Annotated in this window: 105 protein-coding genes, 1 pseudogene and 1 riboswitch; of the genes and pseudogenes, 87 read left to right on the top strand and 19 right to left on the bottom strand. The window is 27.2% G+C overall.

The window, feature by feature from the left end:
• The first annotated feature begins 107 nt into the window (after positions 1 to 107).
• The 3 genes from BUB01_RS14315 (at position 108) to licT (ending at position 4361) form a co-directional block, all read left to right on the top strand.
• The gene (locus tag BUB01_RS14315) at positions 108 to 1982 is read left to right on the top strand and encodes a beta-glucoside-specific PTS transporter subunit IIABC (protein WP_072989229.1); all 1875 of its coding nucleotides are present in this window, start codon (positions 108 to 110) and stop codon (positions 1980 to 1982) included.
• A gap of 91 nt (positions 1983 to 2073) precedes the next feature.
• Positions 2074 to 3486, top strand: coding sequence for a glycoside hydrolase family 1 protein (locus BUB01_RS14310; RefSeq protein WP_072989225.1), 1413 nt, complete (start codon positions 2074 to 2076; stop codon positions 3484 to 3486).
• Between the two features lie 41 nt (positions 3487 to 3527).
• On the top strand, positions 3528 to 4361 hold the full coding sequence (licT, locus tag BUB01_RS14305) for a BglG family transcription antiterminator LicT (protein ID WP_072989222.1): 834 nt from the start codon (positions 3528 to 3530) through the stop codon (positions 4359 to 4361).
• 82 nt (positions 4362 to 4443) lie between these two features.
• Here the strand turns inward: licT and BUB01_RS14300 are convergent, their stop codons facing one another.
• Positions 4444 to 5622, bottom strand: a complete 1179-nt coding sequence (locus BUB01_RS14300) for a DUF5667 domain-containing protein (RefSeq protein ID WP_072989218.1) — start codon at positions 5620 to 5622, stop codon at positions 4444 to 4446.
• Between the two features lie 285 nt (positions 5623 to 5907).
• Between BUB01_RS14300 and BUB01_RS14295 the strand changes: the two genes are divergently transcribed.
• Together BUB01_RS14295 and BUB01_RS14290 are read left to right on the top strand one after the other, a co-directional pair.
• Positions 5908 to 7005, top strand: a complete 1098-nt coding sequence (locus BUB01_RS14295) for a serpin family protein (RefSeq protein WP_072989215.1) — start codon at positions 5908 to 5910, stop codon at positions 7003 to 7005.
• A gap of 174 nt (positions 7006 to 7179) precedes the next feature.
• A complete protein-coding gene (locus BUB01_RS14290; protein WP_072989212.1) occupies positions 7180 to 7479 on the top strand; it encodes a YciI family protein in 300 nt (99 codons plus the stop codon).
• A gap of 178 nt (positions 7480 to 7657) precedes the next feature.
• Here the strand turns inward: BUB01_RS14290 and BUB01_RS14285 are convergent, their stop codons facing one another.
• Positions 7658 to 8314: an HAD family hydrolase gene (locus tag BUB01_RS14285; protein ID WP_072989208.1), complete on the bottom strand. Its 657-nt coding sequence runs from the start codon at positions 8312 to 8314 to the stop codon at positions 7658 to 7660.
• A gap of 229 nt (positions 8315 to 8543) precedes the next feature.
• Between BUB01_RS14285 and BUB01_RS14280 the strand changes: the two genes are divergently transcribed.
• A complete protein-coding gene (locus tag BUB01_RS14280) occupies positions 8544 to 10613 on the top strand; it encodes a S8 family peptidase (RefSeq protein ID WP_207649996.1) in 2070 nt (689 codons plus the stop codon).
• Positions 10614 to 10722: 109 nt separating this feature from the next.
• Here BUB01_RS14280 and BUB01_RS14275 read toward each other — a convergent pair whose 3' ends face one another.
• Positions 10723 to 11748 (bottom strand): threonine aldolase family protein, encoded by a 1026-nt coding sequence (locus BUB01_RS14275; protein WP_072989201.1) that lies wholly within the window; start codon positions 11746 to 11748, stop codon positions 10723 to 10725.
• A gap of 468 nt (positions 11749 to 12216) precedes the next feature.
• On the opposite strand from BUB01_RS14275, the gene BUB01_RS14270 reads away from it, so the two are divergent.
• The 3 genes from BUB01_RS14270 (at position 12217) to BUB01_RS14260 (ending at position 14384) form a co-directional block, all read left to right on the top strand.
• Positions 12217 to 12834 (top strand): DUF1062 domain-containing protein, encoded by a 618-nt coding sequence (locus tag BUB01_RS14270; protein ID WP_072989198.1) that lies wholly within the window; start codon positions 12217 to 12219, stop codon positions 12832 to 12834.
• Between the two features lie 190 nt (positions 12835 to 13024).
• Positions 13025 to 13297: a CD3324 family protein gene (locus BUB01_RS14265; RefSeq protein ID WP_072989195.1), complete on the top strand. Its 273-nt coding sequence runs from the start codon at positions 13025 to 13027 to the stop codon at positions 13295 to 13297.
• A 217-nt stretch (positions 13298 to 13514) separates the two neighbouring features.
• Positions 13515 to 14384: an NAD-dependent epimerase/dehydratase family protein gene (locus BUB01_RS14260; protein ID WP_072989191.1), complete on the top strand. Its 870-nt coding sequence runs from the start codon at positions 13515 to 13517 to the stop codon at positions 14382 to 14384.
• 99 nt (positions 14385 to 14483) lie between these two features.
• Here the strand turns inward: BUB01_RS14260 and BUB01_RS14255 are convergent, their stop codons facing one another.
• Positions 14484 to 15044: a DUF6143 family protein gene (locus BUB01_RS14255; protein WP_072989188.1), complete on the bottom strand. Its 561-nt coding sequence runs from the start codon at positions 15042 to 15044 to the stop codon at positions 14484 to 14486.
• Between the two features lie 238 nt (positions 15045 to 15282).
• On the opposite strand from BUB01_RS14255, the gene BUB01_RS14250 reads away from it, so the two are divergent.
• The 3 genes from BUB01_RS14250 to BUB01_RS14240 all read left to right on the top strand — a co-directional run bounded on the left by BUB01_RS14250 (position 15283) and on the right by BUB01_RS14240 (position 18844).
• The gene (locus tag BUB01_RS14250; protein ID WP_072989185.1) at positions 15283 to 15915 is read left to right on the top strand and encodes a tRNA-uridine aminocarboxypropyltransferase; all 633 of its coding nucleotides are present in this window, start codon (positions 15283 to 15285) and stop codon (positions 15913 to 15915) included.
• Between the two features lie 111 nt (positions 15916 to 16026).
• On the top strand, positions 16027 to 17502 hold the full coding sequence (locus tag BUB01_RS14245) for a protein adenylyltransferase SelO (protein WP_072989182.1): 1476 nt from the start codon (positions 16027 to 16029) through the stop codon (positions 17500 to 17502).
• A gap of 325 nt (positions 17503 to 17827) precedes the next feature.
• Positions 17828 to 18844 (top strand): Gfo/Idh/MocA family oxidoreductase, encoded by a 1017-nt coding sequence (locus BUB01_RS14240; protein ID WP_072989179.1) that lies wholly within the window; start codon positions 17828 to 17830, stop codon positions 18842 to 18844.
• Positions 18845 to 18961: 117 nt separating this feature from the next.
• Here the strand turns inward: BUB01_RS14240 and BUB01_RS14235 are convergent, their stop codons facing one another.
• Positions 18962 to 19441 (bottom strand): DUF2628 domain-containing protein, encoded by a 480-nt coding sequence (locus BUB01_RS14235; protein ID WP_072989175.1) that lies wholly within the window; start codon positions 19439 to 19441, stop codon positions 18962 to 18964.
• A 326-nt stretch (positions 19442 to 19767) separates the two neighbouring features.
• Here BUB01_RS14235 and BUB01_RS14230 point away from each other — a divergent pair, with 326 nt between their 5' ends.
• The 16 genes from BUB01_RS14230 to BUB01_RS14155 all read left to right on the top strand — a co-directional run bounded on the left by BUB01_RS14230 (position 19768) and on the right by BUB01_RS14155 (position 37711).
• The gene (locus tag BUB01_RS14230) at positions 19768 to 20631 is read left to right on the top strand and encodes a pentapeptide repeat-containing protein (RefSeq protein WP_072989172.1); all 864 of its coding nucleotides are present in this window, start codon (positions 19768 to 19770) and stop codon (positions 20629 to 20631) included.
• 176 nt (positions 20632 to 20807) lie between these two features.
• Positions 20808 to 21278, top strand: a complete 471-nt coding sequence (locus BUB01_RS14225; RefSeq protein ID WP_072989169.1) for a DUF6323 family protein — start codon at positions 20808 to 20810, stop codon at positions 21276 to 21278.
• A 9-nt stretch (positions 21279 to 21287) separates the two neighbouring features.
• Complete coding sequence (locus BUB01_RS14220; protein ID WP_072989167.1) at positions 21288 to 22628, top strand: DUF6179 domain-containing protein; 1341 nt, start codon at positions 21288 to 21290, stop codon at positions 22626 to 22628.
• 117 nt (positions 22629 to 22745) lie between these two features.
• Positions 22746 to 23504, top strand: a complete 759-nt coding sequence (locus tag BUB01_RS14215) for an N-acetyltransferase (RefSeq protein WP_072989163.1) — start codon at positions 22746 to 22748, stop codon at positions 23502 to 23504.
• Positions 23505 to 23639: 135 nt separating this feature from the next.
• Positions 23640 to 23735, top strand: a riboswitch (purine riboswitch).
• Positions 23736 to 23822: 87 nt separating this feature from the next.
• The gene (locus BUB01_RS14210) at positions 23823 to 25118 is read left to right on the top strand and encodes an amidohydrolase (RefSeq protein ID WP_072989160.1); all 1296 of its coding nucleotides are present in this window, start codon (positions 23823 to 23825) and stop codon (positions 25116 to 25118) included.
• Between the two features lie 152 nt (positions 25119 to 25270).
• A complete protein-coding gene (locus tag BUB01_RS14205) occupies positions 25271 to 26293 on the top strand; it encodes a PLP-dependent cysteine synthase family protein (protein WP_072989157.1) in 1023 nt (340 codons plus the stop codon).
• Between the two features lie 209 nt (positions 26294 to 26502).
• On the top strand, positions 26503 to 27426 hold the full coding sequence (locus BUB01_RS14200; protein ID WP_072989144.1) for a DUF2268 domain-containing putative Zn-dependent protease: 924 nt from the start codon (positions 26503 to 26505) through the stop codon (positions 27424 to 27426).
• Between the two features lie 72 nt (positions 27427 to 27498).
• Positions 27499 to 27960, top strand: a complete 462-nt coding sequence (locus tag BUB01_RS14195; RefSeq protein WP_072989140.1) for a hypothetical protein — start codon at positions 27499 to 27501, stop codon at positions 27958 to 27960.
• A gap of 460 nt (positions 27961 to 28420) precedes the next feature.
• Positions 28421 to 29368 carry a VgrG-related protein gene (locus BUB01_RS14190; RefSeq protein ID WP_072989137.1) on the top strand — a complete coding sequence of 316 codons (948 nt, stop codon included), beginning with the start codon at positions 28421 to 28423 and terminating at the stop codon, positions 29366 to 29368.
• Between the two features lie 377 nt (positions 29369 to 29745).
• On the top strand, positions 29746 to 30225 hold the full coding sequence (locus BUB01_RS14185) for a hypothetical protein (protein ID WP_072989134.1): 480 nt from the start codon (positions 29746 to 29748) through the stop codon (positions 30223 to 30225).
• Between the two features lie 231 nt (positions 30226 to 30456).
• Complete coding sequence (locus BUB01_RS14180) at positions 30457 to 32394, top strand: sigma-54-dependent Fis family transcriptional regulator (RefSeq protein WP_072989131.1); 1938 nt, start codon at positions 30457 to 30459, stop codon at positions 32392 to 32394.
• A 185-nt stretch (positions 32395 to 32579) separates the two neighbouring features.
• Positions 32580 to 33653: a 2,3-butanediol dehydrogenase gene (locus BUB01_RS14175; protein ID WP_072989129.1), complete on the top strand. Its 1074-nt coding sequence runs from the start codon at positions 32580 to 32582 to the stop codon at positions 33651 to 33653.
• A gap of 19 nt (positions 33654 to 33672) precedes the next feature.
• Positions 33673 to 34563 (top strand): sulfide/dihydroorotate dehydrogenase-like FAD/NAD-binding protein, encoded by an 891-nt coding sequence (locus tag BUB01_RS14170; protein ID WP_072989126.1) that lies wholly within the window; start codon positions 33673 to 33675, stop codon positions 34561 to 34563.
• Entirely contained in the window at positions 34563 to 35945 is a 1383-nt protein-coding gene (gene gltA / locus BUB01_RS14165) for an NADPH-dependent glutamate synthase (RefSeq protein WP_072989122.1), read from the top strand. Before BUB01_RS14170 ends, gltA begins: the two co-directional genes overlap by 1 nt.
• Positions 35946 to 36373: 428 nt before the next feature.
• On the top strand, positions 36374 to 37000 hold the full coding sequence (locus tag BUB01_RS14160) for a DsbA family protein (RefSeq protein ID WP_072989119.1): 627 nt from the start codon (positions 36374 to 36376) through the stop codon (positions 36998 to 37000).
• A 111-nt stretch (positions 37001 to 37111) separates the two neighbouring features.
• Positions 37112 to 37711, top strand: coding sequence for a nitroreductase family protein (locus BUB01_RS14155; protein ID WP_072989116.1), 600 nt, complete (start codon positions 37112 to 37114; stop codon positions 37709 to 37711).
• A 415-nt stretch (positions 37712 to 38126) separates the two neighbouring features.
• Here BUB01_RS14155 and BUB01_RS14150 read toward each other — a convergent pair whose 3' ends face one another.
• The gene (locus BUB01_RS14150; RefSeq protein ID WP_072989114.1) at positions 38127 to 39749 is read right to left on the bottom strand and encodes a recombinase family protein; all 1623 of its coding nucleotides are present in this window, start codon (positions 39747 to 39749) and stop codon (positions 38127 to 38129) included.
• 251 nt (positions 39750 to 40000) lie between these two features.
• On the opposite strand from BUB01_RS14150, the gene BUB01_RS23250 reads away from it, so the two are divergent.
• The 4 genes from BUB01_RS23250 to BUB01_RS14135 all read left to right on the top strand — a co-directional run bounded on the left by BUB01_RS23250 (position 40001) and on the right by BUB01_RS14135 (position 45796).
• Positions 40001 to 40162 carry a hypothetical protein gene (locus BUB01_RS23250; RefSeq protein WP_159433254.1) on the top strand — a complete coding sequence of 54 codons (162 nt, stop codon included), beginning with the start codon at positions 40001 to 40003 and terminating at the stop codon, positions 40160 to 40162.
• Between the two features lie 411 nt (positions 40163 to 40573).
• Positions 40574 to 41194 carry a helix-turn-helix transcriptional regulator gene (locus BUB01_RS14145; RefSeq protein ID WP_072989111.1) on the top strand — a complete coding sequence of 207 codons (621 nt, stop codon included), beginning with the start codon at positions 40574 to 40576 and terminating at the stop codon, positions 41192 to 41194.
• Positions 41195 to 41617: 423 nt separating this feature from the next.
• Positions 41618 to 42643 carry a C40 family peptidase gene (locus BUB01_RS14140; protein WP_072989108.1) on the top strand — a complete coding sequence of 342 codons (1026 nt, stop codon included), beginning with the start codon at positions 41618 to 41620 and terminating at the stop codon, positions 42641 to 42643.
• A gap of 549 nt (positions 42644 to 43192) precedes the next feature.
• Entirely contained in the window at positions 43193 to 45796 is a 2604-nt protein-coding gene (locus BUB01_RS14135; protein ID WP_072989104.1) for a glycosyltransferase, read from the top strand.
• A 331-nt stretch (positions 45797 to 46127) separates the two neighbouring features.
• On the opposite strand, the gene BUB01_RS14130 is transcribed toward BUB01_RS14135, so the two are convergent.
• Both BUB01_RS14130 and BUB01_RS23245 read right to left on the bottom strand, forming a co-directional pair.
• Complete coding sequence (locus tag BUB01_RS14130) at positions 46128 to 46352, bottom strand: hypothetical protein (RefSeq protein ID WP_072989102.1); 225 nt, start codon at positions 46350 to 46352, stop codon at positions 46128 to 46130.
• Between the two features lie 6 nt (positions 46353 to 46358).
• A complete protein-coding gene (locus BUB01_RS23245) occupies positions 46359 to 46511 on the bottom strand; it encodes a hypothetical protein (protein ID WP_159433253.1) in 153 nt (50 codons plus the stop codon).
• Between BUB01_RS23245 and BUB01_RS14125 the strand changes: the two genes are divergently transcribed.
• From BUB01_RS14125 to BUB01_RS14115, 3 genes are all read left to right on the top strand, one after another.
• On the top strand, positions 46467 to 47447 hold the full coding sequence (locus tag BUB01_RS14125; RefSeq protein ID WP_072989099.1) for a sulfide/dihydroorotate dehydrogenase-like FAD/NAD-binding protein: 981 nt from the start codon (positions 46467 to 46469) through the stop codon (positions 47445 to 47447). The two genes, BUB01_RS23245 and BUB01_RS14125, sit on opposite strands and share 45 nt — an antisense overlap.
• On the top strand, positions 47444 to 48721 hold the full coding sequence (locus BUB01_RS14120) for an FAD-dependent oxidoreductase (RefSeq protein WP_072989096.1): 1278 nt from the start codon (positions 47444 to 47446) through the stop codon (positions 48719 to 48721). Before BUB01_RS14125 ends, BUB01_RS14120 begins: the two co-directional genes overlap by 4 nt.
• Before the next feature lie 769 nt (positions 48722 to 49490).
• Positions 49491 to 50498, top strand: a complete 1008-nt coding sequence (locus tag BUB01_RS14115; protein ID WP_072989094.1) for a C40 family peptidase — start codon at positions 49491 to 49493, stop codon at positions 50496 to 50498.
• A 238-nt stretch (positions 50499 to 50736) separates the two neighbouring features.
• On the opposite strand, the gene BUB01_RS14110 is transcribed toward BUB01_RS14115, so the two are convergent.
• Positions 50737 to 51177 carry a helix-turn-helix domain-containing protein gene (locus BUB01_RS14110; RefSeq protein ID WP_207649995.1) on the bottom strand — a complete coding sequence of 147 codons (441 nt, stop codon included), beginning with the start codon at positions 51175 to 51177 and terminating at the stop codon, positions 50737 to 50739.
• On the opposite strand from BUB01_RS14110, the gene BUB01_RS22945 reads away from it, so the two are divergent.
• From BUB01_RS22945 to BUB01_RS14060, 10 genes are all read left to right on the top strand, one after another.
• The gene (locus tag BUB01_RS22945) at positions 51169 to 51411 is read left to right on the top strand and encodes an FAD-dependent oxidoreductase (RefSeq protein ID WP_143152507.1); all 243 of its coding nucleotides are present in this window, start codon (positions 51169 to 51171) and stop codon (positions 51409 to 51411) included. The two genes, BUB01_RS14110 and BUB01_RS22945, sit on opposite strands and share 9 nt — an antisense overlap.
• Entirely contained in the window at positions 51377 to 51817 is a 441-nt protein-coding gene (locus tag BUB01_RS14100; protein WP_084108818.1) for a DUF6678 family protein, read from the top strand. Before BUB01_RS22945 ends, BUB01_RS14100 begins: the two co-directional genes overlap by 35 nt.
• Positions 51818 to 51993: 176 nt before the next feature.
• Positions 51994 to 52509 (top strand): GNAT family N-acetyltransferase, encoded by a 516-nt coding sequence (locus tag BUB01_RS14095; protein ID WP_072989087.1) that lies wholly within the window; start codon positions 51994 to 51996, stop codon positions 52507 to 52509.
• A gap of 71 nt (positions 52510 to 52580) precedes the next feature.
• Entirely contained in the window at positions 52581 to 53168 is a 588-nt protein-coding gene (locus tag BUB01_RS14090; protein WP_072989084.1) for a DUF2625 family protein, read from the top strand.
• A 65-nt stretch (positions 53169 to 53233) separates the two neighbouring features.
• A complete protein-coding gene (locus BUB01_RS14085) occupies positions 53234 to 53734 on the top strand; it encodes a hypothetical protein (RefSeq protein WP_072989081.1) in 501 nt (166 codons plus the stop codon).
• 101 nt (positions 53735 to 53835) lie between these two features.
• Positions 53836 to 54282 (top strand): hypothetical protein, encoded by a 447-nt coding sequence (locus BUB01_RS14080; protein ID WP_207649994.1) that lies wholly within the window; start codon positions 53836 to 53838, stop codon positions 54280 to 54282.
• Between the two features lie 345 nt (positions 54283 to 54627).
• Complete coding sequence (locus BUB01_RS14075; protein ID WP_072989076.1) at positions 54628 to 54957, top strand: hypothetical protein; 330 nt, start codon at positions 54628 to 54630, stop codon at positions 54955 to 54957.
• Entirely contained in the window at positions 54938 to 55237 is a 300-nt protein-coding gene (locus BUB01_RS14070; protein WP_072989073.1) for a hypothetical protein, read from the top strand. Before BUB01_RS14075 ends, BUB01_RS14070 begins: the two co-directional genes overlap by 20 nt.
• A gap of 110 nt (positions 55238 to 55347) precedes the next feature.
• Entirely contained in the window at positions 55348 to 55758 is a 411-nt protein-coding gene (locus tag BUB01_RS14065) for a DMP19 family protein (protein WP_072989070.1), read from the top strand.
• A gap of 79 nt (positions 55759 to 55837) precedes the next feature.
• The gene (locus tag BUB01_RS14060; protein WP_072989068.1) at positions 55838 to 56341 is read left to right on the top strand and encodes a hypothetical protein; all 504 of its coding nucleotides are present in this window, start codon (positions 55838 to 55840) and stop codon (positions 56339 to 56341) included.
• A gap of 165 nt (positions 56342 to 56506) precedes the next feature.
• On the opposite strand, the gene BUB01_RS14055 is transcribed toward BUB01_RS14060, so the two are convergent.
• Positions 56507 to 58102: a recombinase family protein gene (locus BUB01_RS14055; protein WP_072989065.1), complete on the bottom strand. Its 1596-nt coding sequence runs from the start codon at positions 58100 to 58102 to the stop codon at positions 56507 to 56509.
• Positions 58103 to 58356: 254 nt separating this feature from the next.
• Between BUB01_RS14055 and BUB01_RS23240 the strand changes: the two genes are divergently transcribed.
• The 7 genes and pseudogenes from BUB01_RS23240 (at position 58357) to BUB01_RS14025 (ending at position 62662) form a co-directional block, all read left to right on the top strand.
• Complete coding sequence (locus tag BUB01_RS23240) at positions 58357 to 58524, top strand: hypothetical protein (RefSeq protein ID WP_159433252.1); 168 nt, start codon at positions 58357 to 58359, stop codon at positions 58522 to 58524.
• A gap of 349 nt (positions 58525 to 58873) precedes the next feature.
• Positions 58874 to 59209: a hypothetical protein gene (locus BUB01_RS14050; protein WP_072989060.1), complete on the top strand. Its 336-nt coding sequence runs from the start codon at positions 58874 to 58876 to the stop codon at positions 59207 to 59209.
• Between the two features lie 245 nt (positions 59210 to 59454).
• Positions 59455 to 59703, top strand: coding sequence for a hypothetical protein (locus tag BUB01_RS14045; RefSeq protein ID WP_072989056.1), 249 nt, complete (start codon positions 59455 to 59457; stop codon positions 59701 to 59703).
• 30 nt (positions 59704 to 59733) lie between these two features.
• Positions 59734 to 60216 carry an Imm63 family immunity protein gene (locus BUB01_RS14040; protein WP_072989053.1) on the top strand — a complete coding sequence of 161 codons (483 nt, stop codon included), beginning with the start codon at positions 59734 to 59736 and terminating at the stop codon, positions 60214 to 60216.
• A 91-nt stretch (positions 60217 to 60307) separates the two neighbouring features.
• Positions 60308 to 60592 (top strand): annotated as a pseudogene (locus BUB01_RS14035) (FAD-dependent oxidoreductase); the annotation flags it as partial.
• A 374-nt stretch (positions 60593 to 60966) separates the two neighbouring features.
• Positions 60967 to 61218 (top strand): TIGR04076 family protein, encoded by a 252-nt coding sequence (locus BUB01_RS14030; protein ID WP_072989050.1) that lies wholly within the window; start codon positions 60967 to 60969, stop codon positions 61216 to 61218.
• Between the two features lie 907 nt (positions 61219 to 62125).
• On the top strand, positions 62126 to 62662 hold the full coding sequence (locus tag BUB01_RS14025; protein WP_072989048.1) for an RNA polymerase sigma factor: 537 nt from the start codon (positions 62126 to 62128) through the stop codon (positions 62660 to 62662).
• Between the two features lie 224 nt (positions 62663 to 62886).
• On the opposite strand, the gene BUB01_RS14020 is transcribed toward BUB01_RS14025, so the two are convergent.
• Entirely contained in the window at positions 62887 to 63555 is a 669-nt protein-coding gene (locus tag BUB01_RS14020) for a YopT-type cysteine protease domain-containing protein (protein WP_072989045.1), read from the bottom strand.
• Positions 63556 to 63591: 36 nt separating this feature from the next.
• Positions 63592 to 64419, bottom strand: coding sequence for a hypothetical protein (locus BUB01_RS14015; RefSeq protein ID WP_072989041.1), 828 nt, complete (start codon positions 64417 to 64419; stop codon positions 63592 to 63594).
• A gap of 249 nt (positions 64420 to 64668) precedes the next feature.
• Here BUB01_RS14015 and BUB01_RS14010 point away from each other — a divergent pair, with 249 nt between their 5' ends.
• From BUB01_RS14010 to BUB01_RS13945, 14 genes are all read left to right on the top strand, one after another.
• Complete coding sequence (locus BUB01_RS14010) at positions 64669 to 64866, top strand: MBL fold metallo-hydrolase (RefSeq protein ID WP_072989038.1); 198 nt, start codon at positions 64669 to 64671, stop codon at positions 64864 to 64866.
• A gap of 321 nt (positions 64867 to 65187) precedes the next feature.
• Positions 65188 to 65946: a PHP domain-containing protein gene (locus BUB01_RS14005; protein WP_143152501.1), complete on the top strand. Its 759-nt coding sequence runs from the start codon at positions 65188 to 65190 to the stop codon at positions 65944 to 65946.
• An 80-nt stretch (positions 65947 to 66026) separates the two neighbouring features.
• A complete protein-coding gene (locus BUB01_RS14000; RefSeq protein ID WP_072989034.1) occupies positions 66027 to 66749 on the top strand; it encodes a zinc dependent phospholipase C family protein in 723 nt (240 codons plus the stop codon).
• A 200-nt stretch (positions 66750 to 66949) separates the two neighbouring features.
• Positions 66950 to 67657 carry a hypothetical protein gene (locus BUB01_RS13995; RefSeq protein WP_072989031.1) on the top strand — a complete coding sequence of 236 codons (708 nt, stop codon included), beginning with the start codon at positions 66950 to 66952 and terminating at the stop codon, positions 67655 to 67657.
• Positions 67658 to 67924: 267 nt separating this feature from the next.
• Positions 67925 to 68263 (top strand): hypothetical protein, encoded by a 339-nt coding sequence (locus BUB01_RS13990; protein WP_072989028.1) that lies wholly within the window; start codon positions 67925 to 67927, stop codon positions 68261 to 68263.
• Between the two features lie 366 nt (positions 68264 to 68629).
• Positions 68630 to 69364, top strand: coding sequence for a DUF1361 domain-containing protein (locus tag BUB01_RS13985; RefSeq protein ID WP_159433251.1), 735 nt, complete (start codon positions 68630 to 68632; stop codon positions 69362 to 69364).
• 204 nt (positions 69365 to 69568) lie between these two features.
• Complete coding sequence (locus BUB01_RS13980) at positions 69569 to 69823, top strand: hypothetical protein (RefSeq protein WP_072989023.1); 255 nt, start codon at positions 69569 to 69571, stop codon at positions 69821 to 69823.
• A 264-nt stretch (positions 69824 to 70087) separates the two neighbouring features.
• Positions 70088 to 70774 carry a response regulator transcription factor gene (locus BUB01_RS13975; RefSeq protein WP_072989019.1) on the top strand — a complete coding sequence of 229 codons (687 nt, stop codon included), beginning with the start codon at positions 70088 to 70090 and terminating at the stop codon, positions 70772 to 70774.
• On the top strand, positions 70775 to 72142 hold the full coding sequence (locus tag BUB01_RS13970) for a sensor histidine kinase (protein ID WP_072989016.1): 1368 nt from the start codon (positions 70775 to 70777) through the stop codon (positions 72140 to 72142).
• Between the two features lie 17 nt (positions 72143 to 72159).
• Positions 72160 to 72990, top strand: a complete 831-nt coding sequence (gene lgt, locus BUB01_RS13965; protein ID WP_072989011.1) for a prolipoprotein diacylglyceryl transferase — start codon at positions 72160 to 72162, stop codon at positions 72988 to 72990.
• 188 nt (positions 72991 to 73178) lie between these two features.
• Positions 73179 to 73673, top strand: a complete 495-nt coding sequence (locus BUB01_RS13960) for a DsrE/DsrF/DrsH-like family protein (RefSeq protein WP_072989008.1) — start codon at positions 73179 to 73181, stop codon at positions 73671 to 73673.
• 265 nt (positions 73674 to 73938) lie between these two features.
• Positions 73939 to 74205, top strand: coding sequence for a metal-sensing transcriptional repressor (locus BUB01_RS13955; RefSeq protein WP_072989005.1), 267 nt, complete (start codon positions 73939 to 73941; stop codon positions 74203 to 74205).
• A gap of 54 nt (positions 74206 to 74259) precedes the next feature.
• Complete coding sequence (locus BUB01_RS13950) at positions 74260 to 76719, top strand: heavy metal translocating P-type ATPase (RefSeq protein ID WP_072989002.1); 2460 nt, start codon at positions 74260 to 74262, stop codon at positions 76717 to 76719.
• A gap of 25 nt (positions 76720 to 76744) precedes the next feature.
• Entirely contained in the window at positions 76745 to 76960 is a 216-nt protein-coding gene (locus tag BUB01_RS13945; protein ID WP_072988999.1) for a heavy-metal-associated domain-containing protein, read from the top strand.
• Positions 76961 to 77043: 83 nt separating this feature from the next.
• Here the strand turns inward: BUB01_RS13945 and BUB01_RS13940 are convergent, their stop codons facing one another.
• From BUB01_RS13940 to BUB01_RS13930, 3 genes are all read right to left on the bottom strand, one after another.
• The gene (locus tag BUB01_RS13940) at positions 77044 to 78117 is read right to left on the bottom strand and encodes a cell wall-binding repeat-containing protein (protein WP_072988997.1); all 1074 of its coding nucleotides are present in this window, start codon (positions 78115 to 78117) and stop codon (positions 77044 to 77046) included.
• A 175-nt stretch (positions 78118 to 78292) separates the two neighbouring features.
• On the bottom strand, positions 78293 to 78721 hold the full coding sequence (locus BUB01_RS13935) for a hypothetical protein (RefSeq protein WP_072988994.1): 429 nt from the start codon (positions 78719 to 78721) through the stop codon (positions 78293 to 78295).
• A 241-nt stretch (positions 78722 to 78962) separates the two neighbouring features.
• Complete coding sequence (locus BUB01_RS13930) at positions 78963 to 80801, bottom strand: urease accessory protein UreH domain-containing protein (RefSeq protein ID WP_072988991.1); 1839 nt, start codon at positions 80799 to 80801, stop codon at positions 78963 to 78965.
• Between the two features lie 468 nt (positions 80802 to 81269).
• Here BUB01_RS13930 and BUB01_RS13925 point away from each other — a divergent pair, with 468 nt between their 5' ends.
• From BUB01_RS13925 to BUB01_RS13885, 10 genes are all read left to right on the top strand, one after another.
• Positions 81270 to 81641: a four-helix bundle copper-binding protein gene (locus BUB01_RS13925; RefSeq protein WP_072988988.1), complete on the top strand. Its 372-nt coding sequence runs from the start codon at positions 81270 to 81272 to the stop codon at positions 81639 to 81641.
• 359 nt (positions 81642 to 82000) lie between these two features.
• On the top strand, positions 82001 to 82672 hold the full coding sequence (locus BUB01_RS13920) for a manganese catalase family protein (RefSeq protein ID WP_072988985.1): 672 nt from the start codon (positions 82001 to 82003) through the stop codon (positions 82670 to 82672).
• A gap of 201 nt (positions 82673 to 82873) precedes the next feature.
• The gene (locus BUB01_RS23495) at positions 82874 to 83020 is read left to right on the top strand and encodes a hypothetical protein (RefSeq protein ID WP_200802870.1); all 147 of its coding nucleotides are present in this window, start codon (positions 82874 to 82876) and stop codon (positions 83018 to 83020) included.
• Positions 83021 to 83237: 217 nt separating this feature from the next.
• The gene (locus BUB01_RS13915) at positions 83238 to 83474 is read left to right on the top strand and encodes a spore coat associated protein CotJA (protein WP_072989562.1); all 237 of its coding nucleotides are present in this window, start codon (positions 83238 to 83240) and stop codon (positions 83472 to 83474) included.
• Positions 83464 to 83760: a spore coat protein CotJB gene (locus BUB01_RS13910; protein ID WP_072988981.1), complete on the top strand. Its 297-nt coding sequence runs from the start codon at positions 83464 to 83466 to the stop codon at positions 83758 to 83760. The genes BUB01_RS13915 and BUB01_RS13910 overlap by 11 nt, the downstream gene beginning before the upstream one ends.
• Positions 83761 to 83763: 3 nt before the next feature.
• On the top strand, positions 83764 to 84363 hold the full coding sequence (locus BUB01_RS13905) for a manganese catalase family protein (protein WP_072988978.1): 600 nt from the start codon (positions 83764 to 83766) through the stop codon (positions 84361 to 84363).
• A gap of 277 nt (positions 84364 to 84640) precedes the next feature.
• The gene (locus BUB01_RS13900; protein WP_072988975.1) at positions 84641 to 84847 is read left to right on the top strand and encodes an alpha/beta-type small acid-soluble spore protein; all 207 of its coding nucleotides are present in this window, start codon (positions 84641 to 84643) and stop codon (positions 84845 to 84847) included.
• A gap of 350 nt (positions 84848 to 85197) precedes the next feature.
• Positions 85198 to 85392 (top strand): alpha/beta-type small acid-soluble spore protein, encoded by a 195-nt coding sequence (locus BUB01_RS13895; RefSeq protein WP_072988972.1) that lies wholly within the window; start codon positions 85198 to 85200, stop codon positions 85390 to 85392.
• 321 nt (positions 85393 to 85713) lie between these two features.
• A complete protein-coding gene (locus BUB01_RS13890; RefSeq protein WP_072988968.1) occupies positions 85714 to 85920 on the top strand; it encodes an alpha/beta-type small acid-soluble spore protein in 207 nt (68 codons plus the stop codon).
• Between the two features lie 382 nt (positions 85921 to 86302).
• Positions 86303 to 86440 (top strand): CDIF630_02480 family spore surface protein, encoded by a 138-nt coding sequence (locus tag BUB01_RS13885; protein WP_242958413.1) that lies wholly within the window; start codon positions 86303 to 86305, stop codon positions 86438 to 86440.
• A gap of 66 nt (positions 86441 to 86506) precedes the next feature.
• Here the strand turns inward: BUB01_RS13885 and nifJ are convergent, their stop codons facing one another.
• Positions 86507 to 90034 carry a pyruvate:ferredoxin (flavodoxin) oxidoreductase gene (nifJ, locus tag BUB01_RS13880; RefSeq protein ID WP_072988963.1) on the bottom strand — a complete coding sequence of 1176 codons (3528 nt, stop codon included), beginning with the start codon at positions 90032 to 90034 and terminating at the stop codon, positions 86507 to 86509.
• Positions 90035 to 90286: 252 nt separating this feature from the next.
• Here nifJ and BUB01_RS13875 point away from each other — a divergent pair, with 252 nt between their 5' ends.
• Both BUB01_RS13875 and BUB01_RS13870 read left to right on the top strand, forming a co-directional pair.
• Positions 90287 to 90826 (top strand): hypothetical protein, encoded by a 540-nt coding sequence (locus tag BUB01_RS13875; RefSeq protein WP_072988953.1) that lies wholly within the window; start codon positions 90287 to 90289, stop codon positions 90824 to 90826.
• Between the two features lie 14 nt (positions 90827 to 90840).
• Positions 90841 to 91272, top strand: coding sequence for a GerW family sporulation protein (locus tag BUB01_RS13870; RefSeq protein ID WP_242958407.1), 432 nt, complete (start codon positions 90841 to 90843; stop codon positions 91270 to 91272).
• 39 nt (positions 91273 to 91311) lie between these two features.
• On the opposite strand, the gene BUB01_RS13865 is transcribed toward BUB01_RS13870, so the two are convergent.
• Positions 91312 to 92118, bottom strand: coding sequence for a DUF2935 domain-containing protein (locus BUB01_RS13865; RefSeq protein WP_072988946.1), 807 nt, complete (start codon positions 92116 to 92118; stop codon positions 91312 to 91314).
• Between the two features lie 137 nt (positions 92119 to 92255).
• On the opposite strand from BUB01_RS13865, the gene BUB01_RS13860 reads away from it, so the two are divergent.
• Both BUB01_RS13860 and BUB01_RS13855 read left to right on the top strand, forming a co-directional pair.
• Positions 92256 to 92723, top strand: a complete 468-nt coding sequence (locus BUB01_RS13860; RefSeq protein WP_072988942.1) for a DUF1259 domain-containing protein — start codon at positions 92256 to 92258, stop codon at positions 92721 to 92723.
• Between the two features lie 89 nt (positions 92724 to 92812).
• Positions 92813 to 93649 (top strand): hypothetical protein, encoded by an 837-nt coding sequence (locus BUB01_RS13855; RefSeq protein WP_072988939.1) that lies wholly within the window; start codon positions 92813 to 92815, stop codon positions 93647 to 93649.
• 65 nt (positions 93650 to 93714) lie between these two features.
• On the opposite strand, the gene BUB01_RS13850 is transcribed toward BUB01_RS13855, so the two are convergent.
• Positions 93715 to 94755 (bottom strand): alpha/beta hydrolase, encoded by a 1041-nt coding sequence (locus BUB01_RS13850; protein WP_072988936.1) that lies wholly within the window; start codon positions 94753 to 94755, stop codon positions 93715 to 93717.
• 185 nt (positions 94756 to 94940) lie between these two features.
• On the opposite strand from BUB01_RS13850, the gene BUB01_RS13845 reads away from it, so the two are divergent.
• Positions 94941 to 96497 (top strand): FAD-dependent oxidoreductase, encoded by a 1557-nt coding sequence (locus BUB01_RS13845; RefSeq protein WP_072988934.1) that lies wholly within the window; start codon positions 94941 to 94943, stop codon positions 96495 to 96497.
• Between the two features lie 79 nt (positions 96498 to 96576).
• On the opposite strand, the gene BUB01_RS13840 is transcribed toward BUB01_RS13845, so the two are convergent.
• Positions 96577 to 96948 carry a phage holin family protein gene (locus tag BUB01_RS13840; protein WP_072988931.1) on the bottom strand — a complete coding sequence of 124 codons (372 nt, stop codon included), beginning with the start codon at positions 96946 to 96948 and terminating at the stop codon, positions 96577 to 96579.
• A 245-nt stretch (positions 96949 to 97193) separates the two neighbouring features.
• Here BUB01_RS13840 and BUB01_RS13835 point away from each other — a divergent pair, with 245 nt between their 5' ends.
• From BUB01_RS13835 to BUB01_RS13810, 6 genes are all read left to right on the top strand, one after another.
• Positions 97194 to 97835, top strand: a complete 642-nt coding sequence (locus BUB01_RS13835) for a DUF2284 domain-containing protein (RefSeq protein ID WP_072988926.1) — start codon at positions 97194 to 97196, stop codon at positions 97833 to 97835.
• A 354-nt stretch (positions 97836 to 98189) separates the two neighbouring features.
• Positions 98190 to 99266 (top strand): adenine nucleotide alpha hydrolase family protein, encoded by a 1077-nt coding sequence (locus BUB01_RS13830; protein ID WP_072988923.1) that lies wholly within the window; start codon positions 98190 to 98192, stop codon positions 99264 to 99266.
• A gap of 344 nt (positions 99267 to 99610) precedes the next feature.
• The gene (locus BUB01_RS13825) at positions 99611 to 100957 is read left to right on the top strand and encodes a glycosyltransferase (RefSeq protein WP_072988920.1); all 1347 of its coding nucleotides are present in this window, start codon (positions 99611 to 99613) and stop codon (positions 100955 to 100957) included.
• Positions 100958 to 100977: 20 nt separating this feature from the next.
• Positions 100978 to 102321: a glycosyltransferase gene (locus tag BUB01_RS13820; protein WP_072988917.1), complete on the top strand. Its 1344-nt coding sequence runs from the start codon at positions 100978 to 100980 to the stop codon at positions 102319 to 102321.
• Positions 102322 to 102341: 20 nt separating this feature from the next.
• A complete protein-coding gene (locus BUB01_RS13815) occupies positions 102342 to 104273 on the top strand; it encodes a non-ribosomal peptide synthetase (RefSeq protein ID WP_084108814.1) in 1932 nt (643 codons plus the stop codon).
• A gap of 133 nt (positions 104274 to 104406) precedes the next feature.
• Positions 104407 to 115343 (top strand): non-ribosomal peptide synthetase (locus BUB01_RS13810; protein ID WP_143152499.1); only part of this gene is annotated, 10937 nt, incomplete at its 3' end.

Below are 115343 nucleotides of genomic sequence, written 5' to 3'. Positions count from 1 at the left end.
TGTTACTGGTAAAGCAGGCAAGACCAAAATAAAAATGTATTTCTCTTAGGGAGAAGTGCATTTTATTTTGGTCTTTTTTATATTTAAAAAACGGAGGAGGAAAAGTTATGGATTACAAAAAAGTAGGAATTCAAGTATTAGAACTTGTAGGTGGAGCTAAAAATATAAGTAAGCTTACACATTGTGCTACAAGACTTAGATTTGAATTTAATGACATGGAAAGGGTAGAAGTAGAAAAAATTAAAAAGTTACCTGGAGTAATAAGTGTAGTTAACAAAGGAGGTCAATTCCAAGTGGTTATTGGAAACGATGTACAAACTGCTTATAGGGCTATACTTAATGCATCAGGAAATATTTCAGGAACAAAAAGTAATTCAGTTAAAAATAATAAACAAAAGGAAAGTATAGTTTCTCGTTTTATAAGTGTCATATCAACAACTTTTACACCTATGATTCCAGCGATTACTGGAGCAGGTATGATTAAAGCTGTATTAGCTATTTTGACATTAACAGGCGTTTTAAACGATAAGAGTCAAACATATTATCTTCTAAATACAATTGCAGATGCAGCATTCTTTTTTATGCCAGTATTACTTGCATATGGTGCAGCAATTAAGTTTGAATGTAGTATAATACTAGCTATAACTGTTGCAGGGGTATTATTACATCCTAATTTGACAACACTTATGGCTTCTAAAGAGTCAGTACATTTTATGGGGTTACCTGTGAAATTAACTGATTATGCTGGATCAGTATTACCTATTATTATAACAGTATGGATAATGTCTTATATAGAAAGATTTGCAGAACGTGTTTCACCATCAATTATTAAATTCTTTACTAAACCATTAATTATATTATTACTTACAGCACCACTTGCATTAATAGTTATAGGACCTTTTGGAACTTATTTAAACGATTTAGTAGCAGCAGGAGCTGAAGCTATTAATTCAAAAGCTAGTTGGCTTATACCTTTCCTTATGGGAGCACTACAACCTTTCCTTGTTGTAACTGGTACAGCATGGGCTATGACACCAATTGCTACAATGCAACTAACTAATAAGGGAGCAGAAATGATTAATGGACCTGGAATGTTAGCATCAAATATAGCACAAGGTGCGGCAACGCTATGTGTTGCAGTAAAAAGTAAAAACAAAAATTTAAAACAACTTGCAGGATCAGCAGGTGTTACAGCATTATTAGGTATTACAGAGCCATCACTTTATGGTGTTACTTTAAAACTTAAAAAACCTTTAATAGCAGCTATGATAGGTGGAGGATGTGCTGGTATATATGCAGGACTTTCAGGACTTGTACGTTATGCTTTTGTTTCACCAGGACTTACAGCACTTCCAGCATTTATAGGAAAAAATCCTATGAATATAGTACATGCATTAATTACTTGTGCAATTGCTTTTGTTGTTACATTTGCATTAACTTGGATAATAGGATTTGAAGATATAATAGAGGAAAAAGAGGAAGAAACTATAGAAAAAGTTACTAACGAAATTAATTTAGAAAATAATAAAATAATTGAAATTGCTAGTCCACTTTCGGGAGAATTAATTCCTTTAAGTAAAGTTAATGATGATGTATTTTCAGGAGGTCTTTTAGGAAAAGGCATGGCAATTATACCTGATAAGGGCACTGTAGTTGCTCCAATTGAAGGGAAAATAGCAACTGTACTTGAATCAAAGCATGCCATTGCAATACAATCAGATAGTGGTTTAGAAATATTAATTCATATTGGGCTTGATACTGTAAATCTTGAAGGTAAGCATTACACAGCTTTTGTTAAAACTGGAGATAGAGTTAAGGTTGGAGACAAATTAATTGAGTTTGATATAGAAGAAATTAAAGAAATAGGTTATGACATAGTGACTCCAATAGTTATTTGTAATTCAGATAAATATAAAGATATAGTAGGCTATGAAGAAAAGAAAGTATCATTTGGAGAGGGTATTATAAAGATTACAAATTAAATAATATTAGAATTTTAAGTCAGGCTTTGTGATGAAATTAAGGTCTGACTTAAAGACTAAAATATTTAAGTTAAAGAGAGGAGATTACAAAATGATATATAATAATATAAAAGAATTTCCTGAAAATTTTTTATGGGGTGCTTCAACATCAGCTTATCAAGTTGAAGGTGCGTCAAATGAAGATGGAAAAGGTATGTCTGTGATAGATATGTGTGACCATCCGAAAGAAACATCAGATTTTAAAGTTGCAAGTGACCATTATCATAGGTTTAAGGAAGATGTAAAGTTGTTTGCAGATCTTGGCTTAAAGGCATATCGTTTTTCTATAGCTTGGACTAGAATTATTCCAAATGGAATTGGTGATATAAATGAAAAAGGAATTAAATTTTATAATGATTTAATTGATGAATTAAATAGTTATGGAATTGAGCCTATAGTTACAATGTTTCATTTTGATTTACCTTATGCTTTAGAAGAAAAGGGAGGCTGGGGAAATCGTGAGACTATAGATGCTTTTATAGAATATGCTAAAGTATTATTTGAATGCTTTGGCTCAAAGGTTAAATATTGGCTAACAATAAATGAGCAAAATACTATGATTCTGCATCCAGGAGCTATAGGAATACCTAAGGGATTCGAAATACCCACTAAAAAAGAAATATATCAGCAAAATCATCATATGTTATTAGCTCAAGCAAGAGTAATGAATTTATGTCATAAAATGTGTCCTGATTCAAAAATAGGACCTGCTGTAAATACAACAGCTATGTATGGGGAAACCTGTAATCCTAATGATGCTATTGCAGCCCATAATTGGGAAACTATACGTTGCTGGAGTTTCTTAGATGTAGCAGCTTTTGGAAGATACAATAGCTTATCTTGGAGTTATCTAGTAGATAGGGGATTAGAGCCAAATATACTAGAAGGTGATATGGAGGAAATGGCTAGTGCTAGGCCGGATTTTATAGCTATAAATTATTATTCAACTGCTACAATTGCAGCAAGTAAAGGTGATACGTCTGATATATCGGCAAGAGCTGGAGACCAACAAATAATGTTAGGGGAACAAGGTGTATATCGTGCAGCTGAAAATCCATATGTTGACAAAACAAAATATGGTTGGGTTATAGATCCTGTAGGTCTTAGGTTGACATTAAGAAAGGTATATGAAAGATATAATTTACCGATACTAATTACCGAAAATGGAATAGGAGCACCAGACGTAGTAGAAGAAAATGATGTTATAAATGATGATTATAGAATTGATTATATAAAAAAACATCTAGAGCAATTACAATTAGCAATTACTGATGGCGTTAAGGTTATAGGATATTGTCCTTGGTCTGCTATAGATGTAGTAAGTACGCATCAAGGATATGGTAAGCGTTATGGATTTATTTATGTTAATAGAGATGAATTTGATTTAAAGGACTTAAGAAGAATCAAAAAGAAAAGTTTTAATTGGTATAAAAATGTTATAGCTACTAATGGGAAAGTATTATAAACCTTTTATAAATTTAAATACAAATGCTGAAGGTGAATAAAATGAAGATAGTTAAAGTGATGAATAATAGCTTGATTTTAGCACAAGATGAGAATGATAAACAAATAGTCATAATGGGAAAAGGTCTAGGTTTCATGAAAAAAGCTGGTGATGATTTAGATGTTGACAAGATAGAAAAAATATTTGTAGCAAAGGGAGAGAATGAAACCAAAGATTATGTTAAGCTTATTGAAAGAACACCGATTGAATATATTGAAACAACGAATGAAATTATAGAATATGCTACAGAAAAATTAAACTTTAAAATAAATAGTCAAATATTTATTACTTTAATTGATCATATTTCTTATGCAATTACAAGATATAAGAGTAACATAATCATGCAGAATCGTTTGCTTTGGGAAGTTAAAAAATTCTATCCAAAAGAATTTGAAATTGGAAAATATGCAATTAAGCATATTAATGATAAACTTAACATAGAGCTGCCAGAAGAAGAAGCTGCAAATATTGCATTTCATTTTGTTAATGCTCAAACAGATGAAGGAGAAATGCAAAATACTCTACTTACAATAAAAATGTTAAAGGATATTTTTAATATAATACAATACAATTTTGGTATGAAACTTGATAAAGATTCTTTAAGTTATTCTAGATTCTTAACGCATCTTCAATTTTTTATTCAAAGATTAATTGATGATAAAATGATAGAATCTAAGGATACATTTATATTTGAACAAATCAAAAATGAATATCCTAAGCAATTTAAGTGCAGTGAATTAATTAGAAATTATGTAAAGAAGGTATTAGATAAAGAATTAACTAAAGAGGAAATTCTTTACTTAACTATTCATATTGTTAGAGTAACGCAAGTATAAACTAATTGATTATATTAAGAGAGGGTGTAATAATTTACACCCTTTCCTATAAGAAAAAATTTTAAAATATTAGCTAATTATGTTATTTCTTATTTCCTTTACCTTCATTTTCCTTCTTTTCTTTATCATTTTTCTCATGTCCATTTTCTTTAGCTTTTGAAGCTTGGTTATCTTTAGCTTCATCTGGTTTTGACTCTTGTTTATTTACTTGTGTTTCTGGTGTTGCTACTTCATTTTCTTGCTTTTTTTCTTGTCCATGATTATTTTTCTTTTCTTCATTATTAGGAGTAGTTGAATTATTTTGAGGAGTAGTATTTTCATCTTTTACTTCTTTATTTTGGGTTTTATCTTTATTTTTATCTTTGTTTTCATCTGGAGTTTCTTTATCTTTTTGCTCCTTAGTTTGAATATCTTGATTTAAAACATCTAATTGCTCTTTAGCTTGTTCTTTTGTTATAATTCCTGCTTCTAAATCTTGCTTAATCTTTTCTTTAGCTTGTTTGTTGACTTCTTTAATTTTTTCAAGCCCACCTTTTATGATAGCCTTTTTTTCTTCAAGTACTTTTTTCATTACTTCTTTTTCAGTCTCATAGGCTTTGGTGGCTTCATCTAAGCTTGTCTGAGCTGCTTGAATAGCTGCTGCATCACCTTCTTCTTTAGCTTTTGCTAAAGCTTCTTTAGCAACATTCATAACTTTTCTTACATCATTAAGCTTATGTCTTTCTTCAACCATAGCCTTAACAGCTTCTTTTTTAGTTTTTTGCATTTCTATAACATTTGCAATAACTTCTTTAGCCTTATCACCTAATTTATTTTCTAAGTTAGTTAAAACTTCTAAAGATTTTGTTTGTTTATCTTGTATTTTCTTTTCTAATTCTGATAAATTATTGGTTGTTTTTTCGTCTGTAGAGTCACCTTTATTTTCAATTACTGTTTGAAGTGTTTCAGTAGCTTCTTGCATTTTTTGATTAGATGCTTCTAAAGCTTCATTTGCCAAATCAGTTTTATCAGCTTCAGCCATAACTTCACTTTCTCCAAGTCTTTCTTCGGCTATATTAGCTAAGGTTTCAGTCTTAGCTTCATCACTAGAAGATAATGAGATACTTAAATCATCTAATGCCTTATCGATTGGATAAAGAATGCTATCAGGTGTAATTCCAGCTTCTGATTTTAAAGTGGTTTCATCTGTTGCAAATGCCTTAGTTCCACTTATACTTATTATTATTGCTGCCATAGTAACATAAATTGCTATTTTTTTCATTTCTAATTCCTCCATTTATATAAATTATTTTATATAAGATCACTTTGATGTGTCTTTGTCTATATATACGAAAAATTAAAAAATTTTTAGGGGGTAATAAAAAAATAATTTATTATAATTAAATAACAAATATAAATATAGAACAATAGAAGTTTAATGCTTATTCTGAAAGAAATTTCTTGATTATGTAACTATTTTTGAAAAATTTTCGTATAAATTAATGAAGTTATGTTTAAAATTACATAATGGTATGAGATTTTAATAATATCTAGGAGTGTGAAAATAATGAAAAAGAAGAGTATGGCTATTGTAATAGTGTCTATAATTATTACTTTTTGTATTTGGGGATACTTATATTATATAAAGACAGCAAGCTTTTCAAATGAAGAGTATAAACAAGCAATCACTAAAATTGATAATAAAAAAAATAATATGTATGTTGTATTAGATGTTCCTATGGAAAATAAAAATATGATTTGGTGTGGCACTTTTCAAATGGCTTGGAATGAGCTTAGAGACAATATGATAAAGGAAGATATAATTCTTGAAGGTGATAATATATTAGTTAAAGAACTTAATAAAAAGAATTTTACTAAAAATGATATAGATGAAAATAGCTATATAGCTATGGTTGGATATAATAAAGATGGTATAGTAGAAAAGGTTAATAAAGCATTAAAAGATAAGTTTAATGAAGGTGGAAAATGGCAAGTAGAAACAGTTTTAAATAATCCAAATGATATATTAGCGTATGCATTTCTAAAAAAGAATGTAGAATTTGAGTATGCTTTTGAAAATTTGAAAGATGGAGTAGAATTTAGTGATGAGAAAGTTCAAGCTTTTGGTATAGGTGACAAAACAGTTAGAGAGAATAAAGAAGCTTTATTAAATCAGATTAGAATCCTTTATTATGGTGGAGATGACGATTTTATAATATCTTTAAAAGGAAAAAATCCAGAAGATGAACTCATATTATCTAAAATACCTCCACAAGATACCTTAAATAATACCTTAAAATATGCATTAGATCATAGGAAAAATGATGGAGAAGTTTATCAAGTGGCAAGTTTAAAAATACCAAAATTAAATTTTGATTTTAAAAAGAATTTTACTGAACTTGAAGATAAAAAAGTCCTAAATAAGGGTTTTGAGGATTATAAAATAAGTAGTGCAATACAAAGAACACAATTCGATTTAACAGAAAAAGGAGCAGAGTTGAAGTCAAAGGGTGAGATTAGTATGAAAAAGAGTTCATTACCTATAAGTAAACCTAAAAATTTAATTTTTGACAAACCATTTTTATTATATATGAAAGAAAAAGATAAGAATAGACCTTATTTTGTTACTTGGATTAATAATACAGATATAATGAAAAAACAATAATAATTTCAATTATTTTTCTTTGGAATATAAATTTAATTTTACATTTTGTTTTTCTAAAACTAATAGCAGAAAATGTGTTTAGAATTTATTATAGGAAATGGTTAAAAATTAAAATAATAATTTTATAAATTATTTAATAGAAAACTATAATCAAATTATAAAGGAGATGAGAAAATGAAATTTTTTATCATTGAGGGGTTAATAAAAAATCCAACGCTTATTAATGAAAATATTTTAAATGAACATATAGCTTATTCTAAAAAGGAATTTGAATCTGGTAGAATTTTAGTGACTGGACTTAAGAATGATGAGAGTGGTGGAATATTTCTTATGAAAGCTGAGTCAATGGAACAAGTGGAAAAGTATTTATCTGCTGAACCACTTAAGACTAATGATATACAAGATTATCGTGTAATAGAGTTTACTCCACATAATTTTCAGTTAATAGCTAATGAATGGTTTGAAAAGCAATAATTTGAGAATAAATAAAAAGAATAAAAATCAGACTTGTAGTTGATTCAAGTCTGATTTTTATTTATACAATACTATATAATAAAAATACGAGCTAAGAAACTCTTGTTAAAGTCATTTAAAATTTGTTATATTAACATCATTTTTAAGTAAAACTCAAATTTTAAATATTAAAAGTCAATTATTCAAATAAGAATTTTTCAAGTTCAATAACATTACTAAAATAATGATCACAATTTTCTTTCATAAAATCTATTATTAGCTTATTTGTATGAGACCAACCTGCTCCGGCAAAGGCTACATTACAAGCTTTTGCCATATCAGAACCAGGTTTTAAGTCATCTACCATTATTAAATCTTCAGGTTTAAGATTATATTTAAACATGATTTCTTTGAGTGGGTATGGATTAGGTTTACGTTCTTCTTCACAACGTTCCCAACCAAAAATCATATCTGGGATGATACCGCAATTTTTTAAGTAATCACGTTTTATATTTTCACTATAAGAATGTGAAACCACGCAGACTAGTCCACCTTCTTCTTTTTGTCTCTTTATAATTTTTTCAAATCCAGGATAAAAGGCTGGAATATTAGATTTAACATGTTCTTTCCATGTATTAACTTGATAATTCATTTCTTCCTCTGTAAATTTTAATATATCAAAGCACAGCGAATGAAAACCTGGGTCAAAACAATACATCATAAATTCATCTAGCGTCATTTTAGTATCAGGGCGAAGTTTTGATAAGGTATTTTTAAAAACTGGGAAATGTATTTCAGGTGTGCTTTGAGCCACGGTATCGTCGTGGTCGAGTACTAAACATTTGTATTTTAACATAAATTACTCCTTTTTATTTATTTTTCTCAATATTATAACATAATAAATAATATATTATGTATATTATACCTTAATAAGTTGTATTTTTCATGTATAAGAATTAACAACTTAATGACAAACATATAAATTATTATTAAAAGATAAAGTAAGTTTTACGTAATTACTTTATTATTTTTTTCATAATGTATATAAAGGGAAATTCTTATTTTTTATAAGTGCAAATATTGAGGTGGTGATTAGAATAGAAAAAGGTTATGGGATTGGAGGTGTGTATAAAGCTGAAAACAAAGTAAAAGATGGTTACGCATTTTCCGAAGAGAATGAATACAATTATGCTACAATAGAATATCAAGGAGATATTCTAAATGCTACAAATCGTATTCCAACAGCACATGTGTATATACTTGATTCAAGTAGAGCAATAATTGAAGTCAAAGGTGATATAAATGAGGTTATAAGTAAACTTTCAGGTGTGACTGTTAAGATAATCCCTAATCTCACAGATAAGGAGTTTATTGCAATACCTCATGGTACTTTTGCAACAGTTGAATATCAAGGAGATATTGTTAGTGCTGTAAAAAAAGTTGCTAATGCCAGAGTTGTGGTTATTGATTCTAAGCGTGCAATATTAGATATTATAGGTAATATAAAAGAAATTCAAGAGGTTTTTAATAAACTTTATGATGTTATTACTTTTGAAGTTCCCAGTTTATTATATACATTGTGTGATATTTCGGTTGTAGAAGCCTCTGGAGCAAGTATTTTTAATAAAAGTGTTTATTTGCCATTAGATGGTTCTGGAGTTACAGTTGGTATTATAGATACAGGTATAGATTATTTAAATGAAGAATTTATTAATGAAGATGGAACATCAAGGATTCTAACTATATGGGACCAAACAATTGAAAGTGGGAAAAAGCCTGAAGACCAATATGGAGGCAGTGAATATACACGTGATGATATAACTAAAGCTATTAAAGCAAAGCGTGAAGGACTTAATCCTTATGATATAGTACCAGTAAGAGATGAAATTGGTCATGGTACTAGTATGGCTTCTATTGTAGGGGCAAGAGGTGTAAAACCAGAACTTATAGGAGTTGCTCCAAAATGTAATTTTGCTATTGTAAAAATTTATTATGCACCATTAACAAGAAGAGAAGAATATGGTGTATATGGAAAAGAAGTTGCTTATTCAACGTCAGTTATATTTTTAGCACTTAATTATTTGAATAATCTAGCAAATAGAATTAAAACCCCAATGGTAATACTTTTACCATTAGGAACTAATCTTGGTTCTCATAATGGATTATCTTTTACAGAGAGATATATAGATGATATATCAAAAAAGAAGGGAATAGCTGTAATAGTACCTACAGGAAATCAAGGGGATTCAGATACCCATTCTTCTGGAAGTTTAACAGATGTAAATAATTATAGTAATATTGAACTGAAAATTGGTGATGGACAAAAGAATATAAAATTTGAAATATGGATTAATAGACCAGATAAATTTTCATTATCAATTGTATCGCCCTCTGGAGAAATAATAGATAGAGTACCACCTGTTATTAATAAAGTGACAGAAATTAAGTTCTTATATGAAAATACTATAATATATGTAGAATATGCTATACCAGAAGTATCAACTGGAGAAGAATGTATTACAATTAGAGCTATTAATATAAAAGAGGGAATTTGGACATTTAAATTAATTGGAGAATTAATTGTGACAGGAAAATATGATGCTTATTTACTTCAAAGGGAATTGTTGGCTCCAGAAACAAAGTTTTTAAATCCAGACCCATATAGAACACTAACTCAGCCAGCTACATCGCTAAGTGGTATATCAGTTGGTTTTTATAATCAAAATAATAAGTCAAACGTGGAGGAGTCTGGTAGAGGTTATACGAGAGATGGAAGGATTAAGCCTGATGTAGTAGCTGGAGGAGTAAAGGCATTAGTTTCTACAATTGATGGAAAAACAGAAATGATAACAGGTTCAAGTGTTGCAGCAGCTGTAGTAGCTGGATGTTCAGCACTTATGTTTCAATGGGGAATAGTTAATGGAAATGATAGAAGTTTATATTCAACAAAACTTAAAACATATTTAATAGGTGGGACATTAAAACAGGAGGGAGAATTATATCCAAATCCGGAGGTTGGGTATGGAGTTATTAATATTAAGTCTATATTTGATAATATTAGATTTGAATTTAATGATAATACTATGTTTACAGAAAAAATAATTAATCAAAAAGAGTTTTATATAGGAAAAATATTTATAAGACTACCATTATAAAAAGATTTGAATGACTTAATTTTATAAGTTTATTATCAATAAATATATCCATCCTTTAAAAGCGATTAAATTAACAATTTTAAAGGATGATATATTTCTATGATTGTTATCAGTTATGTTTTTTTATTTCTGATAAAAATTCATGGATTTTTTCTTCTTTAGTAGCCCATGAAGTAATTAACCTAATAGCAGAGCTATTATCATCTATCTTTTTCCAAGTGTAAAAGCTAAATTTTTCCTCTAATTTTTTTATTAGTTCATTTTTTAATATAGGGAAAATCTGATTAGTTTTAGAATTTACTAAAAAACTACAATTTAATTTTTTTAGTTCATTAGTCAAAAGAGTAGCCATTTTATTAGCGTGTTCTGCAAGTTCAAAATAAAGGTTATCCTTGAATAATTCTTCAAATTGAATTCCTAAAAGCCTTCCCTTTGCAAGCATAGCACCTTTTTGCTTTATATGATATCTAAAATCCTCTTTTAAACTTTCATTTTTTATTATTAATGCTTCTCCAAGAAGGGCTCCACCTTTAGTTCCGCCTATAAAAAATGAATCGGTAAAATCACACATATCTTTTAATGTTAAATCAGCTTCTTTAACACAAATAGCTGCTCCCAATCTTGCTCCATCTGCATATAAAATAAGATTTTTTGCTTTACAAAAATCATATAGATTCTCTAATTCTTTCTTTGTATATATTGTGCCTAATTCTGTGGGGTTAGAAATATATACAAGCTTTGGTTTTACAACATGTTCATTTACATAAGAATTTAATACTTCTTGTATTTTTTCCGTAGTTATTTTTCCATCACTTGAATCTACTGTAATTACTTTATGACCAGTATATTCTATTGCTCCAGTTTCATTAACCGCAATATGACCGCTACATGCAGATATACAAGCTTCATAAGGTTTTAGAAAAGCTCCTATTGTTATTAGATTTGTTTGAGTTCCTCCAGATATAAAATGAACATCAATATTTTGATTTTCTGTTAATTCTTTTATTTTAGAAATTGCATTTTTAGAGTGAGTGTCATTTCCATAACCTTCTTCTTGAACCATATTTGATTCTATTAAAGAATCCAGAATTCTTGGATGTGCACCTTCACTGTAATCATTTTTAAAACTATACATTGTAAATCTCCTTTATTTTATGTAAAATTATTTTTACTAATTATAACATAAGTTTATTAACATAATGATAAGATTTTTTATATTCTTATAGTATATTATGATATATAGCAGTAAAAAGATAGGCATTAAGGAAGTAAGCAATGAATATAAAAAATATTTCTAATAGAATTTATTTTGAGTTAATATGATAATCATATTGGCTTATTTTCATTTACTAAATGAGTATTAGGTTTTATACATCATGTAGAGTTGGTAAAATATATATATCAAACAGATTGGAGGAATTATTTATGACAAGAGATTTTTTAAATGCATAGCAGAGGCTATTGCATTATTAAAGGAAACTCCTACATTATTATTCGTATGAGTAAGTTTGCATTAACCAAATTTAAATTGGGATGTTTACTTATAAGATATAATGAAATAACCTTTGCAAATCCTAAAATTTAAATAACTAGGAGGAGCAAAATGAGCTATTTAAAAAAATATAGATGGGAACTAGTTCCAGAAAATTTACCAAAAGTAAAAAGGAATTGTCCAAAATGTAATGAAAAGGCACATTATATAAGTAGTGAAAAGTTTAGAATTAACGCAAATAAAAATAATCTTGATGTTTGGTTAATTTATCAATGTGAAAAGTGTAAATCTACTTGGAATATGACAATATATGAAAGAATAAAACCTCAAGATATTAATAAAGATGAGTATGAAAGATTTCTTTCTAATGATAAAGAATTAGCAAAAGAATATGCCTATAATTTAGACTTATATAGTAGAAATAAGGCTGAACTTATTTTAGAAGGTATAAGTTATAAATTAATTGAAAATAAATTAGAATCATATTATATTAATGCAAATGAACTTGTGGTTGAAATTGTTTGTAAGTATCCAATAGAAATTAGGGTAGATAAATTCTTAAGCGATAATCTTGGAATTTCAAGAAGTAAAATAAAAAATATGCATAAAAAAGGAATGATTATTATTAAGGATGATAAGAATTTACTAAATTCTAAAATAAAAAATGGAATGGAAATACATTTCCTGAACGTCGAAGAACCTAGAGAATTTTTGAAAAATATTGGTTGATATAATAATGTATAGAGTTTACTTGATTTAAAGAGAAAAAATAGGTAAAATTATAAATATAATGAAAAGAAAAGGGGGACTTTTTATGACAACACCTTCTATTAATGCATAGCAAAGGCTATTGCATTAAATTATAATTAAATAGCCTTTGCTTACACCTAAATTAAATAATATATTTAGGAGGGGCATTATGTGCTATATTGCAGCGAAAGAAGTATTACCTATAGAGATAATTGAATTAATTCAAACTTACATAGAGGGTGAGTATATTTATATTCCTAAGAAGGAAGCCAATAAAAAACCTTGGGGAAGTACAACAACTACTAGAAAAGAAATTAATTTAAGAGATTCTAGTATTTATTCAGAATATATGAATGGGGTAAGTAGGAATAGTTTAGCTGAGAAATACTTCTTATCTAAAAAGAGCATAGATAGAATAATATTAAAAGAAAAATCTAAATAGTATTTATGAGCCAGATTAGTTTTAAACTTGAGGCTCATTTTTAATTTTATATGATATTAAAGAATTATTAATTATAAATACTAGAAACTAAGGTGTTTTTAGAAAAGAAATAGCACTATAAAGTGATTATAGTAACAATTTTTTCATAAAGTGTATATGAAAAAATATATTACGTAGAATATGAATTTGTGAGATATAAGTAAAAAGGGGAAGTAATATGGATGTATTAGTATTTGGAGGAACAAGGTTTTTTGGAAAAGTTTTAGTAAACAAGCTTATAGATATGGGACATAATGTAACGATAGCAACAAGAGGTTTAACTAGGGATACTTATGAGGACAGGGTTAGTAGGATAACTTTAGATAGAGAAAATAAAGAAAGTATAGAGTTAGGATTAAAGAATAAAAAGTTTGATATTATATATGATAATTTATGTTATTCATCTAATTCAGCAAAAACTTTATGTGATATTATTAAAGATAAAACAAAAAAATATATAGTAGTATCAAGTTCAGCAGTATACAATTTTGATACATATATAAAAGAAGAGGATTTTAATCCTGATAACTATGAAATAATATATGGTGAAAGAAAAGATTTTTCTTATGCTGAGGGAAAAAGATTAGTAGAAGCAGTAATATTTCAAAATTATAATATACCTACAATAGCAGTAAGATTTCCAGTTGTTTTGGCAGAAGATGATTATACTAAAAGATTGTATTCATATGTAGAAAGTGTAATGAAAGAAGATAGTCTTAATATTGATAATATGAAATGCGACTTGAGTTTTATTAGTTCAAAAGAAGCTGGTGAATTTTTAGCATTTTTAGTTGATATGAAATATACAGGAGCAGTAAATGCTGCAAGTGAAGGCAGCATTACACTTAACGAAATTATAGCATATATTGAGGAAGCTGCAGGTAAAAAAGCTAATATAAAAGTAGATGGTGAAACTGGAGCTTATAATGGAATGTTTGATTGTAGCTTAGACATATCTAGAGCAAAAGAATTGGGATTTGAATTTAATGAAATTAGAACCTATATATTTAATTTGATAGATAAGTATAAACAATCAATAACAGTATAATTAAATTGTAAAAATCCAATGATGTTTTGAATATCATTGGATTTTTTAAATACAATTTATCAATTTAAAATTTAGAAATGTAAACCTTAAAAATTATTTTTAACAATTAGGTTTTTCCCACCATCCTAAAGCAACTATTACATTAGCTAAATTTGAACTTGTTGATTTTATAACTAATACATAGCTACCTCCAGGTCCTTCTATAAATTTACCATCTTCTTCAGATACTAATGTTGTGTTAGGAGGTACGATTCTTTCATACACATTAATACCATTTATAGGAACCATATCAGTAGCGGATAGAAATCTAATATCAACTTGATTTTTAGGAAGAGGGTCTAAAGCTGTATTAGTTGGGGAAACTTTGTTTGATATAATGCTATTTTCAGGAATAGTAGTATTTAGCCATATTTCAGCTGTCAAATACTCATCAGAAAAATTTGATATAGTAAACACATTAGTGTATAAGTTAACGAATGAATTCATTGGATTTGATAAAGCAGCCCAAGCATTTAAATTATTCCCCACTAATAAATTATCTGTTTGTCCCACAAAATATTGTCCTTTCATTGATTTAAATAAAGAAGGTGGAATACTAACTACTTCTTCTATTTTAAAGTTCTTATTTTTAACCATATAATTTTTATCTCTTTCTAACATAAAATTCATCTCCTACGATTTTAATTAGAATATACCTTATTATAATAATATTCAGTAATTGCTTAAAGGTTCATAAATAATGTTTAGAGTATATTTGAATTTAAAGGTTTAAAAATAAAAATTATATATTGATGTAATGTGTTATATTTTAGGAATATGCTATAATAAATCTCACAATAAATTTATTATAATACATTACAAAAAAAATTAGTTATGTAAAAGAAGCTTAGGAGGCAAAATGAGTTCAAGTTATAAAGTCAAACAAATAACAAGTTTATATAATAGTTGCAATGAATGTGGATTACCAATAATAAATTGTTTCTGTAGTAAGATAGAAAAAGTAGAAAGCAAAGCGATGATTTGCATTTTATCTACTGAAAAGGAGTTTTACAGACCATCAAATACAGCAAGATTGTTAAAGTTAGTTAATCCAGTTTCAACAAAAATTTTTCTTTGGGAAAGAAAAAATAAACCGAATGAGCTTTTAGAAATCCTAAATAATGAAGAATATGAACCATATTTATTATTTCCAACAGAAGATCTAGAAAGAAAAGTAGAATATAAAAAAACAGAAAAAATTCCTGTTTTTATTATACTAGATGGTACATGGAAAGAAGCAAGAAAATTATTTAGGAAGAGTGATTATTTAAATAATATACCGATTGTTTCTATAGAGCCTAATTTCAAATCAAAGTATGATTTGAGAAGAGGAGTAGAAAGTGGTAATTTATGTACAATAGAAGCAGCAATGGAAATATTAAAGTTAAATGGAGAAGTTAATAATGCTAAAGTTATAAATGAGGTATATACTCTATTTTTGAAAAGCTATAAAGCTGGTATAAGTGGACATTGTTTAAAAGATAGTATTTGATTTAATTTTAACATAATTAATGGAGTATAATAGATTGTTAATTAGGTAAAAGCTAAAAGAAGAAGCATAAAATTTAATTTTATAATTAAAGATTAAAAAAAGGAGATAAATATGATAGAAACGAAATTAACAGTGGATACAGGCTTTAAATTAGATAATAGTTATGCTCGGCTTCCTAAAATATTTTTTAAAAGGCAAAACCCAAGTGAGGTACCAACACCAAGTTTGGTTGCTTTAAATAGTAAATTAATAAAAGAATTAGGTTTAAATGAGAATTTACTAAAGAGTGCAGATGGAATAGGAATATTTGCAGGTAATAGGCTTTTGGAAGGTTCAATTCCTATTGCTGAAGCTTATGCGGGACATCAATTTGGTTATTTTACTATGTTGGGTGATGGTAGAGCAGTATTACTTGGAGAACATGTAACTTCATTAGGTGAAAAATTTGATGTTCAACTTAAAGGGGCAGGGAGAACTCCATATTCAAGAGGAGGCGATGGCAAAGCAGCATTAGGTCCCATGTTAAGAGAATATATTATAAGCGAGGCTATGAATGCATTAGGTATTCCTACTACACGTAGTTTAGCAGTTGTTAAAACTGGTGAAAAAGTAATACGTGAAGGAGAACAAATAGGAGCAATACTTACTCGTGTAGCTTCAAGTCATATAAGAGTTGGTACTTTTCAATATGCAGCAAATTGGGGAACAATTGAAGATATTAAAGTATTAGCAGATTATACTTTAGAAAGACATTTTAAAGTTCCTTCTACTATAGAAAATAAGTATCTTTTTTTATTAAAAGAAGTAATAAAGCGCCAAGCAAATCTTATTGCTAAATGGCAATTGGTTGGATTTATTCATGGTGTTATGAATACAGATAATATGGCAATAAGTGGAGAAACTATTGATTATGGTCCATGTGCTTTTATGGATGCATATGATCCTTCAACAGTATTTAGTTCGATTGATGTTAATGGTAGATATGCTTATGGCAATCAACCATATATTGCATCATGGAATCTTGCTAGATTTGCTGAAACTTTAATACCATTACTTCATAATAGCCAAGAAAAAGCAATAAAACTTGCAGAAAAAGAAGTTTCAAATTTTCCTAATTTATATCATGATAAATGGTTTTCTGGAATGAAAGCAAAGCTTGGCATATTTAATGAAGAGCTAGAGGATGCAAACTTGATAGATAGTCTTTTAAATATTATGGAGAAATATAGTGCTGATTATACAAATACTTTTCGTTCATTAACTTTAGACGATTTAGAAGATATAGAGATGTTTAATTCAAAGGAGTTTAAAAAATGGAATACGCTTTGGGTATCTAGATTAGAAAGACAAGAACAAACAAAAATAGAGATTAAAGAACTTATGAAAAGGTCTAATCCTTCAATAATTCCACGTAATCATAGGGTAGAGGAAGCGTTAGAAGGTGCTATAAAGCAAGAAGATTATAGTGTTATGGAAAGATTTCTTGATGTACTTTCAAGACCTTACGATTATTCAAAGGATCAAGAAGAATATAGTATTTTACCTGAAGTATCAAATTGTAAATATAGAACTTATTGTGGAACTTAAACAAAAAGTTATAAAAAAGGCTTTATTAAATCAATGTAATAAAGTCTTTTTTTGTATTTTGAATTTTTTAGCAGCTCATTAGGTAAGCCTAGAGAATGATGTGTTTTGCTAAAATTGATGATATAATTTGTATAAAAGTTATATCTAGAACAAATAAACAAAGAGATATTTGAATTTGAAAAATAATAATTTAATATAAATTTGTGATATAATTTAGGCAGTAAATTATTTATAGATAAAGGATATTTAGTAATAATAGAAAGAGCACGTTAAAATAAACTTTAATAAAGAGAAATATTATAAGGATACATTTAAGGAGGATATTATGCTTACAATTGGTTATATTGGAAATGGTAAAAGTACTAATAGATATCATCTTCCATTTGTTATACAAAGAGAAAATATAAAGGTAAAAACAATATATCAAAGGAATCCTGAGCATGAGGTTTGGGATAGAATTGAAGGCGCAAACTATACATCTAATTTAGATGAAGTATTAACTGATAATGACATTGATTTAATTGTAGTTTGTACAAGACATGATAGCCATTATGAATATGCTAAAATGGTGCTTAAGCATAATAAACATTGTTTAGTTGAAAAACCATTTATGGAAACTTCAAAACAAGCAAGAGAAATATTTGATTTAGCAAAAGAAAAGGGGCTAATTGTACAGGCATATCAAAATAGACGCTTTGATAGTGATTTTTTAACTGTTCAAAAGGTTATTGAAGAAGGAAGGTTAGGAGATTTAATAGAATTAGAAATGCATTTTGATTATTATCGTCCAGAAGTACCAGAAACTATTAAAAAGTTTAATTCTTTAAATTCATATTTATATGGTCATGCTTGTCACACCATAGATCAAGTAATCAGCTATTTTGGTAAACCAGATAATATACATTATGATGTAAGGCAATTATTAGGGGTAGGTAGAATGAATGATTATTTTGATATTGATTTATATTACGGAACATTAAAGGTTTCAGTAAAGTCCAGCTACTTTAGAATTAAGGAAAGACCAAGTTTTGTTTTATATGGTAAAAAGGGATGCTTCATAAAAGAAACTAAGGATCGTCAAGAGGAACATTTAAAGTTATTTTATATGCCTAGCAATAAAGATTTTGGCGTTGATAACTTAGAACATTATGGTACTCTAACCTATATAGATGGGGAAGGTACAATGCATGAAGAAAAAGTAAAGTCTGTTAATGGTGATTATGGAAGAGTGTATGATGATTTATATGAGACTATTGTAAATGGAAAAAGCAAAACAATTACTGATGAACAGATAATGCTACAAATGCAAATATTAGAAACAGGAATAAAAAATTTAATATAAAAATAAAAGGTCTTTTAATGCTTAAGTTAAAAGACCTTTAAAAATTCTATTTATCAAATTTATATGAATACTTGCGAAATAAGTTCTATTAATTAAATCAAGCTTTATTAATCGTATTTAATGATATAAAAATGTAATAATGTCTATCATAAAAATTATTACAATTAAAGCTATAGGTAATATAGGACTAGTTCCTCCAACTTTTGAAAGTTTGAGTTTAGTTTCTTCTTCTGACAGTCCCATGTTTTTTACTTCTACTATTTTTTTATTTGTATGTTGATAGTATATATAGTTTCCAAACACAGTTATTAATATATCTATAGCTAACCATATAAAGAAGTATATAGGTGAGGATAAATGTTTACTCATAAGATTATCAATTAATGTTCCAATTAATACGAGCGATATACCAACAGCATATAGTTTTCTATATATGAACCATAGTCCTCCTAAAAAGAAGGTTGCCCAATTCCATGAAAGTTTCTTTCCATTATCAAATAGTTCAAATTTTTCATTATAAAATTTTGAGTTTTCAACTACAAATAAAGAATATTCTTCGTTTGTAAATGATGATTTTGTTTTATAAGATTTCTCCATATCAAATATGCCTCCTTAAATTTTATATTAGGTAGTTTTATAAAGTTTAAATATATCCTTTTACCTTGTATATTATAAATATACAGAATGTAACTTTTAAATTATATATATAACCTTTGAAAATGTGCTTTTGAATAGTAAAGTGTCGTTTTTATATAATGAAATAACATGTGTCACAATTTTTGTTTTATCGGAATAATTTATTAAATTTGTTAAGCAAAATAACTTATAATTGGTATGGTGATAATATAGTAATTTAATATAAAATTGTGATACAATTTAGAAGTTGGATTGCTTATAGTTAAAGAATATGGGGGATAACAAATATGATACATAAAAATGAAAATGATGATAGTAAAAAGTTATATAAAAATTTAAAAATTGATTGTGAGAAATGTTTTGGATTTTGCTGTGTTGCATTATACTTTTCTTCTTCAGAAGGATTTCCAACTGACAAGGATGCTGGTAAGCCATGTATAAATTTAAAGTCTGATTTTAAATGTACTGTACATAAGAATCTTAGAGAAAAAGGGCTTAAGGGATGTACTGCATATGATTGTTTTGGAGCAGGTCAAAAGGTAGCACAGATTACGTATGAAGGACAAGATTGGAGAAATAATCCAGAAAGTTCAAAGGAGATGTTTGATGTATTTCTGGTTATGAGACAGATTCATGAAATGTTATGGTATTTAACAGAAGCATTCAGATTACAAAGTGATAAAATTATAAGAGAAAAAATTGATTATATGATAAAAGAGACTGAAAAAATTACTAAGTTAGATGCTAGTTCAATCTTAAAATTAGACTTAGTAATGCATAGGGCTAAAGTGAATTCTTTACTTTTGAAAACTAGTGAGAGTTTAAGAAATGAAGCACGTAAAGGAGCAAAGAGTGATTTAAAGCGTAAGAAAAAAATTTCTGGCAGGCTTAATTTAATAGGATCAGATCTTAGAAAGGCTAATCTTAAAGGTGAAGATTTGTGTGGCGCACTTCTTATTGCATCAGATCTTAGAAATGTTGATTTAACAGGAACGGACTTAATTGGAGCAGATTTAAGGGATGCAGATTTAAGAGGAGCTAATCTTTCAAATAGTATATTTATTACACAGCTTCAAATTAACGCAGCTAAAGGAGACTCTAATACTAAGTTACCATTATCTATAGTTCGTCCTACTTATTGGGAAAAGTAAAATTTATATTATAAATCGAAAAAGGAGTTGGCTTTTAGTCAACTCCTTTTTACATTACAAAACACATTGACAAAAATGTATGCCAATGCTATAATAAACAATTATAAATATATCATTTTAATCATATCACATTTATAAATAAAAGTCAATACTTATTTGAAAGGAAGTTTTAAATAATGAAAAATTCTATTGATCTATTTAAAAATAATTTATTAGAAAAACAAGTTTTTAACGAGGTACTCTCTTGTAATGAACTTACAAGAGAGTATAGTCTAAAACTCTCTGATGCAGATGTTAAAGAAATTCTTAACACAAGAAATATAGCACTTAAGAAGACTGGAAGAATAGAGTTTAATGGTCAAATTATAAATAAAATTATTACTTCTTTTTGCGATTCACCGTATATATCTCAATATAATTATAGTGATACAATAAATGAACTTGTAGAAATTTTTTATAATTACAAAAATGAAACTTTAGATTATATAGGTGATGAGGAATTAATAGAAATCATGAAAGAAAAATTTGATAATTATTGCCAAGGATCTTTGGAATTATTGGAAGGGAAGGTATTATACAGGATTGCAAATAATATAAAAAGCGGATTTAAAGATTATACAAATCTTGATAATGAGAAGGATTTATAAGGTGTAAATATGAAAAGTAGTTTAAGAGAATATGTTTTTTTAGATAAGATTAGTGAAGAAAGTTTCTTTAAAGATATTTTATTAAGATGTTATGAGAAAAAGATATTAGATGATTATATATTAAGTAAGATTTATAGTGAACGAATGGAACTTTTAAGAGAAAAGCTGAAATATTACACAAAAGACGATAGTAGTTCAGTTATGATAGAAATTGCTGAGAAAATTTTAAATAGTATTGATTATACAATAGGAATTTATTTGAAATCTTTTAATGATAAAGAACTTATTATAGATCAATTAAAGAATATTAGTTTATCTGAAATGTTACAAAGAGGTCAAGATTTAATTAGTGAAAAGGTATTAGAAAGTAGACTATTATTTGATAAAATTAGCGAGAATAAATTAGCCATAAACAATTACTCATACAATGATACTATAAACGATGGTCTTTCGTTATTTTTTAAAGAATATGATGCTTTTTTTTATTCTCATGAAACTCCATGCTCAATAGATTATCAACTTTCCTTTGATAACATAAATTATGTAGGTGTCGAATATATGTATAACTATTTAAACGACTTAAACCTAGAAAATGAGTTTTGTAATAAATTTGATATAGCTGAAATAGTAGAATTATTAAAAGGCTATGATGAGCAAAGTGAAGTTTTACTAATAAATGTTTTTGAATTAGTACTTGTTAATGCTTTAGGAGTATTAATTTGCGGTAAAGATTTAAATAGCCTAAATATTAGTAATTTAGATAGGGATTATATAAAGAATAATCTGGAAAAACTATCTTTCGATAGATTACAAGAAGAATTGTTAAAACATATGAGAATATGCTGTGAAAGTTTAAATATTAAAAATGAAAACTTAATAGCTTATATGGAAACTGCTACATTAAAAATAACTTCATTAGTAAACGAAAGTATAAAAATAAATAAATTAGAAAAAGTATTTATATCTTTTAAGCAAGATATATATGAGAATAATTTTAAATATATAGATGGAGAAAAAATGCCAAACTCTAAATTTAAAGATTTAACTGAAGAAATTAGGGATTGCTCTTTAGTAAATGACAAAATCATTTTAATTAAGGAGAATATCAAAAGTTTAGAAGATTTAATTGATATGTTAAATGCTGAATGCCTATTTGATGATGAATATATTAAATATTTTAAAAGCCTATCGAAATTTGAAAGTAGTCTTTTATCAAAGTATGTATGTAATCTAAACTTTGAAGGTGAATATGAAAAAGAATGGTATAATAAATTTTATGAATATATTTTAAGTTTAAGTGATTATGAAAAAAGAGAAATAAGTGAAATAAAAGAAAAAATACAAATTTAAAATCTGCAAATACATTAATTTTAAATTATTTAATTATAAATAAGTGCTTTTTAAAAAACAATAAGACATAATGATGTCCTATTTCATTTAGTATAAATATGAAGGGAGGGATTTTATATGGAGATTATTAGTATAACGGAAAACAATATTGATAAAGAGCATATATGTTGTGTAGTTTCCGAAAAAAAAGGTGAATCATGTGTAAAAGCGAAAAAGGAATGGTTAAAAGAACGTTTTAAAGATGGTTTAATCTTTAAGAAACTAAATGTAAGAGGTAAAGTTTTTATAGAATATATACCAGCAGAAAATTCTTGGTATCCGATTAGTGCAGACGGATATATGGTTATAGATTGTCTTTGGGTATCAGGACAATATAAAGGTAAAGGAATTTCAAATTTATTGTTAGATGAATGTATTAATGATAGTAAGAAACAAGGTAAAAAAGGTATAGTTGCTTTAGCATCAAAAAAGAAACTTCCGTTTTTAACTGACGGAGATTATTTAAAATACAAGGGGTTTAAAATAGCAGATACTGCAGAACCTTATTATGAATTATTATATTTTCCTTTTAAAGAAGATTATTTAATACCTAAAATTAAACTTTGTGCTAAAAAAGGAAAAATATCAGAACAGGGACTTAGGATATATTATAGTAACCAATGTCCTTATACAGAGAAGTATGTTCAAATAGCAAAAAATATAGCTGATAGTAAGAAAATAGATTTAAAGATACAAAGGTATGAAAATAAAAAGCAAGCTCAAAATGCTCCATCACCATTTACTACCTATAGTTTCTTTTTTAATGGGAATTTCATAACCAATGAAATTTTGAGTGAAAAGAAGTTTATAAAGTTTATTGAAGAGAATAACTTATAAGTTAGAGCATAACATTAACAACTTCAATGGTTCGTTCTTTATATTAGAAAAAATAATAAGAATTTTAAAGGTATAATTGAATATAAATAATTTAGTTGAAAAATGATTATATATTTTATATAATTAAAAGTAAATTTTATATAATTAAACTTGACTTATATAAGTTCATAATTGGTTGAACGTTTCTACCAACTACCGTAATAGTTGATTATAAGTTAATTCTTTTGATGGAATTAACTTATGAATTCAGTTATTAGGGTAGTTTTTTGTGCTTAAAAGTGCTATTACTTAATAAAAAGATAAAATAGGAGGATTTTTATGTTAATTAAAAATATTACACTAATAGATGAAAATTATGATGTTATAAAAGATACTAATATAGTTATAGAAGGAAAGAAAATAAGCTATATAGGCAAAGAAATACCAGAAAATTATAATGGTTATATTTATGATGGAAGGAATAAGGTTGCAACTACAGGATTTATTAATACACATTGCCATGTACCAATGACTTTACTTAGGGGATATGGGGAAGGATTACCACTTGATAGGTGGTTAGGTGAAAAAATATGGCCATTTGAATCATTTCTTACAGATGAAGATTGCTATTACGGATCGTTATTAGGTATTTCAGAAATGTTCAAAAGTGGAGTAGTATCTTTTAATGATATGTACTTCAATTTGGAAGGAATATTGAAGGCTGTTTATGAGACAGGAATTAAGGCTAATTTGTCATATGGTTATGCTGATATTGAAGGAAGAAAAGATTATTTTAATGGAAATGCTTATAAAGAAACAAAGATGTTAAATGAATATATAAAAAATATTAATACTGATAGAATTAGAGCTGATGTTTCAATTCATGCTGTATATACTTCGTGTGAAGATTCAGTTAAAAAAATTTCGGAATATTGTAATAATACAGATATGAATATGCATATTCATTTATCTGAGACAGAGTTAGAAATAAAGGAATGTAAAAGAAGATTTGGTGTAACTCCAGTAGAATACTTTTTAAATTGTGGAACATTCAAAAGTAATACTATAGCAGCACATTGTGTTTATCTTGAAGGTGATGATTTTGATATACTTAGAGAAAATAATGTTACGGTAGCTCATTGTCCAAGCAGTAATTTAAAACTTGGAAGTGGTATAGCTCCTTTAAAATCTATGCTAGAACATGATATAAATGTAACTATTGGAACCGATGGTGCAGCAAGTAATAATAATTTAAATATGATAGAAGAGATTAATCTTGCAGCTTTATTACATAAAGGTGTTAATAAAGATCCATTATTTCTAAGTACAAAAGAAGTGATGAAAATTGCTTCTTTAAATGCTGCTAAGGCTCAAGGTAGAAATGATTGTGGAGCAATAAAAGTAGGAAACAGAGCTGATATTGTAATTTACGATTTTGATAGACCTCATATGCAACCTGTACATGATGTTCTAGCTAATTTAATTTATTCTGCACAATCAGACGATATATGTCTTACTATAATAGATGGAGATATAGTATATAAAGATGGAATATTTACAAATATAGATATGGAAAAAGTTTGCTATAATATAAATAGGATAAAGAAAGAAAAGTTAAAAATGGTAACTAAATAAATTAATTTTAGATGTAATATTTTATAAGTTTATTCTTCATAAAAATTCAAGATAATTTAGTATTACAAAAGGTATGAAATTAATAATATAGTACAACTCAAAACAATTTGCTCTTAAGCAGCATATATTACAATAATTGGGGGTGATAAAGTATGGTTATAAGTAAGAATATGGCCGAAAAATTTGAGCAGTTAGCTAGGATGATTGGTAATACACCAATGCTTGAAATTTCACTAAAATATAAAGGAGAAGAAAGAAAGGTCTATTCTAAAATAGAATACTACAACTATTCAGGGAGTATTAAAGATAGAGTTGCCTATAATATTATGAAAAATGCATACGAAGTAGGTATTATAAAAGAGGGAGATAGGATAGCTGAAGCAACAAGCGGCAATACAGGAATTTCTTTTGCGGCAATAGGGGCTTATCTTGGAAATCCTGTTACAATTTTTATGCCTGATTGGATGACTAAGGAACGTGTAAATATTATGAAGAGTTTTGGAGCAACTATTCGGTTAGTTTCTAAGGAAGAAGGTGGCTTTACAGGTTCTATTGAACTTGCAAATACAATGGGAGCCAAAGAAGGCGTATTTTTGCCTCAACAGTTTTCAAATCCCATAAATGTGGCTGCTCATTATGAAACAACAGGAAAAGAAATTCTAGACCAACTTTCTAAATTTGAGAAAACACCAGATGCTATTGTTGCAGGTGTTGGTACTGGTGGAACTATTATGGGTATAAAGAAGTCTATTCAGGAATTCTATCCAAATTGCAAGGCATTTCCTCTTGATCCATCCAATTCTCCAACAATGGCTTCAGGAGGAAAAATAATTGGAAAACATAGAATTGCTGGAATAGGTGATGAATTTATACCTAAAATTGTTAAACTAGATGAGCTTGATGATATTATTATGATTGATGATGCAGATGCTATAAATATGTCAAGGAAACTTGCTAGGACTTTAGGTCTTGGTGTTGGAATATCTTCTGGTGCAAATTTTTTAGGTGCTTTAAAAGCACAAGATATTCTAGAAAATAAGGATTCGGTTGTTGTTACAGTGTTCGCTGATGATAACAAAAAATATTTGTCTACAGATCTTATGAAAGAACAAACTATAAAGCCAGGCTATATGGCTCAAGATGTTGAACTAATTGGATTTAAAACTATCAAATAATTACTATATCAAAAAGGCTTTTATTACGAACAGTCTTACCTTTAGTTCAACAAATATTTGTTGAAAAGTAATATTAATATTTTGAAAAAATTTATTTAAGTTTAAATAGCTTCCTTAATTTTATAAGGGAGTTAATTTTTTTGTTAAATAAACTATTGACTCTAACGTTACGTGATAAGCTAGAATTTCCTTGAAAGGAAGATGATATTATGAATATTATATTAATACGGTCAGATGAAATTTACAAAAATATGATGAATTCATCAATAGAGAAGAGGGATGATATTTACAGATATGAAATGATGAAGCCTTTTGAATTTAAGTGGTCTTGTATCAATGTTCCAATTAAATCTATGCAAAAAAATGGCTACGATGTAATTATGGCCAGTAAAATGCTTGGATTTTTGCCTCCATCAGAAGTTGATACTACTCAAAGAAAAAATATTGAAATTATATCAAATGAGGGGTTATGGAAAGAATGTGAAGATACAATTAAACTTTCATTAGAAAGATTTACAAAGTTAGGCTATGAATTACCAGTAAATGATTATAGGTTTAGTATTGTACTTGGAAATCCTAAAAGTCCATATATATCAATGAGTGATGGGTATATTGGAGATGGAGGAATACCTGGATATATCTTTATAGGGATTGTACCAAATGAATATAACATAAGAAGAATTCCTGCTGCTTTGGCTCATGAATGTAATCATAATGTACGTTTTCAGTTTGAAAAGTGGAAAAATGATGTTACACTAGCAGAGATGATGATTTGTGAAGGACTTGCTGAAAATTTTGCAACTTCACTGTTTGGAGAGGAAATGATTGGACCTTGGGTAAGTAAAACAGATATAAATACTTTAAATAATTATATAAAGCCAATTATTAAGGAAGCTTTAGATGTACAAGGACTACCGAATATATCAGCTTACCTTTGGGGAGATGAATTTGCACAGCTTCAAGGATATTTTCCAGTAGGACTTCCTTATTGCGCAGGATATGCATGTGGTTATTATATGATCAAGCATTATTTACAAAAGACAGGGAAATCAATCGAAGAAGCTACGTTAATACCTGCAAGTGAGATTATGAAAGAAATGGATGACTTTTGGGACAATACAAGTCTTCAATAAAATATTAAATTACTTCACATAATATTATTTTATGCATATATTATACTATAAAAAAGAAGTGAGGTAATTATTATGGCATGTTGTTGTGATAACCATTTTGAAAATATAAATGAAGCAGAACTATCTAGACCGCAATTACAAAATGTACTTTCAGGAAATTTATTGGATTTAGGCTCTGCAGTAATTGGTGGAAATGGCCCTAATATAATATATAAAAATGGTAAACTAGTTTTAAATAGAGGAGTATATTTAGTATCTTATAGCACATCAGCAGTATGGACTACAACACCATATGGAACAAATGAAGCAATAATTGCACTAGCTTTTAATAGCAACCCTCTTTTAGATTCGGTTTCAAGGGTACAAGTACCTCCACAACCAGTAAATGTTGGATTAGTACCTTTTGAATTAAATTTATCTAAAACAATTTTAATAAATGTAGCTTTAAATTTCTCAACTCTAAGTTTGGTTAATCAAAGCGTAGCGGTTATGGGATTTGTGAACACAGTACTAACAATTGTAAAGATAAGATAATTAGTATTAGTGGATGTATTAAAATATTTAATAGATATATTTAATGTAAGATTAATTAGTATACTAGAAATTAATTTTAGAAATGAATTAGAACAAATAATTTGAATATAATGTAAAGCTTAGTATTTGAGGTTAAATTAAATACTAGGCTTTTATTGTATAGATATTAATAAAGAATGTTCTTTTATAAAAAATAAAAAATTTACAGCAAAAATTTAAATTTTAAAAGATAAATACTTGATATTTAAGCTTAATATACATATATTTTACAAATAATTTAAAATTTTAAAAAAATAATTTCAAAAATGCTATTAATTTTAGTATAGATTATACGATAAATAAAAAGTAAATAACTATATAAAATTTTGATAAGTATTTATTATAACAATTTATGAAAATAGTTATGAGAGTTTTAGGTTATAAAATGTGAAAATACTTTTAAATAAATGAGGTGAGTTTTATGGAGTTAAATAGAACTTCAACAAATAATACACTTTCAACCCAGTATAAAACTCAAACAAATAGTAAAACAGGTACTGCAGTTACTGAAACAAGTAAAGAGAACGCTGCTGTTGAAAAAGCAATGCAAGAAATGCTATTTTCTACTATGTTAACTAAGATGATGGGTAGTAAAGGTGATTCAATGATGTCAGAAATATTGCTAACTGCTCTAAGCAATAATGGTTCTTCTAGTTTAAGTAATTCATTAAGTGCAATGAGTGATTTTAGTTCAAATATAAGACAAAGTTCTATGTCATTATCTGGTGGTTATGATGGGACAAGTAATGGCTTTAATGGGTTAGGTTTACGTGCATCTAAATATGAATCTAATCTAGATCCAGGAGCAATAAGTAATACTCCAGGAGATTATGGCGGAAAATCTTATGGTGCATGGCAATTTTCAGCTAATACAGGATCTTTAAGTTCATTTATAAATTCACTTAAAGATAAGGATAGCAATTTATATAACAAGTTTATGAATGCAAAAATCATTGATGGTAATACTTATGGGGCTAATTTTGATAATGTATGGACTCAAGAAGCTCGAGGTAATAGAAATGAATTTTTAGGACTTCAACAGCAATATATAAAAGAAAACTTTTATGATAAAGCTGCAGCTACATTAAAGTCAAAATATGGTTTTGATATAAGTGAGAAAAGTAATGCTTTAAAGGAAAGTTTATGGTCTACAGCGGTACAGCATGGACCTGGTGGAGCTGCGTCTATATTCTCTAAATTAAATTTAAATGGTAGTGATGCTAACATTATTAATGATTTATATACTGAACGTCAAAAAGTTAATATATACTTCAGAAGTAGTTCTTCACAAATAAGACAAAGTGTATATAATAGATTTACTAGAGAAAGACAGGATATGCTTAGTATGTTAAATGGGCAAAGTGTTTAAATGAGATAGGTGGCTCTTATAAAATACATCGATTTATATAAAATAATGAATTTGGAAAATCCTACGTATAAGTAAAACGTAGGATTTTTTCGTGTAATATTTTCTTAAATATAACTTTGCTAATAAATATTTTAATTTATTTATTAAAAATAGTAGGTTAATTTTTATAGACTTTACAAAATAAATTTTGCCACAAGATCTTCTTTTAATTTTATGCATAATTCAATATAAGGTTTCCAATAATATCTATATAAGAAAGGTGGTGTTAAAGTGTGAGAAATAAAAAATACTGCTATATTGAAAATATTTTATTGATTTTTTCTAAAATGTTAGTTAAAACAATTAATGCATAGAAAATATATTTAGGAGGAGTGGCCATGAAAATGATAAAAAAACTTATATTCTCAATATTAATCGGAATTATAGTAATTACTTTTTCTCAATTTAATGTTAAAGCAGATGAGTCAACAAAGCATGTAAGTGGAAATGTTAAGAAAGTAATAAATGTAGGTGATAGCAGTGTTGAAATCGAAGTAACAAATATGGAATTAACAGAAGATGGAGTACAAGTATATTGTAGCTTGACTAATAATACTGATGATTCTTACATACTATTTAAAAATAACTATTACATAATTGATAGAGATAAAAATGATTACTCAACCTGTTTAAATGATGATAATCGTGTGACAGTACGATCTGGTGCTAAAAATGAATTTACTCTAAAATTTAAGGGTGTTGATATTGATAAAGGACCATTTATATTAAGAGGTAAAGCAAATGAGAAATATACTTTATTTGTTGGTCCTGAGGGTGGAACAGATGTATCATTTACTTTTTCAGCAGATACCGATTAGAAAAATATTTAAATTTTAAAGTTACTGGCAATGAAATTAGTTGAAAAGTAAATTAGTGTGGAACAAAAAAGAGATTACTAGTTTTAAACTTATAATCTCTTTTTAATTATATTTTCTTAGATTTTTTTATAAATACCTTTTTATGTATAGAAAAATGTATAATTATTAAATCACTTTTGTGCTATTATAAGTTATAATAAGATTTAACAGTTCTAAATGAAGGGGGATATTGTGGAAGATTATACAAGTAATATAAAAAATAGTTGGGAACAATTCGTATATAATGATATAATTGATGAAACTATAAGAAAAGATATCTTAGAATCATGGATTCGTTGTAAAAAATATGGAGTTAGTCCTATGGGTGGTAAGGGAAAAAACAAAAATAATGATATAAAAGCGCTTATAGAGAGAAATCTAGAATTAATAAATGTTGCAAAATCTGTTATGGAAAGTATCTATAAGATAGTTGAAGGGTCAGGCTTTGCTATAATCTTATCAGATAAAGAAGGTTATATACTTGAGGTTATTGGTGATAAAGATATAATGGAGAGAGTAAATGAATTGAATTTTTTAAGAGGTGAATTATGGAGTGAAGAAGCTGTTGGTACAAATGCTATAGGTACAGCGCTTTACTTGAATAAACCAATGCAAACAATAGGAGCAGAACATTTTGGAAGTGATCAACATTCTTGGACATGCTCCGCATCACCTATATATGATGAAGATAGAAATGTAATAGGTTGTATAAATATGGCTGGAAATTATTATGATGCACACTCGCATACATTAGGCATAGTAACATCGGCAGCAGAGTCAATACAAAAGCAATTAGCATTAAGTAATTCTTATAATCTTTTAAATATAACCTTTAACTCTATATCAGATGGAATGATAGTTATAGATTCTTTTTCTAGTATTAAAAGAATTAATGGTAGAGCTATGGAAATATTAGGACTAACATTAGAGGAAACTATAAATTTAGATATTAAAAATTTTATTACTAATATAGATTTTAAAAGTTTATTAAAAGAAACAGGCAAAGAAATACATAACAGAGAATGTGACTTAAAGGGCAAAAATAAAAATATAAAATGCATTATTAGTGTAGTTCCAATGAAATCAAATAATAAAAATATTGGAATTGTAATAACCTTTAAAGAAATAAAATATGTACATAAATTAGTTAGCAAATTAGCTGGCTTTAAAGCTAGTTATACATTTGATGATATAGTGACAAGAAATGATAAGATGATATCTATGATAAAATTTGCCGAAAAGGTAGCAAAAAGTGATTGTAATGTATTAATTGAGGGAGAAAGTGGTACAGGTAAAGAGCTTATAGCTCAATCATTACATAATGGTAGTAAAAGAAAGAATGGGCCCTTTGTTGCTGTAAATTGTGCATCTATACCTAGAGAACTTGTGGAAAGTGAGCTTTTTGGTTATGAAAAAGGAGCTTTTACAGGAGCTACTAAAGAAGGACATGCAGGAAAATTTGAAATTGCAGATGGAGGTACTATATTTTTAGATGAAATAGGGGAACTTCCCTTAGATATGCAAAGTAAGTTGCTTAGAGTTTTAGATAATGGAAAGATAGTTAGAGTTGGAGGAACTTTTGAAAAACAGTTGGATGTAAGAGTTATTGGCGCTACTAATAGAATATTGAAAAAAGAAGTACTCAACAAAAACTTTAGAAGTGACTTATATTATAGGTTAAGTGTTATGAATATAAAAACACTCCCTTTAAGAGAACGTAAAGAAGATATAGAATTATTAGTTAATCATTTTACTCAAAGTTTATCAATTAAGAGTGGTGAAAATTTAAAACAAATTTCTTCAGATTATATAGAAATTTTAAAGAATAATTATTGGGACGGAAATGTTAGGGAACTAAGGAATGTTGTAGAGAGAGATTATTATTTAAGTGAGGATAATATTCTAAATTCATATCAGATAGAGGAATTAAAAAAGACAGAAGATCTAGAAGTGGAAACTGTATATGAAAATAATGAAGTGCTAAGTATGGAAATCTTAGAAAAAAGAGAAATACAAAAAGCTATAGAAAAAACTAATGGAAATATGGTTAAGGTAGCTAAGTTATTAAATATAGGAAGAGCTACCTTGTATAGGAAAATAAAAAAATATAATATTGTCTATAAAAATTAATGTGTATCAAAATGAGAAAAATAAAAAAAGTGTACCAAAATGAGATAAAGTATTGTTTCATTTTGATACACTTTTTGCTTTTTTAAATTTATAATTCAGTAAAATATGGGGATTATAATTTTGGCATAAATATTGCTTTGTATAAATTGTGAATAGTTTAACAGGGAAATTAGGAGGAGAAAAATATGAAAGCAGCATTATGGTATGCAAAAAAAGATGTTAGAGTTGAAGAAATAGAAGAACCAATAGTTACTAAAGGAAGCGTAAAAATAAAAATCAAGTGGTGTGGTATATGTGGTTCTGATTTACATGAATATTTAGGTGGTCCAATTTTTATACCAGTAGGAACACCACATGCTTTAAGTAAAGCTACTGCACCTGTTGTATTAGGACATGAATTTTCAGGAGATGTAGTTGAAGTTGGGGGAGGTGTTTCTAAATTTAAAGTTGGAGATAGAGTAATAGTTGAGCCAATAGTAGCATGTGGAAAATGTCCAGCTTGCTTAGAAGGAAAATATAATTTATGCGAACATTTAGGATTCCATGGACTTTGTGGAACAGGTGGGGGACTTGCTGAGTACACTGTATTTCCACAAGAGTTTGTACATAAAATACCAGATTCTATGAGTTATGAACAAGCTGCACTTGTTGAACCAATGGCAGTTGCACTACATTCTATAAGAATGGCTGATTTCAAAATAGGAGATACAGCATTAGTTTTAGGATCTGGTCCAATTGGACTAGCCACTATTGAATGTTTAAAAGCAGCTGGTGCTAAACTTGTTGTAGTTTTACAAAGAAAATCAGTAAGACAAGAATATGCTAAGAGAGCAGGAGCAGATTTTGTATTAGATCCAAATGAAGTTGATATAGCAGCAGAAGTTAAGAAACTTACAAATGGAGTAGGAGTAGATGCAGCATTTGAAACTACAGGAGCAAAAATAGGTTTTGATACAGGAATTGATAGTTTAAAATTTGCAGGAACTATGGTAGTTACAAGTATATGGGAAGAAGGCTTAATGTTTAATCCAAATGCTTTAGTATTTACAGAGAAAAAGATTGTTGGAACATTAGCTTATAGACATGAATTTGAAGCAACTATGGCACAAATGAATGATGGAAGAATAAAGGCTGAAGGATATGTTACAAAGAGAATTCATTTAGATGATATTGTTAAAGAAGGCTTTGGAGCATTAACAGGCCCAGAAAAGAAGAAGCACGTTAAAATACTAGTAACACCAGATAAATCACTTTTATAGTGATAGGAGGTAATATAAAATGTACAAGATATTAAGAAAGAAAGTTCTAGCGCAAAACATATATTTAATGGATATAGAGGCACCAAGAGTAGCAAAGTCTTGTTATCCAGGACAATTTGTTATAGTTAAAATTGATGAGAAGGGTGAAAGAATACCTCTTACAATATGTGACTATAACAGAGAAGAAGGTAGTGTAACTATAGTGTTACAAACTTTAGGGGAATCAACTCAAAAAATGGTTTCTTACAATGAAGGAGAAAGTTTTTTAGACTTCGTAGGTCCATTAGGTAGAGAATCAGAATTAGTACATGAAGATTTAGATAAGTTAAAGAATAAAAAAATAATATTTGTAGCTGGTGGGGTAGGAACTGCACCTGTGTACCCACAAGTTAAGTGGTTACATGAAAATGGAATAGAGGCAGATGTTATAGTAGGAACTAAAACAAAGGAAACATTAATATTAGAAGAAGAAATGAAAGCTGTTTCTGGAAACTTATATGTAGCAACAGATGATGGAAGCTATGGAGCAAAGGGATTAGTAACAGAAGTATTAAAAGATCTAGTAGTTAATAAAGGAAATAAATATGATCTTTGCATATCTATAGGTCCTATGATAATGATGAAATTTGTTACAATGTTAACAAAAGAATTAAACATAAATACAATAGTAAGCTTAAATCCTATAATGGTAGATGGAACAGGAATGTGTGGAGCATGTAGAGTAACTGTTGGAGATGAAGTTAAGTTTGCTTGTGTAGATGGACCAGAATTTGATGGGCATCTTATAAATTTTGATGAAGCTATGAGAAGACAGACTATGTATAAAACAGAAGAAGGAAGAGCCATCTTAAGAAAAAAAGAAGGTTCAACTCATCATGGTGGTTGTGGAAATTGTGGAGGTGAAAAATAATGCTTAAATTAAAAAGAACTCCAGTAAGAGAACAAGAACCAAAAGTTAGAGCAAAGAACTTTGAAGAAGTATGTTTAGGATATAATATGGAAGAAGCAATGGAAGAGGCAAATAGATGTTTAAATTGTAAAAATCCAAAGTGTGTTACAAAATGTCCAGTAAATATAATGATACCAGAGTTTGTAAGCATGGTTAAAGAAGGAAAAATAGAAGAAGCTGCAAGAGTGATAGCAAATTATTCAGCACTTCCAGCAGTATGTGGAAGAGTATGTCCACAAGAAAGCCAATGTGAAGGACAATGTGTCTTAGGCATAAAAGGAGAAGCAGTAGCAATAGGAAAATTAGAAAGATTTGTTGCTGACTGGTGTAGAGAAAATGGAGTCTTTATAGGAGATAAAAAAGAGCAAAATGGTAAAAAGGTAGCAGTTATAGGAAGTGGTCCAGCAGGGCTTGCTTGTGCTGGAGACCTTGCAAGACTAGGATATGAGGTAACTATATTTGAAGCGTTACATGAAGCGGGCGGAGTTTTAGTATATGGAATACCAGAATTTAGACTGCCAAAGGATACAGTAGTTAAGACTGAAATAGAGAATATCAAAAAACTAGGTGTTAAGATAGAAACTAATGTTATAGTTGGAAGAACTGTAACAATAGAGAGTTTAATGAAAGATGAAAATTTTGATGCTGTATTTATAGGTTCAGGAGCAGGACTTCCAAAGTTTATGGGAATACAAGGAGAAAATTCAAATGGTGTTTTCTCAGCAAATGAATTTTTAACAAGAGCAAATCTAATGAAGGCATTTAAAGAAGGTTACTCAACTCCAATAAAAGTTGGAGAAAAGGTAGCTGTAGTTGGTGGTGGAAATGTTGCAATGGATGCTGCAAGAACAGCTTTAAGATTAGGTGCAGAAGTTCATATAGTATACAGAAGATCAGAGTCAGAACTGCCAGCAAGATTAGAAGAAGTTCATCATGCAAAGGAAGAGGGGGTAATATTTGATTTATTAACAAACCCTATAGAAATAATAGCAGATGAAAAAGGCTGGGTTAAGGGTATGAAATGTATAAGAATGGAGCTTGGAGAACCTGATGCATCAGGTAGAAGAAGTCCAATAGAGATTGAAGGTTCAGAATTTATATTAGATGTAGATACAGTTATAATGTCATTAGGAACATCACCAAATCCATTAATATCATCAACAACTAAAGGACTTGAGGTAAATAGAAGAAGATGTTTAGTTGTAGAAGAAGAAACAGGACTTACTACTAAAGAAGGTGTATATGCAGGTGGAGATGCTGTTACAGGAGCTGCAACAGTAATACTTGCAATGGGAGCAGGAAAGAAAGCTGCAAAAGCAATAGATGAATATTTAACTAAATAGGGTAGTATTTTAATATTATAATAATTTATATTACTAAAACTAACATTAAGTTTAGTTTTGTAAAATATATATAAATAAGTTGTAGAAAATAATTTTATAATTAAAAAAATTTAACTTAGGGATGTAGCCAAATGTTGCATCTCTGAGTTTTTTATTTTCTTATAGAACACCTGTTATTGTATAGACAAACAGTATACTGCATAGCTTTTTAGATAAAATAATAAGCCTATATGTAAAAAAACAATAATTAGTTTTATTTAATAAAAATTATTGACTTTTTATTTAGATGAAACTATAATGGTTACAACGGGGTGTTTAATATAAGAATAAAAAATAGATTTTCTATAGGGAAAATATTTTTTTATCCCTGTTGTAACTCTTTCGGTTACAATGAGCGTAAAATAAATTCATTTAGGAGGATAAAAATTATGAAAACAAAAATATATTATGTTATGGATACTATGTGTGGTTGGTGTTATGGATTTAGTGATGTAATAACAAAAATAGAGGAAAAATATAAAGAAGACTATGATTTTGAAATATTACCTGGTGGAATGTGGACTTATGATAACGTGAAAACTATGAATAAGAGTCTAGGAGAATATATAAAAGGGCATAACTCAAGAATAGAAGAATTAACTGGCAAAAAATTCGGACAAAATTTTAATGAAAATATATTAGGAAATTCTGATATATTTTTGGATAGCCTTCCAGGAGCAAAAGCTTTAGTTTTAATTCAGAAATTAAATAAGGATATTACTTTTAAGTTTTTAAAGAAAATTCAAGAAGCATTTTTTGTACATGGAAAGAACGTCAATCAAATAGAAACATACACAGAAATAGCTGAAAGTTTTGGAATGTCTAAAGAGATATTTGAAAAAGAATATCTTTCAAAAGAATTAGAACAAGATACTATTAAATATTTTAGCATGGTTAATTCAATAGGTGCATTAAGCTTTCCTACAGTTATTGCAGTAAATGGTGACAAAGCTAAAATAATAGCTCAAGGATATAGTACTTTTAACGAATTAGATAGGGCGATTTCTTCTATATAATATTATAAAAAAATATGTAGAGTTCATAATAATAAATATTTATGTAAAAGCTAAGAATTAGGATAGTTATAATATTAATAAAATAATAAATTATTAGGAGGCAATTAAAAAATGACAAAAGATTTTTATACAGCTGTAAAAGAAAGACGTAGTATATATGGAATTAGCAACGAAACAACAATATCAAATGAAAGGATTGAAGAGGTTATAGCAGATGCTGTAAAATATACCCCTACAGCGTTTAATTCTCAGAGTGGAAGAGTTGTTGTATTATTTGGAGATAATCATAAAGAATTGTGGAATATAACAAAGGAAGGCTTGAGAAAAATTGTTCCAGAAGATAAATTTGCTCCTACGGAGGAGAGAGTTAATTCATTCTATAATGGATATGGTACAGTATTATTCTTTGAAGACACTAGTGTAGTTGAATCACTTCAACAACAATTTGCTCTTTATAAAGATAATTTTCCTAATTGGTCTCAACAAGCAACAGGTATACTTCAATATGTAGTGTGGACATCATTAGAAGTTGAAGGACTTGGAGTATCACTGCAACATTACAATCCGTTAATTGATGAGGAAGTAAGTAAAAAATGGAATATACCAAGCAATTGGAAATTTATAGCACAAATGCCATTTGGAAAACCAACAGCAGCACCAAAAGATAAAGAATTTGTTCCAGTAAATAATCGTATGAAAGTATTTAAATGATTGAAATATAAGTATTAATAAAGTTAATAGTAAATAATTAAAAAGGTCTGTATCAAACTTATTTTAAAGTTAGTTTGATGCAGAACTCTTAATTGTGTATTAAATCAATATATTTTAAAAAAAAATTGTTTTTTGCTTTAATAAAATAAGTACAGTTAGTGGTTCTGCACGTTAATATTATATAAAATAAATTTTATAGTTCCCTTACTTTTTAATAGACACTTAAAATAAAAAATTAAAACTTAATCTTCTTAAGTAACAAAATAAAAATTTTAGGATAATTTAATAAAGAGAGTATTTTTTGAGGTGGTCCTTTAATGAACTATGAAATGATAGATTGTATTGATGCGGGAACTGAATACTGTGCTTTGATTATAAAACAACGATTTTTTGGTTAAAAATAGTTCTACAAATTCTATTTCTTTTTATCACATAGAAGATCAACAATAACATCAAAGGTTTTAGTATTAAAAGAAATACTTTTAACTACACTCTGGAGCATAAACCGCCTTTGAGTAATATCCTTTATTAAATCAAAAGTAGAATCAAATCTTTTAAGCATATTTATAATCATATAAATATCTTTAAGCTTAGTAGTAACCTCGTTTCTATCATTATTAATATTTTCAAGCTCTTGCTTTAAATTAGATATATCAAAATTAATAGTTTCAATCTCTTTAAAAATGTATTTGGATATTTCTTCACTTGGACTTAATGAAAGTTTTTTGATAAGACTAGAAATCAAATTTTGTTTCTCTTCAATTTCATTAGTTATAATAGACTTGCGATTTGTAATAGCAGAGGTTACATTATTTTCATTTATAACCTCAGTTAAGTTCTTTATTAGAAAATCAGTATTGTAATTTTTTATCTCACGTAATACAAGATTATCAAGTCTATCAACTCTTATATTACTACTAGTACATTTCTTTCCATAAGAGCTATCTTTTTTACTACATACATAGTAGTCATAACGTATAGAAGGATCTTTTTTAGAAGTGTGACCTTGCTTTACTAACATCTTGCTACCACAGCAAGCACAATTTAAAAGACCAGTTAGAAGTGCATTATTACTAGTTCCAGTACCTAATCTAGAGATTTTCTTACTCTTATTCTTATTAATTAAAGACTGAATAGCTAACCAATCATTAGCATTTATAATACCTGCATGCTTTGCTACAGCTGCAATCCATTCAGACTTATCTCTATCAGTAGCTATATTTTTAGTTTTGTTATAAGTCAAATATCCATGACCATTAGGCTCTCCAAAGACATTAATACCCTGGAGCTTTAAAAAATTATGAGTCTCTTCTGAAGACTTAACATAAATAGGGCTAGTTAAAATCCTATTTACCTGAGTAGGAGCCCATTCACCTTCATTCTTACCTTTTATACCAGAAAGGTTTAAAAATTTAACTACCTGAGAGATAGATTTAAGCTGCAAATACTTTGAAAAGATTAACTTAATAACTTCAGTTTCCTCAAGGATAGGAGAAAGTTTCATAAGACTTCGTTCCTTCATTTCTTCATCTATATAAACTATCTTCTCAGCAGAAAAACCTAAAGGTTCCTGACCACCAAGCCAACGCCCTGTCTTAGCAAGTTGAAGCATATTATCCCTAACACGCTCTGCAATAGTCTCCCTTTCAAGTTGTGCAAAAACACTAGATATATAAACCATAGCTCTCCCCATAGGAGTAGTAGTATCAAATTGCTCCTTAATAGATACAAAAGCTACATTATGTTTTTGTAATAACTCAAGTGTAGTAGAAAAATCAGCCACATTTCTTGAAATTCTATCAAGCCTATAACAAATAAGAATATCTACTTTATTCTCTTTAACATCCTTTAATAACTCTTGAAATTTAGGTCTATTAACATTACCTCCAGAAAAGCCCTCATCTTCATATATAAGAAATTTTTCAACCTTTTCATCAAAATGCTTGGTAGTATACTCCTTACAAAGCTCTATTTGATTCTCTATAGACTCACCTTTACCAGTAAAAACAGACTTACGAGAATATATTGCGGCAATCATTAGCATTACCTCCTCACACAAAAGATAAATTTTATATATTTAATTCTTAAAAACAATTCATTTATAAATTCAAAGTAAAATAATATCTGAAATTAAGCTTTTTGTAGTATTCTATTTAAAAATTATTCTATTAATAACTAGGAAATAGATTATTTAGAAGTTATTTATTAGATAAAAAGAAAAAGCATGAAAGAAAGCTAAAATTAAGGCATATTAATATAAGGTACAGCTATATTAAAGGAGGTTAGTGCATGGCAAAATTAGACAAGCCGATAAATGTAATTGTAAAAGGTGAGTTTAATGAAAAGCTACAGGATGCATATACAAAAAGGTTAGCTATTGCACTATATGCTCAGTTTGGAAGAGAGAAATGTTTAGCGATAGTAGAAAATCTTAAAAATCAAAAAGAGTAATTTACTAATAGGATTAATAGATAGGGATAGATGAAAATAAAAGAAGAAAGGCTAATATTATGTTGAAAATAGAGCTTTAAAGAAATTAAAATGCATAAGTTATAAATTAAGTATTTGATTATTTTATTAAAAGTGTTCAGAGCTAATGGGTTCGTCTTTCTTCTAAAATATTTAGTTATTATGGGATAATTACTAAAATTAATAGAGCTGTGATTAGTTATTTTACTAAAACTAAAAACAAAATGAATATAAAACATAAGTAGCATCATGATTCTAATTCATGGTGCTTTAAATTTATATATGTTGCAATTAAATGTAGAATTTTTAAATTATATTGTAGAAATCATATTATAACATATAGAGTCACTTCAGAATAAAAATTTGAAAAAGAATGAATAAAAATAGAGATAAATGAGCGCTATCTTTGAAAAATGTAAAAGGATTTACAATTTAATTGTAGAAATACTTATAAAGGGAGGTGGTATTATTAGTAAAATTGGAAATGCATTGAAGATGGCTGTAATGTTACAAAGTAGAGGACGAATGAAGAGTATAGATTTAGCTAGGGAACTTGAGGTGAGTGAAAGGCAAATTAGAGAATACAGAAGTTATTTAGAGCAGGCTGGTATTTTCATATTTAGTAAATCTGGAGTTTATGGAGGATATGAACTTTCGAATGATGGAAATTTATTGAATCTTAATATAAAGTCAGAGGATATAACAGTCATTGAGATGGTAAATGAGCAAATGAAATTTAATAATGATATTTATAAAAAAGAATTTCAAGAAATAGTAAATAAAGTTAAAGCTACTATCAATATGAAAAATGGTGCAAAAGAATCTATGAATTATTTTGTGGTTGAACCAAAGGGGAATTTTGATATTGAAGAAGAAAAGAAAAAATATAGAGAGATAAATATTGCTTTTATAACAAAAAAGAAAATGAAAATAAAATATTACTCATTATCATCAGGTTTAAGTGAAAGAGTTGTGCATCCTTATGTTGTATATAGCTATAAATCAGATAAATAGCAGGCTTTATTTATTTTGACAGAGGTTTATGGTATAAAGAAATAGATTATAAATTAGGTAAAGAATTAAATACTCTTTAGAGGATTAATTTAGCTTTAGAACTGTTAAATTTTTAGAAGTGATAAAAGTGATCTTAGAACCGGATGGAGTAGTAATTGATTTTATAAAGAATTGAGAAATGTCAGATTTAAGCTAACAAAACCAATTAAGCAGGAATAGGAACAAAATAGAAGTTTTACTCTTTATTCTATAGATACAAGAATGAAGAGTAAAACTTTTATTTTATTATAAACTTAAAAATAAAAAATACAATTATTTGAATAATTGCGAAAAATGTAAAAAATTGCTTTTGAACACCTAATATGTTATTATATGTACTGTATTTTTGTATTTTAAGCTAATTTTTTAAATTAAGGGGGACATATGAAAAGAAAAAGAATAAATATAAAAATAATAGTATTTACTATAATGATGTTATGTACTATAGTTATGCCATGTTTTTCAAGACAAGCATTCGCAGTAGGTACAGCTTCCGATATAATTAATGAAGCAAAAAAACATTTAGGAAAACCATATGTTAAGGGAGGTAACGGCCCAAATGTATTTGATTGTTCAGGATTTACTAAGTATGTATTTGGACAAGTAGGATATAATTTATCAAGAACTACTTATACTCAAATAAATGAAGGACAAGCTATATCAAGATCAGAATTAAAACCTGGAGATTTAGTGTTTGAAAGAGGGACAGCTGCTGTACCTGAGCATGTAGGAATTTATATTGGAAATGGACAAATTATACATGCAGCTAATCCAGATGATGGTGTGAAGATAGGTTCAATATATGAATATGTTGCTGCTAGAAGAATAATTAAAGATACCCCAGTTGCACCACCAGCTCCAATTAACCCATATGAAAGTATTGATAAAGTAATTTTTGATGCTGATTTTTATGCACAAAGAAATCAAGACTTAAAATGGTTAGGAAATGATTACAATGCATTATATGAACATTGGCAAGAACATGGTAAAAAAGAAGGAAGAGCGCCATCAGCAGTATTTGATCCAAACTATTATGCAGTAAACAATAGTGATGTAAAAGCTACTTACGGAAATAACTGGCAAGCTGTGTATGAACATTTTGTTATAGATGGGTATAAGCAAAATAGAAAATCTTCTCCAGTATTTGATATGGAATTCTATAAAAATGCAAATCCAGATTTAAAAGGGTTAGGTTCAGATTTAGGTTTCTTAGAACATTTTATAAAACATGGAATGAATGAAGGAAGACAAGCTAGTAAGAATTTTGATCCTAAAGCATATGCTGAAAGATATTCAGATTTAAAAAATGAATATGGAACTAATTATAAGTTATACTTTAATCAGTATTTATTAAGTGGGTTAAACTTTGTGGAGGAATTAAAATGCATAAGTTATAAATTAAGTATTTGATTATTTTATTAAAAGTGTTCAGAGCTAATGGGTTCAATATTTTAAGATATAAAATATTACGGTCTTTCTTCTAAGGTGTTTAGTGATCATGGGATAATTGTTGAAATCTTTTTCTATTTTAATACATAACAACCTACTATCAAATAATTGTAAAATATGAATGTAAATGTTAATATGTATTTATATATTTGAATTATAATTGTCTTTTGAAATGTATATATGTTGTAAAATGCTCTTATATTTAATACCTATGTATGTAAAACAATGAACAAGCTGCTTGAGATTGTGTGAATGATTTTACAATATTCTTAAAGTAGATAAGCATATTGTAAAATCATTTAAACAAATATATTATTCATTAATTAATGGGAGGATAACTAAATTTAATGACAGCTGTGGTGAAAACCTCATTAATAAAATGTAGGATTTACGAGAAGTATTTTTTTATAATATAAAATGGCAAGTATAGATATAATCTAGTAAAGTATGTAAAGGATTATATGAATTTAATAAATTAAAAGCCTAAAATTTAAGGAGATGATGTATAAAATGACTCAGCGCAATATACCACTTGATCTGTTACATTCCTTGGAAAATAGACATGATGCTGGAGTATATGTATTTTTAGGAGCTGGTATTTCATATAATAGTGGGATTCCAACCTCAAAACAATTAATTGAAATAATTAGAGCTGATGAGACAAACTATTTGTATGATTTTGTTAATGAAAACCATAAAATAGATTTATGGAACTTAGCTGAAGTATGTCAACAAGAAACTTCTGATAAGTATTTCAGAGAGTTTATTACAAACAATTTGTCTACGGTTTACAATTCTGAAATTTCAACTGAATATATGATATTACAATTTCTTATAGGAAAAGGGTATATTAAAAAAGTTTATACTACAAATATAGATTGTATGCTTGAGTATGTACTAGATAAAAATTGTATAAAATATAATAAGTATTCCCATATTAAAGGCAATAATACCAAAATTTATTATGAGTCAAATATTAACGGAAACTGTGATATTATAAAGTTATGTGGGGATATACATTCACCATTTGATATGTGTTTTTCAAAAGCTGATATAAAAGAAGCAACAACCTCAAGTATTTTTCAAGCCTTTTTGAATGACTTTAAAGAGAATAAAACTTTTATTTTTATAGGATATAGCTTTTATAAAGATGCTATAGGAAAAAGTATAAGACAATGTATACAAGAAAGAAATCAATCTATATATGTTGTTAATATAGACGATGAAGAAAAAATCAATTTAGGAGATGAAGAAGACTATAGATATTTTCAAGAAAATGCTGAGAGTTTTTTTAAAAGGTTAGTGAAAAAATTACGCCCACATCTAAATATTGATCACATTACATTTAATGATGATGGATTTGGAGGAGTACAGACCTATTATGAGACATTAAAAAAAATTATGAGTAAATATTTAAATAATAAGGTTACTTATAATTCATATCCTATTTTTGATACTTTCAAAAATTTAGAATTAGAAAATGAAGAAGAGTTAAAAGGTATGCCTAGAATTAGAGTAGCAGCATCTATGAAACTTTATGATGTGGTTTCACAAAAAAGAAAAGGGGATGTTATTCATGCACATAACAGTATTTCTGCTTATCATGCACATAGCTTGGAATTCCCTGTTGTACTTACCTCTCATAGTCTTTTATCATCTGAAATGAAATATGATAGAGTTGAAGATTTATATAACAGTAAAAAAGAGATATTATATTGGGAAAATGAATACTATTCATCCCTTCCTTATATAATAGCCTTATCAGAAGCTCATCGTAAGGAGTTACCAAAAGAAATTCAACATTACACACGAATTTTAGATGCACCATTCTATCTTGAACCATTTCTAGACGCAAATATAGTTGATTGTTCACCAGAAGAAGCTCGTAAAAAAATAAGAAATAAAGTAATTGGCATAGAAAATAGTAAATTTGATACAAAAAAATTTACTGTTGCTTTTGTTGGTAGATGTACAATACGAAAAGGTATAGAAATAGTTCATAAGGTATTTGATGAATTATTTGCTAACTACCCCAATAAGGTACAGTTATTATATATTGGTCCTGAGTTAGTTCTTAATGAAGATAATATTGAGTATAAACCTTCAAAATCCTCTTCAAACGACTGTGAGAATGGAAAGGTTTCGCAATGTTATAAAGCATCATTTTTAAACTCCGTTTTCTATTATAAAAATGATATTAGTGATAACTTAGATAAACATTTAAAAGAAATGTGTATTGGATATAAAGCAGCAGATATAGTAATTGCACCTTCATTATATGAACCATTTGGGTATGTAGCACTAGAAGCATTAGCATCCAAGAGATTAATTATTGCAGGAAAAACAGGTGGCTTCAAAGAAATACTTGCCAATCAAAGGGGAGAGCTTGTAGATATTGAAATTACAAATAAATACAGTATCGAAAAAATAAGTCATAATATATATATAAAAATTAATGATTTAATAACAAGAGATAATTACAATAATATAAGATTAAAAGATAATGTAAATAAAACAATTAAGAACGGTTTTGATTATATCTGTAAGAGTTATAGTGAAGATAATCAAATGAAATTGGCTAAAGAAATGTATGAAATATACTTAAATTCTATTACCACCGGAACTTTATTGGCTTATATTGAAAATGAATCCTTAATGAAGGTAACAAATGACGAATTTAATAATTTTATTTATCAACTATTAAAAGAGCGTCTAGAAGATAATAATTCTTTTGAGAAAATTATTTATACTACTTCTCTTGCATATTTAGATATAGTCGATACATTAAATATTCTTAAGGGTAATAGTGTTGATAATATCTTAAAAAGAGAAACACTTACAGAAAACTATAATTTATTTTGGGAAATTGCAACATTCCTTAAACGGAATAAAGCAATGTGTAAAGCAATAAAAATTATGGAAACAAAAATACTAGCTGAAACCGTTACAGAATCAACTCGCTGCTTATTCAACATAATAAAAAATAAAACTAGACTTGTGGTTTATAAGGATGAAATAAATGATGTATTATTAAACAAAAAAAATAACATTTTTCATGAATTGATTTGTATATATATAAACAAAGAAGAATATAGAAAATCATTGCTCGAATAGTTTGAATTATAATTTTGAAGAATGTAGATAATTTTATGTAATTAAATGAAGGAATAATTGGAAATTCAAACATTTTTCCTTTTCATGTTTCAAAATACAGGATATAGAAAAATGTATAGATTCAAAATTTCTAGATTAGTTAATTAAAAGATTATTCTTATTAACGTTACAACAATAGAAACTGAATAATTATTTAAAACATCGTATTATTGTATCGAAATTTTACGGTGTTTTTTGTTCACAATTCAAAGAATATGATATAACCTTATTCTAAAACTATATAAGTTTATTATAACTCTACGCAAAAAATGGTGAAGTTTAAATTATTATATTATCTTAAAATTTCTTTTAAATTTTTATCTGAATTTTTAAGTAGTGTTGATGCTTTATCTATAAATTCAAAGTAATCATCAGAGAAATATTTACTTTCTATTTCAAATATTTTAGCAAGTTTAATTGATAACTCTCTAGAAGTATACACACCTCTTGTTTCATAATCTTTAATTATATATTTGCCTTGTTTTTCACTTAATCCAAGTTTTTTTGCTAATGTCATTTGTGATCATCCATTTTTTAACCTATAGTACTTAATCCAATCTCCAGTTGTTATAGGCTTAAATTCTTCAGTTAACTTATAATTTTCATACTCTTTAACATTTATAACAAGCATATTCCAATTTATCGCTCTTTTATAGCTAAATCTTGTCCTTGTCATCTAGCAGAAGCTAATGAATGTATACTTTGTTCACAATGCCAAGGTAAGAATTTTTGTGATTGTGTAAATTGGAAAGGTGTTTGTATATATCAAGAGCTTAAAAATAATGGAAATGTAGCAAAGCCTAGTAGAAAGACTTATGTTTGTGAAGTTGATGAAGTTATTAGTTATGATGACAATGTGATATATATAAAATTCATTGCACCACATAAACTAACATTAGATTTAGTACATCCAGGTAGTTATGTTTTTATAAGATCAGATGAAAATTTTTATTTTGATGTTCCTATCTCAATAATGGAAGCAGATGTTGATAATAATGCTATAAGCCTTTTAATAGAGATTAGAGGAATAAAGACTAAAAAGCTTTTGAATTTAAAAAAAGGTTTAGGTATTGTAATAAGAGGTCCTTATTGGAATGGAGTTTTTGGACTTAAGAATATTAATTCAATGAGGAATCAAAGTTGTTTAGTACTTGCGAGGGGAATTGGTGTTGCACCAATGTTACCTGTTATAAGAAGGCTTAAGAATGAGAATAACAAAGTTGATGTAATTTTAGATAGAGAGCCATATACTGATATACCAGCAAAATTTTTAATTGATAAGTACACTCCAGTTTATGAGGAAATGAGTTTACTTAATAAAGGAAAGCTTACAGATGAGATAAAAGAGCTAATTTTAAGAAAAATAAAAGATGAAAATCTACAATTAATTCATTCAGCAGGTGCTGATATTTTAACTTATAAGCTTTTAGATTTTTTGGATTCAACAGGGAATAAACATGTTAAGGTATCTTGCTGTAATAATGCAAAAATGTGTTGTGGAGAAGGGGTTTGTGGAAGCTGTACTGCTAGATTTGCAGGACATAAGGTTAAAAGATTATGCAAAGTCCAAGCAGATCCCAGAAATATCTTTGAAGGGAGAAGATTTATATGAAGGTATTAGTTATAGGTGGAGGTTGGTCTGGTGTTGCAGCTGCCATAGCAGCAAAAAAAGTTGGTGCTGATGTAGAAATTTTTGAAAAAACAGATTTGCTTCTAGGTCTTGGAAATGTTGGTGGCATAATGAGGAATAATGGTCGTTTTACTGCAGCTGAGGAAATGATAGCCATGGGAGCTCCTGAGCTTTTTAATATATGTGATAATTTAAGTCGTCATAAAAATATAAGTTTTCCAGGGCATGAACATGCATCTCTTTATGATGTTAATAAGATTGAAGGTGAAGTTTCTAGAAAACTAAAAGAGCTAAAGATTAAGACTCACATGGTTACTAGAATCACAGACATAGAGATTAATGACAAGAAGATTTTAGGCATTTATGATAATGAGGGTACCTATTATGAAGGAGATACATTCGTTGAAACAACTGGATCTACTGGACCTATGGGAAATTGCTTAAGGTATGGTAATGGATGTTCTATGTGCATACTTAGATGTCCATCTTTTGGTCCAAGAATATCTATAAGTGAAAGGGCTGGAGTGGCAGACATCCAAGGTGAAAGAAATGGTGATGAACTAGGTGCATTTAGTGGTTCTTGTAAATTAGCCAAGGAAAGTCTTTCCTATGAAATAGTTAAAGAATTAGATGAAAAAGGTGTTGTAATTTTAAAATTGCCGAAGGAAGATGTAAACTATGATAAGCTAGCAACTAAGGTGTGTCAACAATATGCTTTAAATGAATTTGCAGAAAATTTAATACTTTTAGATACTGGGCATGCAAAATTAATGACAACTTATTATCCTTTAGAAAAACTTAGAAAGATTAAAGGGTTAGAGAATGCTAAGTATGTAGATCCTTATGCTGGTGGAAAAGGAAATTCTATAAGATACCTATCAGTAGCTCCAAGGACTGATGACATGAAAGTAGAGGAAGTTAAAAATCTCTTTTGCGCTGGAGAAAAAGCAGGGCTTTTTGTAGGTCATACAGAAGCTATCTGTACAGGTACTTTAGCTGGTTATAATGCTGTAAGACAAGGGCTTGGAATGCCATCTTTAATACTTCCAAGATCCATAGCTGTTGGAGATATTATCGGGTATGCTAATGAAAAAGTTGGATCAAGAGAAGGTAGGAAAACTAGGTATACTTTTGCAGGTTCTGAGTATTTCAAGAGAATGAAAGAGAAGAATTTGTATACTGTGGATATAGAAGAAATAAATAAAAGAATAAATCAGTTGAATCTTGATAATATATTTAATATTGCATTAATATAAAAATAATAATTGGTTTATATAAAAGTAAAATAAAAAATAATTAAGTTATAAAGTTTGTTATTTATTATGATATAAATAGCAAACTTTATATATTTTATGTTAAATCAATTTATTATATAAAATATCAGAAGTCTTTTTTTAGTTCCATTGGTATCTGTAATTATTATGATAATCCATATATGTATCTATTCATTTAACTAACTTTTAAAAAGTCTAATAATTATTTAAATTAGTTTAATCTTTGAATTGTCTAAAGAATGATTTGTGAGGTGAAGTCTCTCAACAATTATCATGTCTAAACATAGAGATTGTAATATTTATAATTATTAAGCTTGTTACGAAACAGATATTAGTAGTATAATGTACTCATTGCTCTTAATGAATAACAGCACCGTTATTAACCTTATTCGATCTCAAAATTATTGAAATACCCATCAATTCATACAAGTATTTAAATTGCCAGACTTTGAATATAAATTCAATTCATTAAATTTAATTTATTATTCTGGTGGGTATGCTAGTTTCATTTCTAGGTTACCAAAACCAATTAAACAATAATAGGAACAAAATAGAAGTTTTACTCTTTATTCTATAGATACAAGAATGAAGTGTAAAACTTTTATGTTTATTATAACCTTGAAAATAAAAAATACAATTATTTGAATAATTGCGAAAAATGTAAAAATATTGCATTTAAACACTTAATATGTTATTATATGTATTGTATTTTTTTATATTTTGGACTAATTTTTTGAATTAAGGGGGACATATGAAAAGAAAAAGAATAAATATAAAAATAATAATATTTACTATAATGATGTTATCCACTATAATTATGCCTTGTTTTTCAAGACAAGCATTTGCAGCTACGACTACTTCTGATATAATTGCTGAGGCAAAAAAACATTTAGGAAAACCTTATCGCTGGGGAGGAAAAGGACCAAATTCATTTGATTGTTCAGGATTTGTTTCATATGTATTTAAACAGTTTGATATTAATCTTCCTTCTTATATTGGATATGAAGGTGATTCAATACATAATTATGGACAAGTTGTTTCAAATATATCAGATTTAAAACCTGGTGATATTGTAATAGAAGAAAATTATGGACATGTTGGAATATATGTTGGGAATGGTAATATCATTCATGCTGCGAATCCAAAAGACGGTGTAAAAATAGGACCTATATACAATTATGTAACAGCTAGAAGAATAATTAAAGATACACCAGTTACGCCACCAGTTCCAGTTAATCCATATGAAGAAATTGATAGAATAATTTTTGATGCAAATTTCTATGCAGATGCTAATACAGATGTAAGAGATATTTATGGATATGATTATGATAAATTATATCAACATTGGCAAGAACACGGTAAGAAAGAAGGAAGAAGTCCGTCAGCTATATTTGATCCAGGTTATTATTTAGCAAATAATAGTGATGTTAAAGATGCTGTTGGAAATACTTATGAAGGTGCATATATACATTTTGAAAAATATGGATATAAGGAAGATAGAGTATTATCTCCAGTATTTAATATGATTTATTATAAGCAGGCAAATTCTGATGTAAAAGCATTAGGTTCAAATTTAGGTATATTAACTCATTTTATGAAATATGGAATGAATGAAGGTAGAGTAGCTTCTGAAGAATTCAATCCTGGAATTTATGCACAGAGAAATTCAGATATAAAAGATGCGTTTGGGAAAAATTACAAAAAATATTATGATCATTATATAATTCATGGTAGAAGAGAAGGCAGAGTGTGCCATTAATAAAATTATATAATAAAGCTAAAAATTGATTTATAATAAGAATATAATTAGTTCGATATAAAATATATAATACATAAAAAATATAAAGATATGGTATATAGTTATTTTAATTAAATCTTAAAATAAACTATATACCATTTATTATAAATGAGGTATAAATTTTGGGTTTGTTTTGTCTTATTATAATAAATACGCCCTACATTGAAATAAAGTAAATTAAATTAAAAGAACAATTGGACTAAAAAAACTTAAGTTTTTTTATTTTGTTTTCTAGTTTATTAAATAATTGTTTAGTCACTAATGTAGTTTTTTCTAATCGTCTATAAGTATTTTCTCCAATATTAAAATACTTTGCAGCATCTTTTACATTTATAGTATTGTCTTTTCTCCATTTTTTAATAATATCGTTTGAATTAGAAACAAGATATTTAGTATAATTATCTAGAATCAATTCATTTCCTAAAATACCTAATAACTTAATAAATGCATTAGGAGAGGGGAATGCTTTATCATGTTCCATATTTAATATTCCTGATGTAGTAAATCCTATTTTAATAGCCAACTTATTAGCTGTAAGAGTATTAATCTTTCGTAACTTTCTCAACCTTTGCCCAAATGTATCATATTCTGATAATGTGTATTGTTCTATAGTATTTATAGTAAATGTTAAATTATTCAATTTTGTTGCAATACTGTAAGGCGTGTACATGCATCTCTTTATGATGTTAATAAAATTGAAGGTGAAGTTTCTAGAAAACTAAAAGAGCTAAAGATTAAGACTCACATGGTTACTAGAATCACAGATATAGAGATTAATGACAAGAAAATTTTAGGCATTTATGATAATGAGGGTACCTATTATGAAGGAGATACATTCGTTGAAACAACTGGATCTACTGGACACTACAAGTGATGAAGTCATTAAACAAATGGAAAAACAAAAACGTAAAGTTAAAGAGTATGTTGAGAATAATGGATATTTTTCCATAATGAATAATACAAAGTGGAAAGAACTTATAAATGATATACATGATTTGAAATTTCCACCAGCATATTTTGTAAAGGATATTTTATCAAATAGTAATCCTCAAATGACATCAAAACCTACATATTGGGGTGATTGGGCTTTAGAGTTATTGTATCCATGTTTTTGGATTGAATGGATGGAAATAGCACCTTACTATTACAAACATAGAGGTAAGTTAATTGAGGACGAGTTAATAGATGAAACAAAAGAAGTTTTAGAAATTTTAGAAAGAAACAACATACCTTATGAATTAAATGGTAAAAATATAATAATTTATGGATACAAAAGATGAGAATAATCTTTACTTCGTATTAATATCTCAATATTCTTATAGGTTGTAAATATCGTGAAAATACAATATGCACGACCTTGCAAATTAGAAGTTCAAAATAAGGATAATTTATATGATATTTAGAGAAATAGTAATTTGTATTGCAGATTTTAACCTAATTTATAGGAGGTAATAGCATGGTATTAGAAACTCAGCGGTTAGTTTTAAGAGAAATGACACAAGCAGATTTTCCGACTCTTTGTAAGATTTTACAGGATGATGATGTAATGTATGCTTATGATGGTGCATTTAGCTTTGATGAGGTTCAAGGATGGCTTGACAGACAAATTGAACGTTATAAAGAATTTGGCTTTGGTCTATGGGCAGTTGTTTTGAAAGAAACAGGTATAATGATAGGACAATGCGGGTTGTCAATGCAAGATTGCAACAACGATAAAGTATTGGAAGTCGGATATCTTTTTCAAAAAGAACACTGGCATCACGGATATGCAAGTGAGGCCGCAATTGCCTGTAAGGAATACGCCTTTGATAAGCTAGATGCTAAAGAAGTATATTCTATTATTCGAGATACAAATATACCGTCACAAAACGTAGCAATACGAAATGGAATGACTTGTGTAGATAAGTTTATCAAGCATTACCGTGGCATTGATATGCCTCATCTTCTATTCTCTGTTAAGAAGATATTATGAACATAATACGGAATTGGACAGATTTCAATTTAGTGTTGAGTAAAATAAATAGTAATTTGTAGGAGAGATAAATGAATAGGTATGAAAAGATTTTAGAGAGTATTGAAAATTCTAAAAAAGAGATAAAATTTCTTCCTATTGATATTAAAATATTGAATTGTATTAAGAAAGTATATCAAATAAATGAAGAAAGTTTATTTGGAACTATTCTTTTTAAAACTGGTGGAATTATAGTTGAAAACTGGATTAGATTTTACGGATCTGGAGAATTGAACTTTTATGAAAGAAATGATTTATTTCCATATTCCAATATTATTTTTGCAGAAGATGTTTTAGGTGGTCTATTTGCAATTCTTAATGATGGAAACATTAGTTATTTTTCACCTGACTGCTTGGAATGGGAGTCTATGGATATTTCTTTTTCAGAGTTTCTTTATTGGGCATTTCATGGAGATACTGATACATATTACAAGGATTATAGATGGAACACATGGAAAGATGATATGAAAAGAATAAGTAATGATAATGGAATAAGTTTTTATCCATTCTTATGGGTGGAAGCTGATTCATTAGAAAGTAGACATCGTAGAGAAATTCCTATGAGTGAGATAATTAAATTGGAATTTGATTTTTTAATACAGGTAAACAATAAAAAATAAATTTTCAAATTCTAAGTTATTAAAAGATTTTATTATTGCAAAATGAATATTAGGAGTAATTAATTATGGACAGAAAAGAATTGATTGAACATAAAAGGAAACAATTATATTTCAAAAATTTAATGAACTCCATGAATGCAATAACTATTATAGAAATATATGAAATTGGTGATGAGAGAGATTATTATAAAAATATTATTTCTTTATACTATGAATTATGGCGACAAAGTAATATTGAGCCGTACAGTAAATTGACATGCACGACTGATGATAATCAATTTTGTAAATGGATTATAGATAAAGCAGAATTAACAAGTAAAAAAGAATATATCTTTATTAATGGTGGATATTATGAAGGTTATGCTAAAATTACTATTAGTAACTTATCTGAAGCAGTACTTCAATTATTGTATCATGATTTGAAACTTAATGATTTACATGGTTCTTGCAAATGTGGTTTTGGTGAAGGATTTTGCTTAATTGACTTAGTAGATAAAAAAGTGATTGATGTTGCTTTAGTTAGCGATGATGAATATAATTATCAACTTTGGCAATGGTATTATTGATTCTTGTTTTGGAGTTGCAAATTCCAATTTGTGTCATTAAACAAAACTAGCATAATATATAATAAAACAAATTTTAAAAAAGAAAAATAAACAAGTAACATATGGTCAAATATATAAAAGTGTTTTGGAAGGAATATACACAAGTGGAGAATTCAAAATATAAAATTAAGATGAATCGATATCCTGAAGATATTATTTTAGAAATATGGGAGGCAGCAGATAAAACACAAGAAACAGTATTAATTGATTGCAATGAATTAGATTTTTCTATTGAAATAGATGGACATGAAAATGTAAGTAATGATGTAGTGGCAAGCTTTTTACTACATATAAAAGAAATTGATAATATGGTACAAGAATTTTGCAATAATTCTTTTCAAAAGGGGAAATTTGATATTAGAAACTATATAGTTTCTCTTGAATGGATTACTTTTGAGTCAGATAAAGTAGTAATGGGGTATTGGGGTGAATTTGTAAATATAGAATTAAGGGCGATATTTTCAATTAAAAATGGTATGTGGGAAAAGATAGATATATATTATCAATAATATTTATTATAAGTATATTATAAATATTAATAATATACTTAAGTATCAAATCCTAAGATTAAAAGACTAAATTTTTTTAATAGTACTAAAGGGTGATATTATGAGGTCAGTATATGCTTTTTTTAAAAATGCGCAAAAAGAAGAGATTATAGAATTTTTAGATTTAAATTGTGAAAGTTGTTGTGAAGATATTCAATGAAGTTAAAATAAAAAATCACATATTTTTTGATTATTTAGGTTACTATTATGGAAGTCATAAATAAAATATGAAACTTAATTAAAAAGCTACACTATTTGTTTATTTTAAAGCATTTAAGTAGGTTAAATTATATAGAGGTGAGCAAAGTGGGTAATTGTAAATTAATAGAAGTTGATGCGATAATTCAAAATCCATATTATGATGCTCCAAGTTGGATTGATGATAGCATAGAGAGAAAGGAATTTGTTATTTTAGATAGAGAGTCTTCTGAAGAGGATGTGGAATTATTTTTGATTGAATTATTAGGATATAATAATATTAATATTGAACAAGATAAAGAATTAGTCATAAGAGAACTGCTATCTGAAGATGAAATAGCTATTGCTGGAGGAATTTTATTTATTGGAGAAGATAAAAAGATATTCCCAAGTTGTTGTTGCGGGTTGGAAGGAAGTATTGGATGCCACTATTATTAAAGAATTACCTTGGTTAGGTCATGACCCGTATCCTAGCTTTGAGTATATTGGAAATAACATTCGTATATGGGAAGATGATTTTAATAAAAAGCAAAGAAGTGAAATTTGCTTTATAGAATGTGATAGGAATATTTTAATTGAGAAACTGAATTTAATTAGAAATGATTTACTTGAATTTTTAAAAGGGCCACTATATAAATATTTTATTATACATGATAGTGCCCATGCAGATCAGGTAGTACAGCAATTTAAAAAATGGTTCTCCCTAGATATTATATAAAATAATTAAATAAAAAACTAGACTTTAATAAAGATTATCTATTGTTTTTAGAATCTTTAGCAAGAATATACTATCCCAAAAAAACAGTAATTTGTATTGGAGATGTTCTAATGAATTTTATAGATAAAGCCTTAAAACGAATAAATGAAATGAGTGCTGATGATTTTTTACAATCAATGGCAGATATATATAATGAGCCAATAAATAGAAATGAAATTAAAAAGTATCCACAATTTGTACAAGATGTGATTTTTATTATTGATTATGATACAGAATTACAAATGGAAGGATTGGTAGGTTTCTTCAATAATTCAACTAAAGAGTACGTAAATGAAACTATTATTGCATTAAAAAATTGTGGCGCAATAGAAGAGGCCGAAATATTAAAAAAATGTAAATATTTTGATATAGAAGATTATGATAGATATCTTGATTTAGAAAATGATACCTATATTAATAATGATTTTGAAGGATTTTGGAAACTGGTAGATGATTATATTGAAAGAGAAAAGAAAGTTTAAAATTCTAATTTATCTAATTAGCCATAAAATACAATAACTTAAAGAAATATTATATTTAAACTATAAAACTGGAGGGATTATGAGACGCAGTGTAGATATATCCAATGAAGATATAAAAGAACATTTATTATCTCATATTAAAGGATTACCAAATGTTGATTTTAAATTTGAAATTGATTGCGAAGATAAGGAGATAAAATATTTAAAGCTAGATGGCGATAAAGAGGATTTTTTTATTTGCTTTTATCCTTGGCAAATATCTATTTTCTGTTTAAATGAACATTTCATGTTTATTGATGATTCTTTTAGAGAGCATAATATAACATCAAGTGATACCTTTGGTGAAATTGTTTATGAAGGCAAGTTTAAAGATAAAAATTCATTAGAGATATTAGAAATTATATTTAATGTGATAAGAATAGTATATGGAGCAAATAGTATAAATCATGAGAAAATAAATACTGATATAAAAACAATAAGTGGATATGATACAAAATATAATTATACTATAAGGATAATAAATCCTTTATATAACAATTCAATAGTATATAAACTTGAGAATATAACATTTTACGTGAACTAAGTATTAATAAATAACAAAACTATATATTCTTAGTTTGGATTTTATAAAGTATTAAGACTAAAGTAGTTATAAAAAATACGAAAAGCCCATATCTTGAACTACTAAATAAAACAAGCTATAGGCTTTTCACCTGGATATATTTTTTAAATTTAGTAGTTATACAATTTAACTTCCCCATAAATTTATTTCAACAGTTCCAGTGGGGGAGTCCCAGGTGATTTTATCAATTAGAGAGGATATTATAAATTTTTTCACTTCAAAATCTTCAAAGCATATATTAGAGTAAAAATTTCTAATAGTATTAATAACATAATCTATATTTTCGTAATAAGAAGATACATTTGTTTGTTTTTCTAAAGCTTGTGAAAGTTTAAGTTTCAATTCTTTAATAGATTTCTCACGTTTTTCAACTTCAGCAACTACATACTTAGTAATAGTTGAAGTTTCATCTTCTGCAAGTTGTTTTATTAAAGTTTCTATTGCAACTTCATTGTCTTTTATAGATTTTTTAATATTTTCAACTTCAATGTTTTCAGTATTAATATGATTTTGGAGTTTAAATTTTTCTAACTCTTTAATTAATAGTCCATTATCTACAGTAATCTCTTTTAACTTATCTAATACCACCTTTTCGATATCTATAGTTCTCAAATTACCGTTATTACATCTAGTTCTTTTAGAATAAATTTTCATAGAGCAAACATAGTATAAACGTTTATTACCATTAGCATCTAAATCCCCATGAATAACAGTCATAGGGGATCCACAGTGTCCGCATTTTAGAATTCCAGTAAGAAGAGCATTGTGAGTTTTACCTAGTCTTGGAGCTTTAGATTTGTTTTCTTTTAGTGTTTTCTGTATATTAAGCCATTCAGTGGCAGGGATTATCCCTTCATGTCTTGCAATTGCTGCTATCCATTCTTCAGTAGATCTATATGATTTTTTTCCTTTCTTTTTATTATAGGTCAAAATTCCATTCTTACTGTTAGGAGTCCCAACACAGGAAATTCCTTTAGATTCTAGATAGCTAAATATAGTTTTTGTAGCTCTTACATATGTAGGGCTAGTTAATAAGTCTGAAATGGCTCTTACATTCCAATTTGCACCTTGTTTTGTTTTAAAGTTATTTTCTAGGAGATATTGATTTACTTTACGAAGGGATTTTAATTCAGAATATTTATTAAAGATGAGTTTTACTAAGTTTAGTTCATCTTCAATTGGGATTAGCTGATACATGGTTCTTTCTTTAAATTCATTATCAAAAAAAGTAACTTTTTCACTACCAAAACCTAATGGTGTTTGACCTCCAAGCCATCTTCCGCTTTTAGCAAGTTCTAGCATATTATCTCTAACTCTTTCTGCTATAGTTTCTCTTTCAAGCTGAGCAAAGACACTAGATATATATACCATAGCTTTTCCCATAGGAGTAGAAGTGTCAAACTGTTCTTTTATAGACACAAAGCTAATATTATATTCTTCTAATAATTCTAGGGTAGATGAAAAATCAGATACGTTACGACTAATTCTATCAAGACGATAACAGATAAGGCAATTAAACTTTTTTTCTTTAATGTCTTTTAGAAGCTTTTGAAATTTAGGTCTATTTATATTACCTCCTGAAAAGCCTTCGTCTTCATAGATAAGAAATTCAGATATGTTTAAATTCTTTTCTGCATATTCCTTACACATTTGAACTTGATTTTCTACAGAATCTCCTTTACCTGTAAAAATAGATTTTCTTGAGTAAATAGCGGCTATCATTAATACACCTCAGTAGGATTGCTAATTAAGTATCTTATAGTAAAATGTATTTCTATAAGGATAGGATTATTCGAGTAAATAGAAGGATTATATTTAGATAGGTATTTTTTATACATAAGACCTCTTCTTATGTATCATCCTAATTTAGTTTATGGAGGCTTTAAGTTTTTACACCAAAAAATTTATTACAATATGCAGTAAGCAAAAAGAAACAGCATATAATATAAAGATAGCATTTAATTATCAGGAAGCTTATGGGGAATATAGAAGGAAAAATTAAAAACATAAAATGTATTTATCCAAAGGAAGAAAATAGGGAAGCTTTTAATGAGTTAGTAGCTAAAGTTATTATTGATGTAGCATTAAAAAAACTTCCACAAGAATATTTAGAGATGCTTATACTAAAGTTAAAAGAAATGTAATAAAGGTATTTCAATGGATTTTGTTTTGTATTGTAAGAATATAATCTAAATATACTACTTATAAACTTAAAAATAATTATTAAAAATATACTTTTAAAAATATATTTTATTCCCTTTTGTAAAAATAATCCTCATAAACAAATTTTAGTTATAAATATGGTATAATATGAGTTATGAAGAAAACAATTTTACTATTTTCTAATTTTAATTTTAGGTGTTAATGGGAGGATTATATGTTATATTTATGCTCAACATATCTTTTGGTAAAAGATATTTACATTGTTTGTATTGTTTACATATTTTATCTATTGCAAGCAAATATCTATAATAGAAAGTTGGGGTAATAAAAATGAAGAATGAAATAAACATAGAGTTTTTTAAAAATAATATTTATAGCGGAATGAATTTTAAAAAAATAAGAGGTGTTAGTAGCATAATAAGTGTAACAGATGACGGGTTTACTTATAGAATAGGTAAGAAAGGTAATTATAAGAAAGTACTATATACCGAGGTTGAATATGCTATAAGAGAATGTGAGTTAAATGGATCAATAAATAGAAGCTGGTATAATAAAAAATTTTCTAAAAGAGCAGCAAGTAATCCGTGTAATTTCACAAGCATAGGAGGAGTTCTTCAAGAGCTGGGATACGTTTTATACAATAAAAACAAATATATAAAATTATAAATTGAATTTTTAAAAAGAGAGATTAAATAAATGCTTGTATTAAAATTGACCAAATGTGTCTAATCAAATTAAGTTTAGATTAAATAGAATAAATTTAATGGCATATATTCTATGATATATCAATTTCTAAGGGTATGCAGTTAAATTGTTACTATATTTAAGTATAAGTTTCAATACTTATAATAGAAAGTTAAAGTTTAAGAAAAATAAACAAGTTTTTTGTTAATTTAAAAGGAGTAAATAAGATGCCTACATTTATTGAAGTATACAATAAACTATTTGAAAAGGGTAGTGGAAAAGCTATTTCAAGTAGAGGTACTGAGTATAGAATTGAAGCAAGAGATGGAAAAATACTAGCTTTCCCAAAAAGGGGTAGGGTGGTTATCCACGAGGATTGTTGGGGTAAAGATATTACATGCCAGGGAACAAGAGCAGGTGGGATTTATAATGGAAAATATTCAATATATGATTGGTATAAAGACAATATAAGATAATATTAAGCTATATTGTTAAAAGGAGTTTAAATGATTAATAGAGACATAATTTATAATGAATTAAAAGAAATTGCCAAAAAAAATAATATTGAAGATTTTCAAAGTATTTGTTGTGGCCGTGGGTTAGATTGCGGAGAGCTCTGCATCGAATATAACTATGGTAAATATATACTTTTTGCTTATGACAGAGGAAATGAAAGTTTCCATTATGAAACAGATGACATTGCTGAATTTAAATATACTGTATTTCAACATATATGTACTCATAATGGGTTTAATTATGAAGTGAAACAGCGGAAAAATAATGATAGTATATCCCGTGATAATGATAATCTAATGTCAGATCATAGAAAAATAGCTTTTGAATATGCACTTCATCAATTAAATAAAATTAGTTCAATATGGATGGAAAGAGCTATTCCAGAGTATGAAAAACTTTTAAACCTATGGCGTAAAAGTAAAGATGTATATTTCAATAGGGATACTATGGAATTTGAAGTGAAAGGTGACTAACATTTCTAATTATCAATATAATCATTACAATAATAAAATGAAAATCGTAATAAATACCTTTTATAAAGTTTGTTATTTGTTATGGCAACCAGAAGCTATATGTACAGGTACTTTAGCAGGTTATAATGCTGTGAGACAAGGGCTTGGAATGCCATCGTTAATACTTCCAAGATCTATAGCTGTTGGAGATATTATAGGTTATGCAAATGATAAAGTAGCATCAAGAGAAGGCAGAAAGACTAGGTATACTTTTGCAGGTTCTGAGTATTTTAAGAGGATGAAAGACAAGAATTTATATACTATAGATATAGAAGAAATAAATAAGAGAATAAATCAGTTGAATCTTGATAATATATTTAATATTTCACTAATGTAAAAATAATAGTGAGTTTATATGTTATTTGATATAAAAGGAATTATAAAATAATTAAATTATAAAGTTTGTTATTTATTATGTTATAAATAACAAACTTTATAGCTACTTAAAAGTAAGGAAATATTAAAATAATTTATTAAATAAGGTAATAGACATTCAGTAATTTTGAGTAGTTATTTTTGTTAGAGATTTAAAGAGACTAGAGTCTCATATTAATAAAATCTAGAAAAAGTAGCGAATAAGCATATGTTAGAATAGAAAAAATAACTTGATGTGGTTCAGTTAATACATATGTCACCAATGTAAATAGTTAAGAAATATAGACTATTTATAGATAACACTGAAGAATAATGATTTATAGGGGGCAAAAAGCAATGGCTAAGGTTAAGTTGACAGTAGTAGAAAGTAAGTGCAGGTGCGGATATTGTAAAAAAGGTGATAATTATATTGTAGATGACTTATGTCCACCAATTTGTCATGAACTATGGAATTATATGTATCCATTAGTATATGCATTGCAAAATGGTGCAAATTTGGACTACGGAGAAATTCGTTCTCCGCAGTTTGATGTAAAGTGTCCAGATGGTGGTAGAGTTTGGATTCATGGAGAACGTATTGAAAAATAAATTTAAATAAGTAAAGAATTTATAAAAATAGTATACGAGGCAAATAATATAAATCATGAGGAAGTAAATACTGGTATAAAAACAGTAAGTGGATATGACAAAAAATATAATTATACTATATAGTGTAATAAATCCATTACATCATAATTCAGTAATATATAAATTCGAGAATATAACATTTTGTTTAGTAGATGAACAAAGTTATCAAAAACTATAAATTCTTAGTTTAGAATATTTAAATTTTATAAAGCATTAAGAATAAATTATCAATTTAAAAATAAGAGTAGCCTATATCTTGAAATACAAAGTAAAACAAGGTATAGGCATTTTACTTTTTAATTGATAGATAACCCTTAAGTATTAGTAAGCTAATGAATTTTAACTTCCACTTAAATTTATTTCAACAGTACCAATGATTGACTTCCATATGACTTTATTAATTAAAGAGGATATTGTAACTTTTGATGTTTAAAACTATTCAAAGTCTATATTTAAAAAACAAAATAAAATTTTTTGATTATTTAATAATTGGTATTTTAAAATCTAAAAAAATAAATAAAGGGATTAAAGTTTTACTGTTATTTATCAAAAAATTATATAAAGATGATATATAGAGAAAATTAAAAAGTTAATAAGAAAATTATCCAATTAAATCTTAATAATATATTTAATATTGAACTTTTATAATTTATGTTACGGATTGCATTTATAATGTAATCCGTTTTTGTTTTTTATAAAAAGATTATAATATCAAGCATTCTTTATATTTTTATAAAAACCGCTAAAAATATTACATTAGGAACTTTCTTTCATATATATAAAATTTTACATGATAATATTTTACATTTATTCTAAAAAAATCGTCTTTAATTATTAGTCTATTTGTAACTGAAAGGAATTTAAGTGTATGAATGAAAGTTTATGTGAATTAATAGAAAGAGCTAAAGATGACGATAAGGACGCGCTTTATACAATTATCGAAAGATTTTATCCATCTATAAGAAAATTTAGTTCTAAATTAAATTATGATGAAGCAGAAACTGATTTAGTTATATTTTTTATATTATTATTACAAAAAATAAATTTATCAAATTTTAAGACTAGGAATGAGGGAATCATAGTTAATTATCTATACTCTTCTTTAAGAAATAAGTATATAGATATATATAGAAAGTTAAAAAAGAATAGATATACAACAACGGAATTAATAACCGATGTATTAACTGATAAAGCAAATTCAGCTTTTGACGAAAGTATACTTATGAAAATGGTGCTAGAAAATTTGTCAGAAAAAGAAAGGGTTGTAATAATAGAAATATACTATATGAATAATAAATATAAAGATATTGAAAGTAAACTAAATCTTTCAAGACAATCAATAAATAATATAAGAAATAAGGCTTTAAAAAAAATCAGAAACAGCTTAGAGATGAATTGGGAATAATATTAAGTTAAAAGATAATAATAATATTCTATTTATAATTAATAATGGAGCTATATTAAATAAATTTATATTATTGTATAAAAAAAGAGGAGTCATTTTCATTGAAAAATAATTTGTTTGAATAAAATAAAAAGTAAGCTGTATCAGTTTAATAAAATTTTCAATCTGATACAGCCCCAGGATATTATTTAATCACTGCTAATTTAAATTATTACTCGCTTAAATTAATCATGATAACTCCAAAGTATATAGCCACCATCAATAACATTGGCGCCGTACCCTAGTGTATTTATAGTAATTAATAAATCTTTTACATTAGAAGAAGTAGTTGCTTCAAACTCTCCTATATTAGGATCAAAGATATAAATATTTTTACTTTTTCCTATTAATGAATAAGGACGATGTATACCTATTGAATGACACCCTCTAGGTCCAGAAGCACTTAAAATATAAAAACGTGATTTTGAATTTAAAATATGCTCTGATATTTTAGCTGGTTCATTGATTATTCTATTTTCTGCAAAACCTTCTTGTGCTGAGGCAAGTACATCATCTTGAGAATATGCTAAACCAGCTTTCTTAAGCTTGTCAAGAGTTGCTTCATCAGGAGCAAACCGTGTGCTTAATTTTACGGCTCTTTGATATTCCTCTTGTACATTAACAGCTTGACTTAACAAAATATATTCTTCAGGCAGGTTTGTGACATTTTCACCTTTATCTTTCCAAAATTCTAAATTTTGCTTTTTTGCTTTAAGCCACATTATTACAAGAGCACGACAAACTCCATTCTTTATATTTATATCAGTATCTTTTGCAATTCTGCTTTGATCAAATTCATGAATTCCTTTACTACCACTAGCATTAATAGCATTACATATTATATTATAATTCATAATTATCACTCCCTTAAAATTGTTTAGTAATATGAATTAATTATTTTTTATAGAATTTAATTTAATTTCATAAGAATCTTTAATCTTTTCCATTTCATCTCTATATTTGTTTATCATGCTTGTAGTCATATCTAATCTTTTTTGTAAAAGATCCAATGTTTCTTGTGAGGTTGTTGGATCAACTAGTGCTTCATTGTATTTATCTTGAAGTGTATCCTGAGATGATTCTAATTTTGCGATTAATTGGGCATGTTTTTGAAAATATTCCATATTTTCTTCCACCATTGCTTTTCCAAATGAATAAATTAATTTAAAACTAAATACATTTTCAATAATGAATTCATTATTAAAAAAATCCTTTCTTTGAAATGAATCATTTAAACATAAAACATGAAGAGTTAAACCTGGAGCAAGTGATTGTGAAGATATTGTATATTGATAATTGGCTGATGCTGAATTTCTAAATGCATCCATAATATTTGTTATGAATGCTGTAGCTGCGTTTAATGCTAATAATTGAAAATCTGCGATACTTAAAATAGCTTTTGCAACTTCTTCAGTTTTTTGAATAGTTGTTCCTTTTGGACTAGAATCTCCTCCAAATACAGCTTTTGCTATACCTTTTATGGTTTCAGTAACTCCATCTAGTGAAAATTCACTTTTTTGACAATAATCATAATGTTCTCCATCCCCTAAAGGTTTTTTATCCCATTTGTTGCAAGAATAAAATTCATCTACCTTGCTTAAAAATTCATCAGTTTCAGACTTTGTCCTATTTTTTAAATTTGTTGTACATTGAGACATATAATTATTAAATTCTTGATTTTGATTAGCTAAATTATTAATTGAATTTGAGCGTCCCATTATTTTTCCTCCTAATTTAATTTAATATTATAGAATCTTCCGGATGATTTTCTATACACTAATATAATGACGAAGAAAATTTATTTATGTAAATTATAATTTCAAATTTTTATAAAATTTTATAATAACTTTTATAATTATTAGTTTATAAAACAAAATTTAATTTATATTACATTAAATTAAATATTAATAAGGAATTTTAGTTTACATATGTAAAAGTATTATAATTATTGTTGTTGTGAGGTTGAAATGTATTTGCCTGACTTTGTTTTTGAAAATGAACTATATTTTTCAGAGGATAAAATTAAATTATTTCACATACCAGGACATACAATAGATTTAATAAGTGTTTTAGATGAAGAAGATAATGTACTTTTAGTTGGAGATAATATTAGGAAAATTATTCTAAATGCATATTGTAAAAAAATGTCTATATTAATACTATGAAAAAGTATAAAGAAATGGACTTTGACATATGTGTATCAGGGTATAATAAGATTTTAAAAAAAGAAATTATAGAATAAATATTAAGTAAAGCCTGATTGTTTTGAGTATATTATTAAAAAAGGATTACATTATTAGTGAGATTTAACTTTATATATAAAAATATTAAATAATAAAGAAAAGTAATGTCAAGACTATTATTTGTAATACACTCATAATAAAAAGTTTCAATTAAGAATATTTATAAAGAATTTTTTCAACTTAATAGATAAGCTTGATAACTAGAGGGACAATTTAAAGACAATAGGATATGGAGGCGATAAAATGGGTTTTAATATTATTGCAGATTATCATACTCATACTAATCTAGGTAAGGGACATATTCCATTATTCAATATTGTTTTTGGTGATCATGCCAAAGGAAGCATTGAATCAAATGCTGTAGCTGGAATACAAAAAGGATTAAAAGAAATTGCTATAACAGATCACGGGTATAGACATATTGCTTTTGGAATGAAATCGTATCAATATAGAGAAATACGTAAATTAATTGATGATCTTAATAATACTTTAGTATTAAAGGAGAATAATTTTAAGATTCTTCTTGGTGTAGAATGTAATATAATTAGTAAAAATGGAGATATAGATGTTAATGATGAAATAATAGAATACCTAGATATAATTTGTGCTGGATATCATCGTGGAACTTTAAGTACTTCATTTATAAAGAAAAACTATACAGAAGCTGTAATTAATGCTATAAAAAGATATGATATCACTATATTAAATCATCCAGTAGAGCATGTTAATCCAGATATTATTGAAGTTGGAAAGGTGGCAGTTTGTAGAAATACTGCTTTTGAAATTAACAGATCTCATAAAAATATGGATATTGACACAATAAAAAGGTTAAAGAACTTAGGTGTTAAATTTTCACTAGGAAGTGACGCACATAAATCTAATGATGTAGGGTGTTTTGGTGAAGCATATAATATTGCAGAGGAGGCAGGTCTTACAAATGATGATATTATTAATGCATATGGAAGTGCACATAAGTCAATGAAATTATTAAAGCTAAAATAAACTTATATATTCTATGAATAATATTTACATTTATGTTTATAATAATTTAGAATATAAAGATATTGATAGGGATGGTAATTATGAGCATTATAGAAAAATCTTATTCATATGCATTTAAAAGTGCACTAAAAGCTGTAAATCCTATAAAAAAGAGAATAATGAAAGCTGAATGTAAGGTACATAAATTTATAAATAATCAATCTTTAATAATATTAAAAAATGATGGGTATATAGAAGCTTATAGCCTTATGAATTCATATATAAATGATATAAATGAAGGTGTAGTTTGGGCTGATCAGGATTTGAAAAGTAGTAATCATTTTTATAACCCTTACAATAACAAAGGGTTATATGGAAGTAGTGATGCAAAAAAAGAATGCATAAAGTATTACACCCAAGCATTAAATGAATATTTACATGGTGATATTAAAAATGCGATGTTCTATTTAGGTGCGGCTTGTCATTTGATTCAAGATTTGACAGTTCCACAGCATGCTAATGTTCACTTATTAAAAGATCATAAAAGTTATGAAAATTGGGTGATTAGAACTCATACTCTTTATGATGAGTTTAAAGTAAAAGAAGGTGGAATATATCTTGATTCCTTAAACTATTATATTGATTTTAATAGTAAAGAGGCAATTAATATATATAGAAAGCATCTGAATGTAAAAAATAAGCATGTTAGGTTTAAGCTAATTACTTCAATGGTTCTGACAATGGCTCAAGCCACTACTGCAGGTTTAATGTTTAAATTTTATAATGATATACAAAAAATAGATCCTAATATAATTATAGGATAAAGAATTCGTTTAAGAATATAGTGTAAGAGCCTGTGTTAGAGTGATTTTAATACAGTCTTCTTTTTTTGTTATTTATTTTAAATTTGCACATTATAATTAAGACAATTTCTTTAAAAATTAAACAATATGTTAATTGGAGAATATGTTATAATTTGTTTATGATAATAAAGTTTAATAAAACTAGCTTAAGGAGGAATGTTATGAAAATACCAATTGAGTGGAAAAAAATATTAGAAGAAAATTTAGATTTAAAAGAAATGTTTTTAGAACAAGAAAGCATTGACATGTATGGAGATGAACCAATACCAACATTTTTTCTTCACTATTTTAGACCTAATAAATATAAAAAGTTAGAAGAATTTTTTTCTCCATTTCCACATGGAAATGAAATGTATAATAAATTGAAAATGATTTATGATGTAACTGCAGATAACTATGAGAATGATGATGGATCAATATCTGGTTATTTTATTCCTAAACAAGATAAGACAATATCTAATATAGAATTACAAAAGATTGCGCTTAAATATGCAGAATCTATTAATGATATTTTGGGAGACTTAGATGAGACAAGTCTTATTAATTATGATAATCTTGAAATTAATATAATTAGTAGAAATGAATTTGACGAAAAATACGATTATGATGATATATTAGAGTGTGAGTTATATGACTTAAAGGGAGATTGGTTTATAGACTTGAAATCAGAAATTTCTAAAAATCCACTCACATTTTTTGCTGAACCTTTATACCATATTGCTTGTGATTATAATGTAGCAAGATATATCATGTGGCCATTAGCTGAGAAACATGATATGAACAATCCATTTGAAGCATATGTTACTTTATGGAAACATGGTTATGAACCATCTTTTGTAAATAACAAATTATTAATTTTAACATATTAATTTTATTAATAAATTTGTTGAGGTAAATAGTAAATTAAAATTATTAACGGATTATATAATATAATTCGTTAATTTGTTTTTATATTTAAATTTTAAAAATTTTAGTAATAAATATATAATTTTTCAACTTATTTAAGTTTTATAATTCATTATTCTTTTATTTTACTTAAATTACTTGCCACAATTTTGCGGAGATTTTTACATAGATAATAAGTTATATTAAGAACATAAAAATTAAAAAAACTATTTACGAAGGAGTAGATAAGTATGATAAAGAAAAAATTATTAACAATAGGAATAGGATTAGCAATATCTACAGGATGTTCTGTACAAGCTTTTGCTCTAGATAAAAACACTAACAAAGTGGATAATTATAAAGCAAAAGTTGAGTCAAAAATAAAAGATGCAATTAAAGCTAATGGATTAGCAAAACAAACTGCAGAATTACAAGCAAGAGCAGCTAAACTTGGGATCGATACTACTGGACTTACAAATGATCAAATAGCAGCAAAGATAAAAGATACTGTTAAAACTAATGATGTAAAAAAAGCAGGTACTTCAAAAACAAAAAATTTTAAAAAAGAAAAAAAGTTAAATAAATTATAAATATAAAAATTAATTAAAGGAAGCACTTCATTTGGTGCTTCCTTTAATTAATATATGGCTATATGTGAAAATTTTATAGTCACATAACTAACGATACCAGTACATTAGAATATTATAAACAAAATCAAAAGTATAATAATAAATTTTATACTCTTTTTACTTCTATTTTAATGGAATAATTTAATGGTTACTTACAAACAGTAACTTATATTATATGAATACAAAAATTACAAAACTAGGACAATGGAGGATAAGTTATTAATATAAATGTATATTTTTAATTGTATATATGATTCTAGTGATATTATTAAAATTTTTAAATTTAATATAAATAATTTATTTAAAAAACTAACGGAGGTAAATAATATGAATTTATCCAAAAGCGAAAAAGCATATAGGCACATTTTTGAAATTATAGGAATTTATTTATTTTTATCATTTTCAGGATGTGTAATGCTACTTTTCAGAAAGATTATATTTGGTAGCATAGGGTATAAATTTTTGATTTGGAATCTATTTCTTGCATGGATTCCTTTAATTTTTTCAATAATAATAGGATATACTTATGCATTTTACAAACAAAATATATTTAGAAAGATTTACTTATTAATTTTAGGTGTTGTTTGGGTTGTTTTTTATCCTAATTCGCCATATATAGTAACAGATTTTATTCATTTAAGTGGAATAGAATATTATTTTAGGAATCTAGGTTATAGTATGAATTTTATTCTATGGTATGATTTTATAATGATTGCATTATTTATTTTAACAGGTTTTTTACTTGGATTTATTTCTTTATATATGATACAAATGTTACTTATAGATAAATTTAATAAATGTATTGGATGGCTTTTTGTAGTGTTTATTATGTTCCTTAGTAGCTTTGGAATATATTTAGGAAGATTTGTACGTTGGAATAGTTGGGATATAGTGGTTAAACCAACAACAGTAATTAATAGTATTTTTGGAAGTTCCAAAAATTATGCTATAGAATTTACAATCTCTTTTGGATTTTTCTTAATACTGATATATTTTGCTCTTTATTATTTAACAAACATGAATCAATATAAAGTATTATTTCACAGGGTAAGGAACAAATAATAATATCAATATAAGAGAAAAAAAGTACTAAAATAAGAGGATATAAAATATTTAATGGCTAATTTTTTAATTATTCTAGGATATGTATTATTGAATTTTTAAAATAATTAAGTATAATAACTCTTCATAAAATCTTTATATAAATAGTATAGAATATAGTTAAAAATAATTATTTTTAAATTTGATAATGTTGGAGGAACAAATATGGATTACCATAAAACTAAAGTAAATAACAAACATAGTGGATTAAAACATATTTTACATATGATTCTTTGCTGTGGATTTCCTATGGTCATTATAGGATTTTTACCCCTTATAACAAAACTGAATCCTAGTGCTGGAGCAACAATAGCAAAAATATTACCATTTTTATGTCCAGTAATGATGTTTTTAATGGTTACAATGATGATTAGAAATAATAAAAAGAGTAGCTGTTGTGAAAGTAAATACAATGACTAAATTTACAAAAATCACTAAATAATGCAAGCTATACAAATCAGATTATAAAAAGTATTTTGTAATCTGGTTTATTATTTTAAAAAATATATATTGTAATATGTTTTCTATAATCTAATTTTGAAATTATTTTTAAGCTACTTTTTTTTGGATATTTAATTAAATATAGAATTTTGATTGCAACATATATATTTAGGATATTATACAAACTATACATTATATACAAAAATATAATTAGTTAGAATTTATAAGAAAGGAGGGGAGAAGGTGCATAATATTTTAATAATTGAAGATGAAGATAAGGTGTCAGAAGTATTGAAGGCATATTTAGAAAAAGAGGGCTATAAGATTTACTGCACTACTAGAGGATTAAAAGGGATTGAGATTATTAAAACAATTGAGTTTAAATTAATAATTCTTGATTTAATGCTTCCAGATATAACAGGAGAGGAAGTATGCAAAATAATAAGAGAAAAGTCTGATGTACATATATTCATCCTTACTGCGAAAGGTACATTAGATGAAAAAATAGAAGGATTAAATATTGGAGCTGATGAATATTTAGTAAAACCATTTAGTCCGAGAGAGTTGGTTGCAAGAGTTAATGCATTATTTAGAAGGGTATTAGCTAAAAATGATGAGTCAAATTTATATTTTGATGATGGTAATTTAGTGATTGATTATAATAAAAGGCTTGTAAAATTAAAAGGTGAAGAGATTTCATTTACCCCGAATGAATTTAATATATTATATTTTTTAGTAAAAAATAAAGGAAACGTGTTCTCAAGAGAAAAGCTTATAGATGAAGTGCTTGGTATGGACTTTGATGGATATGATAGAACTATTGATGTTCATATAAAAAATATACGTAAAAAAATAGAGAAAGACACTAAAAATCCTAAGTATATTATAACAGTGACAAAGGCAGGATATAAGTTTGGTGGTGAGATTTAAATGCAAACTATTAGAAAAAAGTTAAGTTTCTTGTTTGTTGTATGTTCTGTTTTATCAATATTATTAATAACAATGTTTGTAAATGTAACAATAAGCAAAAAGTTTAATGAATATATGATAGATATCCAAAATAAAAGATATGAAAGAATTGTAGATTATTTTGTAGAAGTTTATAAAAGAGATGGAAAGTGGAATAAGAATTCAGGTATTGAATTAATGCATGAGGCTTATATGGGAAACTATTGCTTAACATTACTTGATAAGAATAAAAATCTTATATGGGGAATGGATTCAAAGGATATTCAAAACAAAACACATTTAGATATGATGTTAGTAAAGGATAAAGGAGTCTATACCTCCAAAGTTTTTGAAATAAAAATTAATAGTAAGGTAGTTGGATACGTAGATATTGGGCAGTACTCATCTGTACTGTTATCAGAAGATGATATAAATTTTAAGGATTCAATAAATAAAAGTATAATTTTAAGTGGAGGATTAACTTTAATTATTGTTATTTTTATAAGTCTTTATTTTTCAAAGCAATTTTCAGTTCCTATTAAAGAAATTGCTAATATGTCAGTAAAGATATCAAGAGGAAAATTAGGGACTAAATTAGATAAAAAAAGTAATATTGAAGAATTAGAAGATTTAAGAATGAGTGTTAATGTATTATCTGAAAAATTAAAGCATCAGGATATGCTTAGAAAGAGATTAGTATCTGATATATCACATGAAATAAGAACTCCTTTAAATGTGCTTCAAAATAATTTAGAGGCTATGATAGATGGAGTTTTTGAAGTTTCAACAGATAGATTAATTTCTTTAAATGAAGAGGTAATTAGATTTGGAAGGCTATTAAATAATCTAAATGCATTAAAGGAATTTGAGTCAGAAAGTATAAAACTCAATTTTGAAGTCTTATATTTAGATGAATTAATACAAGGTATATGTGAAGATTTTTATATGATAGCTGAAAATAAAAATATAACTCTTAAGTGTACTAAACAATCTAATAAAGATTATAAGATAAATGCTGATAAAGATAAATTAAAGCAAGTATTTATAAATCTATTATCAAATGCATTTAAATTTACCAAGAGTAATGGCGAAATTCTAGTAAGTATAAGATCAAGTAATAAAAATATTATAGTAGAGGTTCTAGATAATGGTATAGGAATAAAGAAAGAAGATTTACCTTTTGTATTTGAAAGACTTTACAGGGGAGATAAAAGTAGAAATGAAATTGAAGGAAGCGGAATAGGATTAACTATTGTTAAAAATATATTGTTAATTCATTCAGCTACTATAGATGTAGAAAGCGAAGAAGGCGTAGGAACTAGATTTAAGATTTGTTTTAATAAAGATTAAGGAAGGGCAGATTTAAAATGAAGGAACTTTTTAGTATTGGACCAATTCATATATACTTTTTTGGAATTATGATTGCAGTAGCTATAATTATGGGAACTTTATTTGCAATAAAACAAGGTGAAAAAGTTGGTATTAGTGAAGATATTATTCTTAACCTAGTAATAATTGTAGTTATATCAGGAGTTATAGGAGCTAGATTATTTTATATATTATTTTATAATTTAACATTTTATCTTAATAACCCTTCCGAGATTATTAAGATAAATGAAGGAGGATTATCAATACATGGAGGTATTTTTTCAGCTATTTTAGTAGGATATATTTATTGTAGTAAGAGTAAAATATCTTTCCTTAAACTTGCAGATATAATAGCTATGGCTTTGCCATTAGCTCAGGGAATTGGTAGAGTAGGTTGTGATGTGTTTGGCAAACCTATGACAAATGTAATGATATGGGGAATTAATTACAATGGACAAGTACTACATCCTGCACAGGTGTATGAGTTTATTTTAGATTATATATTATTTATAATCCTATGGAAAAGGAGCTATAAGAAGAAATTTCAAGGAGAATTATTTCTTATCTACTTAATTGCATTCTCAATAATAAGAGGGATAGTTGAGTTTTTTAGAATAAATCCTGGTATAGGGGGACCATTTTCAATTTCACATTTATTAAGTCTAGGTTTAATCATTATTGGATTGATTGCTTATAAACTAATTTTTAGTAAAAGTAAAGAAAAGGTCGATATCTTTAGAGAGGATGAAATAAAATTAAGTAATTTAATATTTTATTTAATTGTTTTGATACTTATATCTACAATTATATTTTATTTGGTACAAGGGTAATTTATAATATTCTTGTATAAATTGTTTATTTATAGATTTTGATTTTTTCTTAATATAATTGCTATGACCAATTTAAATATTTCTTTATTTTAATTTATTACACGAAATGTAGTATAAAATTATAAATAGAACTTAAGCTACATAATGTAATTAGTTTTTGTATAAAATAAACTTTAGAGGTGATTAGGTTGAGTGATAGCAGTGTAAAAGGAAAAAGATTAAATTTACTTCTTTTTAGTGGAGAATATGATAAGGCATTAGCTGCATTAACTATTGCAAATGCAGCAAGAGAACTGGATGTTGAGGTAACTATATTTTGTGCTTTTTGGGGGTTATTCATTTTAAGAAATCCAGAAAAAATGACATTAGAAGATAAAACAGCATATGAAAAAATGTTTAGTTCAATAACTCCAAAGGGACCAGAAGAACTCCCTTTATCAAAAATGAATATGGCTAATATAGGTAAATCAATGCTTGAGAAGATGATGGAAAATGCGGAAGCCCCAAAGCTTATAGATTTTTTAAAAGGTGCAAGAAAAAAAGGAGTTAAATTTTATGGATGCAAAATGTCTGTAGAAGTTATGGGATTTAAAAAAGAAGAGTTTATTCCAGAACTTGAAATTATAACCGCTACAGATTATTTAAAAAATGCATTAAATTCAGACATGCAATTATTTGTATAAGGTAAAAGCTCTTTGAAATTTACAAAGAAGAGAAGTTTGTATTTAAGTCCAAAGTATTTGTAAAGGAGTGGTTTACTACTAATAGACTTGAAGATAGTAGTTGAATGCTTTGAAAAACAAGTAAAGATAATATGGTGATGAAAAAGATATAGATTAAATAATAAAAATAGATAATATAAAAAAGTAAAAATCCACTTGAAATTATTATATATATATATTATACTAATAACACCCCCCTATGGAGGGGGGGTAAAGGAGGCGTAATATGAACGAGGAAAGAAAAAAAGCGGTACAATCATTAAAAACTTCAAAGGGACAAATTGAAGGTATTATAAAGATGATTGAAGATGGGAGATACTGTGTTGATATATCTAATCAAATAATTGCAGCTCAAGCTCTTTTGAAAAAGGCGAACATGTTAATTTTAAAACAGCATATGCATCATTGTGTTAAGGATGCAGTTAAAATGGATAATGGTGATGAAAAAATAGATGAAATTATAGATCTTTTATCTAAAATAATAAATAAGTAAGTTTTTGAAATATGTAACAATCTTGTAATTGATACATACAAGGAGGGCAAATATATGACAATTAAGTCATTAAAAATAGAAGGTATGACCTGTGCAGCTTGTGCAAAGGCTGTTGAGAGAGTATCTAAAAAGATTCAAGGAGTTTCTGAAGCAAATGTAAACTTTGCTACGGAAAAACTTAATGTAAGTTTTGATGAATCAAAAGTAGCCATATCAGATATTCAAGTAGCAATAGAAAAAGCAGGATACAAGGCTATTATTGAATCTAAAGAAAATGTGTTAAAAATAGAAGGTATGACTTGCGCAGCTTGTGCTAAAGCTGTTGAGAGAGTAACAAAAAAATTAGATGGAGTTATAGAATCAAATGTTAATTTTGCAACAGAAAAATTAAGTATAAGTTACGAACCTTCAAAGCTTAGAATTTCTGATATAAAAAAGGCTGTAGAAAAGGCTGGATATAAAGCATTTGAGGAAAAAGTTATTACTATAGACGAAGATAAAAAAAAGAAAGAAAAAGAGATTAAACTATTGTGGAAAAAATTTGTTATTTCCTTAATATTTACTATACCGCTACTAATTATCTCTATGGGACATATGGTAGGAGAAAAATTTGGATATAGTCTTCCAAGTTTTATTGATCCTATGAGTAGTCCTAGGGTATTTGCTATAGTACAATTAGCTTTAGTAATTCCAGTTATGATTGCGGGTAACAGATTTTTTAGAATGGGTTTTAAGTCATTAATAAAAAGAAATCCTAATATGGATTCTCTAATTGCAATGGGAACTTCAGCAGCATTCTTATATGGAATATTTGCTATAGTACAGATTTTTGGAGGTAACGTACATTATGCTTATGATTTATACTTTGAATCAGCAGCAGTTATTATAACTCTTATAACTCTTGGTAAATATCTAGAATCAGTTACAAAAGGGAAGACATCAGAAGCTATTAAAAAATTAATGGGACTTGCCCCTAAGACTGCAATAATAATAAAAGATGGTAAAGAAATAGAGATTTCTATAGAAGATGTTGAAGTAGGTGACATAATTTTAGTTAAACCAGGTGAAAAGATGCCTGTAGATGGAGAAGTTATTGAAGGAATGACATCTGTAGATGAGTCTATGCTTACAGGAGAAAGTATACCTGTAGAAAAAACTATAGGCAATAAAATAATAGGCGCTAGTATAAATAAGAATGGTTCAATAAAATATAAAGCAACAAAAGTTGGCAAAGATACAGCTTTAGCACAAATTATCAAACTAGTAGAAGAGGCCCAAGGTTCTAAAGCGCCTATAGCCAAATTAGCTGATATAATTTCAGGCTATTTCGTACCTGTAGTTATAGGAATTGCTATTATATCAGGCTTTGCATGGTATATATCTGGAGAAACAGTAACATTTTCTTTAACTATATTTATATCTGTTTTGGTAATTGCATGTCCTTGTGCATTAGGCTTAGCAACACCAACAGCTATAATGGTTGGAACTGGAAAAGGAGCTGAATATGGTGTCTTAATAAAAAGTGGAGTTGCATTAGAAACAGCTCATAAGATAAAGACTATTGTATTTGATAAAACGGGAACTATAACTGAAGGTAAGCCTAAGATTACTGATATAGTTGTTACAGATGTTATAACAGAAAATGATTTATTAAGTCTTGCCGCATCTGCAGAAAAAGGTTCTGAACATCCACTTGGGGAAGCAATAGTAAAAGGGGCAAAAGAAAAAGGATTAGAATTTAAGAAAGTTAATATATTCAATGCTATTCCAGGTCATGGTATTGAAGTTGAAATAGACGGTAAAAAAATCTTACTTGGAAATAAAAAGCTTATGGATGAAAATAATATACATTTACAAAGATTAGAAGAAACTTCAAATAAATTATCAGGTGAAGGTAAAACACCTATGTATATAGCCATAAATGAAAAGATTGCAGGAATTATAGCAGTTGCAGATACTGTTAAAGAAAATAGTAGAAAAGCAATAGAAAAACTTCATCAAATGGGCATAGAAGTAGTAATGATTACAGGAGATAACAAGAGAACAGCTGAGGCAATAGCTAGTCAAGTAGGAATAGATAGAATTTTAGCTGAAGTTCTTCCACAAGATAAAGCAAATGAGGTTAAAAAGATTCAAGCAGAAGGCAAAAAGGTAGCGATGGTTGGGGATGGGATAAATGATGCTCCAGCTTTAGCGCAAGCTGATATTGGAATTGCTATAGGGTCAGGTACAGATGTTGCTATGGAGTCAGCTGATATAGTTCTTATGAGAAGTGATTTAATGGATGTAGCAACTGCAATTGAGTTAAGTAAGAAGACTATCACAAACATAAAAGAAAATTTATTTTGGGCATTTGGTTATAATACATTAGGTATTCCAATTGCTATGGGGATTCTTTATATTTTGGGAGGCCCACTTCTAAATCCAATAATTGCAGCGGCAGCTATGAGTTTTAGTTCGGTATCAGTTTTATTAAATGCATTAAGATTAAAAAGCTTTAAACCAATTAAATAAATATAAAATTTTAGGAGGAATAAAAATGAAAAAGAAAATATTAATTGAAGGTATGAGTTGTGGACACTGTGTAAATCATGTTAAAGAAGCACTAATAGAACTTAATGGTGTTACAAATGTAGAGGTGGATTTAGCTTCTAAATCAGCTATAATTGAAGCCACTAAAGATATAAAGGATGAAGATATAAAGTTCGCTATTGATGATGTAGGTTATGATGTTATAAATATAGAAGCTATATAAAGATATGAAAAGTATGGAGGTATTAGAGTAATTTATTATCTCCATACCTTTTTATATTTAATATAATATTCTTTAAATTATTGTTATACAGTTATTAATTGCTCAATATAAAATTGCATCTCTTCAGGTATTTGATAATAATTTCCAAGTATATATCCATGCATAAATGGAGGTTTAGGCGGCTCTTTTTGAGGTGGCTTTAATGTTAATATATAATCATTTGTTACTCTAGGTATTTTTGCGCCTTCTACATATAAAAGAGGAGAATGCTTACCAATATGTGCAAATATGCAAGAAGATAGATTATAGACCCAATTATCAGGATTTCCAAAGCAAAATGCCCAGCCATTTTTTTCATTAATATTCCAGCCAAACATTCCTTCATCCGAATAGTATTTTGAAAAATTCACTGCAACATCATAAGGTGTGTTTCCATCTATTCTATCTACATAGCCTTTTACAATATCTTTTATTTCATTTAAAACTTCATTTGAAATTATAAGTTCACTACCAATAATAAATACATTTTTATCATTATATTTAATTAACTTTTGTTTTGTAGCCTCCGGCAATTTGTTTTTATAAGTAAAAAGTATAGGTACTCCCATATGGGCAGAAAAATAAGCTGCAGGAATAGCCTCTTTAAAATTTTCTGCAGAAACTATCATTAGATTTTTGTTACCTTCCATAGAAGCTGATGGAATAGAATATCTAAATTCCATTGCTTCAGTAGCAGCAATAATAGGATCATTTCCAGTAATTCGAGTAACTGACAATCCTGAATTTAATAGTTGAACCTCAATTACTGTAGATATTGGTCCAACTATAAGTACTTGAGCAGGTACATTTTTACCTGTTGGGGATAATCTAATAATTTCATCAAAGTTTTCTTGTAAAAGGTAATCTTTATTTGTAAAAATTAATGGTGCATTTATTGGAAAGTGTATTACTGGTGATGCAAGTAATCCGTAATGATAAGAAGTTAAAGGAACAAGTATAACAGCATTAGGTCTCCAACCTACTTTTGGTGTAGGATATAGTAATTTGGTAACATAATTGTTAAATTTGAATGGAGTTTCACCTAGTATACGTGTTGTATTAGCAGTATCTATAACAATATTTGTAGTAGGTTTATAACATGGAAATAATGAGTACATAAATATATTCCTCAAATTAATTATTTATTATATTATATTGTTTCATTTTAGATATGTTCAATCTAAATATATATTATTAAGCTTTGGCTATCGTATAAATAAAGTGAATACAAAATCAAGAAAGAAAAATCTAATGTAGCATTATTAAAAAAAGAAAGTGTCTTAAAAAATCATTTCAAGACACTTCCATCTTATGTAATGTGGAAATGGTTTGAGTTAATACTATGCCAAGTACTAGATGTGAAATTAAATTTATTATAAAACTGCCTATTCCCATTGACCATGTAGGAGTAGTTATTCCTGAAATAGAAAAAATAATATTCATTACTCCCCACCAAGTTACACCTATAATTAGACCAGAATAAAAATAATTTTTTATAAATTCAGTAGATACTAAGAGGGATATAATTAAGCTAATTACACCAACACCAATAATATAAACAATCCAAGTTAATACGTCAGTACCTCTTCCAAATAGAAAACCAGAAAATGTACCTACTGTATCAACGTTAGAAGTATGAGCACCAAATGTCACTTGATCTATTAATAGTTTTATAAAACCACCAATTAAACCACCTATAAAGGCAGCTGTGCTTTTTTTCATTAAAATAACCTCCTTACAAGATATCTTGTAACATAAGATAAACGTATTATTATGAAATTAGTGTGTCCAAGTAAATTAAATCTATTCAAACAGGATTTAAAGTTGAAACAGCAAATAAAGTTTATGAGAAAAAACACAGATACAATATATGTAAAGATATCTGTGTTCTATACTGTTAAATATTAAATTTGAATATTTAAATAGAAGATAGTTTATTATCATCAGTAATTTATTTTTTATATTAAAAAGGTGAAAAATATTTTGAACGTGTTTTCTCTAAATCAGTAGTCTTTAAATCATCAACAACTTCAATTATTCCTAATACATAATTGTCTTTAACAATTGTATATCCACCAGCCTTTTTAGGACTAAACTCTACTTCATTTATACCTTTTTTTGCAGTAAAAGAGCTAATAGTGTTTTTAGTATCTAAATCTAAAATTAAATATTCACCTTCTGCATTATCAAAAGCACTTAAATCAAAGGTTAATTTTGTGTTTGAGCTGTTTCCAGTAACAACTATTAACGGCTCAAGTTCATAGCCAGTGCCTTTAAATTTGGCATTTTGATATTTTTCTGATACTAAAGCTTTATGAATTAATTTTTTTGTTGGAACTTTTGTTAGATCACTGCCGTATATGCTAGGTTTGCTAGAAGCTACAGCACTAGAACTATCAGCAACAGGAGTCGCACAGCAACTTGGACCTGTACTTGCTGGTGGTAGAGAAGAATCAGATTTTGATGTATCTACTGTATCAAGTTTATCTACAACTTTTATTACGCCTTGTATCATTCCCATCCAACAGCTAAAGTTTATATCCTTGTCTCCTGGAGTAAATTCAATAATATTTTCACCATTTTTTAATTTTTGTTGTTTATTTAGGGCTTGTACTACAATACTATTATTACAAGAGTTAAGTTGTTTTCCATCAATTATCCATTTAACAGGGATGCCTTTTTGAACGTAAAATGCATTAGGTGTATAACCGTTATTATCAGCAGTCATATTTATAACCTGAACACCATTCTTTATAGTAGCCTTAGAAACATTTGAATTAGAAGAATCGCTTGTTTTTCCATTTAATAAAGTTTTAGATCCATTAGAAAGTGCTGTTAAAGGATTAATATTTATACCAGCTAAAGCAAATCCTCTATTTCCCATAATAAGACCAAGAACTATAATTAGAACACCACTAAGTTTAAGGATTTTTTTAGTATATCTTTTGCTTAAAAGTCCAGATAATGCACCAAAAGTAAGCATAAGAGGAACTGTTCCAAGTGAAAAAACAAACATTGCTAAGGCACCTTTTAGAGCACTGCCTGTTCCAAGTGCAAATAACTGCATTGTTTGAAGTGGTCCACAAGGCATAAGTCCATTTAAAAGTCCAACTATAAATGGAGAGCTAGATTTATTCTTAACTTTACATGATACATGAGGTAATTTTATATTGAACCATCTAAAAATACTAAAGCCTGCCATATTAAAGCCCATCATAATCATAAATGCACCAGCAAGTATTTGCATTATTGATTTAGTAGTAATTGAAAGAGAGAATACTGAACCAAGTGCACCTATTATTCCGCCTAACATAGTATAAGAGATAACTCTGCCTATATTATATAATAATGTTGGAATAATGGCTTCAAACTTTCCCTGTTTCTTATTAGTTATAGTTATACTTTGAGAAAGCATAATGCCTCCACACATTCCTACACAATGTATAGAAGTGAAAACACCAACAGTAAAAAGCATGATGTATGAAGCATTAGCAAGTTTAGAATCCATATTAAAGCCATTAGTATTAAAACCAAGCAAAACAATAATAGCTGTAAGAATAAAGATGCCAAAAAAGCCAAAATTATTTGAATGTTCAGTATCATAGCCAGCCTTTTTTATTGCAGATTTAATTTCACTTATACTACATAAAGTAGCATTATATTCTACGACAATAGATTCTGTACTATAATTAGCTTTTACATTTACTATACCATTTAATTTCTTAATAGCTTTTTCAATTCGACTTTCACAAGATGTACAGGTCATCTCATATACTTTAATTTTTTCACATTTAATATTCATAAAAATCCTCCTAATCAAATGTATATAGATATAAACATATAGAATGTTAATCTTTTGATTGATAAAAGTTATGTTAAGAGCTTATTTTAAACTTTCATTTAAGGAATTTATATAGAATAATGAAGTTTATATAATATCAACTTATATAACGATATGTTTAAATTATATAAAATAAATATGTGGATTATATGAAGATAAAAAAGTTTTAAATAAATGAACTTATTAACATAATATATAAGTTGATTGAAATAGTCTGAGTATTTTTATTTATGGAATTTATTAATACAAAGTTTATTCATCTAACTTAAATGTTAATATTTATAAAATTGTAAATACTAAGAAAGTTGCTTATATATGTAAAAATCAAATGTAACGTTAACATAAATACATTGATTATTAAGAATAATTGAAGATATAACGGAAAAAATAATCCTTGTAATATAAAAAAAATTTGAGGAGGAAATAATTATGATGGCAACAATGAATAGGATAGCAGAATCTCTTATACAAGGAGGAAATCCTCATCAGGCGTGTATAGATGTATGTGGTAAATGTACTCAAATATGTCAAGAATGCTTTGATATGTGTTTACAAGAACCAGACGTAAAGTCAAGGAAAAATTGTATTAAGACACTACAAGATTGTGCAGAGATTTGTTCTACAGCGGCATGTCTTATGTCAAGAGGAAGTGGAAACATAAAAGAAATCTGTAATGTATGTGCTACAATATGTGAGAAATGTGCAACTGAATGTGAAATGTTTAGCAACGAACATTGTAAAGACTGTGCGAACACTTGTAGAGAATGTGCAACTGAATGTAGAAATATGGTTGAAATGTAGTAATTAAATAAAAGCCAACTGTAAATATATATTAAAATATTTTTCACAGTTGGCTTTACTTAAATACATCTAAATATAAATATATTTTTAGGAAGTAAAATGGTGTTTTATTTCTTGTACACTATAATAAAGATGTATTTTATAAATATATGGTATATATTTATAATGCCCATTTGTTTAACTAAAAATTCATTATTAATACAATTTAATTAATATAATTTACTTTGAAAATAATAACTTATTATATTAGTTAAATTTGTATATGGTTTTATATGTTATTACATGAATTTATTTATTAACATATTTAATTTATTTAAAGAAAAACTAATTAAGTAATAAATCTTAGGAGGGATGTACATTTGTTTAAACATGAAAAGCAATTATTACAAGAAGTAAAAGTAGAAAAGCCAAATCCTCAGTATGCGGTTCTTATGCAAGAACAAGTAGGAGGGGGTAATGGTGAATTAAAAGCTGCATTGCAATATCTATCTCAAAGTTTTAGAATTAAAGATCAACAAATAAAAGATTTATTTTTAGATATAGCAGCAGAAGAATTAAGTCATATGGAGATGGTTTCTCAAACTATACATCTATTAAATGGTCATGATGTTGACTATAAAGCTGTCGAAGCTGGAGAAATTCAAACACATGTGCTTGCGGGTTTGTCTCCAGTTCTAATAAATTCATCTGGAGCTCCTTGGACTGCAGACTATGTTACAGTAACAGGAGATTTAGTTGCTGATTTACTTTCTAATATTGCATCTGAACAAAGAGCAAAAGTTGTTTATGAATATTTATATCGTCAGATTAATGATAAATATGTGAAAGAAACTATTGATTTCTTATTAAATCGTGAAGAAGCGCACAATGCACTTTTTAGAGAAGCTTTAAATAAAGTAAAAGATACAGGATCAAATAAAGACTTTGGTGTTACAGAAGATTCAAAACTTTATTTTGATTTATCAACACCAGGAAAGAGCTTTAATGCCCCAGATCCAACAAAAGTAGAATTTTCTAATCCAAGAAAGTGATAGTACATATAAATTAATTATATAAAAATACACAAATTTAATTAAGATTAATATACATTGATGTCTTTAACTAAAAAGCTATGAATATTAAAATTTCATAGTTTTTTAAATTTAATAACTTATAAAGTAAACTTGTTATTTACAATATTATCTATTAGATAATAAATTATTTAAAATAAAATTTTATGAAAAGGAGATATTATGAGTAATAAATTAAGAGTAACTAAAAAACAAATGGCTTCGTTAGGATTAAAAAAAAGTGAACAAAATGGATACGAGTATATTAATCCTGAAGATGAAAGCAAATATGAATATAAACCAGTTAGAAATAGAAAATCAAAAGTTTAGTATTAATAGGCAAAAATATTAAAAATGAATTTTACATAAATAATAATTTATAGATATGGTTTAAATTTATTAACTTATGAGAATAGCCAGTAATTACGTTAAATTACTAGCTATTTTTTGGATATAAAAAATATTAATACAAATATTTGTCACTTTTTGGATAATTCGAATATTATATCATGTAATTAATATTTTATGGAGAATAAAATTGAAACAGATGAAAAGTAAAGAAAATACACAACAATATTTTATAGGTAGCAGTTGTATACCTCAAGAAACAACTATAAAGAATGTTAGACTAGCTGCTGCTTATGTTCCATATGAAATTTTATGTACCCTTTTCACACCATTAGAAGCATTAAAAAAAGGAACTGCTTTTCCAGAATTATATAGTCCTTATAAAAAAGAAGAAAATGTAGAACCTAAGAAGAGGGGGAAGCATTATGAGAGATGAATTAGAAAAGATGGATAAAATGGAGCTTTTGAAACAAATTAGTATCTCACAATTTATGAGAATAGATTTAGCTTTATATCTTAACACTCATCCAAATGATAAAGAAGCTATAAAGAAATATAATAATTATGCAATGCTTTGTAAAGGCTTGAAAGAAACTTTTGAAATGAATTATGGAATGTCAACACAGAATGATTTATCCAGTTCATCTTGTTGGGAGTGGATAAATGAGCCATGGCCATGGGAAGAAGAGGCTAATTTTACACTTGAAAAGGGGGAGATGTAATTTATGTGGACATATGACAAATTTTTAGAATATCCAGTAAAAATAAAGAATCCAAATCCTAAAATGGCAAAAATTATTATTACACAATATGGAGGACCGGATGGAGAACTAGCTGCTTCATTAAGATATTTAAGTCAACGTTTTTCAATGATTACATCTCAAGCTATAGCAACCTGTAATGATATAGGAACAGAAGAACTAGCTCATTTAGAAATGGTAGGGTCGATTGTTAGACAATTAATGAAGGGTGCAAGCCGTGAAGAAATTGATGCAGCTGGAATGAGTGCTTACTATGTAGATCATGGTAAAGGAATATATCCAATAAGTGCAGCAGGCGTCCCTTTTACGGCTTCTTATATTCAATCGAAAGGAGATCCTATTGTAGATCTTACTGAGGATTTAGCTGCTGAACAAAAGGCAAGGGCTACTTATGAATATTTAATAAAAATGGCTGATGATCCTGATGTAATAGAACCATTAAAGTTTTTAAGGGAAAGAGAAGTTGTTCATTATCAAAGGTTTGGTGAGGCTCTTAGAGGAGTTCAAGATTATTTGCAAGAACCTCATTTGTTTACGATTGAAAAACCCGAATCTTTTAAATAAATTTAAGTTAATTTTAAATATTATTTTAATTTTTGAATCTAGAATAAATAAAGAATTTAAAACCTAATATATATGAAATTTTTATAAACAAATAAATTTGAAATAATATATTTAAAGTAACATTGACGAAAAGAATTTTATTTTTTAAAAATCCATAAGTATCAATTTTACAAATGAAAAGCCCATTTCTAATTTTACTAATATTTTTATAGAGTATCATCTATATTATTGGTTAAGATATTAATGTGAAAATAATAAACAAAGGAGGAAGATTGATATGTCTTCAAATAACGGAAGTAACAGAACTTTAGTACCAGGAGCAAAACAAGGATTAAACAGATTAAAGTATGAAGTTGCATCAGAAGTTGGAATGCAAGATTATGAACACATAGACAAAGGAAACCTTTCTTCAAGACAAAATGGTAGTGTTGGTGGAGAGATGGTTAGAAGAATGGTTGAAAGTTATGAACAGAATTTAAAATAATAAATAATTGTAAATGCACTAAGTTGGTCTTGGTGCATTTATATATGTTTTTTGATATTAATAGTTAAAGTTAATTAGTATATTAATTTAAAATAAATGTGCCATATTAATTTTAGATAAAGACTCCAATATATTAAATTTAATTTTAGCTATTAAATAATATAAAAGTTAAAATAAATATAAAAACTTTAAGGTGTACTGACCTTAAAGTTTTTATATTTTAAATTATATATATTTAATATGGAAAACATATAAAATTTAAGAGTTTAATTCTAATAATACCAATAAGTTTATAGACTATAATTAATAATGGTGGTTAATATAATAGTGTAAAACAAAATAACAAATAATTGGGTAGTAACAGAACTTTAGTACCAGGAGCAAAACAAGGATTAAACAGATTAAAGTATGAAGTTGCATCAGAAGTTGGTATGCAAGATTATGAACACATAGACAAAGGAAACCTTTCTTCAAGACAAAATGGTAGTGTTGGTGGAGAAATGGTTAGAAGAATGGTTGAAAGTTACGAACAAAATTTAAAATAATAAATGTTATGAATGCACTAAGTTAATCTTAGTGCATTTAATATGTTATTACTATAAGTGAAAATCCAAATTTCAATTTGGTTAATCTGAACTTACTCATACGAATTAAATGAGTAGGAGTTTCCTTTAAATAACAATCTAAATCTTTAATAACAAAATATTAGGCCTAAAAATTTTTATAATAAAATATAATTTAGAATGGGTAAAATTAAACAATGGAAGTTTTAAATTCTAATCTTGCTAATAAGTTTATAGATTATAAATTGTTAAGTAGGGTTAATATATTAATGTGAAAATAATAAACAAAGGAGGAAGATATATATGTCTTCAAATAGCGGAAGTAATAGAACTTTAGTGCCAGGAGCAAAACAAGGATTAAACAGATTAAAGAATGAGGTTGCATCAGAAGTCGGGATGCAAAATTACGAACAAATAGACAAAGGAAACCTTTCTTCAAGACAAAATGGTAGTGTTGGTGGAGAAATGGTTAGAAGAATGGTTGAAAGTTATGAACAAAATCTAAAATAATAAATAATGCACTAAGTTAATCTTAGTGCATTTATAAATGTATTAGCATATTAGTATTTAAAGTTAAGTATTAAAACAGATGTGCCATTTTTGTTAATAATATATATTTTTAGCTATAATTTTAGTATAAGATACTAATACATTGGATAATATACTAATATGAAAAGATTATTTATCTTTTCATTGTCTAGAAGTCTTATGCTGACCTAGATATATTAAAGGACTCTAAGATTTTGTTTTGACTTTAAGTAGACTACTATAAGTAAGACAAATAATCTTAGGGTTTTTTAATATTTAAATTTATATGTAATAATATGTTAAAAAATAGATTTTATCTAAAGGAGGTAATATTGTGAAAGATGAAAAGACTAAAGATAGTTTTATGAAAATTCCAATTGAAAAACACGAAACTGCTGCATGGGCTGATATCGAAAAGACTAAGCCTGTTTCTAAGGTGACAATACCTAGTGAGGCAAATGTAATTAATGCTAAAGAATATGTGGATTCAAACGAAAAATAATTCTATACTTAATTAAAAAAGAGATACTTTTTAAATTTTATTTTAAAAAGTATCTCTTTTTGTTTGTTAACTTTGAAGTTCTGATAGCTTTTTATACAATAAGTATCTATCATTAGCAAATTGTTCTGATAAGGTGAACATCTCTTCTGCTTTATCAGGGAATATAGTTGCTAGTGAAGCATAACGTATTTCACCCTTAATAAAGTCTCTATATGATGAATTAGGTTCTTTAGAATCTAATACAAAAGGATTTTTTCCTTCGACTTTTAATAAAGGATTATATCTGTATAGATGCCAGTAGCCAGATTCAACAGCTTTTTTCTCTTCATTCATACTAGTTCCCATACCAGATTTAATACCATGACTTATACAAGGAGCATAGGCTATAATTAAAGATGGTCCTTTATAAGCTTCAGCTTCTGTAATAGCTTTTATAGTTTGGTTCATGTTTGCACCCATGGCTATTTGAGTTACATAAACATGACCATAAGTCATTGCCATTAAACCAAGATCTTTCTTTCTAACCTTTTTACCACCAGCTGCAAGCTTAGCAATTGCTCCAGCAGGAGTTGACTTAGAAGATTGACCACCAGTATTTGAGTATATTTCTGTATCCATAACAAATATATTTACATCACTACCTAATGATAATACATGGTCTAAACCACCATATCCTATATCATAAGCCCAGCCATCTCCACCAATTAGCCATTGAGATTTTTTAATTAGAAAATCTTTTTTATCCATTATTTCTTTTAAAATTTTATTTTCATTTAAATTTTCTTTGTTTAATAAATTTAAAATCTTTGTAGTAGCTGATTTAGAAATATTAGCATCTTCAATTCCAGATAACCATTCTTTAAATGAATCTTTAAGGTCGTTATTAATATTAGAATTTAATGATTCATTCATTAATTCAGTCAATCTTTCTCTCATTTGTTTAACAGCTAAAAACATTCCATATCCGTATTCAGCATTATCTTCAAATAATGAATTTCCCCAAGAAGGTCCTTTCCCTTGTTCATTAGTAGTATAAGCTATAGCTGGTGCACTAGCTCCCCAAATAGAAGAACAACCTGTGGCATTAGCTATCATCATTCTATCACCAAATAATTGAGTTAATAGTTTTATGTAAGGTGTTTCTCCGCAACCAGGACACGCACCGTTGAATTCTAATAAAGGTTTTACAAATTGACTTCCTTTTAATGTATTAACACTCATTATATTGTCTTTTTGTTTAACAGTAATAGCAAATTCAAAATTTTCAGCTTGCTCGTGTATTTGTTCTTCTGCATCTTTCATTATTAAAGCTTTACCAGGAGCAGGGCATATGTCTGCACAATTACCACAACCAGTACAATCAAGAGGACTTATTTGAATACGATAATGTAATTTTTCTATTTCACCTTTACCAGTTGGTTTCTTTGTTAAAAATGTTTCAGGCGCTTTTTCTTTTTCATTATCATTTAATAAGTATGCTCTTATTACTGCATGGGGACAAATGTAAGAACATTGATTACATTGAATACATTTATCAATTTGCCATTCTGGAATTTTTACTGCTATTCCACGCTTTTCATAAGCAGTTATACCTAGTGGGAAGGTACCATCTTCCATTCCATTAAATGCACTTACAGGAAGTTCGTCACCCTCATGTCTAGCCATAGGCCTTTCAATATTTTTGATAAAGTCTGGCATTTCTTTTACAGTTTTATTTTCATCTTGTACATTTGCCCATTCTTTTGGAACATTAACTCTATGAGCTGCATTTGCTCCACTATCAATAGCAGCTTTATTAGCATCTACTATGTTTTGACCTTTCTTACCATATACTTTTTCAACAGAGTTTTTTAAGTAGTTTAAAGCTTCTTCTATTGGTATAATATTAGCTAGTTTAAAGAATGCAGCTTGCATTACCATATTAATTCTAGAACCTAATCCAACTGCTTGAGAAATTCTAATAGCATCTACTGTATAAAATTCAATGTTATTTTGTGCAATATACCTTTTAACGGAAGCTGGTAGTTTCTCTTCTAATTCTGATTCAGTCCAAGGACAATTTAAAACAAAAGTTCCGTTTTTCTTTAAGCCTTTTAGAACATTTAAATTATATAAAAAAGACTTATTATGACAAGCAATGTAATCAGCTTCATAAACTAAATAAGGAGATTTAATTGGTTTGCTACCAAATCTTAAATGAGATATAGTACTTCCACCAGATTTTTTACTATCATAAGCAAAATAAGCTTGAGAGTAAAGATTTGTATTATCTCCAATAATTTTAATTGCACTTTTATTTGCACCAACAGTTCCATCAGATCCTAAGCCATAGAATTTACATCTTATAGTTCCTTTAGGTGTAGTTTCTATAGGTTCTGTTTCTGCTAATGATGTATTGGTAACATCATCTACAATTCCAATAGTAAACCTATCTTTTGGAGTATTTTCTTTAAGATTATTGAAAACAGATAAAATTTGGGAAGGTCTAGTATCTTTAGACGCTAACCCATATCTACCTCCAACTATTAAAGGCTTATTAGGATTATTATAAAGTACTTTTATAACATCAAGATATAATGGTTCGCCAACTGAACCAGGTTCTTTTGTACGATCTAAGACAGCAATTTTTTTAACAGTTTTAGGTAGTACTTTATTAAAATATTCACTAGAAAATGGTCTATATAAACGTACTTTAATAACTCCTACTTTTTCACCTTTTCCTCTTAAATAATCTATTGTTTCTTCAATAGTATCACAAACAGAGCCCATAGCTACAATTATATTTTCGGCATTAGGATCTCCATAGTAATCAAAAGGATGATATGCCCTTCCAGTTATTTTTTCAATTTCCCTCATATAATTCTCTACTATATCTGGAGTAGCATCATAAAATTTATTTGAGGCTTCTCTCTTTTGAAAGTATATATCAGGGTTTTCAGCTGTACCTCTAACTGAAGGATGCTCTGGATTTAAACATTTGTTTCGAAATTCTTGTAATGCTTCATGGTCAATAAGTTTTGCTACATCTTCATAATTTATAACTTCTATTTTTTGTATTTCATGTGAAGTTCTAAAGCCATCAAAAAAGTGTAAAAAAGGTACTCTAGCTTTAATTGCTGATAAATGAGCTACATTAGTTAAATCCATAACTTCTTGAACACTTGCAGAAGCTAAGAGAGCAAACCCAGTTTGCCTTGCAGCCATTACATCTTGATGATCACCGAAAATAGATAATGCATGGGTAGCAATAGCACGAGCAGTTACATGAAATACTCCAGGTAATAATTCTCCTGCTATTTTATACATATTTGGAATCATTAAAAGTAATCCTTGGGAAGCTGTATATGTAGTTGTTAAAGCACCTGCAACTAAGGAACCATGAACTGCACCAGCAGCTCCAGCTTCTGATTGCATTTCAACTACCTTTACTGGTTGACCAAATATATTCTTTTTACCATGTGTAGCCCATTCTTCTACACTTTCTGCCATAGGTGTGGATGGTGTTATTGGATAAATGGCAGTTACTTCTGTAAAAGCATAGGATGCTTCAGCAGCAGCTTGGTTTCCATCCATCGTTTTCATAATTTTTGTCATAAAAATCGCTCCTTCATAAGTGTTTAATTTAACAAGACATGTTTATTATTTACTATCAGGTTATTAGAAATACATGTTATTTAATAAATTAATGTTAAAAAATTAGATTTAATAAAAAGGGTTATTGTTATGTAAAATTTAATTTAAAAAAACTTAATATGTTTTATTGAACAGTAACTTCAAATATAACCTTGACTTTCATAAAATAAATAAATCAAAAAAAACTATACTATATTATGAAAGGAGAATTATATGTATATACTAGTACCATTACTTATTATCCTAGCAATAATACTAATAGTAACATTGCTATTAAGTGTCTATCATATGAAGGTAATATTTTCATTTAATTCTCAAGAAACTAATCATCTCAATTTAGTTTTATATTGGCTATATCCTTTTATTAAAGGAATTGTCAATAGAGAAGATAATAGACTTGTTATTTCTTTTTATATATTTGATAAAAAATTTATGACTAAACATCTTAGTAATGAAGGAAATATCAAGGAAAGTTTCAATATGATAAAAAACATAAAGTTTGATTATGTGAATTTGAGAACTTCATATGGATTTAAAAACCCAGCTTTAACTGGAGTAATTTGCGCTTGGGTTAAAGTTATTTCAGCCTTTATAAACGTAAAAGAGTTATATAATAATCCTAGTTTTTCTATGGATTCAGATTATGTAAATTTTATTGCTGAAACAGAAATCAACTTAATTACCACAATGAAAAATATATTGAAATTTAAATTTTTAGGTTTATCACACAAATCGTTATTAAGTGCAAAATAAGGAGGAATTTAATGATGGAAAATTCAACATTTAGTCAAAATATGGATACTGTATTTGATGATCTTCATAACTTTGTAAAAACAGATTCAGTACTTGGTACTCCTCTTCCAATAGGGGATAAAACTTTAGTTCCTATAATGTCTGTAACTTTAGGATATGGTAATGCAGATATGCCTCAAAAATCTCAATCAAGTCAATCTAATGGTACTGGAATAGGTGGAATAGGTGCTAAAATCTCAGCTGAAGCTGTTGTAGTTGTTGATAAAGATAATGTAAATATGCTGAATATAAATGATAGCACTAATATGAATCAATTAATAAATAAAATTCCAGAAGCTTTAAATAATATAACTCAAAATATGTCTCAAAAGTCACAAGGACAACAAAATCAACAGCAACAAGGACAGCAAACTCAACAACATAGTCAAAGCTCCCAATTTAAATAATAAAAAAAAGTGGATTAATATCCACTTTTTTTATTATCTTTATTCTATTCTTTCTTTTGCAGGATTACAATTAGGTTTATTTATATTTGCCACGAATGAAAGTTTTGTTAAATAGTAACATTCTTCTCTAAACATATGATCATAGGATAAAGGAGGAAGTATGCTAAGAACTTTTTTATTAAGGACATTTTCTCTTAATTCCTTTAAAATTTCTTTAAAGGAATTCATTATTTCATCAACATCAAGATTTAGTTTATTAAGAGCTGGAAAGTCAGTAAGCCCACCTCTCATATAACCTTTATATTCTATAGCTTTTAAGTACATATTATCAAAGTTTTTAGAGTACATCCTCATAATTTTAATAAGTTGTTTTTGAGTTATATCAAGGTTACTAGCTATAATTGATGCATGACCAGCTCCATCAGAAAGCCAAAGTAAATGAAGATGTATAGGGTTAGCATGTGAATAACTTTCTTTAATTAAAGCAGTAAGTATAAGTATATAATCATCTAATTCATTAACCATATGATTAATAAATGTACTAGAAAGAGAAATATCAATTTTATCAGTAAGCTGTTTATTAATTATATCTAGTTTAAATTCCCTAAATTTTAATGCTACTTTGTAAATTTCAGTATTTAATTCATCAAGTTCATCATTAGAAAGTTTTTGTTTGGATAAATCCAGTAAATTATCAAATTTAGAGATAAACATGTCTGCTTTTTTTATAAATGTAGTTTCGTTTGGTGAAAGACCATTTAAGATAAAACGAGCATGATCTCCTAAAATTTGTAGCCAAAATTGATGCTCAAATATTGTTAATTTTTTTATGCTGCTTTGTTCCAATTTTTATCTCCTAAATAGCAATTTTCTTTATATATATATTATGATTAGTATATAAAATTTGTTACGCCGTATTATAATCACATATACAATAATAATTCATATATTATAATGAGTTATTATTATAAGGAGTAAAAATAATGTTTGTAGTTGATCCTTGGGGAACAGTAAATTTTAATAGGGCTGATAGTTTAAATGAAGAAAATCTTAGTAATACTAATAATTTATGTGAACAATTTGCCAATATACTTGGTGGAGAAATTAAAGAAGCAAAAGATGGAGCTTGTTCAGTGGAGATAAGTAGGCATTGGCCTAAAGTTACTATATTTGGTAGAAATACAACTATACCAGTAGGAGGGACATTTTCTTTTGAATCTATGGATTATGAAGGAAATACTCTTAATCTAGGAGAGATAGCTTTATTTCAAAATGAATTAAATAATTTCATTAAAATTCTTCAAGACAATCAAATAGCAATTGGTGCGGTTCATAATCATTGGATATATGATGAACCTAAAATAGTATATGTTCATTTTCAATCCATTGATAAACCGCTAGATTTTGCACAAAAAGTTTCAGATGCATTGAGCATTATTAAATTGAGTTAAATACAGTAAAATATAGGTGTTATAATGAATTCACAATTTTAATTTAGCCACATATAATAAAAATGTAATAAATTTCGTAGGAGATTATAATGAATAATCAATATCAAAATAAAAATACTACCATGGGGACACCTTATCAATCAAGTAATTTAAGTCCATATGGCTCCACTTATAACCCATATTCTACATCAACTTCAACTACAGGTGGTAACACAGGAACAAATACTAGCACCTCATCTCAGACAGGAGTAACAGGTACAACATCTACTAGTATGAACCAAGCACCTGGTAGTCAACAAGGAACTACTATTTCTGGTACAATGGGTGGTACTACTGGAGGCGTAGGGACTTCTACTCAGGGAGGTATGGGAAGTAGTAGTACTGGAAGTATGGGATCTTCTATACAAGGTACATCAAAGGGTAGTAGTACTTATTCAACAGGTTCTGGAAGTACAAATGATATGAGTTTTTCTCAATTTGATCACAATTATTCTATGCAAAGTGGTCAGCAAGGAATGTATCCAAATGCTACTTATCCATCAGTTGAAAGTATAAATGAATTTTTCAAAAAATTTTTAAAGATGGATATAACTAAAATTCCATTCATACCAAATCCTTATTATATGGCAAATATGAAACAAAAAATGGGTTCTACTACTAACGGCAGCAGTGATATGAGTAATCAAGCTGAAAGGCAACATCAAATGCAAGGCTATTATCATATGCCAATGTATAACTATCCAAACATGTCATATCCTAGCCATGGATATCATGACATGCATAATTCTCCATATCATCAACACAAACAGCCATATTATGATCATCATTATATGTATCCAGTATATGATTATGATCATCATTACTATGGCAGTGAAATTAATCCTTTCACATGGCTTTTATTATCATCGATGTTTAGGGAATATTAGAAATATATATATGCACTTTTATAAGTAAATATTGTTACATATAGACTTAAAAAGTGCATTTATATTTAGCTTCTATTAAATTTCATCACTAAATATTTTGATATCTCATTTAAAGCATCATTAGATTTCTTAGTGATCTTTCCTGCTGATACAAAACCATGGGTAACACCAGTATATCTAGTTAGAGTTACTTTTACACCTTCATTTTGTAATTCTTTTGCATAATTTTCACCATCATCTCTTAATGGATCAAACTCAGCTGTAATTACAAGAGCATCAGGAAGATTTTTGAGATTTGTAGATAACAAAGGAGATGCATAAACACTTTTTCTATCATTTAACGATGGAGTATATAAAGATATAAATTGTTTGAATTTTTCAATATTAAAATTAAAATTTGAGCCAAAGTCTATCCATGATTTAGTATTTAATTCATAAATATTTGTAGCTGGATATATTAATACTTGACAAGTTATTTTTGGACCATTTTTATCACGAGCTATTTGAGATATAGAAGCAGAGAAATTTCCACCTGCACTATCTCCAACTACTGCTATTTTATTAGGATTTCCTTTTATATTAGAAGCATTGCTATAGCTCCAAAGTAATATATTATATACATCATTAAGTCCTGCTGGAAATGGATTTTCAGGAGCAAGACGGTAATTTACAGATATAACTATAGAGTTGGAATCGTTAGAAATTTTCCTGCAAATATTCTCATAGTCATCAATATTTCCAGATATCCAACTTCCACCATGAGAATATATTACTATAGGAAAGTTTTCACCTTTACTAGGTGTATAAATTCTTGCTGGTATTTTATTTATATTTGTTTGTATATCTATAGTTTTTATGTTTGAAAGTTTGATAGGCTTAGAATTCCATCTATTGCAATTTCTTTCTGTTATTTTTCGTATTTCATATACAGATTTATCTTTTAGAGAAACTTTATTAAAATGATCATCTATTCTTAATATTATTCCATAAATATTATCTAGCTTACCGTATGCTGTTGATTTTATATTTTTAATTATAAAAAAACAAGAAGTTAAAAATATAAAAAGCACAATAAAGATAATGGTAAACATCTTTTTCTTATTCATTTTCAATCCTCCAAATTATTATTTATTTATATTATTAAGTAAAACAATAAATTTTATTTAGTATTTTAGAGAAAAATATTTTTTGATTTTATTACAAAGTTTTAAATATTTTAAATAGATAATTGGAAGAATAAGTTTGTATAAGTATAAATACAAAGGTATTAAAGTTAAAAGGAGAATATTTTATGACACAAGAAAATGATAAAAATATACAAGAATATCTAAAATCTTATTGGATATTATCAACACCAGAAACAAATTATCCATCTCTGACTGAAGATATCAAAGTAGATGTAGCAATTATAGGAGGCGGTATTGTAGGAATAAATGTTGCTTATCTTTTGAAAAAACAAGGAATAAAAGTGGCTATCCTTGAGGCTAGTAGAATTATTCAAGGAGCAACAGGATTCACAACTGCTAAAATAACTTCTCAACATCATTTAATATACCATAAAATAATAAATTCAATGGGATTAGATTTTGCAAGGGAATATGCTGATGCTAATCAATCCTCTATAGAATTTATTAATGAAATGATAAAGGAACTTAATATAGAGTGTGATTTTGAAAGAGTTCCAGCATATATGTACACAAATAGTGATAATTACATATCAAAAATAGAAAAAGAAGCTGAAGCTGCTCTAAAGGTTGGGATAAAATCAAACTGCGTAGATAAATTACCTTTAGATTTAAATATAAAAAAAGCCTTAGTTTTCGAAAATCAGGCTCAATTTCATCCTAGAAAATATTTATTACCTATTGCTCAGAAGATACCAGGTGATGGAAGTTATATATTTGAGAATACAAGGGTTATGGAAGTTGAAAAAGGCAATTTAGTTACTGTTATTACGAGCAATGGCAAAAAAGTGAAGGCTCCTAAAGTTATTATAGCTTCACATTTTCCTTGTTATGATGGCATGGGATTATATCTAGCGAGACTTAGGCCACAAAGGTCTTACGTAATTGCAGCAAATATAAAAGAAAAATTTCCTAAAGGAATGTTTATTAATGCAGAGGATCCTGGACGTTCTTTAAGATCACAAACTGATGGAGAGAACCAATTGGTACTAATTGGTGGTGAAGGACATAAGACTGCTCATGGAGAAAGTTCTTATAAACATTATGACAATTTAAAAGAATTTGCAGAATCAATTTTTAATGTTAATAGCATATTATATAAATGGTCAACACAAGATTATATCACAATAGATAATGTACCGTATGTAGGGAAAATAACCTCTTCTGAAGAAAATATTTATGTTGCCACAGGTTTCGCCGAATGGGGAATGACTAATGGTGTTGCAGCGGCAAGGATACTTGCTGATAAGATATTAGGTAGGGATAATCCATGGAAAGAAGTATTTAATCCATCAAGAACTTTTACTCAAAACGCGTATAAAAATTTATTTAGTGAAAATTTTGATGTAGCTAAGGAACTTATAATAGGAAAAATTAAGGCTGGTGAGAATGGAATACATATTGAAGCTGGAGAGGGAAAAATTGTAACATTAAACGGAACTAAATACGGAGCATACAAGGATTATGACGATATCTTACATATAGTTGATATTACATGTACACATGTAGGATGTGAATTAAAATGGAATGATGTTGAAAAATCATGGGATTGTCCATGTCATGGATCAAGGTTTAATTATGATGGAGAGATTTTAGAGGGGCCAGCAACTCATAAATTAAATCATTATAAAGAGGGAAAAAATAAAATAGATCTTAACTTATAATTTTATAGCATAGTACAAATCTATTAAAGTTTTGTAAAAAAATTAGAGATAATTTAAATTATCTCTAATTTTTTATTAATTACATGAATCTTCCAGGTATTATCATATCTAAAATACCTATAACTATAGCAGCTAATAGTGCACCTAATATTGAAACTTTCATACTAGGAACTATAAATTGAGCTACATATAATATTATAGCAGCTATAAGAAATCCTTTTATGCCTTTTCCAATAGGTGATGCATCAACGCCCATAAATGATTCTACTAAATAATCTAAGGCAGTTATTATAACAGCAGCTACTAGAAAAGACCATAGTCCGTTAATGCTAAAACCTGGTGTCAGAAAAGATGCTATTGCTAAGATTACCATAGCAACTACTAATCTTATTACCCAGTTTAAAAAACCTCCACCGTGAGACTCTCTTTTTTCCATATCATTATCAGCCATTAATATTCCTCCTTTAACAAGTTTAATATAGCTAAGATTACTATATTAAATTAATACGATTATAGTATGCACAGCTATTAAAAAAAATATTATAAAGAATTTTTTTACATTATGAATAATTAAATGTTATTTTTAGAATATCTTATATTAAATTAGTAATGACCTTTAATATATACATAATATAAAATTTTATTGAGAAAGATATATTTTGGATGAAAACCATACAAACGAAAGGAAAAATATAAATGAAAGAATATAGATTTATTGCAGAAACTCCAAGTGCAAAAATTGTAGTGTGTTTAAATTACATAAAAGTTTCAGCTAAAAGCTTAATTCCATATGAAAATAATAATAGTTTAAAAATACGTTGTGAACAAGGATGTCAGAATTATAATAATAAATGGTCTTGTCCTCCACATAGTCCTAAATATTCTGTAATATCAAAAAAATTTAATAATGCATATGTATTTCTTTTTTATTGTCATTTAGAACAATTTAGTTATATAAAAACACCATATATGAAAATTAGAGTAGCTAACTCAATTTTAAAATCTAGAAGTGATAAAATAATAAGACAATTAGAAAAAGAATCAAATGGCAAAATGTTAGCTAATAATAGTTGTCGCCTTTGTAAAGAATGTTCTTGTAAGACGAAGGAATCAAAATGTAAGAAACCATCTAAGTTGAGATTTAGTATGGAATCAGTAGGATTAAATGTAGAAAGTATAGCAATGGATTTTTTTGATCATAAACTTTTAAGCTATAGCAAAGATAATGTTCCATTATATTCATCTGTTGTTACAACAATTTTGACAAATGAAATTATTGAAGAAGATAAAATTAACGAATTATTTTTAAATATGGGAATTGAATTTTATTTAGCATGAAATTAAAAAATAATTAAATGTTTTTTTTTATAAAACAGAAGACATTAAAGCACATTTAATGTCTTTTAATTATCAAAAGAAATAATATTAAACATATAATATAAAAAATATAATGAAAACATTTTCAATATGTGGTATAATAATACATATATTATTATTTTATGTATTATATTACATAAAATGTATGAAATTCTTCGAAGATTTTTTATACAGAATTTATAATTCGATATATATTTTTACTTTTAAAGTAAAAATAACAATAATTTTATATAAATATATTTATTTTCCAGATAAAAAAGCGTATAATAAAATTTATTAAGTAAAGTAAATATTTTTTAAAGGAGATTTTATCTTATGAATAGATGTATAAAATGTGGACTTGCCTTTGATTATCCAGAAAGTCATAGTGAAATTATTGATGATACGTGTTTGTATTGTAAAGATTTTAATAAAAAAATTTTTCTGGGAGAAGATACTTTAATTGATAGACTTCAAAATTACGAAAAGATAGGAGTATCTGTTTCTGGTGGGAAAGATAGTATTTATGTATGGTATTGGCTCGTGTCAAAATTTGGCTCTAATCGTGTTATAGCCTTTAATCATAATAAAGGTAAAGCTGTTGATCCGATTGCCAGTGAAAATATACTTAGGGCACAAAAAATTCTTAAATCTGAAGTTGTTGTGATTTATGATTCTGAATTTTATCCTAGATTTGTAAAAAATCTATCAACATATATTAAAAATCCTAATCCTGCAATTGCTAGAGCTGTTTTATGTTCAGGTTGTAGATATGGAATTAGTCAACGAATATTCGACGAGGCAAAAAAATATGATGTAAATTGTATTGTTAATGGTTCTTCTTATTTAGAAAAAGTTCCATTTAAATCATATCATATGAAACAATATGGTGATGGTAGTGAGATAAGGGGTCTTCTTAAAGGTCTATATGAAACTGATGAATATTTATCTAAAGAAAATTTAGAGATAATAATTCGTGATCATTTTTATTCACATGAAATTAATCTTTCAAATCAAAAGAATTCAGCTAATATAGATTATATTAATTTTTTTGATTATTTAGAAAATGACATTAAAAGAATTAAAAGTATTGTTACATCAAAACTTGATTGGAAACATCCTAAAAATAGTGATTGGCATTTTGATTGCATTATTGAAAAATTCAAAAATTATTTTTATTTAATCGAATATGGTTATTCAGAAGTAGATTTCAAATATTCAGAGATGGTTAGATATGGATTATTGTCTCGTGATGAAGCTATATCTTTATTAAAGGAAGATAATGAAAAGATGCTAAATAGTTTTAACGATTTGGTTGATACTTTAGTTAAATTAGAAGTAGATTTTGAAACAATAGTAGCATTTAAAAATTTACACAATAGTAAAATTGAACTTATATGTAACTGTAATTAAATTTTATGACTGTATAGATATTAGCACGTAAAGGCTTCTATTTAAACAATTTTTTATAACAATTCCAAATTTATACCAATATGGTTAAAAAAGATACCAACTTTTTAGACTACATTTTTAGCTACTAATTACAGTGATTTGAGATCATATAATTAGTAGCAAGATGTAGCCTTTTTTAGTATATAGATTACTTATAAATTTTAAAATTCTATAGCTATATTTATTAAATAATATCATAAGTAAATAATTCAAAGATTTTAGAAGTATATTTCAGAACCTAAATAAAATAAGTAACTCTTTAAATTACAAACAAGTAAAAATTAAATGTAAAGGGTGTGAATCTGGTGTCAAATATATTGCTTATTACTCATGGAACTGGTGGTGATGTAAAACCATTCATTAAATTAGGAAAAATAATTAAAAACATTGGTCACGATGTTTTATTACTAACTCATTGTATCTATGAAAAAGAAGCAAAAATAAATGGTTTAGATTTTGTAGCTATTGATACTTATGAGGAGTATAAAGAAAAGAACAGCAAGTTAAATAATTTATCAGATGCTATAAAAGATTTGAATGAGTATACTGAATTTAACAGAAAATATTGTGGCGCAGATAGAACATATAAAGAATATAAGATTATAAGTGAACATTGTAAAAAAGAAAATACTATTATTATATTTAGACATCGTTTTAGTTTAGCAGGTTTGTTAGTTGCAGAAAAATATGGTTTATCTGTTGCTTCTGTTTTTCTTGCACCTAATTATATTCAACATTTAAAGTTACATGAAGAGCTTATTGGTAAGGTAATGAAGAATGAAATGAATATAATTAGAAATAAGATTGGATTAACTGATATAAGCAATTGGACAAAATGGATGTGTTCACCAAATTTAAAAATAGGATTATGGCCTAAATGGTATGCAAAAGAAGAAAGTGAAAACATTAGCGGTATGGTTGTTATTGGTTTTCCAGAAAAGATGGAGAAAAATACTGATGAAATACCAAAAGAAATTAAGGAATTTTTGAAAACTGGTAAGAAAACAGCGCTTATAACAGCAGGTACAAGCAATGCTATAAATCCAAATTTTTATAAAATTGCAGCAGATTCTTGTAAATGTTCAGATATAAATGGGATTTTAGTTACAGATATCGAGGAATTTGTACCAAAAGATCTATCATCTAACATACTAAGATTACATGAAGCTCCTATAAGAAGAATTTTGCCATATGTTAATGTAGTTATTCATCATGGAGGAATAGGAACTTCTAGTGAAGCATTAGCTTGTGGAACACCTCAATTAATTATGGCTCATTTAGCAGATAGGCCAGATAATGCAAATAGACTAAAAAAAGTTGGGGTTGCAAAAGTATTTCCAGAAATAAAATGGAAACCAGAAATAATTGGACAAGGATTAAAAGAAATAATTTATAATGAAGTATTAGCATCATCTTGCAAAAAATTATCAGAGGATTTAAATAAAAATAATATTGAGGAAGAATTGAGTTTATTAATAGAAGAACTTTCCAAAAATAAAGAAAAATATAAGGTCAATATTTTATGTGATTTAAATGATGAAGATTTTAATAATGATAATGAAAAAGTCTCTGATAAGGCTTCATTAGATTCTATTTCAGAAAGAAAAAAAAGGATAATATTACAATTATTACGTGAAAAACGCAAGTTTTAATAAAATAATGGAGGACAAGGATGGCAAATATAGTTATTAGTACACATTGGGGAGACGGGGATGTAATTCCATTTATATCTATTGGTAAATATCTTAAAAAGCAAGGTCATGATGTAACAATCTTTACTCATTGTTGTTATGAGGAAAGAATAAAGAAAGAACATATTAATTTTGTTTCTTGGGATACTTGGGATGAATATAAAGATTTTTATAATGATTTAGCAAAATGTTCATACTCAGTAACAGAAATGGATGAAACTGAAAAATTTAGGGCCAAGTATGAAAATGTTGATGTAAGAATTAAAGAATATGAGTTGTTAAAACCTTATTGTAAAAGAGAAGATACCATTTTAATTGCAAAAAATAGGTCTAGTATAGCTGCATTACTTGTAGCTGAAAAGTTAAAGCTTCCTTTAATTTGGGTATATATGAATCCTTATGAATATGAAAGTATTAAAACTTTTGATGGTTTAAATAAAGGAACTTTATGTAAAGAGGTTAATGAATTACGATCTAGAATAAACTTAGATCCTATAGAAAGCTGGCTATCTTGGCAATGTTCCCCTAAGAAAAAAGTAGGTTTATGGCCTAGATGGTATAGAAGTAACATACTAAATGAACAAGAGGATATGGATTTAGTTGGTTTTCCATTAGAACCTCTAGATAGAAGAGAAAATTCAGTTATACCATCGGTATTAAAAAACATATTATTAGAAAAACCAGCACCAATAATAATATCCGGTGGTTCAAGCAATAAAATTATAAAAGACTTTTATAGAATTGCAATTAAAGCTTGTACAGATGTAGATAGATCCGTTATTGTAGCAACAAGATTTAAAGAGTTATTACCAGATACAATACCTTCAAATGTACATGTATTTGATTATATTCCTTTATATGAATCTTTGGCGTATGCGAGTCTTATTATTCATCATGGAGGAATTGGGACAATTAGTAATGCTATTAATACAGGGGTTCCCCATCTCATATTAGCAAATTGTTGTGACACGCCATTAAATGGTTCTATGATAAAAAAAATGGGTTTAGGGGATTACTTTCCGCCTTTAAGATGCAATGAAGAAAATGTTAGAAAAAGTATTAATAAGCTTCTAACTAAATGCTATAAAGAAAAATGTTCTGAATTTGCAAATGCACATAAAGGTGAAAACACATTTGAGAATATAAGAAAAATAGTAGAAGATGCTGTTGAAAATGAGGAATACCTTGTTAATTATGAAAATATGATAAGTACTCATAAAAATATTGATTATAATACAAGTAATAAAAATTCTAATGTAAAGTTGTCAAATAATATGAAAAAATATTTATTAGAAAAAATTAAAATAGAAAAAAATTTAAAATAGAAAGAAAAGAGGGAACCAACATGAGTAATGCTATTTCAAAATCTCAAAACAAAGAAGTAACTGTAAAAAATATTGAAGAGTTTATAAGTGTAAGTAAAGTTATAACACCAGAAGAAAAAGATTTAATTTTAAATGATTTTAATGACACTTATGCAGAGTATTCTAAAGAAAGAACATTAGTAGATATTTTTGAAGAGCAAGTAAAAAAAACACCAAATAATGTTGCTGTTTTATTTGACAATATAGAAATAACTTACAAGGAGCTTAATGAAAGAGCCAACTCATTAGCTATGATTTTGCGAGAAAATAGAATTAGTTCAGATGATATTATAGCAATAATTTCAGAACGTTCTATAAATATGATAGTAGGAATAATAGCATCATTAAAAGCAGGGGCAGCATATTTACCTATAGATTCTGAATATCCAGAAAACAGAATAAATTATATATTAAAAAATAGCAATGCAAAAGCAATATTAATACAAGAAAAATTTAAAGAAAAAGTAAATCAAGAAATATTTATGTATGATTTAGATGATGAAAATTTATATAAGTATAAAAATGACAATTTAAACAAAGTTTCTAATGGAAGTAATTTAGCTTATGTAATATATACATCTGGAACTACAGGAAATCCTAAAGGAGTTATGATAGAGCATAATTCAATAATCAATTATGTTTTGTATGCAAAAGAACAGTATTTAAATGAAGAAAATTTATATATGCCACTTTATACATCGATATCATTTGATTTAACTATAACATCTATTTTTACTCCATTGATAAGTGGTAATACAATAGTAATTTATAAGGAAAAAGAAATTGATTTATTAATGAAAAAAGTATTTCAATTTGAAAAAAATTCAGTTATAAAGGTAACTCCAGCACATTTAAGTTTATTAAAAGAAATCCCTAATGTTAATAAAAATATTAGAAAAATTATTGTAGGTGGGGAAGAATTAAAGGAAAGTTTAGCTAAAGAGATAAGTGCTATGTTTGATAATAAAATAGATATAATAAACGAATACGGACCTACAGAGGCTACTGTTGGATGTATAACTCACAAATATGATAGTACAAAACAATATGATAATACAGTACTTATAGGCAAACCAATAAATAATTTTAAAATTTATATTGTAGATAATGGAAACAATATGCTTCCTATAGGGGAAATAGGAGAAATTTGTATAAGTGGAAATGGATTAGCTAGAGGCTATCTAAATAATGACAAGTTAACAGAAGAAAAATTTATAAATAATCCATATGAAAAGGGACAAAAAATGTATAAAACAGGCGACCTAGCAAGATGGTTATCAGATGGAAGCATCCAATATTTGGGAAGAATAGACGATCAAGTTAAAATTAGGGGATATAGAATTGAACTTAGCGAAATTGATACTGAAATCCGAAAAATAAAGGATATAAAAGATGTTGCTATAATAGCTAGAGAAAATAATCTAGGAGAAAATGAAATTAATGCCTATATTATTTCTGAAGATTCAACAATCCTTAAAAAGGTAAAAGAACAACTAAAATTGACTTTACCTGAATATATGATTCCTCAAAAATTTATGCTAATTGATGCTTTTCCATTAACACCAAATGGAAAAATAGATAAAAAGGCATTGTTTGAAATAAAGGAAGAAAATGAAATTAATTATGTTGCCCCAAACAATCCTTTAGAGGAGGAAATTGTTGATTTATGGAGGGAAATGCTAGACATTGATGTTATAGGAATTGATGATAATTTTCTTGAAGTAGGTGGTCATTCATTAATTGCTACTAAGATAGTTTATAAAATTAATGAAATTTATAATGTTGATTTATCATTAGTAGAATTTTTTACAGATGGGTTAACTGTAAGAAATTTATCAAATATACTTGAAGAAAAGTTATTTGCTTCAATTAGTGAAGAGGAACTTGAAAGTATGTTAAATGAAATCGAATAATAATTTTAATATTATATTAAATTGAACAATAATTTACGGTTGGTTCAATTTTATAATATATAATTTAAAATTCCATTTAAGATAGATAATAAAAATATAAAAGAGAAATGTAGAGTTTTTATGGAGGATTAATATGGAAAGTAAAACGGAGCAAGAATTTCAAAAGAAGGCATTATTAAAAGCTATATTAGAAAAGAAAAAAAGAAGTAATACAACATTAAATTCAATAGAAATATTACAAAGAAAAGTAGGAAGAAATTATTTTCTTTCATCTTATGAACAAAAAAGACTATGGTTTATGTACAAACTAAACCCTAATAGTATTGTTTATAATATACATTTAGGATTTCGTATTTATGGTGATTTAAAAATAGATTTGCTTCAAGAAGCTATTAATGAAATGGCTATGGAGCAAGAATCTTTAAGAACAAGATTTCAATATATAGATGATGAATTGATGCAAGTAATTGAACCTAATTTTACTGAAAAAATAAAACATATTGATTTATCAGATATTGATTCAGCGTTAATTGAAGATGAATTAAGAAAAGCTTGTAATGAAGAATCTTATAAACCTTTTGATTTAGAAAATGGTCCTTTAGTTAGATTTCTATTAATTAAAATAGCACCAGAAGAAAGACTTTTTATAACTGTAATTCATCATATTATATTTGATGGATGGTCTATGGGAATTTTTTATAAAAATTTATCTGATAAATATAATAATTTATGCAATGGAAAATATTCTTCAAATAAAGTAAAAACAATTCAATATGCAGATTATGCAAAATGGCAAAGAAAAGAATTATTCAAAAATAAAATGGAGAAGCAATTCAATTATTGGGAAAACAAGTTAGAAAATATTGATCAAACTGTTGAATTTCCATTGGATAAAAAACGTCCATCAATGTTAACAGGCAATGGAGATGTAGTATTTTTTGAATTAGATAATGATATTATAGATGGATTAAGAAAATACTCCACTAAATCTAATTGTACAATTAATACAATTTTATTGGCAGCATTTAAAGCTTTAATTTATAAATACTCAAATCAAAGTAATATCACTGTAGGAACAGCCGTTGCTAATAGAAAAGTTAACGGAGTAGAGAATATTATTGGTTTTTTTGTAAATACAATAGTTTTAAGCACTGAAATAGATGGGAATATGAGATTTTCAGATTTTCTTAAAAAAGTAAAAAATACAACATTAGAAGCATATGATAATGAAGATTTTCCATTTGATCAATTGGTAGAAAAAATTAATCCATTAAGAGATAGTAGTAGAAATCCATTTTTTCAACTAATGTTTACTTATCAGAATGCAAAAGAATCTCAATTCGAATTTCAGGACTTAAAAGTAGAGAATTATGCACTAGGTAGTAAAAGATCTTCTTTTGATGTTACACTACAGATTGAAGATAATAAGAATGAAATCTTTGGATCTTTTGAATATAATTCAGATTTGTTTTATAGGGAAACTATACAAAGAATTTGTAATCAATTTAAGTTAATTCTTAAGGAAATTCTTATTGATAATAATAAAAAGATAAATGAAATTTCAATTTTAAATGATGAAGAAAAGAATATTATTTTAAATAAATTTAATGATACTTATGTAGAATATGATAAAGAAAAAACGATAGTATCTATTTTTGAAGAACAGGTTGAAAAAACACCAAATAATATTGCTATTGCATTTGAAAATGAAAGATTAACTTATAAGGAACTTAATGAGAAAGCAAATTCATTGGCTAGAGTTTTAAGAGAAAATGAGGCTAAAGAAGATAAAATAGTTGCTATAATGCTAGAACGTTCTACTGAAATGATAGTAGCAATAATGGGAGTATTAAAATCCGGAGCAGCTTATTTGCCTATAGACCCAAATTATCCTAAAAATAGAATAGAATACATGCTTGAAAATAGTCAAGCCAGTATATTATTAAGCATACCAGAATTATCTAACAAGATTGATTTTTCTGGAAATATATTAGATATGTCTATGGAAGAATTATTTAATAAAGATACAAGTAATATAAAAGCTATAAATAATTCACAAAACTTAGCATATATAATATATACTTCAGGAACTACAGGAAATCCTAAAGGAGTTATGATAGAACATAAAAATGTAGTTAATTTAGTAAATGCATTAGAAAATTGTATTTATAGTAAATATGAAAAAGAATTGAAAGTAGCTTTAGTAGCTAACTATGCTTTTGACGCATCAGTTCAACAAATTTTTGCCAGTTTATTATTAGGAAATACATTATATATAGTTGACAATAACACTAGAATGTATGGAGACGATTTAATAAGATTTTATATAAATAATGAAATAGATATAACAGATGGAACTCCGATACATTTATCAATGATAAGCAATTCTTCTTTACTAGAAAATAGTGAATTAAAATTGAAGCATATGATAATAGGCGGAGATAAACTTTTAAAAGACACAGTAAAAAATATATATACCAAATTAAAAGACAAAAATGTAATCATAACGAATGTATATGGGCCAACTGAATGTTGTGTTGATACAACGTATAAAAATATAAATATAGATAATATAAATCAATTTGAAAATATTCCTATAGGAAAACCATTAAATAACTATACTTGCTATATATTAGATAAACAAAATAATATACTTCCAATAGGTATAGCTGGGGAATTATGTATAGTAGGAGATGGACTTGCTAGAGGATATTTAAATAATAAAGAATTAACAAATGAAAAATTTATAGATACTCCATATAAATTAGGACAAAAAATGTATAAAACAGGAGACTTAGCAAAATGGCTTCCTGACGGCAATATAGAATATTTAGGTCGTATTGATGAACAAGTTAAGATACGAGGTTTTAGAATTGAGCTTGGAGAAATTATAAGTGTATTACGTAAGATTGATTATATAAAGGATGTAGCCGTTATAACAAGGGTTGATTTAAGTGACGAAGAAGCAATTTATGCTTATATAGTTTCAGATTTCAAAGTAGATTTTAAAGAACTAAAAAAAGAAATTCGTCAAGAATTACCGGATTATATGATACCAGCATATATAATGCAGATAGAAAAGTTGCCAGTAAATAGAAGTGGAAAATTAGATAAACAAGCTTTACCTGATATAATTAATGAGGTTAAAGATGAATATATTGCTCCACGAACTGAATTAGAAGAACTTGTTGTTAAAATATTTGAAGATGTAATCGGTATAAATAATATAAGTATTGATTCAGACTTTTTTGAAATAGGTGGACATTCTTTAAGAGCAACAAAAGTAGTTAATAGAATTGAAAATGAAACAGGAGTAAAAATACCAATAAAAATAATTTTTGCTGAAAGAACAGCTGAATCTATAGCAAAATATATAGCAAAATATGAAAATAAAGAAAATAATAATATTGAAAAATCAGAACTTAAAGAATATTACCCAATGTCCTCAGTACAGAGCAGAATTTTTTTAATTTGGCAAATGGACAAAGAAAATATAGCTTATAACACACCTATTTGTTATAAATTAGAAGGTGATCTGAAAGTAAGTAAGCTAAAAACTTCGTTACAAAAAATTATAAATCGCCATGAAATACTAAGAACATGTTTTATTATGAAAGACGGGAAACTTGTTCAGGAAATTTTAAATAAAGTAGAAGCTGACTATTCTTATGAAGAAAATAATAATGACATATATGAAATTCTTAAAGATTTCACAAAGCCGTTTTCTTTAGAAAGTGCTAATTTGATAAGAATGAAGGTTGTTAAAAATAAGGGGGCTCATTATCTACTTATAGATATGCATCATATAGTTAGTGATGGAATGAGCATTGGTATTTTTATTAAGGAACTTTCTGCATTTTATAATGAAGAGAATCTTTTAAACCTTAAATTACAATATAAAGACTATAGTGAATGGATGAGGAAAAGAGACTTAAGTAGTCAAAGAGCATATTGGAGAAGTCAATTTAAAGATGAACCTCCAGTGATTGATCTTCCATACGATTATACTAGACCAGCTGAACAAAGTTATGATGGAGAAATAACTACTATTGAGTTTAATAGTGCAATAAAAGATGGAATAAAAGAATTATGCAAAATTACTGGAGCAACAGAATATATGGTACTTTTAGCATCATTTATAGTACTTTTGAGTAAATATACTCGTCAAGAAGATATTGTTGTAGGAACTCCTATATCAGCAAGAACCAATAAAGAAACTGAATCTATGATGGGGATGTTTGTAAATACACTTGCTATTAGAGAAAAACCTCAATCAGAAAAAAGTTTTCTTAAATTTATATCAGAAATAAAGGAAAGCTGTCTCAAAGCATATGAAAATCAAGAATACCCTTTTGAAGAATTAGTAGAAGATATAAATGTTAAACGAGATTTTTCTAGAAATCCATTATTTGATGTAATGTTTGGTTTACAAAATAATGAAAAAGTAAATCTTCTAATGAATGATATCAAGATAGAACAAATTTGGGGTGAACACAAAGTATCTAAATTTGATCTTAATGTAATGATGGAAAGTCGTGATGATGGCTATTTCTTAGGTGCAGAATATTGTACAGCTCTATTTAAAAAACAAAGTATAGATAGATTATTAATTCATTTTAAACAATTGATTTATAAAGTGATAGCTAACCCAAAAAGTCTTATAGGTGATATTAATATTATAACAGATGAGGAAAAGGATTTAATTTTAAATAAGTTTAATAATACCATTGTAGATTATGGTAAAGAAAAAACAATAATAGATTTGTTTGAAGAACAAGCAGAAAAAACACCAGATTCTATTGCTGTAGTATTTGCTGATGAAAAGATAACTTATAAAGAACTTAATGAAAGAGCTAACTCATTAGCTAGAATACTAAGAAATAAAGGGGTAGGTTCTGAGGATATAGTAGGTATTATGGTAGATCGTTCTATAGAAATGATTGTTGGTATGGTTTCTATATTGAAAGCTGGAGGTGCATATTTACCAATAGATTTATCATACCCAAATGAAAGAGTAGAATTTATATTACAAAATAGTGGATGTGAAACTATTCTAACACAGAAAAATATATTTGAAGATATAGATTTTAAAGGCAATGTGATTTATTTAGATGAGGATAGTTTGTATAAAGAAAATAGCAGTAATTTAACTAATATAACAAAAGCTGATAATCTTATATATATTATATATACTTCAGGAACAACAGGTAATCCTAAAGGAGTAATGTTTAAAAACAATAGCTTAGCAAACTTGATTAACTTTGAAATTAATCATACTAATATTGATTTAAAAACAAGGGTGTTACAGTTTGCAAATTTATGTTTTGATGTTGCTAGCCAAGAAATATTATCTACTTTATTAGCTGGAGGAGAGTTATATTTAATTAAAGATGAAATAAGAAAAGACGTGGTAATGTTATTAGATTTCATAATTGATAATCAAATTAAAACACTATTCTTACCAACAGCATATTTTAAGTTGCTACAATCAGAAAAGAAATATTTAGAATGTATTGTTAAAAATGTTAATAATATAGTTGTTGCTGGTGAACAATTAACTTTAAGTGAAGGGTTAAAGGAGCTTATTAAATCAAGTAATATAAATATTCACAATCACTATGGTCCTTCTGAAACACATGTTGTTACAACATCTACAATAAATTCAGCTAGCGATATAAAGAGCATACCTGATATTGGAAAACCTATAATAAATAATAAAGTATATATTGTAGACAAAAAGATGAACTTGGTTCCAATTAACGTACAAGGAGAATTGTGTGTATCTGGTATAAATGTAGCTAGAGGATATTTAAATAATGATAAATTATCAAAAGAAAAATTTATAGATAATCCATATGAACCAGGAGAAAAGATGTACAGAACTGGTGATTTAGCGAAATGGTTACCTAATGGAAATATAGAATACTTAGGTCGTATTGATGAACAAATTAAAATAAGAGGATTTAGAATAGAACTTGGGGAAATTACAAATGTACTACTTAAAAATAGTCAAATAAAAGATGTAGCCGTTATAACAAGAAAAGATAAAAATGGAGAAATAGCAATTCATGCTTATATAGTTTCTGATGTAATTATAGATTGTAAGAAAATAAAAAAAGAACTTCGCAAAGAATTGCCAGAGTATATGGTACCTGCATATATTATGCAAATAGGCAGCCTTCCATTAAACAGAAATGGAAAACTAGATAAACGAGCATTACCAGATATAATGCAAAATGATAACGCTGAATATATTGCTCCAAGAAATGAAATAGAAGCAACTATTAGTAATATTTTTGAAGAAGTTACAGGAAGAGATAAAGTAAGTATAAATGCTGATTTCTTTGAAATAGGAGGTCATTCCCTAAGAGCTACAAAAGTTGCAAATAGAATAGAATCCGAAACCGGAATGAGGGTTCCAATAAAAGTAATTTTTTCAGCAAGAACTGTAGAGGCTATAGCTGAATATATAGAAAAATCTGCAGATAATAATTTTGAATTTATATCGAAAGCAGAAGCGAAAGAATATTATAAAATGTCATCTGCACAAAAAAGAATGTATTTAATTTGGCAAATGGACAAAGAAAGTATAGTCTATAATATGCCATTCTGTTATAAATTAAATGGCAATTTCAAATTAGATAGTATAAAGAATGTATTGCAAACAATTATAAATCGTCATGAAATATTAAGAACTTGTTTCTTAATGAAGGATGGAGAACTTGTACAAAAAGTTCTAAACCGGATAGAAGCAGATTATTCATATGAAGAAAGTAATCAAGACTTAAATGAAATTCTTAGCAGTTTTCCAAAGCCATTTGTATTAGATGAGGGAAAATTAATAAGAATAAAAGTGGTCAAAAATTTTAAAGACTATTATATTCTTATAGATATGCATCATATAGTTAGTGATGCAATGAGCATGGCAATTTTTATTAATGAATTTTCAAAACTTTATAATGGATATAAGCTAGAAGATCTTAAATTACAATACAAAGACTATAGTGAATGGATTAGTAAAAGAGACTTAAATAGTCAAAAATCTTATTGGTTAAGTCAATTTGATGATGAAATACCAATACTTGATTTTCCATATGATTATAAAAGACCAATTGAACAAAGTCATGAAGGTTCAATGGTTAATCTTAATTTCAGCAAAGATATAAAAGATGGAGTAAAAAAATTATGTAAAGTTACAGGTTCAACAGAATATATGGTGCTTTTATCAGCATTTATGGTGCTTTTAAATAAATATACTCGTCAAGAAGATATTATTGTAGGAACTCCTATATCAGGAAGAACCAATAAAGATATGGAATCTATGATGGGAATGTTTATAAATATACTTGCTATGAGAGGAAAGCCAGAAGGAAGTAAGAGTTTCATTAACTTTGTTTATGAAGTAAAGAACACTTGTCTTAAAGCATATGAAAATCAAGAATATCCTGTTGAAGAGTTAATAGAGGCTATAGAAGTTAAAAGAGATCTTTCTAGAAATCCGTTGTTTGACATAATGTTTAGCTTGGAGAATAATGAAAAATTTAATCTTTTAATGAATGATGTTAGCATAGAGGAAATATACGGAGAAAATAGAATATCTAAATTTGATTTTAGTATAATGATGAGAAGTAACGAAGAGGGTTATTCTATAGGTGCAGAATATTGCACAGCATTATTTAAAAAAGAAACAATAAATAGAATTTTAGTCCACTTTAAAGAAGTTATTTGTAAAATAATAAATAATCCAGAAATTCTTATTAAAGATATTGAAGTTATAACAAAAGAAGAAAAAAAATTAATATTAAATGAATTTAATAATACTTCTACAGAATATGATAAAGAAAAAACTATAGTAGAAATTTTTGAATATCAAGTAAATAAAACACCAAATAATATAGCAGTTGTATATGAAGATAAGAAATTAAATTACAAAGAATTAAATGAAAAAGTAAATATATTAGCAAGAAATCTACGTGAATTAGGAATAAAACCAAATGATTTTGTAGCAATTTCAGCACAAAAAAGTTTAGAAATGATAATAGGAATTTTAGGAATAATTAAAGCTGGCGCTGCCTATGTACCAATAGATCCTAAGTATCCAAAAGATAGAATAAATTATATGCTTGATGATTGTAAACCAAAAGCTTTATTAGTATATAAAGCAAATATAAAAACTAAAAAAATTCCAATAATTGATTTAGAAGATAGTAGTATTTTAGAAGGTACATCTAGAAACTTGAAAAAAGTTAATACTCCAAATGATTTATTATATGTAATATACACTTCAGGAACTACTGGAAAACCAAAAGGAGTTATGATTGAGCATAAATCAGTTAATAGTTTAAGAGAATACTTTATTAGCTCATTAAATGTAAAACCTACTGATAAAATATTACAATTTTTCAATATATCCTTTGATGGTTCAGTTTGGGATATAATGATGGCCTTATTAACAGGAGCAACATTACATGTAGTTAATCAAGATAATATTATAGATTTAAATTATTTAAGTCAATCTATAAAAAATACTACAATAATAACAGTACCACCTCAATACTATCAACAACTAGAAACAATTGGCCAAAGGCTTACTATTACTGCTGGTTCAGAAAGTAGTAAAGAATTAGTTAGAAAAGCTATTGATACTGGTAGCCTGTATATTAATGCTTATGGCCCAACAGAAGCAACTGTATGTGCAACTCAATGGTTCTGTAATAAAAATGATATAATACCAGAAAGAATTCCAATTGGAAAACCTATAACTAATAAACAGATATATATTTGCAACAAAACTAATTTATGTGGAATAGGAATACCAGGAGAATTATGTATAGCAGGAGAAGGGATTGCTAGAGGATATTTAAATAAACCAAAACTTACAGCTGAAAAGTTTATAGACAATCCTTATGGAGAAGGAAAGATATATAGAACTGGCGATTTAGCAAAATGGCTTCCTGATGGAAATATAGAATATTTAGGTCGTATAGATGAACAAGTTAAAATAAGAGGATTTAGAATAGAACTTGAAGAAATAGCTAGTACATTGCGTAAAATTGATTATATACAGGATGTAGCTGTTATAACAAGAGATATTTCAAGTTCTGAAAAGGCAATTTATGCTTATTTAGTTTCTAATGAAAATCTAGATTTTAAAGAAATAAAAAAAGAGCTTCGAAAAGAATTACCAGAATATATGGTGCCAGCTTATATGGTACAACTAAAAGAAATACCAGTAACTAGAAATGGAAAGTTAGATAAACGAGCTTTACCTGACATAGTTGGTGAAAATAAAGAAAAATATACTCCGCCAAGAAATGAAATCGAGAAAATTATTATTAAAATATTTGAAGAAATTTTACAAAAAGAAAAAATAAGTGTAGATGCTGATTTCTTTGAAATAGGTGGACATTCTTTAAGAGCAACAAAAGTAGTTAATAGAATTCAAGCAGAAATAGGTGTAAGAATTCCAATAAAAATAATTTTTTCAAAGAGAACAGCTGAAGCTATCGCTGAATATATAGAAAAATTTAAAAATAATGACTATGAATTTATACCAAAGGCAAAGAATAAGGAATTTTATCCAATGTCTTCAGCACAAAAAAGAATGTATTTAATTTGGCAAATGGACAAAGAAAGTATAACTTATAACATGCCATTTTGTTATAAATTACAAGGTAATGTAAAAGTAAATAATATAAAAATAGCATTACAAAAAATGATAGATCGTCATGAAATATTAAGAACATGTTTTTTAATAGAAAACGGTGAGTTTGTGCAAAGGATTATTGATAAAATAGAAGCTGACTATTCTTATGAGGAAAGTATGGAGAATATATCTGAACTTCTTAAGAAATTTCCAAAACCATTCATTTTAGATGAAGGTAACCTAGTACGAATTAAAGTAGTAAAAAGTAAAGAAGATTACTATTTGTTTATAGACATGCATCATATAGTTGGTGATGGAATGAGTTTTGGAATTTTTATTAATGAATTTTCAACTCTTTATAATGAAGGAAAACTTGAGGAATTAAGTCTACAATACAAGGATTATAGTGAGTGGATGAGGGGAAAAAACTTAAGTAACCAAGAATTATATTGGATAAGTCAATTTGAAGATGAAATACCAGTAATTGATCTTCCATACGATTACAATAGACCAATTGAAAAAAGTTATGATGGTTCAATAACAAGTATTGAGTTACAGAAAGAAATAAAAGATGGAATAAAAGAATTATGTAAGATTACTGGAGCAACAGAATACATGATACTTTTAGCATCATTCATGGTAGTATTGCATAAATACACTTGTCAAGAAGATATTGTTGTTGGAACTCCTATATCAGGAAGAACTAATAAAGATATGGAATCTATAATGGGAATGTTTATTAATACACTTGCCATGAGGGGTAGACCAGAATCTGGAAAGAGTTTTGTTAAATTTGTAAATGAAGTAAAGGAAAGTTGTCTTAAGGCATATGAGAATCAAGAATATCCTTTTGAAGAACTAGTAGATGCAGTAGAAGTTAGAAGAGACTTCTCTAGAAATCCTTTATTTGATGTAATGTTCATTTTACAAAATAATGAAGCAATTAATCTTTTAATGAATGATATTAAAATAGAACCAATATGGGAAGATAATAAAATTGCTAAGTTTGATCTTAATGTAACTATGGAAAGTAACGAGAATGGTTACTTTGTAGGTGCAGAATATTGCACAGCATTATTTAAGAAGGACACTATAAATAGATTTTTAGTCCATTTTAAACAAGTTCTTTCAAAAATAATAGATACTCCAGAAATCCCTATAGAAGAAATTAAAATCATAACAAAAGAAGAGGAAGATTTAATTTTAAATAAATTTAATCATACCTATTTAGAATATGATAAAGAAAAAACAATAGTAGATATGTTTGAAGAACAGGTAGAAAAGACACCAAATAACATTGCAGTTGTATTTGAAAATAAGAGTATAACTTATAAAGAGCTTAATGAAAGATCTAACTCATTAGCTAGTATCTTAAGAAATAATGGTGTAGGACCTGATGATATTGTAGGTATAATGACAGAACG

This window comes from Clostridium cavendishii DSM 21758, from assembly GCF_900141845.1.
GTDB lineage: Bacteria > Bacillota > Clostridia > Clostridiales > Clostridiaceae > Clostridium_AG > Clostridium_AG cavendishii.
Note: the sequence above shows the minus strand (reverse complement) of the source record. Positions and strands in the feature narration are given on the sequence as shown.

Coding starts and splice junctions, on each gene's coding strand:
- BUB01_RS13900 (WP_072988975.1), top strand. CDS start 84,641: ATGTCTTCAAATAACGGAAGTAACAGAACTTTAGTACCAGGAGCAAAA.
- BUB01_RS14205 (WP_072989157.1), top strand. CDS start 25,271: ATGGTTATAAGTAAGAATATGGCCGAAAAATTTGAGCAGTTAGCTAGG.
- BUB01_RS13995 (WP_072989031.1), top strand. CDS start 66,950: ATGAAAATACCAATTGAGTGGAAAAAAATATTAGAAGAAAATTTAGAT.
- BUB01_RS14080 (WP_207649994.1), top strand. CDS start 53,836: ATGGTCAAATATATAAAAGTGTTTTGGAAGGAATATACACAAGTGGAG.
- BUB01_RS13815 (WP_084108814.1), top strand. CDS start 102,342: ATGAGTAATGCTATTTCAAAATCTCAAAACAAAGAAGTAACTGTAAAA.
- BUB01_RS14255 (WP_072989188.1), bottom strand. CDS start 15,044: ATGTTAGAAAGAGATAAAAATTATATGGTTAAAAATAAGAACTTTAAA.
- BUB01_RS14015 (WP_072989041.1), bottom strand. CDS start 64,419: ATGGGACGCTCAAATTCAATTAATAATTTAGCTAATCAAAATCAAGAA.
- gltA (WP_072989122.1), top strand. CDS start 34,563: ATGCTTAAATTAAAAAGAACTCCAGTAAGAGAACAAGAACCAAAAGTT.
- BUB01_RS13940 (WP_072988997.1), bottom strand. CDS start 78,117: ATGTACTCATTATTTCCATGTTATAAACCTACTACAAATATTGTTATA.
- BUB01_RS14155 (WP_072989116.1), top strand. CDS start 37,112: ATGACAAAAGATTTTTATACAGCTGTAAAAGAAAGACGTAGTATATAT.
- BUB01_RS13840 (WP_072988931.1), bottom strand. CDS start 96,948: ATGGCTGATAATGATATGGAAAAAAGAGAGTCTCACGGTGGAGGTTTT.
- BUB01_RS14020 (WP_072989045.1), bottom strand. CDS start 63,555: ATGAATTATAATATAATATGTAATGCTATTAATGCTAGTGGTAGTAAA.
- BUB01_RS14195 (WP_072989140.1), top strand. CDS start 27,499: ATGGCATGTTGTTGTGATAACCATTTTGAAAATATAAATGAAGCAGAA.
- BUB01_RS14045 (WP_072989056.1), top strand. CDS start 59,455: ATGCCTACATTTATTGAAGTATACAATAAACTATTTGAAAAGGGTAGT.
- BUB01_RS14030 (WP_072989050.1), top strand. CDS start 60,967: ATGGCTAAGGTTAAGTTGACAGTAGTAGAAAGTAAGTGCAGGTGCGGA.
- BUB01_RS14145 (WP_072989111.1), top strand. CDS start 40,574: ATGAGCGCTATCTTTGAAAAATGTAAAAGGATTTACAATTTAATTGTA.
- BUB01_RS14050 (WP_072989060.1), top strand. CDS start 58,874: ATGAAGAATGAAATAAACATAGAGTTTTTTAAAAATAATATTTATAGC.
- BUB01_RS14235 (WP_072989175.1), bottom strand. CDS start 19,441: ATGGAGAAATCTTATAAAACAAAATCATCATTTACAAACGAAGAATAT.
- BUB01_RS13915 (WP_072989562.1), top strand. CDS start 83,238: ATGAAAAGTAAAGAAAATACACAACAATATTTTATAGGTAGCAGTTGT.
- BUB01_RS14250 (WP_072989185.1), top strand. CDS start 15,283: ATGAGTTCAAGTTATAAAGTCAAACAAATAACAAGTTTATATAATAGT.
- BUB01_RS13935 (WP_072988994.1), bottom strand. CDS start 78,721: ATGAAAAAAAGCACAGCTGCCTTTATAGGTGGTTTAATTGGTGGTTTT.
- BUB01_RS14130 (WP_072989102.1), bottom strand. CDS start 46,352: ATGACATTAGCAAAAAAACTTGGATTAAGTGAAAAACAAGGCAAATAT.
- BUB01_RS14265 (WP_072989195.1), top strand. CDS start 13,025: ATGTGCTATATTGCAGCGAAAGAAGTATTACCTATAGAGATAATTGAA.
- BUB01_RS13945 (WP_072988999.1), top strand. CDS start 76,745: ATGAAAAAGAAAATATTAATTGAAGGTATGAGTTGTGGACACTGTGTA.
- BUB01_RS14225 (WP_072989169.1), top strand. CDS start 20,808: ATGAAAAATTCTATTGATCTATTTAAAAATAATTTATTAGAAAAACAA.
- BUB01_RS13890 (WP_072988968.1), top strand. CDS start 85,714: ATGTCTTCAAATAGCGGAAGTAATAGAACTTTAGTGCCAGGAGCAAAA.
- BUB01_RS14190 (WP_072989137.1), top strand. CDS start 28,421: ATGGAGTTAAATAGAACTTCAACAAATAATACACTTTCAACCCAGTAT.
- BUB01_RS14315 (WP_072989229.1), top strand. CDS start 108: ATGGATTACAAAAAAGTAGGAATTCAAGTATTAGAACTTGTAGGTGGA.
- BUB01_RS14090 (WP_072989084.1), top strand. CDS start 52,581: ATGAATAGGTATGAAAAGATTTTAGAGAGTATTGAAAATTCTAAAAAA.
- BUB01_RS14295 (WP_072989215.1), top strand. CDS start 5,908: ATGAAAAAGAAGAGTATGGCTATTGTAATAGTGTCTATAATTATTACT.
- BUB01_RS13875 (WP_072988953.1), top strand. CDS start 90,287: ATGTATATACTAGTACCATTACTTATTATCCTAGCAATAATACTAATA.
- BUB01_RS14275 (WP_072989201.1), bottom strand. CDS start 11,748: ATGTATAGTTTTAAAAATGATTACAGTGAAGGTGCACATCCAAGAATT.
- BUB01_RS14215 (WP_072989163.1), top strand. CDS start 22,746: ATGGAGATTATTAGTATAACGGAAAACAATATTGATAAAGAGCATATA.
- BUB01_RS14005 (WP_143152501.1), top strand. CDS start 65,188: ATGGGTTTTAATATTATTGCAGATTATCATACTCATACTAATCTAGGT.
- BUB01_RS14060 (WP_072989068.1), top strand. CDS start 55,838: ATGAGACGCAGTGTAGATATATCCAATGAAGATATAAAAGAACATTTA.
- BUB01_RS13905 (WP_072988978.1), top strand. CDS start 83,764: ATGTGGACATATGACAAATTTTTAGAATATCCAGTAAAAATAAAGAAT.
- BUB01_RS13845 (WP_072988934.1), top strand. CDS start 94,941: ATGACACAAGAAAATGATAAAAATATACAAGAATATCTAAAATCTTAT.
- BUB01_RS14170 (WP_072989126.1), top strand. CDS start 33,673: ATGTACAAGATATTAAGAAAGAAAGTTCTAGCGCAAAACATATATTTA.
- BUB01_RS13990 (WP_072989028.1), top strand. CDS start 67,925: ATGATAAAGAAAAAATTATTAACAATAGGAATAGGATTAGCAATATCT.
- BUB01_RS14135 (WP_072989104.1), top strand. CDS start 43,193: ATGACTCAGCGCAATATACCACTTGATCTGTTACATTCCTTGGAAAAT.
- BUB01_RS13985 (WP_159433251.1), top strand. CDS start 68,630: ATGAATTTATCCAAAAGCGAAAAAGCATATAGGCACATTTTTGAAATT.
- BUB01_RS14160 (WP_072989119.1), top strand. CDS start 36,374: ATGAAAACAAAAATATATTATGTTATGGATACTATGTGTGGTTGGTGT.
- BUB01_RS14115 (WP_072989094.1), top strand. CDS start 49,491: ATGAAAAGAAAAAGAATAAATATAAAAATAATAATATTTACTATAATG.
- BUB01_RS13835 (WP_072988926.1), top strand. CDS start 97,194: ATGAAAGAATATAGATTTATTGCAGAAACTCCAAGTGCAAAAATTGTA.
- BUB01_RS14185 (WP_072989134.1), top strand. CDS start 29,746: ATGAAAATGATAAAAAAACTTATATTCTCAATATTAATCGGAATTATA.
- BUB01_RS14120 (WP_072989096.1), top strand. CDS start 47,444: ATGAAGGTATTAGTTATAGGTGGAGGTTGGTCTGGTGTTGCAGCTGCC.
- BUB01_RS14240 (WP_072989179.1), top strand. CDS start 17,828: ATGCTTACAATTGGTTATATTGGAAATGGTAAAAGTACTAATAGATAT.
- BUB01_RS13925 (WP_072988988.1), top strand. CDS start 81,270: ATGATGGCAACAATGAATAGGATAGCAGAATCTCTTATACAAGGAGGA.
- nifJ (WP_072988963.1), bottom strand. CDS start 90,034: ATGACAAAAATTATGAAAACGATGGATGGAAACCAAGCTGCTGCTGAA.
- BUB01_RS14300 (WP_072989218.1), bottom strand. CDS start 5,622: ATGAAAAAAATAGCAATTTATGTTACTATGGCAGCAATAATAATAAGT.
- BUB01_RS14200 (WP_072989144.1), top strand. CDS start 26,503: ATGAATATTATATTAATACGGTCAGATGAAATTTACAAAAATATGATG.
- BUB01_RS13820 (WP_072988917.1), top strand. CDS start 100,978: ATGGCAAATATAGTTATTAGTACACATTGGGGAGACGGGGATGTAATT.
- BUB01_RS13855 (WP_072988939.1), top strand. CDS start 92,813: ATGAATAATCAATATCAAAATAAAAATACTACCATGGGGACACCTTAT.
- BUB01_RS14150 (WP_072989114.1), bottom strand. CDS start 39,749: ATGATTGCCGCAATATATTCTCGTAAGTCTGTTTTTACTGGTAAAGGT.
- BUB01_RS13870 (WP_242958407.1), top strand. CDS start 90,841: ATGGAAAATTCAACATTTAGTCAAAATATGGATACTGTATTTGATGAT.
- BUB01_RS13830 (WP_072988923.1), top strand. CDS start 98,190: ATGAATAGATGTATAAAATGTGGACTTGCCTTTGATTATCCAGAAAGT.
- BUB01_RS23250 (WP_159433254.1), top strand. CDS start 40,001: ATGGCAAAATTAGACAAGCCGATAAATGTAATTGTAAAAGGTGAGTTT.
- lgt (WP_072989011.1), top strand. CDS start 72,160: ATGAAGGAACTTTTTAGTATTGGACCAATTCATATATACTTTTTTGGA.
- BUB01_RS14310 (WP_072989225.1), top strand. CDS start 2,074: ATGATATATAATAATATAAAAGAATTTCCTGAAAATTTTTTATGGGGT.
- BUB01_RS14010 (WP_072989038.1), top strand. CDS start 64,669: ATGTATTTGCCTGACTTTGTTTTTGAAAATGAACTATATTTTTCAGAG.
- BUB01_RS14220 (WP_072989167.1), top strand. CDS start 21,288: ATGAAAAGTAGTTTAAGAGAATATGTTTTTTTAGATAAGATTAGTGAA.
- BUB01_RS14175 (WP_072989129.1), top strand. CDS start 32,580: ATGAAAGCAGCATTATGGTATGCAAAAAAAGATGTTAGAGTTGAAGAA.
- BUB01_RS23245 (WP_159433253.1), bottom strand. CDS start 46,511: ATGACAAGGACAAGATTTAGCTATAAAAGAGCGATAAATTGGAATATG.
- BUB01_RS14270 (WP_072989198.1), top strand. CDS start 12,217: ATGAGCTATTTAAAAAAATATAGATGGGAACTAGTTCCAGAAAATTTA.
- BUB01_RS13930 (WP_072988991.1), bottom strand. CDS start 80,801: ATGAATATTAAATGTGAAAAAATTAAAGTATATGAGATGACCTGTACA.
- BUB01_RS14000 (WP_072989034.1), top strand. CDS start 66,027: ATGAGCATTATAGAAAAATCTTATTCATATGCATTTAAAAGTGCACTA.
- BUB01_RS14245 (WP_072989182.1), top strand. CDS start 16,027: ATGATAGAAACGAAATTAACAGTGGATACAGGCTTTAAATTAGATAAT.
- BUB01_RS14260 (WP_072989191.1), top strand. CDS start 13,515: ATGGATGTATTAGTATTTGGAGGAACAAGGTTTTTTGGAAAAGTTTTA.
- BUB01_RS13950 (WP_072989002.1), top strand. CDS start 74,260: ATGACAATTAAGTCATTAAAAATAGAAGGTATGACCTGTGCAGCTTGT.
- BUB01_RS14140 (WP_072989108.1), top strand. CDS start 41,618: ATGAAAAGAAAAAGAATAAATATAAAAATAATAGTATTTACTATAATG.
- BUB01_RS14095 (WP_072989087.1), top strand. CDS start 51,994: ATGGTATTAGAAACTCAGCGGTTAGTTTTAAGAGAAATGACACAAGCA.
- BUB01_RS13860 (WP_072988942.1), top strand. CDS start 92,256: ATGTTTGTAGTTGATCCTTGGGGAACAGTAAATTTTAATAGGGCTGAT.
- licT (WP_072989222.1), top strand. CDS start 3,528: ATGAAGATAGTTAAAGTGATGAATAATAGCTTGATTTTAGCACAAGAT.
- BUB01_RS14285 (WP_072989208.1), bottom strand. CDS start 8,314: ATGTTAAAATACAAATGTTTAGTACTCGACCACGACGATACCGTGGCT.
- BUB01_RS13955 (WP_072989005.1), top strand. CDS start 73,939: ATGAACGAGGAAAGAAAAAAAGCGGTACAATCATTAAAAACTTCAAAG.
- BUB01_RS13970 (WP_072989016.1), top strand. CDS start 70,775: ATGCAAACTATTAGAAAAAAGTTAAGTTTCTTGTTTGTTGTATGTTCT.
- BUB01_RS23240 (WP_159433252.1), top strand. CDS start 58,357: ATGGGGAATATAGAAGGAAAAATTAAAAACATAAAATGTATTTATCCA.
- BUB01_RS14230 (WP_072989172.1), top strand. CDS start 19,768: ATGATACATAAAAATGAAAATGATGATAGTAAAAAGTTATATAAAAAT.
- BUB01_RS13910 (WP_072988981.1), top strand. CDS start 83,464: ATGAGAGATGAATTAGAAAAGATGGATAAAATGGAGCTTTTGAAACAA.
- BUB01_RS14065 (WP_072989070.1), top strand. CDS start 55,348: ATGAATTTTATAGATAAAGCCTTAAAACGAATAAATGAAATGAGTGCT.
- BUB01_RS13850 (WP_072988936.1), bottom strand. CDS start 94,755: ATGAATAAGAAAAAGATGTTTACCATTATCTTTATTGTGCTTTTTATA.
- BUB01_RS23495 (WP_200802870.1), top strand. CDS start 82,874: ATGAGTAATAAATTAAGAGTAACTAAAAAACAAATGGCTTCGTTAGGA.
- BUB01_RS13980 (WP_072989023.1), top strand. CDS start 69,569: ATGGATTACCATAAAACTAAAGTAAATAACAAACATAGTGGATTAAAA.
- BUB01_RS14290 (WP_072989212.1), top strand. CDS start 7,180: ATGAAATTTTTTATCATTGAGGGGTTAATAAAAAATCCAACGCTTATT.
- BUB01_RS14085 (WP_072989081.1), top strand. CDS start 53,234: ATGGACAGAAAAGAATTGATTGAACATAAAAGGAAACAATTATATTTC.
- BUB01_RS14025 (WP_072989048.1), top strand. CDS start 62,126: ATGAATGAAAGTTTATGTGAATTAATAGAAAGAGCTAAAGATGACGAT.
- BUB01_RS14055 (WP_072989065.1), bottom strand. CDS start 58,102: ATGATAGCCGCTATTTACTCAAGAAAATCTATTTTTACAGGTAAAGGA.
- BUB01_RS13885 (WP_242958413.1), top strand. CDS start 86,303: ATGAAAATTCCAATTGAAAAACACGAAACTGCTGCATGGGCTGATATC.
- BUB01_RS14040 (WP_072989053.1), top strand. CDS start 59,734: ATGATTAATAGAGACATAATTTATAATGAATTAAAAGAAATTGCCAAA.
- BUB01_RS14210 (WP_072989160.1), top strand. CDS start 23,823: ATGTTAATTAAAAATATTACACTAATAGATGAAAATTATGATGTTATA.